This is a genomic window from Simiduia agarivorans SA1 = DSM 21679, from assembly GCF_000305785.2.
GTDB lineage: Bacteria > Pseudomonadota > Gammaproteobacteria > Pseudomonadales > Cellvibrionaceae > Simiduia > Simiduia agarivorans.
Genome location: NC_018868.3, coordinates 2772057 through 2884793 on the forward strand (window position 1 = coordinate 2772057; position 112737 = coordinate 2884793).

At 56.7% G+C, this 112737-nt stretch carries 117 protein-coding genes and 1 pseudogene (2 of these 118 running past the window's edge); 64 read left to right on the forward strand and 54 right to left on the reverse strand.

From position 1 onward, the window contains the following. Together uvrD and M5M_RS12325 are read left to right on the forward strand one after the other, a co-directional pair. Positions 1–1977 carry the 3' portion of a DNA helicase II gene (gene uvrD / locus M5M_RS12320; protein WP_015047836.1) on the forward strand. Its footprint begins 201 nt before the window's first position, so only the last 1977 of its 2178 coding nucleotides appear in the window; its start codon lies beyond the left edge, outside the window; it ends in the stop codon at positions 1975–1977. 23 nt (positions 1978–2000) lie between these two features. Beyond that, a complete protein-coding gene (locus M5M_RS12325) occupies positions 2001–3122 on the forward strand; it encodes a TRAP transporter substrate-binding protein (protein ID WP_016389402.1) in 1122 nt (373 codons plus the stop codon). A 36-nt stretch (positions 3123–3158) separates the two neighbouring features. Here M5M_RS12325 and M5M_RS12330 read toward each other — a convergent pair whose 3' ends face one another. Genes M5M_RS12330 through M5M_RS12340 form a run of 3 tightly spaced genes read right to left on the reverse strand, consistent with a single transcriptional unit; the run spans position 3159 to position 5473 of the window. Beyond that, complete coding sequence (locus M5M_RS12330; RefSeq protein ID WP_015047837.1) at positions 3159–3554, reverse strand: acyl-CoA thioesterase; 396 nt, start codon at positions 3552–3554, stop codon at positions 3159–3161. Between the two features lie 33 nt (positions 3555–3587). Then, on the reverse strand, positions 3588–4955 hold the full coding sequence (locus M5M_RS12335; RefSeq protein WP_015047838.1) for a TRAP transporter large permease: 1368 nt from the start codon (positions 4953–4955) through the stop codon (positions 3588–3590). Next, positions 4952–5473: a TRAP transporter small permease subunit gene (locus M5M_RS12340; protein WP_015047839.1), complete on the reverse strand. Its 522-nt coding sequence runs from the start codon at positions 5471–5473 to the stop codon at positions 4952–4954. The genes M5M_RS12335 and M5M_RS12340 overlap by 4 nt, the downstream gene beginning before the upstream one ends. A gap of 189 nt (positions 5474–5662) precedes the next feature. Here M5M_RS12340 and M5M_RS12345 point away from each other — a divergent pair, with 189 nt between their 5' ends. From M5M_RS12345 to M5M_RS12390, 10 genes are all read left to right on the forward strand, one after another. After that, positions 5663–6700 carry a PstS family phosphate ABC transporter substrate-binding protein gene (locus tag M5M_RS12345; protein WP_015047840.1) on the forward strand — a complete coding sequence of 346 codons (1038 nt, stop codon included), beginning with the start codon at positions 5663–5665 and terminating at the stop codon, positions 6698–6700. 78 nt (positions 6701–6778) lie between these two features. Continuing rightward, on the forward strand, positions 6779–8167 hold the full coding sequence (pstC, locus tag M5M_RS12350; protein WP_015047841.1) for a phosphate ABC transporter permease subunit PstC: 1389 nt from the start codon (positions 6779–6781) through the stop codon (positions 8165–8167). Then, entirely contained in the window at positions 8160–9455 is a 1296-nt protein-coding gene (pstA, locus tag M5M_RS12355) for a phosphate ABC transporter permease PstA (protein ID WP_015047842.1), read from the forward strand. Before pstC ends, pstA begins: the two co-directional genes overlap by 8 nt. Before the next feature lie 35 nt (positions 9456–9490). Further along, on the forward strand, positions 9491–10330 hold the full coding sequence (gene pstB, locus M5M_RS12360; RefSeq protein ID WP_042455707.1) for a phosphate ABC transporter ATP-binding protein PstB: 840 nt from the start codon (positions 9491–9493) through the stop codon (positions 10328–10330). A 23-nt stretch (positions 10331–10353) separates the two neighbouring features. After that, positions 10354–11070, forward strand: a complete 717-nt coding sequence (gene phoU, locus M5M_RS12365; RefSeq protein WP_015047844.1) for a phosphate signaling complex protein PhoU — start codon at positions 10354–10356, stop codon at positions 11068–11070. Positions 11071–11442: 372 nt separating this feature from the next. After that, the gene (locus M5M_RS12370; protein ID WP_015047846.1) at positions 11443–11910 is read left to right on the forward strand and encodes a DUF4265 domain-containing protein; all 468 of its coding nucleotides are present in this window, start codon (positions 11443–11445) and stop codon (positions 11908–11910) included. 13 nt (positions 11911–11923) lie between these two features. After that, complete coding sequence (yaaA, locus tag M5M_RS12375) at positions 11924–12691, forward strand: peroxide stress protein YaaA (protein ID WP_015047847.1); 768 nt, start codon at positions 11924–11926, stop codon at positions 12689–12691. Positions 12692–12870: 179 nt separating this feature from the next. Continuing rightward, on the forward strand, positions 12871–13215 hold the full coding sequence (locus M5M_RS12380; RefSeq protein ID WP_015047848.1) for a hypothetical protein: 345 nt from the start codon (positions 12871–12873) through the stop codon (positions 13213–13215). Positions 13216–13287: 72 nt separating this feature from the next. After that, the gene (locus M5M_RS12385) at positions 13288–14133 is read left to right on the forward strand and encodes a response regulator (RefSeq protein ID WP_015047849.1); all 846 of its coding nucleotides are present in this window, start codon (positions 13288–13290) and stop codon (positions 14131–14133) included. A 39-nt stretch (positions 14134–14172) separates the two neighbouring features. Further along, a complete protein-coding gene (locus tag M5M_RS12390; protein ID WP_015047850.1) occupies positions 14173–14775 on the forward strand; it encodes a DUF938 domain-containing protein in 603 nt (200 codons plus the stop codon). Between the two features lie 3 nt (positions 14776–14778). On the opposite strand, the gene M5M_RS12395 is transcribed toward M5M_RS12390, so the two are convergent. The 5 genes from M5M_RS12395 to M5M_RS12415 all read right to left on the reverse strand — a co-directional run bounded on the left by M5M_RS12395 (position 14779) and on the right by M5M_RS12415 (position 19540). Beyond that, entirely contained in the window at positions 14779–15900 is a 1122-nt protein-coding gene (locus tag M5M_RS12395; protein ID WP_016389411.1) for a GNAT family N-acetyltransferase, read from the reverse strand. Positions 15901–15906: 6 nt separating this feature from the next. Beyond that, the gene (phoR, locus tag M5M_RS12400) at positions 15907–17208 is read right to left on the reverse strand and encodes a phosphate regulon sensor histidine kinase PhoR (RefSeq protein ID WP_015047853.1); all 1302 of its coding nucleotides are present in this window, start codon (positions 17206–17208) and stop codon (positions 15907–15909) included. A gap of 47 nt (positions 17209–17255) precedes the next feature. Continuing rightward, positions 17256–17960, reverse strand: coding sequence for a phosphate regulon transcriptional regulator PhoB (gene phoB, locus M5M_RS12405; protein WP_016389413.1), 705 nt, complete (start codon positions 17958–17960; stop codon positions 17256–17258). Positions 17961–18087: 127 nt separating this feature from the next. Then, the gene (ubiA, locus tag M5M_RS12410; protein ID WP_016389415.1) at positions 18088–18969 is read right to left on the reverse strand and encodes a 4-hydroxybenzoate octaprenyltransferase; all 882 of its coding nucleotides are present in this window, start codon (positions 18967–18969) and stop codon (positions 18088–18090) included. Between the two features lie 16 nt (positions 18970–18985). Further along, on the reverse strand, positions 18986–19540 hold the full coding sequence (locus M5M_RS12415) for a chorismate--pyruvate lyase family protein (RefSeq protein ID WP_015047857.1): 555 nt from the start codon (positions 19538–19540) through the stop codon (positions 18986–18988). 129 nt (positions 19541–19669) lie between these two features. Here M5M_RS12415 and M5M_RS12420 point away from each other — a divergent pair, with 129 nt between their 5' ends. Both M5M_RS12420 and M5M_RS12425 read left to right on the forward strand, forming a co-directional pair. After that, complete coding sequence (locus M5M_RS12420) at positions 19670–19942, forward strand: HU family DNA-binding protein (protein ID WP_015047858.1); 273 nt, start codon at positions 19670–19672, stop codon at positions 19940–19942. A gap of 41 nt (positions 19943–19983) precedes the next feature. Next, positions 19984–21267 (forward strand): dicarboxylate/amino acid:cation symporter, encoded by a 1284-nt coding sequence (locus M5M_RS12425; RefSeq protein ID WP_015047859.1) that lies wholly within the window; start codon positions 19984–19986, stop codon positions 21265–21267. A 28-nt stretch (positions 21268–21295) separates the two neighbouring features. Here M5M_RS12425 and M5M_RS12430 read toward each other — a convergent pair whose 3' ends face one another. The 3 genes from M5M_RS12430 to M5M_RS12440 all read right to left on the reverse strand — a co-directional run bounded on the left by M5M_RS12430 (position 21296) and on the right by M5M_RS12440 (position 25793). After that, a complete protein-coding gene (locus M5M_RS12430) occupies positions 21296–22684 on the reverse strand; it encodes an aminoacyl-tRNA deacylase and HDOD domain-containing protein (RefSeq protein WP_016389416.1) in 1389 nt (462 codons plus the stop codon). 94 nt (positions 22685–22778) lie between these two features. Beyond that, positions 22779–24860, reverse strand: a complete 2082-nt coding sequence (gene recG / locus M5M_RS12435) for an ATP-dependent DNA helicase RecG (RefSeq protein ID WP_015047862.1) — start codon at positions 24858–24860, stop codon at positions 22779–22781. Positions 24861–24872: 12 nt separating this feature from the next. Then, positions 24873–25793 (reverse strand): hydrogen peroxide-inducible genes activator, encoded by a 921-nt coding sequence (locus M5M_RS12440; RefSeq protein WP_016389418.1) that lies wholly within the window; start codon positions 25791–25793, stop codon positions 24873–24875. Positions 25794–25879: 86 nt separating this feature from the next. Between M5M_RS12440 and M5M_RS12445 the strand changes: the two genes are divergently transcribed. Next, complete coding sequence (locus M5M_RS12445) at positions 25880–26692, forward strand: NAD-dependent epimerase/dehydratase family protein (protein WP_015047864.1); 813 nt, start codon at positions 25880–25882, stop codon at positions 26690–26692. A gap of 1 nt (position 26693) precedes the next feature. On the opposite strand, the gene M5M_RS12450 is transcribed toward M5M_RS12445, so the two are convergent. From M5M_RS12450 to M5M_RS12470, 5 genes are all read right to left on the reverse strand, one after another. Then, positions 26694–27077 carry a RidA family protein gene (locus M5M_RS12450; protein ID WP_015047865.1) on the reverse strand — a complete coding sequence of 128 codons (384 nt, stop codon included), beginning with the start codon at positions 27075–27077 and terminating at the stop codon, positions 26694–26696. Between the two features lie 115 nt (positions 27078–27192). After that, positions 27193–29292 carry a bifunctional GTP diphosphokinase/guanosine-3',5'-bis pyrophosphate 3'-pyrophosphohydrolase gene (gene spoT, locus M5M_RS12455; RefSeq protein WP_015047866.1) on the reverse strand — a complete coding sequence of 700 codons (2100 nt, stop codon included), beginning with the start codon at positions 29290–29292 and terminating at the stop codon, positions 27193–27195. Positions 29293–29312: 20 nt separating this feature from the next. Then, positions 29313–29573, reverse strand: coding sequence for a DNA-directed RNA polymerase subunit omega (rpoZ, locus tag M5M_RS12460; RefSeq protein ID WP_015047867.1), 261 nt, complete (start codon positions 29571–29573; stop codon positions 29313–29315). Between the two features lie 104 nt (positions 29574–29677). Beyond that, positions 29678–30292 (reverse strand): guanylate kinase, encoded by a 615-nt coding sequence (gmk, locus tag M5M_RS12465; protein ID WP_015047868.1) that lies wholly within the window; start codon positions 30290–30292, stop codon positions 29678–29680. 95 nt (positions 30293–30387) lie between these two features. Then, on the reverse strand, positions 30388–31254 hold the full coding sequence (locus M5M_RS12470) for a YicC/YloC family endoribonuclease (protein WP_015047869.1): 867 nt from the start codon (positions 31252–31254) through the stop codon (positions 30388–30390). A gap of 98 nt (positions 31255–31352) precedes the next feature. Between M5M_RS12470 and rph the strand changes: the two genes are divergently transcribed. Beyond that, on the forward strand, positions 31353–32072 hold the full coding sequence (rph, locus tag M5M_RS12475; RefSeq protein WP_015047870.1) for a ribonuclease PH: 720 nt from the start codon (positions 31353–31355) through the stop codon (positions 32070–32072). Between the two features lie 35 nt (positions 32073–32107). Here the strand turns inward: rph and M5M_RS12480 are convergent, their stop codons facing one another. After that, positions 32108–32878 (reverse strand): exodeoxyribonuclease III, encoded by a 771-nt coding sequence (locus M5M_RS12480; protein ID WP_015047871.1) that lies wholly within the window; start codon positions 32876–32878, stop codon positions 32108–32110. 225 nt (positions 32879–33103) lie between these two features. On the opposite strand from M5M_RS12480, the gene pyrE reads away from it, so the two are divergent. Next, the gene (gene pyrE / locus M5M_RS12485) at positions 33104–33757 is read left to right on the forward strand and encodes an orotate phosphoribosyltransferase (RefSeq protein WP_420804929.1); all 654 of its coding nucleotides are present in this window, start codon (positions 33104–33106) and stop codon (positions 33755–33757) included. 28 nt (positions 33758–33785) lie between these two features. Then, positions 33786–34403 carry a hypothetical protein gene (locus tag M5M_RS12490; protein ID WP_015047873.1) on the forward strand — a complete coding sequence of 206 codons (618 nt, stop codon included), beginning with the start codon at positions 33786–33788 and terminating at the stop codon, positions 34401–34403. A gap of 50 nt (positions 34404–34453) precedes the next feature. Here M5M_RS12490 and slmA read toward each other — a convergent pair whose 3' ends face one another. From slmA to coaBC, 4 genes are all read right to left on the reverse strand, one after another. Continuing rightward, positions 34454–35065 carry a nucleoid occlusion factor SlmA gene (gene slmA, locus M5M_RS12495; protein ID WP_015047874.1) on the reverse strand — a complete coding sequence of 204 codons (612 nt, stop codon included), beginning with the start codon at positions 35063–35065 and terminating at the stop codon, positions 34454–34456. Positions 35066–35186: 121 nt separating this feature from the next. Then, the gene (gene argB, locus M5M_RS12500) at positions 35187–36089 is read right to left on the reverse strand and encodes an acetylglutamate kinase (protein ID WP_015047875.1); all 903 of its coding nucleotides are present in this window, start codon (positions 36087–36089) and stop codon (positions 35187–35189) included. A 35-nt stretch (positions 36090–36124) separates the two neighbouring features. Further along, entirely contained in the window at positions 36125–38554 is a 2430-nt protein-coding gene (locus tag M5M_RS20805; RefSeq protein WP_015047876.1) for a phosphomannomutase/phosphoglucomutase, read from the reverse strand. Between the two features lie 26 nt (positions 38555–38580). Further along, the gene (gene coaBC, locus M5M_RS12510) at positions 38581–39792 is read right to left on the reverse strand and encodes a bifunctional phosphopantothenoylcysteine decarboxylase/phosphopantothenate--cysteine ligase CoaBC (RefSeq protein ID WP_016389421.1); all 1212 of its coding nucleotides are present in this window, start codon (positions 39790–39792) and stop codon (positions 38581–38583) included. A 106-nt stretch (positions 39793–39898) separates the two neighbouring features. Between coaBC and radC the strand changes: the two genes are divergently transcribed. From radC to M5M_RS12525, 3 genes are read left to right on the forward strand one after another with little or no spacing between them, the layout of a single operon-like run. Continuing rightward, positions 39899–40573, forward strand: a complete 675-nt coding sequence (gene radC / locus M5M_RS12515) for a RadC family protein (protein WP_015047878.1) — start codon at positions 39899–39901, stop codon at positions 40571–40573. A gap of 29 nt (positions 40574–40602) precedes the next feature. Continuing rightward, on the forward strand, positions 40603–41574 hold the full coding sequence (locus M5M_RS12520; RefSeq protein WP_015047879.1) for a mitochondrial fission ELM1 family protein: 972 nt from the start codon (positions 40603–40605) through the stop codon (positions 41572–41574). 3 nt (positions 41575–41577) lie between these two features. Then, positions 41578–42612 (forward strand): glycosyltransferase, encoded by a 1035-nt coding sequence (locus M5M_RS12525; protein ID WP_015047880.1) that lies wholly within the window; start codon positions 41578–41580, stop codon positions 42610–42612. Here M5M_RS12525 and M5M_RS12530 read toward each other — a convergent pair. The 3 genes from M5M_RS12530 to M5M_RS12540 form a co-directional block, all read right to left on the reverse strand. Then, positions 42591–43700 (reverse strand): glycosyltransferase family 4 protein, encoded by a 1110-nt coding sequence (locus M5M_RS12530; RefSeq protein WP_016389424.1) that lies wholly within the window; start codon positions 43698–43700, stop codon positions 42591–42593. The genes M5M_RS12525 and M5M_RS12530 overlap by 22 nt on opposite strands. Continuing rightward, positions 43697–44803 carry a YrbL family protein gene (locus M5M_RS12535; RefSeq protein WP_015047883.1) on the reverse strand — a complete coding sequence of 369 codons (1107 nt, stop codon included), beginning with the start codon at positions 44801–44803 and terminating at the stop codon, positions 43697–43699. Before M5M_RS12535 ends, M5M_RS12530 begins: the two co-directional genes overlap by 4 nt. A 75-nt stretch (positions 44804–44878) precedes the next feature. Next, positions 44879–46114 (reverse strand): O-antigen ligase family protein, encoded by a 1236-nt coding sequence (locus M5M_RS12540; RefSeq protein WP_024330456.1) that lies wholly within the window; start codon positions 46112–46114, stop codon positions 44879–44881. Between the two features lie 248 nt (positions 46115–46362). Between M5M_RS12540 and rpmB the strand changes: the two genes are divergently transcribed. The 5 genes from rpmB to M5M_RS12565 all read left to right on the forward strand — a co-directional run bounded on the left by rpmB (position 46363) and on the right by M5M_RS12565 (position 48835). Next, positions 46363–46599 (forward strand): 50S ribosomal protein L28, encoded by a 237-nt coding sequence (rpmB, locus tag M5M_RS12545; RefSeq protein WP_015047885.1) that lies wholly within the window; start codon positions 46363–46365, stop codon positions 46597–46599. Positions 46600–46616: 17 nt separating this feature from the next. After that, on the forward strand, positions 46617–46772 hold the full coding sequence (rpmG, locus tag M5M_RS12550) for a 50S ribosomal protein L33 (protein ID WP_015047886.1): 156 nt from the start codon (positions 46617–46619) through the stop codon (positions 46770–46772). A 55-nt stretch (positions 46773–46827) separates the two neighbouring features. Next, on the forward strand, positions 46828–47550 hold the full coding sequence (gene tsaA, locus M5M_RS12555) for a tRNA (N6-threonylcarbamoyladenosine(37)-N6)-methyltransferase TrmO (protein ID WP_015047887.1): 723 nt from the start codon (positions 46828–46830) through the stop codon (positions 47548–47550). Continuing rightward, positions 47543–48358: a bifunctional DNA-formamidopyrimidine glycosylase/DNA-(apurinic or apyrimidinic site) lyase gene (gene mutM, locus M5M_RS12560; RefSeq protein WP_015047888.1), complete on the forward strand. Its 816-nt coding sequence runs from the start codon at positions 47543–47545 to the stop codon at positions 48356–48358. The genes tsaA and mutM overlap by 8 nt, the downstream gene beginning before the upstream one ends. 159 nt (positions 48359–48517) lie before the next feature. After that, positions 48518–48835 carry a hypothetical protein gene (locus tag M5M_RS12565; protein WP_015047889.1) on the forward strand — a complete coding sequence of 106 codons (318 nt, stop codon included), beginning with the start codon at positions 48518–48520 and terminating at the stop codon, positions 48833–48835. Positions 48836–48919: 84 nt separating this feature from the next. On the opposite strand, the gene coaD is transcribed toward M5M_RS12565, so the two are convergent. Together coaD and rsmD are read right to left on the reverse strand one after the other, a co-directional pair. Beyond that, positions 48920–49399: a pantetheine-phosphate adenylyltransferase gene (gene coaD / locus M5M_RS12570; protein WP_015047890.1), complete on the reverse strand. Its 480-nt coding sequence runs from the start codon at positions 49397–49399 to the stop codon at positions 48920–48922. A gap of 84 nt (positions 49400–49483) precedes the next feature. Then, positions 49484–50074: a 16S rRNA (guanine(966)-N(2))-methyltransferase RsmD gene (rsmD, locus tag M5M_RS12575; RefSeq protein WP_015047891.1), complete on the reverse strand. Its 591-nt coding sequence runs from the start codon at positions 50072–50074 to the stop codon at positions 49484–49486. 129 nt (positions 50075–50203) lie between these two features. Between rsmD and ftsY the strand changes: the two genes are divergently transcribed. The 8 genes from ftsY (at position 50204) to M5M_RS12615 (ending at position 56586) form a co-directional block, all read left to right on the forward strand. Further along, a complete protein-coding gene (gene ftsY / locus M5M_RS12580) occupies positions 50204–51244 on the forward strand; it encodes a signal recognition particle-docking protein FtsY (protein WP_015047892.1) in 1041 nt (346 codons plus the stop codon). Then, positions 51241–51921, forward strand: a complete 681-nt coding sequence (gene ftsE, locus M5M_RS12585) for a cell division ATP-binding protein FtsE (protein ID WP_015047893.1) — start codon at positions 51241–51243, stop codon at positions 51919–51921. The genes ftsY and ftsE overlap by 4 nt, the downstream gene beginning before the upstream one ends. Beyond that, a complete protein-coding gene (gene ftsX / locus M5M_RS12590; protein WP_015047894.1) occupies positions 51914–52894 on the forward strand; it encodes a permease-like cell division protein FtsX in 981 nt (326 codons plus the stop codon). Before ftsE ends, ftsX begins: the two co-directional genes overlap by 8 nt. A 140-nt stretch (positions 52895–53034) precedes the next feature. Beyond that, positions 53035–53889, forward strand: coding sequence for an RNA polymerase sigma factor RpoH (gene rpoH, locus M5M_RS12595; protein WP_016389432.1), 855 nt, complete (start codon positions 53035–53037; stop codon positions 53887–53889). Positions 53890–54032: 143 nt separating this feature from the next. Then, the gene (locus tag M5M_RS12600; protein ID WP_024330458.1) at positions 54033–54410 is read left to right on the forward strand and encodes a DUF423 domain-containing protein; all 378 of its coding nucleotides are present in this window, start codon (positions 54033–54035) and stop codon (positions 54408–54410) included. A gap of 4 nt (positions 54411–54414) precedes the next feature. After that, a complete protein-coding gene (gene trmB / locus M5M_RS12605; protein WP_015047898.1) occupies positions 54415–55155 on the forward strand; it encodes a tRNA (guanosine(46)-N7)-methyltransferase TrmB in 741 nt (246 codons plus the stop codon). Between the two features lie 251 nt (positions 55156–55406). Beyond that, a complete protein-coding gene (locus tag M5M_RS12610) occupies positions 55407–55718 on the forward strand; it encodes a hypothetical protein (protein WP_144062443.1) in 312 nt (103 codons plus the stop codon). A 25-nt stretch (positions 55719–55743) separates the two neighbouring features. After that, positions 55744–56586: an OmpA family protein gene (locus M5M_RS12615; RefSeq protein ID WP_015047900.1), complete on the forward strand. Its 843-nt coding sequence runs from the start codon at positions 55744–55746 to the stop codon at positions 56584–56586. A 65-nt stretch (positions 56587–56651) separates the two neighbouring features. Here M5M_RS12615 and M5M_RS12620 read toward each other — a convergent pair whose 3' ends face one another. The 3 genes from M5M_RS12620 to M5M_RS12630 form a co-directional block, all read right to left on the reverse strand. Further along, the gene (locus M5M_RS12620) at positions 56652–57512 is read right to left on the reverse strand and encodes a universal stress protein (RefSeq protein WP_016389435.1); all 861 of its coding nucleotides are present in this window, start codon (positions 57510–57512) and stop codon (positions 56652–56654) included. A gap of 113 nt (positions 57513–57625) precedes the next feature. Next, a complete protein-coding gene (locus tag M5M_RS12625) occupies positions 57626–59569 on the reverse strand; it encodes an autotransporter domain-containing esterase (RefSeq protein WP_015047901.1) in 1944 nt (647 codons plus the stop codon). A 231-nt stretch (positions 59570–59800) separates the two neighbouring features. Next, complete coding sequence (locus M5M_RS12630) at positions 59801–61681, reverse strand: ABC-F family ATP-binding cassette domain-containing protein (RefSeq protein ID WP_016389437.1); 1881 nt, start codon at positions 61679–61681, stop codon at positions 59801–59803. Positions 61682–61723: 42 nt separating this feature from the next. Between M5M_RS12630 and M5M_RS12635 the strand changes: the two genes are divergently transcribed. Together M5M_RS12635 and M5M_RS12640 are read left to right on the forward strand one after the other, a co-directional pair. Further along, the gene (locus M5M_RS12635) at positions 61724–62197 is read left to right on the forward strand and encodes a TIGR02444 family protein (RefSeq protein ID WP_162141169.1); all 474 of its coding nucleotides are present in this window, start codon (positions 61724–61726) and stop codon (positions 62195–62197) included. Between the two features lie 54 nt (positions 62198–62251). After that, entirely contained in the window at positions 62252–62986 is a 735-nt protein-coding gene (locus M5M_RS12640; RefSeq protein ID WP_015047904.1) for a BamJ family beta-barrel-assembly machinery protein, read from the forward strand. A 62-nt stretch (positions 62987–63048) separates the two neighbouring features. Here M5M_RS12640 and M5M_RS12645 read toward each other — a convergent pair whose 3' ends face one another. From M5M_RS12645 to M5M_RS12665, 5 genes are all read right to left on the reverse strand, one after another. After that, a complete protein-coding gene (locus M5M_RS12645; RefSeq protein ID WP_015047905.1) occupies positions 63049–64023 on the reverse strand; it encodes a WD40 repeat domain-containing protein in 975 nt (324 codons plus the stop codon). Between the two features lie 64 nt (positions 64024–64087). Beyond that, positions 64088–64549 carry a sigma D regulator gene (gene rsd, locus M5M_RS12650; RefSeq protein WP_015047906.1) on the reverse strand — a complete coding sequence of 154 codons (462 nt, stop codon included), beginning with the start codon at positions 64547–64549 and terminating at the stop codon, positions 64088–64090. 73 nt (positions 64550–64622) lie between these two features. Beyond that, on the reverse strand, positions 64623–65315 hold the full coding sequence (locus tag M5M_RS12655; protein WP_015047907.1) for an LrgB family protein: 693 nt from the start codon (positions 65313–65315) through the stop codon (positions 64623–64625). Beyond that, a complete protein-coding gene (locus tag M5M_RS12660) occupies positions 65305–65655 on the reverse strand; it encodes a CidA/LrgA family protein (RefSeq protein WP_015047908.1) in 351 nt (116 codons plus the stop codon). Before M5M_RS12660 ends, M5M_RS12655 begins: the two co-directional genes overlap by 11 nt. Further along, complete coding sequence (locus tag M5M_RS12665; RefSeq protein WP_015047909.1) at positions 65648–66142, reverse strand: disulfide bond formation protein B; 495 nt, start codon at positions 66140–66142, stop codon at positions 65648–65650. Before M5M_RS12665 ends, M5M_RS12660 begins: the two co-directional genes overlap by 8 nt. Before the next feature lie 122 nt (positions 66143–66264). Between M5M_RS12665 and M5M_RS12670 the strand changes: the two genes are divergently transcribed. After that, complete coding sequence (locus M5M_RS12670; protein ID WP_144062444.1) at positions 66265–66696, forward strand: flagellar basal body-associated FliL family protein; 432 nt, start codon at positions 66265–66267, stop codon at positions 66694–66696. A gap of 55 nt (positions 66697–66751) precedes the next feature. Next, positions 66752–67525 (forward strand): sulfite exporter TauE/SafE family protein, encoded by a 774-nt coding sequence (locus M5M_RS12675; RefSeq protein WP_015047911.1) that lies wholly within the window; start codon positions 66752–66754, stop codon positions 67523–67525. Between the two features lie 10 nt (positions 67526–67535). Here M5M_RS12675 and M5M_RS12680 read toward each other — a convergent pair whose 3' ends face one another. The 9 genes from M5M_RS12680 to M5M_RS12720 form a co-directional block, all read right to left on the reverse strand. Then, positions 67536–68474, reverse strand: a complete 939-nt coding sequence (locus tag M5M_RS12680; RefSeq protein ID WP_016389440.1) for a patatin-like phospholipase family protein — start codon at positions 68472–68474, stop codon at positions 67536–67538. A 37-nt stretch (positions 68475–68511) separates the two neighbouring features. Beyond that, entirely contained in the window at positions 68512–69012 is a 501-nt protein-coding gene (locus tag M5M_RS12685; RefSeq protein WP_015047912.1) for a GNAT family N-acetyltransferase, read from the reverse strand. A 9-nt stretch (positions 69013–69021) separates the two neighbouring features. Further along, positions 69022–69612, reverse strand: a complete 591-nt coding sequence (locus M5M_RS19620; protein ID WP_015047913.1) for an acyl carrier protein phosphodiesterase — start codon at positions 69610–69612, stop codon at positions 69022–69024. Further along, a complete protein-coding gene (gene gshA / locus M5M_RS12695) occupies positions 69609–71225 on the reverse strand; it encodes a glutamate--cysteine ligase (RefSeq protein WP_015047914.1) in 1617 nt (538 codons plus the stop codon). Before gshA ends, M5M_RS19620 begins: the two co-directional genes overlap by 4 nt. Before the next feature lie 39 nt (positions 71226–71264). Next, the gene (locus M5M_RS12700) at positions 71265–71660 is read right to left on the reverse strand and encodes a hypothetical protein (RefSeq protein ID WP_015047915.1); all 396 of its coding nucleotides are present in this window, start codon (positions 71658–71660) and stop codon (positions 71265–71267) included. Between the two features lie 77 nt (positions 71661–71737). Beyond that, positions 71738–72832, reverse strand: coding sequence for an efflux RND transporter periplasmic adaptor subunit (locus M5M_RS12705; protein WP_015047916.1), 1095 nt, complete (start codon positions 72830–72832; stop codon positions 71738–71740). A 15-nt stretch (positions 72833–72847) separates the two neighbouring features. Beyond that, positions 72848–75952: an efflux RND transporter permease subunit gene (locus tag M5M_RS12710; protein ID WP_016389442.1), complete on the reverse strand. Its 3105-nt coding sequence runs from the start codon at positions 75950–75952 to the stop codon at positions 72848–72850. 156 nt (positions 75953–76108) lie between these two features. Continuing rightward, complete coding sequence (locus M5M_RS12715; protein WP_015047917.1) at positions 76109–76915, reverse strand: LytR/AlgR family response regulator transcription factor; 807 nt, start codon at positions 76913–76915, stop codon at positions 76109–76111. Next, positions 76912–78033 carry a sensor histidine kinase gene (locus tag M5M_RS12720; protein ID WP_015047918.1) on the reverse strand — a complete coding sequence of 374 codons (1122 nt, stop codon included), beginning with the start codon at positions 78031–78033 and terminating at the stop codon, positions 76912–76914. Before M5M_RS12720 ends, M5M_RS12715 begins: the two co-directional genes overlap by 4 nt. Before the next feature lie 142 nt (positions 78034–78175). On the opposite strand from M5M_RS12720, the gene M5M_RS12725 reads away from it, so the two are divergent. Beyond that, positions 78176–78559: a VOC family protein gene (locus M5M_RS12725; RefSeq protein WP_015047919.1), complete on the forward strand. Its 384-nt coding sequence runs from the start codon at positions 78176–78178 to the stop codon at positions 78557–78559. Here the strand turns inward: M5M_RS12725 and M5M_RS12730 are convergent. Beyond that, positions 78540–79205, reverse strand: coding sequence for an SOS response-associated peptidase family protein (locus tag M5M_RS12730; RefSeq protein WP_016389444.1), 666 nt, complete (start codon positions 79203–79205; stop codon positions 78540–78542). The genes M5M_RS12725 and M5M_RS12730 overlap by 20 nt on opposite strands. Before the next feature lie 93 nt (positions 79206–79298). On the opposite strand from M5M_RS12730, the gene M5M_RS12735 reads away from it, so the two are divergent. The 10 genes from M5M_RS12735 (at position 79299) to M5M_RS19940 (ending at position 86993) form a co-directional block, all read left to right on the forward strand. Continuing rightward, a complete protein-coding gene (locus M5M_RS12735; RefSeq protein ID WP_015047922.1) occupies positions 79299–80960 on the forward strand; it encodes a glycoside hydrolase family 9 protein in 1662 nt (553 codons plus the stop codon). Positions 80961–81615: 655 nt separating this feature from the next. Then, positions 81616–81933 (forward strand): hypothetical protein, encoded by a 318-nt coding sequence (locus tag M5M_RS20195; protein ID WP_144062445.1) that lies wholly within the window; start codon positions 81616–81618, stop codon positions 81931–81933. 100 nt (positions 81934–82033) lie between these two features. Then, positions 82034–82399 carry a transposase gene (locus M5M_RS12740; RefSeq protein WP_015047689.1) on the forward strand — a complete coding sequence of 122 codons (366 nt, stop codon included), beginning with the start codon at positions 82034–82036 and terminating at the stop codon, positions 82397–82399. After that, a complete protein-coding gene (locus tag M5M_RS19930; RefSeq protein WP_244431091.1) occupies positions 82396–83223 on the forward strand; it encodes an IS3 family transposase in 828 nt (275 codons plus the stop codon). The genes M5M_RS12740 and M5M_RS19930 overlap by 4 nt, the downstream gene beginning before the upstream one ends. 502 nt (positions 83224–83725) lie before the next feature. Then, positions 83726–84169 carry a DUF6756 family protein gene (locus M5M_RS12755; protein ID WP_015047925.1) on the forward strand — a complete coding sequence of 148 codons (444 nt, stop codon included), beginning with the start codon at positions 83726–83728 and terminating at the stop codon, positions 84167–84169. A 506-nt stretch (positions 84170–84675) separates the two neighbouring features. After that, positions 84676–84954, forward strand: a complete 279-nt coding sequence (locus M5M_RS19935; RefSeq protein WP_081640177.1) for a YrhB domain-containing protein — start codon at positions 84676–84678, stop codon at positions 84952–84954. Between the two features lie 97 nt (positions 84955–85051). Continuing rightward, positions 85052–85396, forward strand: coding sequence for a hypothetical protein (locus tag M5M_RS12760; RefSeq protein WP_015047926.1), 345 nt, complete (start codon positions 85052–85054; stop codon positions 85394–85396). Positions 85397–85470: 74 nt separating this feature from the next. Beyond that, positions 85471–85809, forward strand: a complete 339-nt coding sequence (locus M5M_RS12765) for a DUF7674 family protein (protein ID WP_015047927.1) — start codon at positions 85471–85473, stop codon at positions 85807–85809. 489 nt (positions 85810–86298) lie between these two features. Next, positions 86299–86622 carry a hypothetical protein gene (locus tag M5M_RS20200; RefSeq protein ID WP_016389446.1) on the forward strand — a complete coding sequence of 108 codons (324 nt, stop codon included), beginning with the start codon at positions 86299–86301 and terminating at the stop codon, positions 86620–86622. Positions 86623–86714: 92 nt separating this feature from the next. Next, on the forward strand, positions 86715–86993 hold the full coding sequence (locus M5M_RS19940) for a hypothetical protein (protein ID WP_081640178.1): 279 nt from the start codon (positions 86715–86717) through the stop codon (positions 86991–86993). Between the two features lie 63 nt (positions 86994–87056). Here the strand turns inward: M5M_RS19940 and M5M_RS20810 are convergent, their stop codons facing one another. From M5M_RS20810 to M5M_RS20820, 3 genes and pseudogenes are all read right to left on the reverse strand, one after another. Next, positions 87057–87329, reverse strand: a complete 273-nt coding sequence (locus tag M5M_RS20810; protein ID WP_276324562.1) for a transposase — start codon at positions 87327–87329, stop codon at positions 87057–87059. Positions 87330–87362: 33 nt separating this feature from the next. After that, positions 87363–87761, reverse strand: a pseudogene (locus M5M_RS20815) (IS110 family transposase); the annotation flags it as partial. A gap of 15 nt (positions 87762–87776) precedes the next feature. After that, positions 87777–88013 (reverse strand): hypothetical protein, encoded by a 237-nt coding sequence (locus tag M5M_RS20820; protein WP_024330530.1) that lies wholly within the window; start codon positions 88011–88013, stop codon positions 87777–87779. A 296-nt stretch (positions 88014–88309) separates the two neighbouring features. On the opposite strand from M5M_RS20820, the gene M5M_RS19945 reads away from it, so the two are divergent. The 4 genes from M5M_RS19945 (at position 88310) to M5M_RS12790 (ending at position 90743) form a co-directional block, all read left to right on the forward strand. After that, positions 88310–88621: a hypothetical protein gene (locus M5M_RS19945; RefSeq protein ID WP_144062447.1), complete on the forward strand. Its 312-nt coding sequence runs from the start codon at positions 88310–88312 to the stop codon at positions 88619–88621. 99 nt (positions 88622–88720) lie between these two features. After that, the gene (locus M5M_RS12780; protein ID WP_015047930.1) at positions 88721–89305 is read left to right on the forward strand and encodes a hypothetical protein; all 585 of its coding nucleotides are present in this window, start codon (positions 88721–88723) and stop codon (positions 89303–89305) included. Between the two features lie 130 nt (positions 89306–89435). Next, positions 89436–90146: a hypothetical protein gene (locus M5M_RS12785; protein WP_015047931.1), complete on the forward strand. Its 711-nt coding sequence runs from the start codon at positions 89436–89438 to the stop codon at positions 90144–90146. A gap of 72 nt (positions 90147–90218) precedes the next feature. After that, positions 90219–90743, forward strand: coding sequence for a hypothetical protein (locus M5M_RS12790; protein ID WP_015047932.1), 525 nt, complete (start codon positions 90219–90221; stop codon positions 90741–90743). Between the two features lie 94 nt (positions 90744–90837). Here M5M_RS12790 and rep read toward each other — a convergent pair whose 3' ends face one another. Together rep and M5M_RS12800 are read right to left on the reverse strand one after the other, a co-directional pair. Then, positions 90838–92859, reverse strand: coding sequence for a DNA helicase Rep (gene rep / locus M5M_RS12795; protein ID WP_015047933.1), 2022 nt, complete (start codon positions 92857–92859; stop codon positions 90838–90840). A gap of 3 nt (positions 92860–92862) precedes the next feature. Next, a complete protein-coding gene (locus tag M5M_RS12800) occupies positions 92863–94275 on the reverse strand; it encodes an ArnT family glycosyltransferase (RefSeq protein ID WP_162141178.1) in 1413 nt (470 codons plus the stop codon). 246 nt (positions 94276–94521) lie between these two features. Here M5M_RS12800 and M5M_RS12805 point away from each other — a divergent pair, with 246 nt between their 5' ends. Next, positions 94522–96234 (forward strand): putative bifunctional diguanylate cyclase/phosphodiesterase, encoded by a 1713-nt coding sequence (locus tag M5M_RS12805; RefSeq protein WP_024330529.1) that lies wholly within the window; start codon positions 94522–94524, stop codon positions 96232–96234. A gap of 21 nt (positions 96235–96255) precedes the next feature. On the opposite strand, the gene M5M_RS12810 is transcribed toward M5M_RS12805, so the two are convergent. Continuing rightward, entirely contained in the window at positions 96256–97743 is a 1488-nt protein-coding gene (locus M5M_RS12810) for a YifB family Mg chelatase-like AAA ATPase (protein ID WP_015047936.1), read from the reverse strand. Between the two features lie 34 nt (positions 97744–97777). Further along, the gene (locus tag M5M_RS12815; protein WP_015047937.1) at positions 97778–97993 is read right to left on the reverse strand and encodes an accessory factor UbiK family protein; all 216 of its coding nucleotides are present in this window, start codon (positions 97991–97993) and stop codon (positions 97778–97780) included. 298 nt (positions 97994–98291) lie between these two features. On the opposite strand from M5M_RS12815, the gene M5M_RS12820 reads away from it, so the two are divergent. The 4 genes from M5M_RS12820 (at position 98292) to M5M_RS12835 (ending at position 101123) form a co-directional block, all read left to right on the forward strand. Next, a complete protein-coding gene (locus M5M_RS12820; protein WP_015047938.1) occupies positions 98292–98948 on the forward strand; it encodes a TorF family putative porin in 657 nt (218 codons plus the stop codon). Positions 98949–99007: 59 nt separating this feature from the next. Beyond that, a complete protein-coding gene (locus M5M_RS12825; RefSeq protein WP_015047939.1) occupies positions 99008–99346 on the forward strand; it encodes a P-II family nitrogen regulator in 339 nt (112 codons plus the stop codon). A gap of 36 nt (positions 99347–99382) precedes the next feature. Next, a complete protein-coding gene (locus M5M_RS12830; protein ID WP_015047940.1) occupies positions 99383–100615 on the forward strand; it encodes an ammonium transporter in 1233 nt (410 codons plus the stop codon). 169 nt (positions 100616–100784) lie between these two features. Continuing rightward, positions 100785–101123: a P-II family nitrogen regulator gene (locus M5M_RS12835; RefSeq protein ID WP_015047941.1), complete on the forward strand. Its 339-nt coding sequence runs from the start codon at positions 100785–100787 to the stop codon at positions 101121–101123. A 52-nt stretch (positions 101124–101175) separates the two neighbouring features. On the opposite strand, the gene M5M_RS12840 is transcribed toward M5M_RS12835, so the two are convergent. After that, positions 101176–101688, reverse strand: a complete 513-nt coding sequence (locus tag M5M_RS12840) for a 2-thiouracil desulfurase family protein (RefSeq protein ID WP_015047942.1) — start codon at positions 101686–101688, stop codon at positions 101176–101178. Between the two features lie 398 nt (positions 101689–102086). On the opposite strand from M5M_RS12840, the gene M5M_RS12845 reads away from it, so the two are divergent. Beyond that, the gene (locus tag M5M_RS12845) at positions 102087–102434 is read left to right on the forward strand and encodes a hypothetical protein (protein ID WP_015047943.1); all 348 of its coding nucleotides are present in this window, start codon (positions 102087–102089) and stop codon (positions 102432–102434) included. Positions 102435–102560: 126 nt separating this feature from the next. Here M5M_RS12845 and M5M_RS12850 read toward each other — a convergent pair whose 3' ends face one another. Then, positions 102561–104879: a Tex family protein gene (locus tag M5M_RS12850; RefSeq protein ID WP_016389454.1), complete on the reverse strand. Its 2319-nt coding sequence runs from the start codon at positions 104877–104879 to the stop codon at positions 102561–102563. Between the two features lie 199 nt (positions 104880–105078). On the opposite strand from M5M_RS12850, the gene M5M_RS12855 reads away from it, so the two are divergent. Continuing rightward, on the forward strand, positions 105079–106212 hold the full coding sequence (locus M5M_RS12855) for an efflux RND transporter periplasmic adaptor subunit (RefSeq protein WP_015047945.1): 1134 nt from the start codon (positions 105079–105081) through the stop codon (positions 106210–106212). Next, entirely contained in the window at positions 106209–109319 is a 3111-nt protein-coding gene (locus M5M_RS12860) for an efflux RND transporter permease subunit (protein ID WP_015047946.1), read from the forward strand. Before M5M_RS12855 ends, M5M_RS12860 begins: the two co-directional genes overlap by 4 nt. On the opposite strand, the gene M5M_RS12865 is transcribed toward M5M_RS12860, so the two are convergent. Further along, positions 109285–110574: an HD domain-containing phosphohydrolase gene (locus M5M_RS12865; RefSeq protein WP_015047947.1), complete on the reverse strand. Its 1290-nt coding sequence runs from the start codon at positions 110572–110574 to the stop codon at positions 109285–109287. The genes M5M_RS12860 and M5M_RS12865 overlap by 35 nt on opposite strands. A 61-nt stretch (positions 110575–110635) precedes the next feature. On the opposite strand from M5M_RS12865, the gene M5M_RS12870 reads away from it, so the two are divergent. The 3 genes in view from M5M_RS12870 to M5M_RS12880 are tightly spaced (each overlapping or abutting the next) and all read left to right on the forward strand, a layout consistent with a single transcriptional unit that may run on beyond the window. Next, positions 110636–111184, forward strand: coding sequence for a heme NO-binding domain-containing protein (locus tag M5M_RS12870; protein ID WP_015047948.1), 549 nt, complete (start codon positions 110636–110638; stop codon positions 111182–111184). Beyond that, positions 111171–112136, forward strand: coding sequence for a sensor histidine kinase (locus M5M_RS12875; RefSeq protein WP_015047949.1), 966 nt, complete (start codon positions 111171–111173; stop codon positions 112134–112136). Before M5M_RS12870 ends, M5M_RS12875 begins: the two co-directional genes overlap by 14 nt. After that, on the forward strand, positions 112133–112737 hold the 5' portion of the coding sequence (locus M5M_RS12880) for a substrate-binding periplasmic protein (protein WP_015047950.1). The gene runs 133 nt beyond the window's last position; the window shows 605 of its 738 coding nt (coding positions 1–605); the start codon lies at positions 112133–112135; the stop codon falls past the right edge of the window. The genes M5M_RS12875 and M5M_RS12880 overlap by 4 nt, the downstream gene beginning before the upstream one ends.

A 112737-nucleotide genomic window follows, 5' to 3' on the forward strand; every position in this document is an offset into this window, starting at 1 on the left:
CGGGAAATGCGCGCCCGGTTGGAACAACTGCTGGGCCTGAACCCACGTGCCATGTGGGTAGGCACCTTTCATGGCCTTTGCCACCGGTTGTTGTCCATGCACAACCAAGAGGCCAGATTGCCCCAAAATTTCCAGATTCTGGACTCCGATGATCAGGTCAGGTTGATCAAGCGCATCATCAACGAATTGAATCTGGATGAAAAACAGTGGCCCGCGAAACAGGCCGCCTGGTGGATTAATGGCCAGAAAGATGAAGGCCGTCGCGCCGCTCACATCGACGATGGTGGCGATCTGTACATGAAAACCCATCTGGCGATCTATCATCGCTACGAGGCCGCCTGCCAGTCTGCCGGGCTGGTGGATTTTGGCGAATTGCTGTTGCGCGCGTTGGAATTGCTGCGCGATACCCCGGCCCTGTTGCGCCATTACCAACAACGTTTTCCCTTTATTCTGGTCGACGAGTTTCAGGATACCAACGCGGTGCAATATGCCTGGTTGCGGGTACTTGCCGGAAAAAGCGCCTGTGTCACTGCGGTGGGTGATGATGACCAGTCTATCTATGGCTGGCGCGGTGCGCGTATTGAAAACATCCAGCATTTTGATCGGGATTTTGCCAACACCAAAACGATCCGGTTGGAACAAAATTACCGCTCTACTGCCAATATCCTGAATGCCGCCAATGCGGTCATTGGCAATAACCACGGCAGATTGGGAAAAGAGTTGTGGACTGCTGGCGACGAAGGCGAAAAAATCGCGCTCTATGCCGCCTACAACGAGCAGGACGAAGCGCGGTTTATTACCGAGCGTATCGAGCAATGGCATGGCCAGCCCAATGCCAGATTGGATCAGGTGGCCATCCTGTATCGCTCCAACGCCCAGTCCCGGGTGCTGGAAGAGGCGCTTTTGCGCGAGCGCATTCCCTATCGCATCTACGGCGGCCAACGATTCTACGAGCGGTTAGAAATCAAAAACGCATTGGGTTATCTGCGATTGATCAATAATCCGGAAGATGACACAGCGTTCGAGCGGGTAATCAATACACCTACGCGAGGCATCGGGGAGAAATCGGTGGATGCCATTCGCCAGTTCGCCCGTGCCGAAGGCTGTTCGCTGTGGCAGGCCGCTAGCAAAATGGTTGAACAGAAAGTACTGGCGGCGCGAGCCCGTTCAGCGGTAGAGGCTTTCCAGTTGCTGGTCACTGAGCTGCAGCAAAGCACGGTTGAGCTGCCCTTAGGGGAAATGGTCGATAAGGTCATCAAAGGCACTGGATTGCTGGATTTTCACCGCAACGAAAAAGGCGAGAAAGGTCAGGCCCGGGTGGAAAACTTGCAGGAACTGACTAACGCCTGTGGCAGCTTCCGGGGAGAAGACGAAAATCTGACCGAGCTGGCTGAATTCCTAGCGTCGGCAGCACTCGATGCAGGCGAACAACAGGCAGATGAGTTCGAAGACGCCGTGCAATTGATGACATTGCATTCAGCCAAGGGGCTGGAATTTCCCTTGGTTTTTCTGGCCGGCATGGAGGAAAACCTGTTTCCCCACAAAATGTCGGCGGAGGAGCCAGGCAGGTTGGAAGAGGAGCGCCGGTTGGCCTACGTGGGTATCACGCGGGCCATGGAGAAGCTTTATCTGACCTATGCCGAATCCCGTCGTATGTACGGCCAGGAAAATTACAACCCGCTATCGCGCTTTGTGCGGGAAATACCCAATGACTTATTGGAAGAGGTGCGCATAAAAGCCAGCTTCAGCCGGCCCGTGAGTTTTGATCGGGAGGCACCCGCGGGTCGCGCGCCATTGCCGGATGCAGTGTCGGAATCCGGTTTATCGTTGGGGCAATTGGTGGCACACCCCATGTTTGGTGAAGGTGTGATTACCGACTTTGAAGGCCAGGGGCACAATGCCAGAGTCAGGGTCAATTTTGCCGATGCCGGCAGCAAGCTTCTGGTGTTACGGCTCGCCAAACTCGAACCCCTGTGAATAATAAAAAACCGGAAACCACTATGGAAAAAACCCATTCAAAATGGACTACGCTCGTCATCGTGCTGTTAACGGCGCTTTGCGTCGGGCTGTTTTACGCACAGGTATTCAGTAAGCCCGTTGCAAAAATTCAAGCGGTTCAATCGGGTGAGCAGCAAGCGCAGTATCATTGGCGTATGGTCACCACCTGGCCGAAAAATTTTCCTGGCCTCGGTAATGCACCGGAAAATTTCGCACGCTGGGTGCGCGAGGCCAGTAATGGCCGGATCAATATCACCGTGTACGGAGCCAATGAATTAGTGCCCGCATTGGGCGTATTCGATGCGGTCAGCTCCGGCAGTGTCGAACTGGGTCACGGGGCGGGCTATTACTGGAAAGGCAAAATTCCGGCGGCGCCTTTTTTTACCTCTGTGCCCTTTGGCATGAATGCACAGGAAATGAATGGCTGGCTGCATTACGGTAATGGTGGCAAGTTGTGGCGCGAAGCCTATGCGCCGTTTAATTTGTTGCCGTTAGCGGGCGGCAATACCGGTGTGCAGATGGCGGGTTGGTTTAATAAGGAGATCCATTCGCTCGCCGATATTCAAGGCCTGAAAATGCGTATACCTGGTTTTGGAGGCGAAGTGTTTACCCGCGCCGGCGGTGTTGCCGTGAATATTCCGGGCAACGAATTGTATACCTCGTTGCAAACCGGGGTGATCGACGCCACGGAATGGGTTGGGCCTTACAACGACATGGCGTTCGGATTTCATCAGGTGGCGAAGTATTACTACTATCCCGGTTGGCATGAGCCAGGCCCCACGCTTGAAATCATCATCAACAAATCTGTGTTTGAAAGTCTGCCAAAGGATTTACAGGAAATCGTGTTGTTAGCCGCGCGCGCATCCAATCAGGATATGCTGGATGAATACACGGCGCGGAACAATCAGGCGATGAATGAACTGGTGAACAAACACGGTGTGCAGTTGCGCCGGTTACCGGAGGATGTGCTGAAAAAACTGAAAGCAATTTCCGAGCAGGTTTACACGGAACAGGCGGCGAAAGATCCGTTTTTTGCCAAAGTCTATGCCGACTACAAGCAATTTCTGGCACAGGCTAAGGAATATCACAAGATCTCTGAAGAAGCCTACCTGGAGTCCCGCTGACGAGACGATGCGGCTGTTTACACAGCCGCAACCTGATCAGGGTTTCTGAATCGGCCGGGTGCGACCATTGCCGTCAATGGCCACAAACACGAATTCACCTTCGGTAACTTTCAGCGGCTCATCGCCTTCCGGGTCGATTACCCACGCTTCCACCAGGGTGCGGATGGACGAACGGCCCACTTCTTCTACTTCCACGAAAAACCCCACGTTGGAACCCACGGGGATCGGGCGCAGAAAAACCATGGAGCCTACCGCCACGGTGGTCACCCTGCCCGCTGCGATGGCCTGTGCCTTGATGGAGCCTGCCAGGTCCATTTTGGTCATTAACCAGCCGCCATAAATATCGCCGCTGGGATTGGTATCCGACGGCATGGTCAGCGCTTGCAGCATCAACTGGCCGGTGGGTGTGGGATTCTCGTCTTCGTTATGCATTGTTTTAATACTCGCCGTTACATCTGCTCTCCATCAACCAGCGCGCCATTGTGCGGGTAACCAGGTTACCAGCTCGGGCCAGAGTGCCAGCAGGAGGAGTAGCAGCAATTGGATCACAATAAAGGGCACTACGCCACGGTAAATCTGGCCGGTGGCCACGGTATCGGGGGCCACCCCGCGCAAATAGAAAAGTGCAAACCCAAACGGCGGCGTCAGAAAACTGGTCTGCAGGTTGATGGCGATCATGATGCCCAGCCACAGCGGGTCTACGCCCATGGCAAACAAAACCGGCGCAACGATGGGCACCACCACAAAGGTGATTTCGATAAAATCGAGAATAAAGCCCAGCAGAAAGATCAGCAGCATGACCACCAGCGTGGCGGTGATTACCCCGCCGGGGAGTTGCTGGAACAGTTCGTGCACCAGCGTTTCGCCGCCCAGGCCGCGGAATACCAGGGAAAACAGCGATGCGCCGATCAGAATACCAAACACCATGGCCGTGATGCGGGCGGTGGCATGGGCCACGTCGCGCAATACGGCGGGGTGCAGTTGTTTCTTGAATGCCGCCAGCAGGGTAGCGCCCAGTGCGCCCACGCCGGCCGCTTCGGTGGGCGTAGCGGCCCCGGACAGAATAGAACCTAACACCAACACAATCAGGGCGATCGGTGGCAGCAGGCTCGCCATCAGACCGGCCGGAGGCGCATCGGCCGATTCAGCCACCGCTGCGGGCCGTTCAGTCCCCCAAGCGCGGAACAGCAAATAGACCACATACAGGGCCACCAGCAACAATCCCGGAATGAGTGCGCCCACAAACAAATCGCCCACCGACACCGCTTCGGCATTGTAAATGCCGGCGGCCAGCTGGGATTGCTGCCAGGCACTGCCCAGTATGTCGCCCAGCAATACCAGGGCAATTGAGGGGGGAATAATCTGGCCCAGGGTGCCGGTTGCGCAGATAGTTCCGGTGGCCAGCTCCGGGCTGTAGCCGCGCTTGAGTAAGGTGGGCAGCGACATCAAGCCCATGGTGACCACGGTGGCGCCCACTATGCCGGTACTGGCGGCCAGCATGGCGCCCACCAGGACCACGGAAATACCCAGCCCGCCGGGCAGTCGCCCACAGGCGCGTGCCATATTGGTCAGCAGGTCCTCCGCCAGCCGGGATCTTTCCAGCATCACACCCATGAACACAAACAGCGGCACCGCGATCAGGGTGACATTGGTCATGGTGCCATACAGCCGATCCGGCATGGCGTGTAATAGATTGGGATCGAAGGCACCGGTGAGGATGCCGATGCCGGCAAAGGCCAGCGCCGTGCCCGCCAGGGTAAAGGCGACCGGGTAGCCCAGCATCAACAGCAGGCAGATGGCGAGAAATAATAACAGTGGCAGGAGTTCGATCATGCCTCGACCTCCGCCAGCAGACGCCCGAGATTACCCAGAACCTGACCGATAGCCTGCATCACCAGGCTGGCGGCAGCCAGGGGCAGCAAGCCTTTGAGCCAATAGACCCAGGGCAGCCCCCCAGCTTCGCCAGAGGCTTCTTTAATGGCCCAGGCGGATTGGAAAAATGGCCAGGTGACCCACAGCAGAAACAGCGAAAAAGGCAACAGGAACACCAGGCTGCCAAGGCAGTTGATCCAGGCTTTCTGGCGCACGGTAAAGCGCCGGTAGAAAATATCGACCCGGACATGCTGGTCGGCATCGGCCGTCCATGCCAGTGCCAGTAGGAACACAATGCAATGCAGATAGACAATGGCCTCCTGCAGGGCCATATGACTCCACTGGAATCCGTATCGCAGCAGCACCACGGTAAATGTCACTAACACCAGGACCACGGTCAGCCAGGCCACTGCCCGCCCGAGGGTGGTGGTAATTGCCATTACGGTTGATTGAAGCGCCAAAAGGCGGGACTGCGTCATAACAACGCCTGCTCTTATAGGTTTTATGATCCAGGCATTATACAGAAGCCGGGTGACTGGGTAGCCATTGTCTGAACGTCTATGCTAAGGCGAGCTTTGTCATATTAGTGTCATCTTGCATTCATAAACTTGTCACCAAGTCGACATAGAGTAGCGCTCGAACGACAAAATACCCCGTTGGAGGACTTCGTGAAAAAGATTATTACTTCTGCTGCCCTGGCCGCTACCGCATTTGGCATGGCCATGACAGTTGATGCAGCCGCCCGCGATCACATCAGCATCGTTGGCTCATCGACCGTGTATCCATTCTCTACTACCGTGGCCGAGCGTTTTGGCCGTTCCACCAACTTCAAGGCCCCGAAAGTGGAATCCACGGGTACCGGTGGTGGCATGAAACTGTTCTGTGGCGGTGTGGGCGTTCAATACCCCGACATGACCAACGCCTCGCGCGCGATCAAAGATTCCGAAAAGGCCATGTGTGCCGAGAACGGCGTAAAGGACATTGTTGAAGTGCTGATTGGCTACGATGGCATCGTGGTCGCCAATGCCAAGAGCGCCAAGCAATTTCAGGTCACCCGTAAAGACCTGTTCCTGGCACTGGCTAAAGAAGTGCCCAATGCCAAGGGTGATGCGTTGATCGCCAACCCCTACAAGACCTGGAAGGACGTGAACCCCACCCTGCCAGCAGCCAAAATCGAAGTGCTGGGCCCGCCCCCCACATCCGGTACCCGCGATGCATTCGTTGAAATGGCGATGGAAGGTGGTTGCACCCAATTCCCGCTGATTGCCGCCTGGGAAAAAGCCGACAAAAATGCGTTCAAAGCGGCCTGTCACGAAATCCGTGAAGATGGCGCATACGTTGAGGCCGGTGAAAACGACAACCTGATCGTCCAGAAGCTGAATGCCAACCCGAACGCGCTGGGTATCTTCGGTTTCAGTTTCCTGGACCAGAACAGCGATAAGGTTCAGGCGTCTACCGTTGATGGTCAGGAACCCACTTTCGACACCATCGCCGACGGTTCTTACCCCATCTCCCGTCCGCTTTACTTCTACGTGAAGAAAGCCCACGTGGGTGTGGTGCCCGGTATTGCCGAATACCTGGCCGAGTTCACCAGTGAAAAAGCCTGGGGTGACGACGGCTACCTGACGGAAAAAGGCATGATCCCGATGGCCAAGCCCAAGCGTGCTAAAATGGCCGCCGATATCAAGGCACTGAAGACCCTGTAAACGCCTGCGGGACGTTACACAGCACAATCGCCCGGTGAATCCACAGGGCGATTGTTTTTATATAGAGACTCTGTATTTATGCAACCTTTAACCCTGATCGCCACGCTCGCTGCACTAGTGGTTTTTGCTTTTGTGCTGGGACGCGGGCGCGTGCTGTTACAGGCCCAGGCACTGGGCGGCAGCCGGCATCTGGCGTCATTGCCGTTTTACTATGGCATGCTCACGGCGCTCTGGTGTGCCTTGCCCAGCTTGTTTGTCCTGGGCCTGTGGGAAATGTTTGACCAGCGCATCATGCAGTGGCTGGTGATTGGTCAATTGCCCGCCGAGATGCAGAGTCTCGACAAGGCCGATCTGGGTTTGTTGGTCAATACGGTCAACAACGTGGCGGCCGGTCATTTACCCCGCGACACGCAACCCGAGGCCATTCTGGCTGCCGCCGATGCGTTTAACGGCCTGCAGCAAACCAACCGGTTCGCCGTGACCGGCGTGGTATTGAGTCTGGCCATTGTGGGTGCCCTGTGGGGTTGGAGTCGTCTTTCGCCTCAGTTGCGCGCGCGCCAGGGCGTAGAGCGCACGTTTACCTGGGTATTGCTGGGTTGCTCGCTGCTGGCCATCCTGACCACCGTCGGGATTGTATTCAGCGTACTGTTCGAATCCCTGCAGTTTTTCCGTTCGGTCTCGCCCATCGAGTTTTTGTTCGGCACCCAATGGAGCCCGCAAATGGCCATGCGCGCCGATCAGGTGGGCAGCTCGGGTGCATTTGGTTCGGTGCCCCTGTTTGCCGGCACCATGCTGATTTCACTGATCGCCATGATTGTCGCGGTACCAGTGGGTTTGATGGCAGCCATCTACCTGGCGGAATACGCGCATAAAAAAGTACGCGCTTTCGTTAAACCCCTGCTTGAAATTCTGGCCGGTATTCCCACCGTGGTGTACGGCTTTTTTGCGGCGCTCACTGTGGCGCCGGCGGTGCGTGATCTGGGTCAGTCACTCGGTTTCGCCACATCCAGTGAATCTGCCCTGGCTGCAGGACTGGTGATGGGCGTGATGATTATCCCCTTCGTGTCATCCCTGTCAGATGATGTGATTACCGCCGTGCCGCAATCGCTGCGCGATGGTTCGTTGGGCCTGGGCGCCACGCAATCTGAAACCATCCGCCAGGTGGTACTGCCGGCGGCATTACCCGGTGTGGTGGGCGGTATTCTGTTGGCGGTTTCCCGTGCTATTGGTGAAACCATGATTGTGGTGATGGCGGCCGGCCTTGCGGCCAAACTCACCGCCAACCCGCTGGAATCTGTCACCACGGTGACCGTACAGATCGTGACCCTTCTGGTGGGCGATCAGGAATTCGACAGCCCGAAAACCCTGGCGGCCTTTGCCTTGGGTCTGATGCTGTTTGTGACAACGCTGGCGCTCAACTTTGTGGCCCTGCATGTGGTGAAAAAATACCGTGAGCAATATGACTGATTCTGTAAAACCCCGCGAAAGCACCATCGACAAGGTCAACAAAAATCTGGCCAGGCGCTATCGGGCGGAAAAGCGCTTCCGTTGGTACGGCATTTTGTCCATTGCCTTTGGTCTCGCCTGCCTGGTAGTGCTGTTTACCGATATTGTGGGCAAAGGCCACAAAGGTTTTCTCACCACAGAAATTTTTCTTGAGGTCGACTTAAACGCGGAAGATCTGGGAATCTACCAACCCGAGGATCCCGCCACCTTCATGACCGGTGATTTCGAGGGCCAGATCAAACGCGCGCTCTATGCCGAGTTGGGCGTGAGTGACCGGCGTGAAAAGCGTGCCGCTGCCGCAATGGTCAGCAGTGGCGCTGGCTATGCGTTGCGCGACCGGGTGATGGCCGATCCGGCGTTACTCAATACCACCATCAAGATCTGGTTGCTGGCGGATGACGACGTGGATACCTGGCTGAAAAGTCGCGGCGATAACCCCGACCAGGCCTTTACCGGCCGCCTGACCGAACAACAGCTGGCGTGGCTTGAAACGCTCTACGCCGACGGCAAACTCAAAACGGTTTTCAACACGGTGTTCTTCACCAGCGGCGACAGTCGCGAGCCGGAAATGGCCGGTATTCTGGGGGCGGCCCTGGGTTCGTTTTTCACCGTATTGGTTACCTTGGTTCTGTCATTTCCCATTGGTGTGGCGGCAGCGGTTTATCTGGAAGAATACGCGCCTAAAAACCGCATCACCGATCTGATTGAAGTGAACATCAATAATCTGGCGGCGGTGCCATCGATTATTTTTGGTTTGCTGGGACTGGCGATATTTATCAACTTTTTCGGCATGCCCCGCTCCATCCCGCTGGTGGGCGGTCTGGTGCTGACACTGATGACGCTGCCCACCATTATCATTTCCAGCCGCGCGGCCATTAAAGCCGTACCGCCTTCGATCCGCGAAGCGGCTTTGGGACTGGGCGCGTCAAAAATGCAGATGGTGTTGCACCATGTGTTGCCGCTGGCCATGCCCGGCATGCTCACCGGCGCCATTATCGGTATGGCTCAGGCATTGGGCGAAACCGCGCCGCTGTTGATGATCGGCATGGTGGCGTTTGTTGTGGATATTCCCGGTGGTGTTACGGATGCGGCGACCGCGCTGCCGGTGCAGATTTTCCTGTGGGCCGATAGCCCCGAGCGCGCCTTTGTGGAAAAAACCTCGGCCGCCATCATGGTCCTGTTGGGCTTCCTGTTTTTAATGAATACCCTGGCTGTGTGGCTGCGCCGCAAGCTGGAACGACGTTGGTAAGGTAAACTCTGATGACGACTGCAACTGCTGCCGAGATGCCCGTGACTGCAAATTCTATTTCTGACGGCCCGCAACCCGTGGGTGCCGACCACAAAACCGTGGGTCACCCCCTGGTAGACAACGCCAAGATGAGCATGCGTGGCGTGGACGTATTCTATGGTGACAAGCAAGCGATCTTTGGTGTGGACCTGGATATCGGTCGCAACGAAGTGATTGCGATGATTGGTCCGTCGGGCTGCGGCAAATCCACGTTCCTGCGCTGCCTTAACCGCATGAATGACACCATCGATATTTGCAAAGTCCAGGGTCAATTGATGCTGGAAGGTCAGGATATTTATGATCCCTCGCTCGATGTGGTGCCACTGCGCGCACGCGTGGGCATGGTGTTTCAGAAACCCAACCCCTTCCCCAAAAGCATTTACGACAATGTGGCCTATGGTCCGCGTATTCACGGTCTGGCCAGCCGCCGCACCGAGCTGGATGAAATCGTAGAGACCAGTTTGCGCCGCGCGGGCTTGTGGGAAGAAGTGAAAGACCGGCTGCATTCGCCCGGTACCGGTTTGTCGGGTGGTCAGCAGCAACGCCTGTGCATTGCCCGCACCATTGCGGTGAGTCCGGAAGTGATTCTGATGGATGAACCTTGCTCGGCGCTCGATCCCATCGCCACGGCGAAGATTGAAGAGCTGATCGCGGAGTTATCTGAAAACTTCACCATCGCGATTGTGACCCACTCCATGCAGCAGGCCGCGCGCGTGTCCAATCGCACCGCTTACTTCCATTTGGGTAAGTTGATTGAAGTGAACGACACTGAAAAAGTGTTCACTAATCCCGATCATGATCTGACTGAAGCATACATCACCGGCCGGTTCGGCTGAGACACTGACCAAAGGAATCAGAAATGGATAAGTTACATCTGGATCGTCACATTTCACGTCAGTTCAATGCCGAATTGGAGATGTTACGCACTCAATTGCTGGAAATGGGCGGTTTGGTCGAGCAACAGGTCGCCGACGCGGTCAGCGCCATTGAAACCGGTGATATCGCGCTGGCGGAAAAAGTGATCGACACCGAAGAAAAAGTCGATGATTTCGAAATCGAGTTGGACGAGCAGGCCACGCTGGTATTGGCGCGCCGTCAACCGGCAGCGTCTGATTTGCGGTTGGTATTGGCTGTGACCAAAGCCATCCGCGATCTGGAGCGCATCGGTGACGAGGCCCAGAAAGTCGCCAAGATGGCCATCGCCCTGGCCGACGGCGGTGCCAACCGGCGCGGTGCCAGCGAGCTCCGGCACATCGGCGCCAGTGTTCAGGCCATGATGACCCAGGGGCTGGATGCATTTGCCCGGTTTGATGCCGAAGCCGCGCTCAAGGTGGTGGAAGCGGACGAGTCGGTGGATCGTGAATACAAAACCGCAATCCGCGAGCTGGTCACCTACATGATGGAAGACCCACGGGAGATTTCGCGGGTGATGAATGTGTTGTGGGCGTTGCGTGCCCTGGAGCGGATTGGCGACCATGTGCGCAACGTGTGTGAACACGTGATCTATCTGGTGCGTGGCCTGGATATCCGCCACATCAGCCTCGATGAAGCAGAAGCCAAAATAAAACAAAAATAGCGTTGGGTGGTTCACTCGTACCACTCATACCGAATTTGCGCGCCTTTGGCGCGCAAATTCGTATAATGGACGTGTAACTGCCTGAGATTACCTGTGAACACCCCGCGCTTTTTGAATCCAATACTGTGCTTATCCGCGCTCCTGATGGTGGCGTGCGAGCCTTCCCGCATCGAGCGGATGTCTGATTACGAGTTGGGTGAGCGCTACAGCAATTGCCTGGATAACAAACCGACGGCGCCGGGTGTGGCAACGGCCTGCGAAAACCTGCGACGTGAATGTGAGCGGAGAAAGCAGGAATTAGGCTCATTTGTCTGCCGTTCGCGTTAAAACCCACCTCTCCTCTATAATACCGCGCCCGTGTGCGGAGACTGTATGGATTCCATTACCGAAATAGAAATGTTCGCTGGCTATAACCCGGCCGGCCAACCCGTGGCTGAAAAGCTGCAGGCTGTAAAAACCGACGAAGGCTATCGCCTGGTGCGTTCACCCGCGTTTATCAAGGGGCTGGCCAGTGGCGACCTGATCAGGCTCGATGAAGCCAGCGGCGAATTCGACATTGTCCGGCGCAGTGGCAATCTGTGTGTGCGCGTGTTCAGCCAGCAGGACACGGCCGGCTTTGAAGAGGCGCTCACCAGTGAGTTGGAAAAACTTGGCGGTGAGCTGGAGCTGCACAGCCCCCGTATGCTGGTGTACAAAGTCCACGTGAGCCTGGGTTTCAAGGCGATTGAAGCGATCCTGGAACAGCAGGTGCCTGCCGACGCGCAATGGCTTTACGGCAATGTCTATGATCCCGCCGATGGCCAGACGCCGCTGAATTGGTGGCTGGAACTAGAAGAGTAAGGTGTAAATTTTCATGTTAATGGTGGTATCTCCGGCGAAAACGCTGGATTTCGAATCGGAATGGTCTCTCCCGGGAAGCACTAAACCCCGCCTGCTGAAGCAATCTGCACAATTGATCCAGCAATTGCGCGACCTGTCGCCGCAGGATATTTCTGCGTTGATGAAAATCAGCGATAAGCTGGGTGCGCTCAATTTTGACCGGTTTCAGGCCTGGGATACCCCCTTTACCGTGAAGAATGCCCGGCCCGCCGTGTTGGCGTTTAAAGGGGATGTTTATACTGGGCTCGAAGCAGAAACCTTCGGCAAAGAGGACATGGATTTCGCTCAGGATCATTTGAGAATCCTGTCCGGTTTGTATGGTTTGCTCAGACCAAAAGATCTGATGCAGGCTTACCGGCTTGAAATGGGCACTAAATTCGCGAACAGTGGTGGCAAAGACCTGTACCAGTTCTGGGGCAGCCAGATCACCGATCTGCTCAACCAGGATCTGGCGGATAGCACCGCGCTGGTCAATCTGGCGTCAAACGAGTATTTCCGTGCAGTCCAGACCCGCCAGTTGACGGTGCCGGTGATTACCCCGGTATTCAAGGACCGGAAAAACGGCCAGTACAAAATCATCAGCTTCTTCGCCAAAAAAGCCCGCGGCACGATGGCGGCCTGGGTGATCCGCAACCGGATTGACCGGCCGGAAGCGCTCAAGGATTTTGATGTGGATGGCTACCGGTATGTGGCGTCCGCCTCGGATGCTTCAACACTGGTATTTCAGCGCGACGAACAATGATGCGTTTCTGATGGATCCGGTTACTTTTTAGTCCAAATTCGTCTTGATTGATCAAGCGCTTGGGGATACTTTTTCGCCTGCAACAAATAACTATTACGACCTGTGCAATGTGGGAGTGGGTTGGCGCCGTATCAGGTTCGGCGACGACTTTGCATGGGCACCCTTGTTGAGAGGCAACCATGTCACATCATGCGGATTTTACCGCCTATGTCAGCGATCTTTTGCATCGCCTGCTCAGGGCCCGCGGTTATGTTGTCAGCGAGCAAAAGAAATTCAATGCAACCACCCTGTATGCCGGTGATGTACCGGTGGCGCTGATCCTGCGCGGCAGCTTATACGTGGGTTTATCGGCTGCGCGGGCCGCATTGCTGTTGCCAGGTACCCGGCCCTTGAATCCCGAAGGCGTGCATCTGGACAGCCATTATTACCCCGTACCCCTGGCCTGGCTGTGCGACCCGGACAAGCTGGCCCAATGCATGCCGCCGGCGATGCAGTCCGTACGCGACGTGCCGTTGGCTGTTTAGCCCGCAATCCTTCCGCCCAACATCGCCTGGCCTGCTAGGCTTAGTTCAACGAGATGTTGAAAGGAAACCGCTATGCCTGCGCGAATCCTGGTGGTGGATGACGCCAGCTTTATCCGCGATATGGTGAAAAAGCACCTGCGTACCCTTTTACCCGGCGTCACCTTGTTTGAAGCGGTCGATGGGCAGCGCGCCGTTGCCTTGCTGAAAAAGCAAACGGTGGACATTATTTTGTCGGATTGGGAAATGCCGGGCATGTCGGGCGAAGAACTGCTCACCTGGGTCCGGGGCCAGGAAAACTATCAGAAAACCCCGTTTGTTATGGTCACCAGCCGTGGCGATCGCGAATTCGTGGTGAAGGCGGTTCAGTCCGGGGTGAGCGATTATCTGGTTAAGCCCTTTTCCGCAGACGAGTTGATGACCAAGGTGAGTAAGCAACTCAAACGCCTTGGCATCAATCCGAAAAAAGCAGCTGCGGCAGGTGGTCAGGGTGTTGCATTTGGCTCGATTGAGGCCCTCACCGGGTCGACCGCCCCTGCCGCCAAATCCGCCCCTGTGGCGTCCCCCCTGACCGGTAAACCCAAGCCGGTTAAAAAGGCCCCGCCCCGCAAAGCCCAGAAAGGTGTGGCGCAGTTGCGCACCGCAAGCCTGAGCTGCGATTGCCTGATTCGCGAAATGAGCCTGCAGGCGTTGAATGGTGTCATTCAACGCACCGAATCCTTGCCGGTGCTGTTTGAGGCGGCCGTACTGGATATTGCCGATGCCGAAGGTAACCCGGTAGCCCGCGTCAATGGCTATGTCGCCAGCCTGCAGGGTGCCGAACCGCACGTGGATACCCGCCTGATTAAAATTACCATTCGCTTTGTGGATGATGATCCTGCTAAATTTGAGCAGCTATCCAAATACATTGCGCGACTGTGAAACCGACAGGCCTGTGCTGATAATAAAAACCGAGGCACCATGGATTCCGCAGATTTGAAGCCCTTTTCCCAGGCTTGCCAGAACAACCGCGACCCCATATTGCACCACCTGTCGCGCCTGTTTGCCCACAGCCAACGGGTGTTGGAGGTGGGCAGTGGTACCGGCCAGCACGCCGTGCATTTCGCCAAAGCACTGCCCCATTTGCAGTGGCATACCAGCGATCTGGAAGAGCATCACGAGGGTATACGACAATGGTTGGCGGAATACCCTTTGCCCAACTTGCATCCCCCGCTGTTGTTGAACGTCGATGATACCTGGCCGGTACTGAACGGCGTGGACGCGGTGTTCAGCGCTAATACGGCCCACATCATGGCCTGGCCTTCGGTGCAAAACCTGTTTGCCGGCATCGGGCGGCTGCTGCCAGAGGGTGGGTGCTTTGTGTTGTACGGTCCGATGAATTACGGCGGGCAGTACACCAGTGAAAGCAATGAACGGTTTGATGTGTGGCTGAAAGCCCAGGACCCGGCGCGCGGTATCCGCGATTTTGAAAAACTGCAGGCGCTGGCCCAGCAGGCCGGCCTGACGCCAGAAGAAGACAACCCCATGCCCGCCAATAACCGGCTCCTGGTCTGGCGCAAATAAACGCTACTGTCTGAAGGGTAACAGATCGGCGGCGGCTTTCAGGTAAGCCTCATTGTGTCGTCGTTCGGTCTCGATAAACTGGTCGATGGCCGCGCGTGCGTCGGCGTCTTTGATCCAATGGTTTGAAACCACCGGTACCGGGGTAAACCCGCGTTGGATCTTGTGCTCGCCCTGGGCGCCAGGATCAAACCGCGTCAGCTTTTGCTCGATAGCGAACTCGATACCCTGGTAGTAACAGGCTTCGAAATGCAGGCAGTCCCACTCTTCCAGACAGCCCCAATAGCGCCCATAGAGTGTGTGCGCGTCGAAAAAATTCAGCGCGCTGGCGATCAGTTGGCCCTCGCGCTCGGCCTGTACCAGCATGACCTGGTGCGCCAGGGATTGGCTCAGGGTCTGGAAAAAAGCGCGGTTCAGGTAACCCGCGTGACCTGAGCGCTTGGCGTAGGTATGGCGATAACAGGCGTAAAAATGTTCCCAATCCGCGGCGGTAATGTCTGCGCCGGTTTTACGCGTGAGGGTTATACCGGCTTCAGCTACCTTGCGCCTTTCGCGCAGCAGACTCTTGCGTTTGCGGGCGTTAAAGGTTGCTAAGAAACCAGCAAAATCCTTGAAGCCATGATTGAACCAGTGGAACTGAGTGCCCTGCCGTTGGCGCCATCGGGGCGCCAGTTGCGCAGATTCATCCGGCCCGGACAGCAGCCAGTGCAGGCTACTAATAGCGTTGTTGTGGGCCTGTTGTTCCAGTTGCTGCTGCAGGGCCGGCCAATGCCCGGCGGTCAGTGTGCCCAACAGGCGCGGGCCGCTGGCCGGGGTAAACGGAATGGCACACACCCACTTGGGGTAATAGGCCCGGCCGGCACGCCGGAAGGCATCGGCCCAGGCCCAGTCAAACACGTACTCGCCCCAGGAATCGGTTTTGATAAATAAGGGCGCCGCCGCCACCGGTACCTGCGCTTCCGTCACCCACAGGTAATGGGGGTGCCAGCCGGTGCCCTCGCCCACACAGCCACTGGTTTCCAGCGCACTCAGGAACGCGTATTGGAGAAAGGGGTAATCCGAGCCCAGCAGCGTCTGCCACTCGGCCTCGGGAATGTCGTGAATAGATGTCAGGAATTGGCAGTGCATACGCCTTTATACGGCGTCGGTCGTGGTTTGTGCCAGTCGTTGCTTGGGAAAATGGCAGCTGAAGCGGCTGCCTTTGCCCACCTGCGAGCTGATCTCAAGCCGGGCATCGTGGCGCTGCAGCGCATGCTTGACGATGGCAAGGCCAAGGCCAGTACCGCCGGTGGCGGAATTCCGGGAATCGTCCACCCGGTAAAAGCGTTCGGTCAGGCGCGGCAAATGTCGCGGCTCTATCCCCGGGCCATTGTCCTCGACCTCGACTATCAGACCATAGGGTCCGGTTTTCGCACGCAAGGTAATCCGGCTACCCGCTGGTGTGTACTTGATGGCGTTGGTGACCAGATTGCCGAAAGCGCTTTGCAGTTCTTTTTCCACGCCGCGCAGCGCGATGTTATCTTCGCATTCCAGCGTTAACGTGTGTCTGTTAGCAGATAAGGCGTTGGCCTCATCCATGATCCGCTCCAGCAATCCCTTGAGTGCCAGCGGCTGGTGGCGTTCGGGATTGACCTCGGTTTCCAGTACCGACAAGGCGATCAGATCGTTCACCAACATGTGCATGCGGGTGCATTGCTGCTGCATCTGAGCCAACGGCTTTTCCCAATTGGCGGGCGCGTTGCCGAGGTCGGTGAGGGTTTCCAGGTAGCCTTTGAGTACCGTCAGTGGGGTGCGCAATTCGTGTGACACGTTGGCGACGAAATCTTTGCGCATCTGGCTGAGTTTGTGCAAATGGGTGATATCGCGCGCAATAACCAGCTTCTCGTTTTGGCCGAAGCGGGTGATCTGAAATTGCAGGCGCTGGTCTTTTCCCGGGCCCGCAGCCAGATCCAGTGGCTCGCGGAAATCCTGTTTTTCCATGTAGGCCACGAAGCGCGGGCTGCGCACGTAGTTAACCAGTGGTTGGCCCTGGTCGTGGGTTTCAAAATGAAACAGCCGTTCGGCAGCGGGATTCCACCAGTCGATGTTGCCGCGACTGTCCAGCAGCATGACGCCGTCGGGCAGCGCGCCGGTGGTCTCCTGTACCCGGTTGAGCACCTGGCGCACACGCTCGGATTCGCGCTCCTGGCGCTTTTGCAGTCGATAGATGCTCTCGAAAATATCGGACCAGATGCCGCTGGCTTCCGGAGGCGTGGATTTACGCCGTTGGTTGAGCCATTCATCCAGTTGGCGGATCTGCCAAAGCATCCAGAACATGTACAGGGAGCCGCCGAGGATCAACGTGGGCATAACATAGCCGTTGATCAGACCGAAGGTCACACACAGGACAGTAAACAGCGCAACGCGCTTTAATTCAGCGTGAAAGCCACGTAGCACTCTAAATATCCCGGAATCAGACGTTGGTGTTCATTACAACCGGCCACTCACTGCCTGCCGGCGACTTTGGTGGAAAACCGGTAGCCCGAACCGCGCACTGTTTGTACGAAGCGGTCGTGCTCGAGCGGTGCCAGGGCTTTACGCAGACGCCGGATGTGCACGTCGACAGTGCGTTCATCAATGTACACGTTCCCGCCCCAGATGTGGTCCAGTAACTGGCCGCGATTGTACACGCGTTCCTGATGGGTGAGAAAAAAACTCAGCAACCGGTATTCGGTCGGTCCCATGTCCACAGGCTCTTCCGCGATGGTGACGCGTTGGCTGATGGGGTCGAGGCACAGTTGATCGACCAGAATGGGCTCGTCGGGTTCATTGGGTTCAATCCGGCGCAATACCGCTTTCAGCCGGGCAATTAACTCGCGCGGCGAAAAGGGTTTGGTGATGTAATCGTCCGCACCGGTTTCCAGGCCCTGAATTTTATTGTCTTCTTCGCCTTTGGCGGTGAGCATGATAATCGGGATTTTGGCGGTGACATCGTCGCGTTTGAGCCGACGGGTCAGTTCCATACCGGAGGTGCCGGGCATCATCCAATCCATCAGGACCAGGTCGGGTTTTTCGTCGATAATCAGGCTGTGGCCATCCTGCGCGTTGCTGGCCTCCAGGCAACGGTAATCCGCCATTTCCAGGGCAATCCGGAGCATATCGCGGATAGCGGCTTCATCATCAATGATCAGAATTGTCTTCGTGCTCATGGTCTGCGTTCTAAATCCGTGAATGAAGCTGTATTAGATTACCGTAGCATGACAATTATATGACGGCCTCAGGCCCGCCCCGCCTGTGCAACCCTCGATTGTGAGTCGTTGAACCGATGGGTTGCGTTTACGCCGCGCCCGCCTGCTGATAATCGAGCGCAATACCGGCAAAGATGACCAGCCCTACCCAGTTGTTATTCAGGAATGCCGTAAAGCTGCCGGCGCCATCGCGTTTGCGTGCCACCCACTGCTGCCAGATAAACAGAAAACCGGCGGCCAACAGGCCGGCGTAGTACCACAAGCCCCGCTCAAAATGACTGCCCGCCATAGCCAGGGCGCCCAGAGCCATTACCTGCAGGCAAAAAATAATCGTGAGATCATTTTCGCCAAACAAAATAGCCGTGGATTTAACCCCGATTCTGAGATCGTCGCGCCGGTCCACCATGGCGTAGTAAGTGTCATACGCCACGGTCCAGAGTACGACCCCGGTATACACCAGCCATATGCCCCGATCCAGTTCACCGGTTACTGCCGCAAACGCCATGGGGATGCTCCAGGCGAAGGCGGCGCCCAGCACGACCTGGGGCAAATGGGTGTGGCGTTTCATAAACGGATACAGGCTCGCCAGCGCCACCGCACCAAAGGACAAAAACAGGGTAAAACGATTGGTCTGCAGTACCAGCGCGAGGGCCAGCAGGAGCAGGCAGGCAAAGCCGAACAGCGCTGCCTGTGGGCTGATGTGGCCGGCGGCAATGGGACGCGCTTTGGTGCGGCTGACATGGCCATCGATGTGCCGGTCGGCGTAGTCATTGATCACGCACCCGGCAGCCCGCATGACCACAACGCCTGCAATAAAAATGGCGAGGTTTTTGGTGTCGGGCACGCCACCGGCGGCAAGCCACAAGGCCCATAGCGTTGGCCAGAGCAGCAACAAGGTGCCGATGGGTTTGTCGAAGCGCATCAGGCGCCACCAGGCCACCAGATAATTGGGCTGCTGCGCGTTGGCCATCTTCACTCCTTGATATTCACAGGCTGGCGACAAACGCCGGCAAAAAAACTTCACTGACTAATAAGGGATTGCCCTGCAATCGGAACAGCGAACGGCGCCCCCATACCTGGCCATCCTCATTATTCAGATAGTCCCCGTCCACATATTGATTGTGGGCGCTGATGGCGGCAATTTCGATGGGCTCGCGGGTCATATCCGGGTCCTGGAACAACAGTGCGCCGAGCGGTCGGTTATCCAGATTGCGCAGGGCTTTGAGTTTGCCGTTCAGGCTGCTGTAGGGTATCAGGCTGCGGGCAAAAACCCAGCTTTCACCGCGTCCCTGCAGCACCACCTCGCGCACCAGCATTTTGTGCTTGGCGTTCACACCCAGTAAACGCAACTCACTGGTATGGGTCCTGGCCCAACCCTGACGCAGTAATTTAACGGCGAACTGATCGTCGCTGTGGCTGATTAACCTTGCGGTCAGAGAGCCCTGGTCCGTTAACCAGGGGCTGAGCGCGCGCGGGAGTTGCCAGGCCAGATGTGATGCCGGGTGCCAGAAAGGTTCGCGGGGCGATGTCGGGGTGGGCAAGGGCGTTCCTGCTGATGCCTTTGAATGTGCCGCCATTCTACCCGACGGGAACGAATCTGTGTGGCGACCGGGTGGCCAACACGTTAGCATGGGCGCTGAAAACCAAGAATAACGAGAGGTAACCCGCCCGTGCACAAGTCAGATCTCGTCACCGCGGTTGCGGACGCAACCCAACTTTCTGCAGACAAGGCCGATCGCGCTGTATCGGCTGCCGTAGAACACATGACCAATGCACTGGCGCGCGGCGAGTCTGTGTCGTTGGTGGGTTTTGGCAGTTTCAGCGTGCGGCCAAGAGCGGCGCGCACGGGCAAGAACCCGCGCACCGGTGAAACCATTCAGATTCCTGCCAGCAATGCGGTGGGTTTCAAAGCGGGTAAAGCCCTGAAAGACGCTGTGCAATAAGCGACAACACCTATTACTGCTGTTCCCTAAGGAAATTTATTATGAGCTTGACCAGTCGAATTCTGGTGGCAATGGCGCTGGGCCTGGTGGTTGGTGGCCTGTTTAATTTTGCTGAAAATCAGGGCTGGACCGCGGGCGTGTTCGATGCCTGGATCGATGAATTTATTGTCAGTGGTGTATTTGATCTGGGCGGCAAAATTTTCGTGGCCCTGTTGAAACTGTTAGTGGTGCCGTTGGTGTTCGTTTCGTTGGTGTGCGGGACAGCATCGTTGGGCGACAACACCCGTATGGGGCCAATGGCGGGTAAGACCCTGGTGCTGTATATGATCACCACGGCGGTGGCCATTTCCCTGGCACTGTTGGCGGGCTGGGTGATCAAACCCGGTGTGGGCTTTGATCTCACCTCGGATGCCACCTATACCGCCGCGGCGGCGCCGTCATTGAAAGAAGTGATCCTCGGCATCGTGCCCACTAATCCGGTCCAGGCCATGGCCGAAGGCAATATGCTGCAGATTATTCTGTTTGCCCTGCTCGTGGGCGTGGCCATGTCACGCGCCGGCGATGCGGGTAAGCGCCTGGCCGCTTTCTTCAATGATTTCAACGATATCGTGCTGCGCATGGTGGTCATGCTGATGAACTTCGCGCCCTACGGTGTCTTCTGCCTGATCGCGCAAATGGCCACCGACCTCGGCCTGGATGCGTTTGCCAATCTGGCGGCCTATTTCTTCACGGTACTGTTTGTGCTGTTCCTGCACGGTTTGGGCACCTATGCGGTGGCACTCAAGTTATTGACCGGTCTGAGCCCGATCATGTTTTACCGCAAGATGAAGTCGGTCATGTTGTTCGCGTTCAGCATGAGCTCGTCCAATGCCACCATTCCGGTGACGTTACGCGCGGTGCGCGATGAGCTGGGCGCCGACAACCGGGTGGCATCGTTCACCATCCCCATGGGCGCGACCATCAACATGGATGGCACCGCCATCATGCAGGGGGTGGCGACCGCCTTTATCGCCCAGGCCTACAACATTGATATCGGCTTTGGCGGCTACATGATGGTGATTCTGACCGCCACACTCGCCTCCATAGGTACCGCTGGGGTGCCGGGCGTGGGCCTGATTATGCTGGCCATGGTGCTGGAGCAGGTGGGCCTGCCGGTGGAAGGCATTGCGCTGATTATCGGCGTGGACCGTCTGCTGGATATGACCCGCACGGCGGTGAATGTGTGTGGTGATGCCATGGTGACCCTGGCGGTGGCCAAGAGCGAAGGCATGCTGGACGAAGTGCGCTACAAAGAAGATCCTTCCCTGCCCGGCCACATCGGCTGAAGGAACAGGATTCCGGTTGCCGGCAGTCTCAGGCCGCCGGCGCCATTTGCGATGCGATATTCTCGAGCTCGGCAGACGATTCGAGAATGTTGTTGATGGTGGCCTCGGCTTTGGCCGGGTCCAACTGCAGGTCTTCGTAGACCTGCGCTGGAATGTCGCGCTTCGGACCGCAGCCCAGTCCGCGCTGGGCCAACAGGCGGCGCGCGACAAACAGCAGCTTGGCATAGGCGGCATGCTCGCCCTGGCACAGCGGGTTGTGTTGCTGGCGCAACGCAAACACCACTTCCTCCGGCATATTCCACACCTGCATTAACCAACTGGCAATCTGATCCCGGGTCATGCCCAACAAGTGGCGTTCACTCAGGGTGTAATCCGCGTGCGGGTTGGCCTCCTGACTGCGGCAGATCTTGGTGAAATGCGGTGGAAATACTTCGGCCATCACCAGATACCCGAAATTGAACAACAGGCCAGAAAGGTAAGCCATGCCAAAGCCCGGCCGGCTTTCCCGTGGAATAGCCGTGACCAACCCTTCCATGGCGGCGGCCATGTAGACCGACTGGCGCCAATAGGGGGTAACGCCGAAGGGGCCGTCTTTGGGCAATGACAGGGTTTTGCCCAGGGCCAGCCCGAGTGCCAGATTCAGCACCATATCGAATCCCAGCACCCGCACAATGGCATCATGGATGGATTTGATTTTGCCCGGTGCCGAGTAATAGGGCGACGCCGCCCAGCTCACCACCTGCGCGGCCAGGCTGGGATCGGTTTCCACAATATTGGCCAGGTCGGAAATGTCGGCATTGGGGTCTACCCGCAGCTTGATGATGCGCTGGGCCGTTTCTGGCAGTGGCGGCAATTCGAGCGTTTCTTCCAGCCGGTCCTTGATGCGCTGCTCGGTAAACTGGCTGACCGATTTGAGGATGATGGATTCGTCCGATTCATCCTGCGGCATTTCCAGATTGATCAGGGGTACGGCGATGTCGCCGACAATGGCCTCTTTCGCCATGCTGGCGAAGGCATCTGCCGGCAACTCCAATAATTGGTCGCGGCTGCCGGCGTCCAGGTAAAGGTGGCTGCGGTCAAACAGGCTCTGTTCAATGACCGTGGTCATGCCCGCCAGGCCAGGCAATGCGGGCACCGAGGAAAGCTTGTGTTTTTCAAACAGGCCGCGCAGGGTGGCCGGCGACATGGCGCGTGTGTCGAGGCCCAGCAGCCGGTTGACCGCCTCCAGATCGAGCAGGGCGTCGGCCGGGTAGATGGCCAGCAGCTTTTCTTCGTCGTTTTCCAGCAAGGTCGCGCGTGCCGCCGAGTGGTTCATCAGCCGCTGGTCGTGCCAGTTGGGGCCACTGAGGGGATCGGTGAGCAGATAGTTCAACGCTTGTTTATCGAGAAATTGCACGACGCTGGCGGAAATTGACACACAGGCTCCTTCTAATACTTGGCCTTGGATTTACAAGTGTAGTTAAGTCTGCGATGCCTGATAGCACGCCAGTTATAATAACTGGCGCCTCACTCTACACTTTTGCGTACTCCTCGTTATATCCGAGCCAACGCCGGATCAGAGCCTCGCTTTCGGCCGGGTACGCCTTGAGCAGATCGGCCGCGGCGGCCTTAACTTGAGGGATGAGTTCGCCATCCCGCTGTAAATCAGCAATGCGCAGGTTCATTTCGCCGGTTTGGCGGGTGCCCAACACCTCGCCCGGCCCGCGCAATTCCAGGTCTTTTTCCGCAATCGCAAAACCATCATTGCTGGCGCGCATGGCTTCCAGACGGGCGCGGGAATGCTGAGAAAGAGGCCCCGAATACAGCAGAACGCAATGGCTCTCGGCACTGCCCCGCCCCACCCGACCGCGCAACTGGTGCAATTGCGCCAGGCCCAGACGTTCGGGGTTGTCGATGATCATCAGGCTGGCGTTGGGCACGTCCACGCCCACTTCGATCACGGTGGTTGCCACCAGCAAAGGGATCTCGGCGGCTTTAAAGGCCCGCATCACGTCCTCCTTCTCGGCCGGTTTCAGTCGCCCGTGCACCAGCCCGATGGGGGTGTCGGGCAGGCACAGGGCCAGCTCCTGCTGGGCGGCTTCCGCGGCCTGTGCCTCCAATGTTTCGGACTCTTCAATCAGGGTGCAGACCCAATACACCTGTCGCCCCTCGGCGATGGCTGCGCGCACCCGGTCGATCACCTGCGCCCGCCGGTCCTGGCTGATCACCACCGTGGTTACCGGCTTGCGCCCGGGCGGCAGCTCGTCGATGACCGAGCAATCCAGATCGGCATAGGCACTCATGGCCAGGGTGCGCGGGATGGGCGTGGCGGTCATGATCAGTTGGTGCGGTCGCCGTTCACTGCCGGCTTTGGCGCGCAGGCTCAGGCGTTGGTGCACGCCAAAGCGGTGTTGCTCGTCGATGATCACCAGGCCCAGGTCGGCAAAGTCGACGTCTTCCTGAAACAGGGCATGGGTGCCCACCACCAGTTGGGTTTTACCCGCAGACAGCTCCGCCAGGGATTCCCGCCGGGCCGCCGCCTTCTGTTTGCCCACCAGCCAACCCACGTGAATGCCCAGCGGTTCAAACCATTGCCGGAAATTATTGAGGTGCTGCTCGGCAAGGATTTCGGTGGGTGCCATCAGCGCCACCTGGTAGCCGTTGCCAATGGCCGATAACGCCGCCATGGCAGCCACCAGGGTTTTACCCGAGCCCACATCGCCCTGTACCAGCCGGAGCATGGGCACCGGCTTGGCCAGATCGTGGGCGATTTCCCTGCCGACCCGGGTTTGCGCGCCGGTGGGGGCAAACGGCAGCCGGGCCAGAAACCGCGTCAGCAGGTCGGTATTGGTGGCCAACACCGGCGCCGATTCGGACTGGATGGCCTGGCGCAGGCGCAACAGGCTGAGGTTGTGAGCCATCAATTCTTCAAACGCCAGGCGTTGCTGGGCCGGGTGCAAGCCCTGCATCAGTTCCTGCAGATTGGCGTCCACCGGTGGCTGGTGCAGGTAGCGGATGGCCTGCTCCAGCGGCCATTGCTGGTAATGGTGGCGCAAGTCGGCGGGCAATAATTCGCGCAGTGCGCCGGCGTCCAGAAATGCCAGCGCCTGCGTGGTGAGGCTGCGCAAACGCGGCTGAGTGATGCCCTCGGTGGCGGGGTAGATGGGCGTCAGGCTGGTGGCGGTCAGGGCTTGGGTTTTATCGGCGTTTTCGTATTCGGGGTGATAAAACTCCAGCCCGGCGGCGCCCCGGCGGGCTTCGCCATAGCAGCGCAGGCGCACGCCTTTACCGAGCGCCTGTTTCTGCGCCTGATTGAAATGGTAAAACCGCAGGGTAAGGACACCGGTATTGTCGGCCAGTTTGACCACCAGGGACCGGCGGCGGCCAAACACCACGTCGGCCGCCCGGATCTCCCCCTCGACCACGGCGCTGACCTGGGGTTGCAGAGCCCCGATGGGGGTGACACGGGTCCGGTCCAGGTAGCGGGTGGGTAGGTGAAACAGCAGGTCTTGCAGCGTGTGCAGGCCGATGCGCGCGAGCTTTTCCGCCAGTGATTTGCCCACGCCTTTGAGCGCGGTGACATCGACCCGGTCAAGTGTGGGTGCACCACTCAAAACCTGAAAGCCTCAGTCGCCGCTGGCCAGATGGCACTGGTTGATGGACGCGCGCAGGGCATCGATGGCTTTGTGTCGCGGGTAGCTTGCGCGCCAGGCCATGGCCACGGTGCGACGCGGCGCGGGCTCGACAAAGGGTCGGTAGGTAAGCAGGTCGTCGGCGTAACGGGTCGCTTCCACGGCTGAATAGGGCAGGATGGTGATGCCCAGACCGGATGCCACCATGTGCCGCAGGGTTTCCAGCGAGCTGCCTTTTGCCGCCGTGCGAATGTGCCCGGCCACCGGGTCAGCGGTGGGTTGCAGCGCGGGGCAGGCTTCCAGAATCTGGTCCCGGAAGCAGTGACCCTCGCCCAACAGCAGGGCGTTGTATTCGTTCAATTGCTTGGGGTCGATGGCGCTGGATTCGGCCAGTGGATGGTCCTTCGGCATCAATACCACAAAGGGCTCGTCGTACAGGGTTTGGGTCACCACATCGGCCTCGGTAAACGGCAGGCTGACGATGATCACGTCCAGCTCCCCTTTGCGCAGCCGCTGGCGCAAGGTGGCGGTGTAGCCCTCTTCCACATAGAGCGGCATATTGGGTGCGTTGCGCTGGAGTTGGGGAATGAAATGCGGGAACAGGTAGGGGCCGATTGTGAAAATCGCACCCACATGCAGCGGGCTTGAAAGCTGATCTTTGCCGGATTTGGCGATGTCTTTGATGGCGGCGGTCTGTTCCAGCACCAGTTGTGCCTGGTTGACGATCTTTTCCCCCAGCGGGGTGGGTTGAACGCGGGTCTTGGAGCGCTCGAACAGGGCCACGCCCAATTCATCCTCGAGCTTTTTTACCGCGATGCTGAGTGTGGGCTGGCTGACATAGCAGCGTTCGGCGGCACGGCCAAAATGTTGTTCCTGAGCCAGTGTCACTATGTAGCGCAACTCATTGAGCGTCATGTAATCTGCCATCCTGTTCTATATGATTGCGACTTTATATCAGAATCATAGGCATCGATAGTCCCACTTTATTATTAATGGTAGCTATGACAAAAACACTTTTGATTGGTTACGGAGATATTGCGCGCCGGCTGCGGCCAATATTGGCTGGTGAGGTGGTGGCCATGCGGCGTCACCCGGTGCCCGAAGACGATGCGGTGGCGGTGGATGCCAATGACCGGGCTGCCCTGCGGTCTCTGCTGGCACAGGATTTTGATCAGATTCTGGTGACCCTGACGCCGTCCGAGCGATCGGACACGGGCTACCGGTTGGGCTATGTGGCGCCAATGCAGCAATTGGTCCGGGTGCTGGCCGACTTGCACCTGTCACCGCGCGTGGTTTTTGTGTCCAGCACCTCGGTGTATGGCCAGAATCAGGGCGAGTGGGTGGATGAGTCCAGTCCTACCGAGCCCGGCAGTTACGCCGGCCGGCGACTACTCGAGGCTGAGACCGTGTTGTTGGACAGTCAGCTGCCGGTGACCATCGCCCGCTTGACCGGCATCTATGGTCCGGGACGGGAATACCTGCTGAATCAGGTGCGTCAGGGCATCACCCCTGGCCGTTCGTTATTGGCCTGGAGCAACCGCATTCACGCCGAGGATGCGGCGCGGGCATTGCGGCATTTGCTGGCGTTGCCGGCACCTGACAGGGTGTATCTGGTATCGGATTCAAAGCCCGTGTTGCTGGCTGAAGTGGTCAACGGGCTGGCGCTGGCAGTGGGGAAGGCGCCGATTGAACAGAGCATGCATGCACCCTTTACCGGCAAGCGGGTGCGCAATGATCGCCTGTTGGCGAGCGGGTTCCGCCTGCACTATCCGAATTGGCGTGCAGGCTACAAAACCCTGGTGCCGGGGCTCTGAATCAGAGCACCATCACCCCTTCGGCTTCCACCAGCGCACCCTTGGGTAATTCTTTGATGCCCACGGCCGCGCGGGCCGGGTATGGCTGGCTGAAAAACTCGGCCATCACTTCATTGATGATGGGAAAGTTGCTGAGGTCGGTGAGGTACAAGTTCAGTTTTACGATGTCTGCCAGACTGCCGTTGGCGGCTTCACACACGGCGGCGAGGTTTTTGAACATCTGGGTGGCCTGGGCGCGGAAATCGCCGGGCACCAGTTCCATGGTCTTGGGGTCGAGCGGAATCTGGCCCGACAGGTACACGGTGTTGTTGACCTTGACGGCCTGGGAGTAAGTGCCAATCGCGGCGGGCGCTTTGTCGGTGTTGATGATGGCTTTGTTGGTCATGAAAACTCCTTGGCCTGAATCGATAAATGCAAGCCGCGCAGTATTGCCGCTGACCGACGGGTCGTCAATTGGAACGGGATCAGTTGCTAATCTCTAATTCCTAGTCACTAGAGACTCAGTTCCTATGGCGGGTAATGCGGATCACCGAGCGCAGGCTTTTGAGCCGGCGGATGATGTTGGCCAGGTGTACGCGCCCGGACACGTCCAGGGTCAGGTTGATCACACTGTTGTGGGCATCCCGTTCATGTACCTGGATTTGTTCGATATTGGCATGCTGCTCGGTGATGCGGGTGGCGAGCGCCGCAATAATGCCGCGACCGGATTCCACTTCCACCCGGATTTCCACCGGGAATTCGCCTTTGACGTTGGGCGACCAGGTGACATTGGCAATCTTTTCGGGATTTTCCCTGAGCTCGGTCACGTTGCGGCAGCTGTCGTGGTGTACCACCAGCCCTTTGCCCGCCGAGAAGTGACCGATAATGGGGTCGCCCGGTATGGGACGACAACAGCGGGCAAAGCTGATCATCATGCCGTCGTGGGATTCGATAATCACCGTGGTGGGCGCGCTGGCCTTGCGGCCGTCGGAATCCAGCAGGTTGGCCACCGCGTTGGGCAGGCGTTTGCCCAGACCGATGTCTTCAAACAAGGCATCCATGGAGCTGATGCCGGCTTCCTTGAGCAGGTTTTTGCGCTCTTCTTTGTCGAGCGATTGCAGTTCCACGCCGCGCTCGGCAAGTGAGCGGGTCAACAGCTTGCGACCCAGCTCCACCGACTCGTGGTGGCGCTGGTGTTTCAGGAAATGCCGGATCGCGGAGCGGGCTTTGCCCGAAGTGACAAAGTTCAGCCAGCCGGGGTTGGGCTGGGCGCTGGCGGCGGTGATGATGGTCACCTTCTGGCCGCTTTGCAGCGGTTGGCTCAAAGGCGCCAGCCGGTCGTTGATGCGGCAGGCCACGCAGGCATTGCCCACGTCGGTGTGCACGGCATAGGCAAAATCCACAGGTGTGGCGCCGTTCGGCAGCTCCACAATCTTGCCCTTGGGTGTGAATACGTACACTTCGTCCGGGAACAGATCGATTTTAACGTTCTCGATAAATTCCAGGCTGTCACCGGCGCGTTGCTGCATTTCCAGCAGGCCCTGCACCCATTGACGCGCGCGCATCTGGCTGGTGTTGGGGTTGTCATTGGTCTTGTACAGCCAGTGGGCGGCGATGCCCGAGTTGGCCATTTCATCCATCTCCTTGGTGCGGATCTGCACTTCAATGGGCACCCCGTGCAATCCCACCAGCACCGTGTGTAAGGATTGGTAACCGTTGGTTTTCGGGATGGCGATATAGTCCTTGAACTCGGAAATGATCGGCTTGTACAGATTGTGGATGGCACCGAGCGTGCGGTAACAGGTGTCGACCGAATCCACGATGATGCGGAAGGCGTAGACATCCATGATTTCTTTGAACGACTTTTTCTTGCTGCGCATCTTGGTATAGATGCTGTACAGGTGCTTCTCACGCCCGATCACCAGGGCATTGATGTGCTCATCTTCCAAGCGCTTTTGCAGGACCTGCTGAATCTGCTCGACCATGTCCTTGCGGTTGCCGCGTGCGCTTTGCAGGGCGGCCTTCAGACGCTTGTAACGCAGCGGGTGCATGGCCGAGAAACCCCGGTTTTCGAATTCGATGCGCATGTCATTCATGCCCAGTCGGTGGGCAATGGGGGCATAGATTTCGAGGGTTTCGCGCGCAATGCGACGCTTTTTATCGGGCGGCATCACGCCCAGGGTGCGCATGTTGTGCAGCCGGTCTGCCAGTTTGACCAGAATGACGCGGATGTCCTTGGACATGGCCAGGGTCATCTTCTGGAAGTTTTCGGCCTGCTTTTCGGCCTGGGATTCAAATTCAATCTGGGTGAGTTTACTCACCCCGTCCACCAGTTCGGCGACGGTTTCGCCAAACTGTTCACCCAGCGCCTGCTTGGCAATACCGGTATCTTCGATCACATCGTGCAGCATGGCCGCCATCAGACTCTGATGGTCCATGTGCATGCCGGACAGAATACCGGCAACGGCTAACGGGTGGGTGATGTAGGGGTCACCGGAACGGCGCTTCTGGCCGTCGTGGGCTTGTTCGGCGTACAGATAAGCACGCCGGACCAGGTTGATATGCGTGGGCTCTAAATAGGAGGAAAGCTGATAAGCGAGTGAATCGATGGTCTGCTGCAATCTTTCCTCCGGCAGGCCAGTTAGTCCTGAATGGTTGAGAAGTCCATGGCGCTGGTGTCCACCTCGTACTCGGGCTCTTCGCGCTCGGTGAGGATAGATGCGTCTACCAGACCTTCTTCGATTTCGCGCAGGGCGATCACGGTGGGCTTGTCGTTTTCTTCGGGTACCAGCGGGTCTTTACCGCCTACGGCAATCTGACGCGCGCGCTTGCTGCCAACGATGACCAGCTCAAAGCGGTTATCTACATGGTTCAGACAATCTTCAACGGTAATGCGTGCCATAGTTCAAATTCCAATGGGGTTGTGTATCGGTCGCGCCTGTAAGGCTGAGTGTAGATCAGCTGGCCGCGGGAAAAAAGGCTGGCAAGTGTACGCAAAACAACCAGTCAGCTCAATAGCTCCTGCAGCAGCTGTGCATGACGACTGCTCTGGTGCAACTGGGTCAGGCGCTGGCTGATGACCAATGACCGGAATTCCTGCAGGGCGGTGTCGAAATCATCGTTGATGATCAGGTAGTCGGCTTCCACATAGTGCGTCATTTCGTTGATGGCTTCCTGCATGCGGCCGTCGATGATGTCCTCGCTGTCCTGACCACGACCGGTGAGGCGCGCGCGCAAGGCATCGCGCGATGGTGGCAGAATAAACAGGCCGATAGCATCTTCGAACAACTTGCGCACCTGCTGGGCGCCCTGCCAGTCGATTTCCAGAATCACATCGGTACCGGCAGCCAATTGCGCTTCCACCCACACTTTGGACGTACCGTAGAGGTTGTTGAACACCCGCGCGTGTTCCAGGAACTGGGCTTCGCCCAGCATTTCCATAAACGTATCCTGGGACACAAAATGGTAATTCACGCCCTCCACTTCGCCGGGACGCATGGCGCGGGTGGTGTGCGACACAGACACCCGGATGCCGGGTGTGGAATCCACCAGGGCTTGCACCAGGCTGGTTTTGCCGGCGCCGGAAGGTGCCGAGACGGTGTAAAGGTTTCCGCGGGTCATATAAATCGATTGCCCTGAAAGTTGGTTGGCAGGCGCTGATGACGCCCATACTAGCACCCGGACCGAGCGGGCTCTATTGTGTGCTGTGGCCCGGCCTATTCAATGTTCTGGATTTGCTCGCGCATCTGTTCGATCAGCACCTTGAGTTCCACGGCCGCCTGGGTGGTTTCGCTGACCACCGATTTGGACGACAGGGTGTTGGCTTCGCGGTTCAGTTCCTGCATCAGGAAGTCCAGCCGGCGACCGATGGGTTCCCGCTTTTTCAGAGTGAGGCGTACCTCGGTCAGGTGTGCGGTGAGGCGGTCGAGTTCCTCGTCCACATCGGCCTTTTGCGCCAGCAGAACGATTTCCTGCTCGACCCGGTCCAGGTCCAGTTGGCCTTTTAATTCCGCCAGCCGGGCATGCAATTTATCTTTTTGAGCTTGCAGTATGGTGGGCATCAATCCGCGCACCAGATCCACCTGCACGGCGATGGCCTTGAGTCGCTGCTCGATGAATTCGGCCAGGCCATTCCCTTCGCGCTCGCGATTGTCGGCCAATTGTTGCAACGCCTCGCCAAAGCCCGACAACACGGCATGGTTGAGGGCGTCCTGATCTGGCGTGTCCTCCACCACAATACCCGGCCAGCGCAGCAGCTCGAGTGGGTTGATGGGCGCAAGTGTTGCGTTCGAGCGCCCCAGCTGGGCAACGGCATCGACCACGGCATTGACCCTGTGTTGATCCAGAGTCAGCGACTGGGCGTCGGATTTGCCGAGCGTGAGCTGCAAGGTGGCTTCGAGCTTGCCGCGCGACAGGTGTTTGCGCGCCAGCTCCCGCAGGCCGGGCTCCAGCCCGCGTTGGGTTTCAGGCAGGCGGAAATGGGGTTCCAGGTAGCGGTGATTGACACTCCGGACTTCCCAGGTCAATGCGCCGCCGGTAAAGGCGATTTCGCTGCGGCCAAAGCCGGTCATACTGCGCGGCATAGTGCGGGTTCTCGTGGTGCTGTGGGTGCGCCATGTTACCACAGCCAATCCCAGGTATAATCCGCGGCCAGACAACTCAGATTACAGGGCAACACCCCATGCAAAGACCCAGCGGCCGTGCCGTCGATCAACTGCGCGATGTGCGCATTACCCGTCACTTCACCTGTCACGCCGAAGGTTCGGTGCTGGTTGAGTTTGGCAACACCAAAGTCATTTGCACCGCCAGCGTGGAGGAAGGCGTGCCGCGCTTCCTGCGCGGCGAAGGTCAGGGTTGGATCACGGCCGAATACGGCATGTTGCCCCGCTCCACCGGTACCCGCATGGGCCGTGAGGCGGCGCGCGGTAAACAGGGTGGGCGCACGGTGGAAATCCAGCGTCTGATCGGTCGTTCATTGCGCGCAGCTGTGGACCTGAAAGCGCTGGGCGAAAATACCATCACCATTGACTGCGATGTGATTCAGGCCGATGGCGGCACCCGCACGGCGTCCATTACCGGCGCCTGCGTGGCGCTGGCAGATGCGATTGCGTACCTGAAAGAAAAAGGCCTGGTAAAAGGGGAACCGCTGGCGCGCATGATCGCATCGGTATCGGTGGGAATTTACCAGGGTGTGCCGGTGTTGGATCTGGATTACCCGGAGGATTCGGGCGCGGAAACGGACATGAATATCGTCATGGGCAATGACGGTGGCATCATTGAAATTCAGGGTACCGCAGAAGGCGAGCCGTTTACCGAAGCGGAATTCGCCGCCATGTTGGCGCTGGCCAAGAAAGGCATTGCGGATCTGAATCAGTTGCAGCAGGCGGCGCTGGCACAGTAACGCCTGCCCCCGGGCGCGGATCGCGCCCGGGCGTGTTATTCGATCTCCATGTCGTAGTCGATGATCACCGGCATGTGGCTGGAGAACTGCTGATTCTTATAGATGGTGGCGTATTCCACCCGGTTGGCCAGGTTGTCGGAGACCACTTGGAAGTCGGTGCGCCAGGCTTCGACGCCATTGCCGCGGTCGGGCCACCAGCTGTATTCATCCGCGTCGGTATTCACCAACCGGAAAGCGTCTTTGTATTCCAGCTGGGTAAACAACTGGTTCAGCCAGGCGCGCTCGTGTGGCAGATAACCCACCTCGCCCTCGTGTTGCTCGGGATTCATTACGTCGCGGGCTTTATGGGCCATGGCCCAATTGCCACAAAACACATAGTCCCGGCGTTTACGCGCGATCTTTACCAGGTGCGCCTGCAGGTCATCGAAGAATTTGATTTTTACTTCCTGTGATTCGCTTTCGGCCATGGCCGAGGGTGCGAGCAGGCTGCCAATGCTGATTTTGTCGAAATCAATCTGCAGATAGCGACCTTCCATGTCGACCCCGCTGGCAAAACCAAATCCGTAAATCAGCGCCTTGGGCAATTGGCGGGTGTAAATGGCCACGCCGTTGTAGTGCTTTACCCCGGAATCAAAAAAATAGGCGTTGTAGCCCGCTGGATGAAATACCTCATGATCCAGCTCATATTCGAGCGCGCGTAAATCCTGAAGGCAAATCACATCAGCGTCCTGCTCGGCCAGCCAGTCGTACAGACCCCGCTGAGCCGCTTGGTGTAACCCATCGACACTGAGATTGATAATGCGCATGTTAGCCCCTTAGAAACGGACTGTGTATGATACCCGAGCTTTATAACTTTTTGTAAATACCGGGCAACTGGTAGCGACCGGAGAGACTCAGATTTTCCCTTATTGACAAGGATCGGGCCTGCGGGTTCCACTCCATCCCCGATAATTCTGTGGGATAATGGCCAGCTCCACGGCGCCCAGCGCTGTCGTTTTTGTTAAACATAGTCCAATTGTCCGAGATTTCCCATGTCTGATGCCTTGCAGCCCTACCAGCGCGAATTTATCGAGCTGGCCATCGAACACAAAGCCCTGTGCTTTGGCGAGTTTACCCTCAAGAGCGGTCGCAAGAGCCCCTACTTTTTCAATGCCGGCAAGTTTCAGACAGGGGCTGCCCTGGCTGCCCTGGGCCGGTTTTACGCCCAGGCCATCGAAAACGCCCGGGTTGATTACGACCTGGTTTTTGGCCCGGCCTACAAGGGCATTCCGTTGGCAACCACCACCGCGGTAGCGCTGGCGGATCATCACGGCCGGGATCTGCCCTACTGTTTTAATCGCAAGGAAGCCAAAGACCACGGCGAAGGCGGTACCCTGGTGGGCGCGCCCTTGCAGGGGAGAATTCTGGTGATCGATGACGTGATCACCGCCGGAACCGCGATCCGCGAAGTCATGGCGATTATCAATGCTGCCGGTGCCACGCCCGCGGCGGTAGTGATCGGCCTGGATCGTCAGGAGCGCGGTCAGGGCGAGGTCAGCGCCATTGCGGAGGTAGAGAAAAGCTTTGGTATTCCTGTGATCAGCATCATCAATCTGGGCCACATCATCCAGTACCTGGAGACGGAATCCGGTGATGCTGCTATGGTTGCCCAAATTAAAGCCTATCGAGAAACCTACGGCTGCTGATCTGCAGCCGGACATGCAGGGGGTTGAAATGAAACACGTGGTCTGGCTCGCAGCGCTATTGTGTCTTGCCAGTAATCTGGTTCTGGCGCAGCCAAAGGATGCCGGCGACCTGCCCGATAAGGTGTTTTACCGCTACACCAACGACGCGGGTGCCAAAGTGATGCATCACTCGTTACCGGCCGAGGCCGCTCAGCGGGGCTATGAGATAGTCAGCCTGTCGGGGACAGTGCTCAAGGTTGTGCCGCCCGCGCTCACCGCTGAAGAGGCTGCCGCCCGAGCGGATGCCCGCGCCCAGCAGCGGGAATTGGAAGAGTGGGATGCGGCGCTTTTGCGTCGCTATTCCAGCGTGGATGACATTGAGGCGGCCAAGGTGCGTAAGCTGACAGACCTCGAGTCAGCCATGAGCATCCTGATTTCCAATATGAATACCACCACCAAGGCAATCCGGGACGAATACGCCAAGGGCGCCAATTTCGAGCGCCGGGGGCAGCCGGTGCCGCCGATAGTGCTTTCGAACCTGGATGCCTTGCAGAAAGAGCTGGACGAAAGCCGGGAAAAATATATTCAGCGCGAGTGGGAATACGAAGAAGTGGCTGAAAAATTTGAGCAGGATAAAGAGCGGTTCAAACAGATTCACAAACAGTGATCTGACGCACAAAAAAGCCCGGCATTTGCCGGGCTTTTTTGTGGTGCTGGTCAGTTGACCTGCGCCATAGGCTGATAAAAGAAATCCCTCACCAGCAGCGGCCACTGCTCGGCCCAGAATTCGGTGGGCTTGCGTTTGAATTCAGAGCGCACGAACTGGGCAATGCGACCTTCCACTGCCGCCATCAGCAAACACGCGGCTGCCGAGAGCGGCAATTGCGGACGCAGGCCTTCGCGGATTTCCGCTTCGCGCAGAATTTGCTTGAGCTGCGTTTCAATGCGTTCGAACAGTTGTTGCACGCGCGCGTGCAGGCGCTCGGTCTCGCCGGTCAGTGCATGGCCCGTAAGAATACGGGTAATACCGGGATTGCGTTCACAGAAGGTCAGCAGCAGCAGGAGGATTTTTTCACACCGTTCGCGCGCCACATCGGTATCGCTCAGCACCAGCCCGATACGGGAAAACAAGGTTTCCTCCACGAACTCGATAAGACCCTCGAACATCTTGGATTTGCTGGGAAAGTGACGGTAGAGCGCCGCTTCCGACACGCCCACTTCGCGCGCCAGTGCGGCTGTGGTTATGCGTGCCCCCGGATTGGTCTCGAGCATGTGTGCCAGCGATTCGAGAATCTGTTGGCGCCGCGAAACTTTATTGGCGTTTGTCATAGGAGTGTCGGGTCAGGTTGGGCGAGAGTAAGCGCTAATGCTAGCCCACAATCGCGCTGTGCATCAATGTGTTTGACGACGATTCGGTCCGACCGAATCGCCGTTTGGTTGAGCCAATGCGTCAATCGCGTTGATTGCTGATCTTGGTGCCCACACCCACATCGGTAAAGATTTCGAGCAGCACGGCGTGGTCAACGCGTCCATCGATAATATGCGCCGATACGACACCGGCTTTCACCGCATCCAGGGCGCAGCCGATTTTAGGCAACATACCGCCATAGATAGTGCCATCTGCAATCAATTCGTCCACTTGCTGAGTGGACAGCCCGGTCAGTACTTCGCCCTGCTTATCCATCAGACCGGCCACGTTGGTGAGCAGCATGAGCTTTTCGGCCTGTAACACTTCGGCAATCTTACCGGCCACCAGATCGGCGTTGATGTTGTATGCGGCGCCATCATTGCCCACACCGACCGGTGCGATCACGGGAATGAAGTTGCTGTTGGTGAGCATATCGATGACGTCGGTATTGATCGACACCACCTCGCCCACGTGCCCGATGTCGACAATTTCCGATGCATTCATACCGGGGGTCTTGCGGGTCACTGTCATTTTGCGTGCCCGGATGAGCTTGCCGTCTTTGCCGGTTAAGCCGATGGCTTTGCCGCCGTTGCGGTTGATCAGGCTGACAATCTGTTTGTTAACAGTGCCGCCCAGTACCATCTCCACCACGTCCATGGTGGCGCTGTCTGTTACCCGCATGCCATCAACAAATTCGGACTTGATACTGAGTTTTTCCAGTAGCTGGCCGATTTGCGGCCCGCCACCGTGCACCACTACCGGATTGAGGCCAACCAGTTTCATCAGCACGATATCGCGCGCAAAACTGTTTTGCAGCGATTCATCAATCATGGCGTTGCCACCAAATTTGACCACGATGGTCTTACCGGTGAAGCGCTGGATGTAGGGTAAGGACTCGGTCAGTACTTCAGCGATTTTCATCGCCGCGCTGCGATCTAATGACATGATTACCTCTGTGACGTGTTATCTAATAATCAGTTTCAGAAACCCAATTCCAGATTGGGATCAACTTTTTTCAGCTCGCGCTTGAACAGGGCCTGCAGTTGCGCGAGCGTTTCTTCGTTGTCACCCTCAAAACGCAGGGTCAGGGCGGGTTGGGTATTGGATGCGCGCGCCAGACCCCAGCCTTTGGCGAAGTCCACGCGCAAACCATCAATGGTGGTGAGCTTGCCGCCCTGGAAGTTGCCCTGAGCGACAAGCTTGTTGATCACATCAAACTTGCGGTGTTCGTCGATGGGTACCAGGATTTCTGGCGTACTCGGTTGGCTCGGGAAGGCTTCAAATATACTGTCGATGTCCTGATCGCGCAGGGTCATGATTTCGAGCAGGCGGGCGGTGGCGTACATGCCGTCATCAAAGCCGTACCAGCGATCTTTGATGAATATATGGCCAGACAACTCGCCGCCCAGCAATGCGCCGGTTTCTGCCATTTTCTGTTTCATGTTGGAGTGGCCGGTTTTCCACATGATGGGACGGCCACCGTAGGACGTAATGAGGCTGTTGAGTTGGCGGGTACTTTTTACATCAAACAGCACATCGGCACCCGGATTGCGCGACACGATATCGCGCGCGAACAGCATCAGCAGACGATCCGGCCAGATGATCTGGCCCTTGGGTGTGACCACAGTGAGCCGGTCGCCGTCGCCGTCGAACGCGACGCCCAGATCGGCATTGGTGCTTTTGACCTTGGCGATTAACGCTTTCAGGTTTTCGGGCCGGCTCGGGTCGGGATTGTGGTTGGGGAAGCGGCCATCGATGTCGCAATACAAAGTTTCGACAAAACAACCCAGTTCTTCAAATAGCCGGGGTGCGATATCGCCGGTGGCGCCATTGCCGGCATCAATCACCAGTTTCACGTCAGCCGCTAAGGCGACGTCTGAGAAAATTCGTTCGACGTAATCATCCGCGATGTTTTCATGCTGCTCGACGCCTGCGCCCTGACGGAATTGTTCGCGCTTAATCCGGGTGTACAACGCTTTGATCGCGTCGTTGGTGAGGGTCTTGCCGCCGATCACCATTTTGAAGCCATTGTACTCGCCCGGGTTGTGGCTGGCCGTCACTATCACGCCGCTCTGGCTGGCATTGTTGGTGAGGCAGGCGTAATACAACAGGGGTGAAGGAATAAGGCCAAGGTTGATGACGTTACAACCGGTACTGAGAATGCCGTTGACCAGATTGATCGATAGCTCTTCACTGTGAATGCGCCCGTCGCGCCCCACAAACAGAGTCGATTCGCCCTGCTCCAATGCTTCGGTGCCCAAAGCACGACCGAGCGATTCGGCGAATGCGGGTGTCAACGCCTGACCCACCACGCCGCGGATATCATATGCCCGGAAAATGGTGCTGAGCCCATCGTCTTCTTCAACTTCAGCAACCTGTGGCGCGGCGGGCGATTCCTGCGTTGCGCCGTCTTTGTCCATTCCCAGGAGCGACTTGTCTTCTTCCTTAACCTTCACATCCAGGTCTTTTTGTTCGCGGGTGCCTTTGGTGGCCATCATGGCTTTTTCGCGCGCCTTGGCACGTTGCTGCACCTCTTTGTGCTGGATGATGAAGCGCGACAACCACGCACTGATGGCGATGAGAATAGCCAGCAGGACAACGCAGCCACCCAGAAACGGAATGGGGTTCACGCTGGCGCGGTTTGCCAGGGTATAGGACGGTTTGAAGCTGACCTGCCAGTTGCTGTCCGGGATTGCCTCGGTGACCACCAGGTCCACCTCACCGTTGCCGCTGGTGAAAAACGTTTGCTCGATAGTGCCAAACCGCTGTATCAGGCTGGTGCTGCCATGCTCATTATTCTGCGCCGCTAACAGCGTGCGCAGTGCCTGCATATTCAAGGTCAGCAACATGGTGCCGAGCGCAGGTTTTTCCTTATCGGTGGGCAGACCGGTGGCTATCTGGATGAACCAACCAGAAGGCATTTTGACCGCTTCCGGTAAGGTGCTCTCGCGTGCTTCCGCCTGATTGATCAGGTCCATCTGAATAAAGTTGATGGGCGGATTGCCTTCCGGGTTGAGCTGGACCGAGCCGCGTGGAAAAAACTGCACAGACTCGCTGCCGGTAAACGTTTTGGCGACAGCGCGACGGTATTCTTCAACGCGTTCCATCTCCTGGTAAGCCACGGCTGTGGCGAGTGCATCCCTGGCCCCGAAAGCTGCCACATCGGCCTGGGTGGCCTGAATCCACTGACTGACGGCACCCACACGTTTTTTTAACTCCACATCGGCCAGGGTCCTCAGATTGCTTTGTTCGGCACTGGCCACAAACAACTGGTAGCCGACCCAGGCAAGCAGACCGCAAATCAGCATCGAGGCCACTGACAGCAGCAGGAAGTAGGGAGGCTGCTTGGGCGCGGTCTTTCCGGGTTTGGCGGTTTTCGCCTGCGGGGCTGGTGCTTTGCTTTTGGTCACAGCAGGTTCCTTGTTGCTTCTGGCGTTTAGGCCTTTTTTGCGTGTGCTTGGTATCGTTGTGCGATTTCGTTCACCAGCTCGCGCGCGAGACTGGTTTTGGATTGGCTCGGCAGTGCTTTGTCGCCGTGTTGGTCCACCAGCGTGACGGTGTTGGTATCCACATTAAAGCCGGCGTCGGGACGGGAGACATCGTTGGCGATCACCAGATCGAGTTTCTTGCGGACGAGTTTGTCGCGAGCGTAACTCAAAAGCGCTTGGGTTTCTGCGGCAAATCCCACCATGTAAGGTTTGGGCCGGCTCATTGCAACCTGGGCGATGATGTCGGGGTTGCGCACTAACGCCAGGGTCATATCGTCGATCGCATCGCCCTGCTTTTTGATCTTCTGGTCGGCCACTGTAGCGGGCCGGTAGTCGGCGACCGCGGCGGCGCCAACAAAGCAATCGCCGGGATCCGCCAGCGCAGCGGCCAGCATTTCCTGCGCGCTGTTGACCTGCACCAGCGCGTCCACGGCGGGGGCGGGCAGGTTCACCGGGCCGCTGATCAGGCGTACCTGTGCACCCGCATCGGTAAATGCCTGTGCCAGCGCATAGCCCATTTTGCCAGAGCTGTGGTTACTGATGTAGCGCACAGGATCCAGTGCTTCACGCGTCGGGCCGGCCGTGAGGGTGACGCGAACGCCGGTAAGCGGGCCAGTGCTCAACCCTGTTAACGCCCCGACAATAGCCAGCGGCTCGGTCATGCGCCCTTCGCCCACGTCGCCGCAGGCTTGCGAACCGGCATCGGGTCCGATCACACGGGCGCCTCTGGCACGCAGTGTGTCCACATTGGCCTGGGTCGCAGAATGTGCCCACATGGCCTGGTTCATGGCGGGTGCGACATACAGCGGCGCTTTGCTGGCCAACGCCAGCGTGCCCAACAGGTCATCGGCCAGGCCATGGGCCAGCCGGGCCAGAGTATTGGCGCTGGCGGGCGCAACTAGCAGTAGCTCGCCCCAACGGGCCAGCTCGATATGGCCCATGCCTGCTTCCGCTTCCGTGTCCAGCAATTCGGTATGTACGGGATTGCCGGACAGGGCCTGAAAGGTCAGTGCTGTGACAAACGCCTCGGCGCCTTTGGTCATCACGACCCGAACCTCGGCACCGGCGTCGCGGAGCTTGCGTACCAGATCGGCACTCTTGTACGCCGCGATACCGCCGGAAACCGCGAGAATCACCCGTTTGTTTTTCAGGCTGGACATGGATGTGCTACAAACCCCCGTGAACAAGGCGCTAACGATACCACAAAGTCATAGCGTACTCGCGCCGGTAGGTGTTCGTCACCGTTGCACGGATCAGGGAGGATCAATGGCAATACATCAATGGCCCGCGGCCGAACGGCCCAGGGAAAAACTGCTTACCAAAGGACCTTCGGCCTTGTCCGATGCCGAGCTGCTGGCGATTTTCCTGCGCACGGGCGTCGCGGGCCAGAGTGCTGTGGACCTGGCCCGTCAGTTGCTCACCGATTTCGGCGGCCTGCGCCCCTTATTGGAGGCCGACAAGGAAACCTTTATCGCTGCGCGGGGACTCGGCACCGCCAAGTACAGCCAGCTGCAAGCGGCACTGGAAATGGCCCGCAGGCATCTGGAAGCTGAGCTGATGCGGGCGGATGCGCTCACCTCGCCCGCCGCCGTGCGCCACTACCTGCAGAGCCAGTTGCGCCACAAGCCCCGCGAAGTGTTTGCCCTGTTGTTGCTGGATAACCAACACCGGCTGATTAAATTCCTGAGTCTGTTTGAAGGTACCCTCGATGGCGCGGCGGTCTACCCGCGCGAAGTGGTGCAGGCGGTAATAAACCACCGGGCGGCCGCGGTGATCTTCGCCCATAACCATCCCTCGGGTGTGGCCGAGCCCAGCCAGGCCGACATCGCCATTACCCATCGGCTGCGCGAGGCGCTGGCGTTGGTGGATGTGCGGGTGCTGGACCACCTCATTGTCGGCGACGGTCATTGCACGTCGCTGGCAGAGCGCGGCCTTATGTGACTTGTTTGTGTGGGCAGCCGCTGCCTACAATGCGTTTTTTTCTGTTGGGCGCCGAGTTGGAGCAAGAGACGAGCGCCACACCCAAGCGGGTGTGGCTGATAACCGACGGCAAGCCAGGCCACCTGAACCAGTTGCGGGGGCTGGGCCAGCGCCTGCAACACTACGCCTCGGTGGAATTGATTGAGGTACCCGTGCAGGGCAGCGGTTGGTGGTGTTGGCTCAAAGGTTCCAATCCCTGTGACGCTGCAGCGGCTCCCGATCTGGTGATTGCCGCCGGTTCCCGTACCCAGCCCTGGTTACTTGCCGCGCGCCGGCACTTTAACTGCCCGGCCGTGCTGTTGATGCGCCCCTTCTTGCCCTATGGCTGGTTTGATGCGGTGATTGTGCCTGCTCACGACCAGCCCCCTGCCCGTCCCAATGTGTTGGTTACCCAAGGTGTAGTTAACGCGGTGCAACCTGGCGAGTCGCCGGCGGGTGCTGAACAACAGTTGCTGTTGGTGGGTGGTGAATCCAGACACTATGGTTGGGACAGTGCCGCCCTGGCGGCGCAGATACAGGCGCTGGTGATGGAGGCGTCGGGTGCGGAATTCGTGTTGTCTGATTCCCGCCGTACGCCGGCGGATTTCATCCCGCGGTTGCAGGCGTGTAATCTGCCGCGGCTGAAGATACTGAGTCATCAACAAACCCCGGCGGGCTGGTTGCCCCGTGCCATGGCCGATGCCCATGGCATCTGGGTCACGCCGGACAGCGTGAGTATGGTGTACGAAGCCATCACCAGTGGCCGGCCCACCGGTATTTTCAATCTACCCGAATCAGGCTGTGGCCGGATTGTTGCGGGTATCGAACAGCTGGCACAAGCCGGATGGCTCACGCGTTTTGACCAGCGCGATCAGCCGCCGGCACGACCGGCAGGCCAGCTCTGGGAGGCGGACCGCGCGGCGCGCTGGCTCCTCACGCGGCTGCCGTTTCATTTCAATATCAGAAATCCTTTGCAGGAGTAACCCATGATCAGATTGGCCCAGGTACTGGCGGGCGGAGAACAAGGCGGCGCGGAAAATATGTTCACCCGTACCGCCATCGGTTTGCAGCAAACCGGTAGCTTTGATCAGCGGGTTTACCTGCGCAATCACCCGGCGCGGTTGGCGGCGTTGGAAGCCGCCGGCTGCAGTTGCCGGCATTTCCGGTTTGGCAGTGCACTGCACTTTTTAGATCGCTGGCAATACCAGCGCGACCTGCGCGCGTTTGCCCCGGACGTGGTGCTCACCTGGATGAATCGGGCATCGATCGCAACGCCTGCCGGTGATTACAAGCTGGTAAGTCGGCTTGGCAGTTACTACGACCTGAAATACTACCGCCACGCCGATTACTGGATTGGCATCTCCAAAGGTATCTGCGATCACCTGATAAAGGGCGGCATGCCCGCCGATAAGGTGTTCATGATTCCCAACTTTGTGGATGAGGCCGAGGTGGAACCTTTGCCGCGCGACAGTTTCGACACGCCGGCAGATGCACCATTGATTTTGTCGGCCGGCCGGCTGCATCCGGTTAAAGGTTTCGACATTCTGATTCGCGCGCTGAAACGGGTGCCGGATGCGATTTTATGGCTGGCCGGAGCCGGACCAGAAGATGAAAATCTGAGGTCGTTGGCAAAATCTGAAGGTGTGGCCGATCGCATCCGTTTTCTGGGTTGGCGCTCCGACGTAACCCGTCTGGTGCGCACGGCCGATCTGTTTGTGTGTTCGTCGCGACACGAAGGTTTGGGTTCGATAGTGTTGGAAAGTTGGGCGCACGGCTGTCCCATCGTGGCAACCGATTCGCAAGGCCCGGGTGAACTGATTGAACACGGCGTGACCGGTTTACTGACTCCGGTAGATGAGGTGGCGCCGCTGGCCGATGCTATCAATCAGGTGTTGGGTGATAGCACGCTGGCGCAAGCGCTGGCCGACAATGCCGGCCGCCAATACGACAAGCATTACCGCAAATCGGTGATCATCGGCCAATATCAGCAGCTGCTTACTCAGCTCGCCAATTCGCCATAGAGCGCGAGCGTCTGACCCACCATATCCTTCAGTAAAAACTGTTGGTTTTCTGCCGGCAGTTGCGGTTCTTTGAGCAGTTGTAGTGCGGTCGCGCGCAGCGCGTCGGCGTTCTGCAAGGGCACCCGCCCTTGTGGAAACAGTGCCGCCAGAATTTCGCCCACGCCGCCGTGATCATAGCCCACCACCATGCGGCCCATGGCGAGCGGTTCCAGCACCGTGCGGCCAAAGGATTCGGGTTTGGTGGACAGGGAGAAAATCAGATCCGATACCGCATAAATATCGCGGATGTCGCGTCGGTGCCCGGTGAACACCACCAGGTCTTCGAGTTGCAATTCTTCTACCCGCGCTTTGATTTCCTGGTAGTAACCCATCCGGCGCGGATCTTCACCGCCCACAATCAGGCCGGCCACCGGTTCGCCTGCGCGCACCAGCGCATGCAACATATCCAGAAAATCCAGGTGCCCTTTCAGGCGGGTGATGCGACCCGGCAGGCACAGCACTTTTTTTCCGACCAGTTGCGGAAACTGCTGCTGCCATTGTGCTGACCATTCTGCGCTTGGTTGATAATCGCGTGGGAACTGGGCCGGGTCTATGCCCCGGTAAATGCGCCTGACCTGCGGGCCAAAACAATCGGGGTAGTTGGTGCGAATATAATCCACAATGGTTTCTGAAACGGCAATGACGGCTTCACCCCTGGCCATGATTTTGCTGTAGCGATTCACTGAATAAAGTCCGTGCACGGTGGTAACCAAGCGTGGCCGCTTGTGCGCGGGCAGTTTGCGCCAGGCCAGGTAGCACAACCAGGCGGGCAGGCGCGAGCGCAGGTGAATGATGTCTGCTTGTAGCGCCACAAATAACTTGCGCAGCACCCGCACCTGACGCAGTGCCCAGAGGGATTTTTTTGCGATGGGTAAGGTGATGTGTTCGCTGCCTGCCGCCTCCAGCTCGGGCACCAGTCGGCCGCCCGCGGAAATCACCACCGAGCGGTGGCCGGCGGCCACCAACCCCGCAGCAATCTCCAGGGTGCCGCGCTCCACGCCACCGCCATGCAATTCCGGTAAAACCTGAATTACGGTCAGCTTCTTCATGGTGTTTTCTCTTCAGTGTCTGGCCAACGCTGATCGATGCGTTGGTGTAATCGTTGAAAGCGGCGATTCACTTTGCGCCGTCTGGCCCATTCAAACCAGCGTGACAAAGGTAACAGCTCCTTGCGTGCGTCGAGGCTTTTGGCGTCTGCGCAAACCAGACGTGGAGTGGCCTTTGAATCAATCACTACCAGCAGGTTGCCGGCATTAAGATCAAACAATGGCAGGCGATTGATGTGAACATACTGCTCGAACTGATCCAATGCCCTGTGCAGTGCAGCCTGGCTGAAGGGTGCCTGGTGCGAAAAATAATAATAGATAGGCCTGGCCAAAGAACCATCGTCGCTGCACACCAGTTCACAGCGCAAAGCCTCACCGTGCGGGGTGCTTTCCATCGCCACACACGGGCTGAAAAAGTCGCTGAAACGCGCGTCGCTGCGTTGTTGCCAGCGCTGGTAAGCGGCCCACTCCTGAGTATTGGGATCGACAGTTGCCGTTGCGCCCTTTGCGGTCAGAAACTTCAGGCATTGGTGGCTGTTGTCATCGGCGTGCACGCACACGCGATTGGCGCCCTTGGCGATGACCCGGTAGTGATACCAATGGTGCGGCTGAAAGCCGGCCAATAGGGCAACCACTGTCTCGTCGTAGATCTTGCTCAGGCTTTCACGGAAGCGGTCTGCTGAGGCGGTCGGTAATTGCATCAGATTAGGGTGCTGGGCTGAACCGGGTGCTGGGACCAATAACAGGTCGGCAAACTGTGCATCGGCAGGCACAGGCTCGCGATGGTCCGGGCTGAGTGCGCTGGCGCTGTAAAGTCGATGTTGTATCCGTTTCAAGCGCGACCAAGCCGGGCGACCCAACGCATGGGTAATTCGGGGTGCAAACTGCTGGATGGCGTTGACTAACTTGTCATCGTCAAGGGTGGCAATGTCCAGACACTCAAGGTTGGGCCCGGGGGGAAGTTCAGCAAAGACTGCCCGAGGACCAATGAACAGGATGCGATGGTGCTGGGTTAACCTGCGGCACAGGCCTGTCAGCGATATCGCAGCCGTTGGTTCAAATGAGGGATCGGCTGCCAGCAAGCAAAAGCCGGGTGCGTCGGTCATGGGATTTGGTGTCTCCCGCGTGCTTCACCGGTAAATATGCTGGGAAAGCACGCCACACGCAACGACAGGCTGGTGTTAAATAACATGGTGGTCCGGGCCCAGGCGTCCGGCGTCCTGGTTCACGGCCAAAGACCAGCCGATGCCGAACCAGATAAGCCCTGCCATCCAGTTGTTGAACATGCCGGGCGAGGCTGCGATGGGCCAGAAGGTCGCAAGGTAGGTGGCCCACACAAAGCCCAGTGGCATCCAACGACGCTGGGCCCATAAATGATTGCAGCTGGCGCGTAGCAACAACCCCAGCAAAACCAAAAAGCCCGCAAGCCCAATGATGCCTGCCTCAACCAGCCAATGCAGATAAATATTGTGTGGATGGTGGAAACAGTGGGCAACGCCACCCTGTTCCTTTAACGCGTTGCAGGCTTTTTTGTAGGTGTGGATGCCGTGGCCCAGCAGTGGGCGATCCAGCCAGACCTGATAGCCGGACTCAATGACCTGCCCATAGGGGGTTTGCCAGAAGTTCGCCAGCGTATCTACAGTCGTGACAACGGTGCGGTGCCAGGTTGCTTTCTGTTGGTAGGCGGTGAACACGATCAGACCTGACGCGAGCAGAAAAACTGACGTCATCAACAGGCGCCGGCCCTTGTGGGCCAGCATCAGCGCCACCAACACCACCACCATGCCAAGGCCGTACATCATGAACGGCATGCGCTCGCCGGTGGCAAATATGAAAAGCAAACCCAGATTCAGCGTGGCCAGCAGGACAATGAACTGCTGCCAAAAACCTTTACCGGCCTGCAGGGCGTAAATACCCGCAGCGGCTATAAACAACACCTTGATACACAGTACGCCGGGTGAAGGGTCGCCAAAGGGGCCAGTGAGACGAACTGAAGTGAATTTGGCGTCGCCCCATACATTGAATCCCGTAAAGTATTGCCAAAAGGAATCAAACAGGACAAAGGCCAATACGCCAATCAGGCTCGCCTGTACCAGACGCCGGGCGGGTAGGTCTGCCAGCAACCAGCATTGCAGGGCGGCTGCGAACAAAATCCAGCGTCCAAAGAAGGCGGCATAAATGAAGGACCTGGCCGGGTCAGGGGCAAGCGCTGTGAGCATCAATAACAGCAGCCACAGTGCCAGCCCGGCACGCACCCAGGGCTGCTGAAGCCATTGCCAGTCTGCCCTGCGCCAGCTCAGCCACACGAACGCAAGACCTGTAAGCAGGACGGTGCCATCCGCTACTGCGCGGGCAAACAACAGCAGTACAGGGAGAGCGATAAGAAACGCCATGCGGCCTTTGGAGATTGATGACATTTCAGCGTGGAGTTCAGGTTAAGGGGCGGCAAGCATAACCAGATGCTCAAGCCGGTGCCAGCCTCGGGCCTGTTGGTCGAATAATGCGCATTTTTCTTGCCTCACCCAGACCTTTCTGGTATAAAACGCGGCTCTTTGAGCTGGGGTCCCTTTGTGGTGCCCGCCGGAGTCTCCGGGAAAGCATGATTTCATGAACCTTCGGGCCTTTTAGACAGAGGTCGGAGCAAGTTTTAAAACGAGGCAACACGATGTCCAAGGTATGTCAGGTAACCGGCAAGCGTCCGATTACTGGTCACAATGTTTCTCACGCGAAAAACCACACCAAGCGTCGTTTTTTGCCAAACCTTCACACCCACCGTTTCTGGGTAGAGTCTGAAAAGCGCTTTGTGAAGCTGCGTATTTCTGCCAAAGGCATGCGCATCATCGACAAGCGTGGCATTGAACAGGTGCTGAACGACCTGCGCGCCCGTGGCGAAGCGGTTTAATAGCAGGAGCAAACCCCATGCGTGATCTGATTCGTCTGAATTCTACTGCCGGTACTGGTCATTTCTACACTACCGACAAGAACAAGCGCACCATGCCCGAGAAAATGGAGATCAAAAAGTACGATCCCGTTGTTCGCAAGCATGTTGTCTACAAGGAAGGCAAGATCAAGTAATTGATCGCCGCCCCTTGCAAAGCCCGGTACAGCCGGGCTTTTTTGTCTCTGCAATATGCCTGATAGCCTGAAGATTGAACCCGTTGGCCGCGTTGCTTCCTGTTTTGAGGAGAAGTTCGGCGTGCCCCGGCAACCGCGCCTGGCGCCCTCCTCTTTTGGCGCGATAGAGCTGTTGGCGCCCTGGAACACGCCGGATGCGGTGGATGGCCTGGAGGCGGTGTCGCACCTGTGGGTGCAGTTTGGCTTTCACCTGAGCCCACCGGCCAAAAGCGCCAAAGTCCGCCCGCCGCGGCTAGGTGGCAACCGCAAGCTGGGGGTGTTTGCCAGCCGTTCGCCGGTGCGGCCCAATGGGTTGGGTCTATCCGTGGTCAAGCTCGAGGCGGTGGAGATACGCCCCGGGGCTGTGCGGCTGCGGATTTCGGGCCACGATCTGGTGGACGGCACGCCGGTGTATGACATCAAGCCCTACCTGCCTTACGCCGATGCGATTGCGGAGGCGGTGAATCCCATTGCGCCGGCGGCGCCCAGCCAGATTCCGGTCGAGGGTGTCGATGCACTGTGTCTGCCTCTGCACCTCCAACAACTGGTCATCGAAGTCCTGCGCCAGGACCCACGCCCGGCTTACCAGCAACCGGATCCGGCACGGGTCTATGGTATGCGCCTGGCCGGCGGTAACCTGCAATGGCGTTATCTGTCTTGTGAGCAATCGGCCCTGGGCCTGCGTATTGAGGTGATTGGCTACTCCCTGGACCCTGCGGTAGGAGCAACGGATGCCTGAGTTACCCGAAGTTGAAACCACCCGCGCGGGCATTGCACCTCATATCCAGCGCAAAAAAGTAAAAACCCTGGTGGTGCGCAATCCGGCACTGCGCTGGCCGGTGCCCGATGATCTGGCGGCCAGAGTGACCGGACAAACGTTGCTCGATGTGAGCCGACGCGGCAAATACCTGTTGCTCAGATTCAAGGCCGGTCACTTGCTCATTCACCTCGGTATGTCTGGCAGCCTGCGAATTATCCAGGCCACTGAGCCGCCTGGGTACCACGATCATGTGGACCTGGTGCTGTCCGGCGATCGGGCTCTGCGCTTTCATGACCCTCGCCGTTTTGGCTGTTGGCTCTGGGCTGAAGGCGATGTGAATGCTCACAAACTGTTGGCGTCCCTGGGCCCGGAACCGCTTTCAGACGCGTTTGACGCAGACTATCTGTATACCGCCTGCCGGGGTAAAAAGGCCAATATCAAAAATGTCATCATGGACAGCCATGTGGTGGTAGGCGTGGGTAACATCTACGCCAATGAGGCGTTGTTTCTGGCTGGCATCCGACCGCGACGGGCCGCAGGCAGCCTGACCCGCGCCCAGACCGAAGGTCTGGTTTCGCACATCAAGGCCGTGCTGGCCCGCGCCATTGAGTCGGGTGGCACCACCTTGAGGGACTTTGTGGGCGGCGACGGTAAGCCAGGGTACTTCCAGCAAACCCTGATGGTTTACGGCCGGGGTGGCGAAGCCTGCAAGCTGTGTCACACTCTGTTAAAAGAAGTTCGCGTGAATAATCGGGCCACGGTATATTGCGCCCAGTGCCAAACTTAACCTATGCTTTAGCATTCGACGCTAAGCTACTGATGGTTATATACTTTCGGTAAATAACACCGACCGTAGCGGTCGTCGGCATGGCCGGGCAGTGAGCGGCTGCGCCAAGGCGCAAGACCCGGGCGGATAAGCCCGCATATTATTGCAAGGAGATCTGTTGTGAACCTGAAAGCATTCAGCGTAAAAGCCGTTGCCCTCACCTGCTGCATGGCTATGGCCAGCGTGGGCTATGCCAAAGATGGTGAAATTGAAGAGCCCACCGGTGCTGCCATGGCAGTCGATCTGGTGTTGGTACGTCCGGTGATGCTGGGCCTGACCGTGCTGGGTACCGCGGCGTTCGTGGTGAGCCTGCCTTTCACTGCCGCCGGCGGCAATGTGAAGCAAGCGGCTGACACCCTGGTGGTGGGTCCCGGTGAAACGACCTTTGTGCGTTGCCTGGGTTGTGTGCGTCCCGGCTACCAGCACGACGTAGAGTAAGAGTTGTAGCGGGGGGCGGCACCTGTATCCGCCCCATCAAGTGACCAATCAATCGGGTCGGATGTCACTCCGTTTCGGTGTTTTTCACTTTTTGTAGCGCTCAGCCAGTGCTTCCTTCACCAATGGGTGCACGAACTGGCTGACATCACCGCCCAGCGAGGCAATCTCCCGCACCAGCGATGACGAGATGTAAGACAGGTGTTCCGACGGCGTCAGGAACAGGCTTTCCATTTCGGGCGCCAATGCCCGGTTCATGTTGGCCAGCTGGAATTCATATTCAAAGTCTGACACTGCGCGCAGGCCACGCAATACGCCTTGTGCGTTCTTTTGCTTGACCAGGTCCGCCAGCAAAATATCAAAACCGCAGATTTCCACGTTGGGCAGGTGTGCCAGTACATCTTCGGTCAGCTTTACGCGCTCTTCGAGCGTGAACAACGGATTTTTCTTGGTGCTGGCGGCAATGGCCACAATTACTTTGTCGAACAGGCGACAGGCGCGCTCTACCAGATCGATATGGCCGTTGGTCAGCGGGTCAAAGGTCCCCGGATAGACAACTGTACGCATTGAATCACCCGTTTGAATTTTTGTGGTTGCGGATACTACTACCTAAGCATCGCAGATAAAAGGATAGTCAGCGAATGCCGGTTATCACGCCAATCGGTAGAGCCGGTAGCTGTTCGCCCCCGACCGTTTCTCCCGGTTAAGCATCCAATGCCCGGGTACCGTGAAGCTGGCATCGCACGGCGCTTCGATATAGACAGCGGCGTCGGCATTGAGCCAGCCGGGTTGAGCCAAGGCATCGATACACGCTTGCCACAGATCGGCGGCGAAGGGCGGGTCCAGAAACACGATGTCATAAGGCGCTGCCGGTGGTTGTCTGAGCCAATCCAGACTGTTGGTATGAATCACCTCGGCCTGATCGGCATTGAGCAGGCGGGCATTGGCCGCCAGCTGGCTGCAGGCCGCCGGGTTGAGTTCCAGCAGGGTGCAAAGGCCGGCGCCGCGCGAGAGCGCCTCAAGCCCCAGCGCACCTGAGCCGGCAAACAGGTCCAGACAGCGCGCGCCGGGCATATCCAATTGCAGCCAATTGAACAATGTCTCGCGCTGGCGATCGCCGGTGGGGCGCAGGCCGTCGGCGTCGGGAAAGCTGAGCACCCGGCCACGCCACTGGCCGCCAATTAACCTCAGCCGACCGCCGCTACTGTTCGCCGCATTGCGGCCTCTGGACGCTTTTTTCATGGCCAAATTTCACGCAAAGCCAAAATACAAGTGGTAGGATAGCGGCCTTTGTCAGGCCAGTCCGTCGGGTATCGCCAGTGGGCGCGACCCCGGGCCGGCATTGTAACCTTTGCCACTGTGTGACAGTCCATGTTTTCCAAGTTGTTCAAGAAAAAGGATGCGGCCGGTGAGCCGTTGCCCGATGCGCCCGAATCAACACCCGACACCCAACCCGCGGTGGACCCGGCGCCTGCCAAAGCCGGCTTTTTTGCCCGCCTGAAGGCCGGACTCAGCCGCACCCGCAGTCATTTTGCCGATGGCATGGGCCGCTTATTCCTGGGGGCCAAGGAAATCGATGACGAGCTGCTGGAAGAGCTGGAGTCCCAACTTCTGGTGGCAGACGTGGGTATTGATGCCACCACCGAGATCATCGAGCAGCTGACCGACAAGGTGGCGCGCAAAGAACTCAATGACCCCCAGGCCCTGCTGGCCGCGCTGCGCGAACACTTGCACCAGATGCTCAAACCGGTGGAGCAACCGCTGACCATCGATGCGTCCAAAACGCCCTACGTGGTGTTGGTGGTGGGCGTGAATGGCGTGGGCAAGACCACCACCATCGGCAAGCTGGCCAAGCGATTCCAGAACAAGGGCAAAAAAGTCATGCTGGCTGCAGGCGACACCTTCCGCGCAGCCGCCGTGGAGCAGTTGCAGGTGTGGGGCGAGCGCAACCAGGTGCCTGTGGTGGCTCAGCACACGGGCGCCGATTCCGCCAGCGTGATCTTCGATGCTATCAGTGCCGCCAAAAGCCGTGGTGTGGACGTATTGATCGCCGATACCGCTGGGCGACTGCACAACAAATCCAACCTGATGGAAGAACTCGCCAAAGTGAAGCGGGTGATGGCCAAGCTGGACGTGTCCGCGCCGCACGAAGTGCTGCTGGTGCTGGATGCCGGTACCGGCCAGAATGCGCTCAGCCAGGCGCAGGAATTCACCAAAGCCGCGGGCGTGACCGGCCTGGCGCTGACCAAACTGGATGGCACCGCCAAAGGCGGCGTGGTATTCGCGCTGACCCGCAAATTCAGCCTGCCCGTGCGATTCATCGGTGTGGGCGAAGGGGTGGACGATTTGCAGGTGTTCTCCGCCAGTGCCTTTATCGAGGGCCTGTTCGGACCCGCCACGGATGCCGAATGATCCGGTTTGATCAGGTAGCCAAGCGCTACAGCAATGGCTTTGAGGCGCTCAAGGGCCTCAGTTTCCAGATTGATCCGGGTGAGATGGTGTTTCTCACCGGTCATTCCGGTGCCGGCAAATCCACCCTGCTCAAACTCATCATGGCCATGGAGCAACCGAGCCGTGGCCAGGTGCTGGTAAACAACACCAACCTCAATCGCATCAGCGACCGCCAGATTCCCTACCACCGGCGTCAGATCGGCGTGGTGTTCCAGAATCACCAGCTGCTGTTTGATCGCACTATCTATGAGAATGTCGCGCTACCCCTGGTGATTTCCGGCTTTCCCCAGCAGGACACCGGCCGCCGGGTGCGCGCCGCACTCGACAAGGTGGGCCTGCTCAGCAAGGAAAACCGCTACCCGCTGGAGCTTTCGGGTGGTGAACAACAGCGCGTGGGCATCGCCCGGGCCGTGGTCAACAAGCCGCGCATCCTGCTGGCCGATGAACCCACAGGCAATCTGGACCCGGCTCTGTCGGCCGACATCATGCACCTGTTCCGCCAATTCAACGAAGTGGGCGTCACTATGCTGATCGCCAGCCATGATCTGGATCTGATCAAGCGCCAGGGCAAGCGGGTATTGGCCCTGCGCGAGGGCGAGCTGGTGGCGGACAGTCAGCGGGAGCCCGCCCATGTCTGAAACACGGCGGCGCGAGCGGATTGGCGCCCGGAAAACCACCACCCGGGTGACACACAAGGCCGATGCCTGGGCGGCCCACCACCGGCAATCGGCGGTGGACAGCCTTAACCGCTTGCTGGGTCAGCCGGTTCGGGCTGGTCTTACCATGTTGATGCTGGGCATCGCGCTGGCCTTGCCGGCGTTGCTTTATATTGCCCTTGCTAATGTGGGACAGCTGTCGGATCAGTGGTCCGGTTCACATCAGATGTCGGCCTATTTAAAGCCCGGCGCGCGCGAGGCGGCGGTGACGCCACTGGCCGAATCCTGGCGCCAGCGCGCTGATGTGGCGGCGGTGCAGGTGGTCTCGCCGGATCAGGGGCTGCAGGAATTTGCCCAGGCCACCGGACTGGGTGCGCTGGTGACCGGTATATCGCCCAACCCCCTGCCCTGGACCCTGCTGGTGACGCCTGCCGAGATCGTTATCAAAGACGGCCGTCTGGCGTCGCTGCGCGCAGACCTGGCGCAGGAAACGCTGGTGGAAGAGGTGCGACTGGATTTCGGCTGGGTGCAGCGCTTGCAGCAGATCATGCTGCTGGGCCAGCGCGTGGCGCTGGGACTGGCCAGCCTGCTGGCGCTCGGGATGTTGTTGGCCATCGGCAATACCCTGCGTCTGGCCATCGAAAACCGGCGCGATGAAATACTGGTGGTCAAGCTGGTGGGCGGCACCGATGCCTTTGTGCGCCGGCCGTTCCTGTACATGGGGCTCTGGTACGGCCTGGGTGGCGGGTTGGTGGCGCTATTATTGGTGCTGGTGGGGGTGATGCTCATCGACGGCCCGGTGGCGGCGCTGGCCGCCGCATACGAAAGCCAGTTCCGCCTGCAAGGGCTGGGATTTTCGGGAGTCCTGGTGCTCGTATCCGTCGCCCTTCTGGTGGGTTGGCTGGGTGCCTGGCTGGCCGTGGGCCGGCATTTACGCGATATTCAGCCCCAGTAGCCGGGTGACCCGAGAGTCGCAAATAACCGTATCTGGGTGTGGTTTTCAGGGAATTTTTGCCTGAGTTGGCAGTCTAACCTGCCGGTGCTACACTCGCTTGTCCGCGGGCTGTCCCGCGGTCGGTTTGATGGAGGTAATGAATGAGTACAAGTCTGCAGCCTGTTGGGATTCTGGCACCCGGTGCCAATCTGAATGCCTATATCCAGGCCGTCAATGGCTTTTCTATCCTGTCCGCTGAAGAAGAAAAACAGCTGGCAGAAGAGCTCTACTACCAGGACAATCTGGAAGCGGCGCGTCGCCTGGTTATGGCGCACCTGCGCTTTGTGGTACATATCGCCAAGTCCTACTCCGGCTACGGTCTGGCAGAAGCCGACCTGATTCAGGAAGGCAACGTGGGCCTGATGAAAGCGGTCAAGCGCTTCGACCCCACCCGCGGTGTCCGTCTGGTGAGCTTCGCCGTACATTGGATCAAGGCCGAAATACACGAATTTATCCTGCGCAACTGGCGCATTGTTAAAGTGGCCACCACCAAGGCCCAGCGCAAGCTGTTCTTTAACCTGCGCGGTGCGAAGAAGAAACTGGCCTGGTTATCCCATGACGAAGCCCAGGCCATCGCCAAAGATCTGGACGTGGACGTCAAGCAGGTGTACGAGATGGAAGGCCGTCTCACTGCTTACGATGCCGGCTTTGATGCGGGCGCCGACGATGATGACGATACCGCCTATCAGGCGCCGGCCAACTATCTGGAGGACCATCGTTTCGATCCGGCCCGCCAGTTGGAAGCGGCCGATTGGGAAGAATCTAACGTCAACAGCCTGGAGCTGGCCATGGAGCAGCTGGACGAGCGTAGCCGCGATATTCTGCAGCGCCGCTGGTTGAACGAAGACAAAGCCACCCTGCATGATCTGGCGGCTGTTTATGGTGTTTCCGCTGAGCGCATCCGCCAGCTGGAGAAAAACGCCATGAAAAAAGTAAAGGCCATGATGGAGGCCTGACGGGAAAATTGGGGTCAGATAAGCATTTCGGACCCGACTGTGGCAAATTTGCACTCAGTTATCCCGAAATGCTTATCTGACCCCAATTTTCCTTTGAAAAAACAGCCGCGCCGGTCGCGGCTTTTTTATTGCCCTTAACTTATATGATTTCACCTCGTCTACTGCTTTGCCTCTGTGCCGGCACTGGTGCCCTCGCCGTGATCGCCGGGGCTTTTGGGGCTCATGCGCTGAAGCCGGTATTGTCCGGAACCAGCATGGCCACCTGGCAGACAGCAGTGTTCTATCATTTGGTACACGCGAGCCTGGCCACAGCCATTGTCCACACCGGCCGGTTCCGGTGGTCTGTCTATGCCGTCGTTTGCCTGTTGACCGGATGCCTGTTATTTTCCGGCTCCCTTTATGCCTTGGCCTTGGGCGGTCCGCGCTGGCTGGGCCCGATTACACCCTTGGGTGGCCTGTGTTTTATTGTCGGTTGGTTGAGCCTGGCCATTGGAGCCTGGCGTCAACCCCATGAAGAGTAGCTCCATGAGTACAGCAATTAAGCGCCTGCCGGGCGTGGAAGATGAACAGGGTTTTACCCCGCGACCCGAGTTCAAAAAGAAGTCTATCCGTTCCTACGTGATCCGCGCCGGCCGGATGACGCCGGCCCAGCGCAACGCGTTTGAACGCAACTGGGCGACCTACGGTTTGAGCTTGTTCGATGGGCCCGTAGATCTGGTGGCAGAATTTGGTCGGTCTGCACCCTTAGTGGTCGAAGTGGGTTTTGGCATGGGCGATTCATTACTGGCGCAGGCCCAAGCCGAGCCCGACAAGGATTTTATCGGTATCGAAGTGCACCCGCCGGGTGTGGGCCGGCTGCTGAATAATGCGGCCGATGCCGGTGTAACCAACCTGCGCGTGTTCATGGCCGATGCCAATGATGTGCTGGCCGATTGCATCCCTGCCAACAGTGCCTGTCGGTTCCAGTTGTATTTTCCGGACCCCTGGCACAAGAAAAAGCATCAGAAGCGTCGTATCGTGCAGCCCGCATTTGTGGAGGCAGTGCGACATATTCTGTTGCCGGGCGGCGTGTTCCACCTCGCCACAGACTGGGAGCACTACGCCGATCATATGATGGAGGCGATGAGCCTGGCACCGGGCTTTGGTAATCAGGCGGGGGAATACCTGTTTGCCGAAAAACCGGACTTCCGTCCGAATACAAAGTTTGAGCGACGTGGCGAAAAGCTTGGTCACGGCGTGTGGGACTTGCTGTTCACAAAAAAATAAGGTTTAGCGCCAACAACCTATTGCAATGAGCGATTGTGTTGCCCACAATCGCCGCCAATTGCGTTGATCCGGAAAGGAGAGTGGCAGTTAGGAAGATGATGACAACTCATCTTTTTTCGCTGAGACAAGGTGTCTATCCAATACCCTCACATTTCAGAAGCACAGTCTTCTGCCCGTTTTCTGCAAGCAACGTTCTCTGACGTGCCTCGCTCCCCTAATGCTTTTTTACTAGTTGATGCAAGGACGTCGCAATGGATTTCTACAGCCCGGCGAAAGCTGAATTTTTTCGCCAGTTTGAGTGCTACAAAAGGAGAAACTCAATGAAAAAAGCATGGTTAATGATGCCTTTAGCGATGGCAATCTCTGCAACCGCAGCGGCAGATAACCACCCGGGTCTGGAACTGACAGCGGGTTGGAATCAGATGAACTGGGACAACCACCGCGAAATGAAAGCGCACAGCGGTTGGATGGGTGCGATCGGTTACCGTATGGATAGCCCATGGGGTGTCGAGTTTGGCATGATCCAGAACAATCCCAGCATGAAAAAACCTGCAGGAAATTGAAACCACGCAGTATTATCTGGACGGCTTGTATCACTTCAATACTGAAGCCGATATCCAACCGTTTGTAATGGCCGGTGTTGGCTATGGTCACTTTAAAACCGATACCGCCTCTGATCGTGACGAGGCACTCAATATCGGTGTGGGCGTTAAAGGTTACCTGACCGATAACTTTCTGTTACGTGCCGATACCCGTGCCATTCGTGGCATTGCCGATGGCGATATCGATTACGCGCTCAACCTGGCAGCAACCTACCTGATCGGCACGGGTTCATCCAAGCCTGCGCCCGTTGCCATGGCAGCCGCTCCTTCTGATGCGGATGCTGACGGCGTGGTGGATACTCAGGATGCCTGTCCCCAGACACCAGCCGGCGTCAAGGTAGACAGCCGTGGTTGCGCATTGGACAGTGATCGCGACGGCGTTGCCGACTACAAAGACCAGTGCCCTAATACCGAAGCCGGACTGAAAGTCGATGCCAAAGGTTGTGCGATAGAATTGACTGAAGCGGTTGAAATCAAACTGCATGTTCGCTTTGACAATAACGCCGCTGTGGTTAAGCCGGAGTACAAATCTGAAATTGGCAATGTGGCCAAATTCATGAACAGCTACGCCAATACTACTGTCGAAGTGCAGGGCTTTACCGATTCACGTGGTTCGGAAGCGTATAACCAGAATCTGTCCCAGCGTCGTGCCGATGCGGTGCGCTCTGTGTTGATCAGTGAATTTGGTATCGCGCCTGAGCGTGTGAAAGCCGTAGGTTACGGCGAAGCCAATCCTGTGGCTGATAACAACACCGCTGAAGGACGGGAAGCAAACCGTCGCGTAGTGGCTTCCATCGAGTCCCAGAAAACCTCTAAAGTACGCAAATAAATTTTAGTGGTTGTGAAAAGCCCGGCTATCTGCCGGGCTTTTTTTTGCCTGTTTATAACGCCTGCTCAGCTCACCACCATGACATCGGTGTCCATTGCGTCCAGTACTTTTTCGGCGGTGTTGCCTAGCAAGGTTGCAGCCAGGCCCGTGCGTGCGACTGTTCCGATAATCACCACATCAGCATGCAGCGTCTGCGCCATTTCGGTAATGGCGGCCTTCGGGTTGCCAGGTTTAACGTGCATGCGGGAAATGGGTACACCGAAACGCTGTGCGGCAATTTCATCCGGCGCTTCTGGTTCATCTTCCAAACTACTGAAAATCGCAGACAGATCGGGCGTGTTTTCCAATGCTGAAACCAGATGCAATTCACCTTCGGTCGCTTTGGCAAGCCGATGGGCATAGTTCAGAATACGGTTATTTAACACGCCGTGCGCGTCGTCATCGGATGCATCGAGCGAAACCGCGGCCAGAATAATATTGTTTTGCCAGGCGTCATCGGATTTTACCAACAGCACGGGGCAAGACGCGGTGCGCATCAGGTAGACATCGGATGTACGGGCGAATCTGCGCGTCATCGCGCTGTGCTGGAAACTGCTTTTCACGATCAAGTGGGCACCGACGCGCGCCGCAGCCTGAACCACCATCACTTCCCATTGCTGATTCCAGACGGCTTCACAATCCACTTCAAGCCCCTGGGCCTTCAGCGGCGCGGCCAATTCATTCAGCCATGCACTGGTTTCGGCCATATGGCTGTGCTTGGCATCCTTGCGTGAATTATAACTGGCCATCTCCTCTTCTGTGAGATAGCAACAACAAAACAGTCGGAGGCTGGCATCCAGGTCGGCCGCAAGATGAACCGCGCGAGTCAGTGCGAGTTGATCGTCCGTCAGCGGATCGATTACCACGAGTATTTGTTTGCTGGCCATCGGGCACCTCCAGGAATGATGCACCTACCATAGCCAAAACTGTCCGGCTTTGCATTGCGCTCGCGCAATAAAAAACGGCGCCGAAGCGCCGTTGTGTAACAGGAATACAGAAATCAGAATGCCAGGCTGGCGCCAATAGCCCACTGATCCTGCATCAGGTCGCCGCTCTCGCGCTGCCAGCTGGCGGTGATGGCGGCGGCGTCAGACAAGTAGTAGCTGGCGCTGATGTTGCCGTACCAGTTTTCGCCTTTGTCCTGCTGATAGGCGGGCAATTCATAGGGGTTCAGATCCAGCGTCTGGCTCTGCATCTGCAACTGATGGTCTTTACCGGTGAGCTGGGAGCGAATACCCCACTCGGACGTAACCACCAACTGATCGGCGAGTGCGCGCCAATGGATGAACAGGCCGAGATCGGCGGTATTGGATTTATGGGTCTGGTCGCCGTAGGTCAACGACGTGGTTTGACCTCCGGCTTCAGCGTAGCCATCCACATTGATCGTACGCGTGGCCAACTCCAGTTTGGGGCCGTACTCCCAGTTGCTGTGGGGCGACACATTGTAGCCGTACTCGGCGCTGACACCGATGGAGTCACCTGACGTTTCGCCGGATTCCACGCGCTGGCTGATACCCAGCGGTACCACGCGATTCAGGTTCTCATAATCCTGTTTGCCGTAATGGATGCTGGCGTTGAACCAGTGATTACCCGACACGAAGCCGGTAAACAGGTTGATCGCCTGGCTGCTGCCTTCGTAGCTGGATGCAGAATCGACAAAACCGAGATCTGCCTGCTGACTGGATAAACCGAGACCAATGCTCCATTGTTCGGATACGCCGTACTGCAGGCCCAGAAGCGCGCCGCTACCGTCAATTTCACTGGCCGCATAGGCTTCTTTTGCTTCGAACTCGGTGCCGTTGCCGCGCACAAAAATCTGCCAGCTGCCGGCGTCCAGCTTTTTCGCTGCCAGATTGGCCTGCATTTGCTGACGGGTCTGATGCATGTCGCCATCCACCAGGCTCGCACCCAACACGGGCAATTGGCCGACTTCCTGCGGCGCGCGAATCAAGCTGAACATGTAATCGGCAACAATTTGCTGCGCCATGGCCGTGGGGTGAACGCCATCGTTAAACAGCAATTTGGTGGGATCGCCATTACTCGCCTGCTGCATACCGTATTGGGGGTTTTCCAGACAGCTGCCGCCCGAACCATCGTAACAGGTGCCACGGAGCACATTGGCATCAGCGACGAAACCGAATTCCGCCGGTGATGCAATGATTTCTTCTACCAAACCGCGCGCGTCAACGGGAATGACGTTGGCATCGCTGTTGCGTAAACCGGCGTAAAGGGTGTCGTTGTAGAGCGCGCTCAGGGGTGTCCACAGGGGTTGAGCGCCGGAGCCGATACCGGCAGGTGTTCTGCCCACGTCGGGAAGGTTTGAAACCATGATGTACTGCGCGCCGGCCGCGTCCAGTGCATTGATACCTTCCACCAGCGTATTGGCTGCTGTGACGATATTGACCGCATTATTCGGATCGGCCGGGTTGGTAATGCCCAACACATCGTTGCCACCACCGTTGACGTAATAGAGCGTGCTGGCGCGGGCTTCGCCGAATTCTGCCAGATACCCGTCGCGTACTTTGGCGGGACCGGCAGCGGGATTAAACACTACCGAGCCGTCAGCATCGGTAATCGAGGCCTTGATCTGAGCTGATGTATAGCCGCCTACCGCATAGTTTGTGCCGGCGGGATAACCGGTTACCGGGCTGGGTAAGTAGGGCGTTGATGCGGCCAGATAGCCCAGACCCAATTTGGCGCTCAGGCGTTGCACGCCCACCAGATCGGTGGCTGAACCGGCGCCATCAAGGCGGTTGGTGAAACGCAGGCCACTGGCTGGCACACCCAGCGTGGGATGAATCGGGCCACCGGCATCGGGAAATTGTCCGGAATCGGAAAGGCTGTCGCCAAACACGACCATTTCATCAAACGGTGATGCGGCGTAGCTGGCACTGGATGCCAACAGCAGGGCGGCGGCAAGCGGTTTTAGAGCGCGGTATTTCATTGCGTGTCTCCTCAGAGAGTCTGTCCTTAGCGTTATTATTGTTGGCCTGGGGCCTGTTATTTTGCTGCTGAGAAAAATAGAAACTGTTCAACCGGTTATTGGTTTTGTCTGGTTGATACGCGTTTGATAATAGAGGGGATCAGTCGTGAGCACCAGTCACAGAGGTGACCCTCGGGTCACCCCCGAGGGCGCGTGATCAGACATAAGCTGCTGTGAGTCGGCTATGGGCTGTCAGTGGTGTTCCAGGGCTTCCAGTTGTTCGGACAGTTCAAGCCAGCGAGCCTCGGTCTCGTCCAGTTGGGCGCGCACGCCGGCTTGCTTCTGGAACAAGGTATTCATCCGGTCTTTGTTTGCTTCGTCGTACAGGCTGTTGTCGGCCAATGCGGTTTCCAAGGTCTCCAACTCTGACTGCAACTGCTCCATTTCCCGTTCGGCTTTTTTGATCGCGTTGGTGAGCGGTTTGATTTTTTCCCGCTGAGCTGCAGCCTGTTGGCGCTGGGCTTTTTTGTCGAGTCGTGGCTCGGTGATGGCGGCGGACACCGGCAGCGTTTCCCCGGCTAATTGGGTTTGGGTCCACTGGTGGTAGGCGTCAAGATCACCATCAAATGGCTCCACTTTACCGGCGTGCACCAACCAGAAATCTTCCACGGTATTGCGTAACAGGTGGCGGTCGTGCGATACCAGAATCACTGCGCCGTCAAACGCCTGCAGGGCAACGGTGAGCGCGTGGCGCATTTCCAGATCCAGGTGGTTGGTGGGTTCGTCCATCAGCAGCAGATTGGGTTTTTGCCAGGCGATAATCGCCAATGCCAAGCGGGCTTTTTCGCCGCCGGAAAACGGCCTGACAATGGCGAGTGCATCGTCGCCGATAAAGCCAAAACCGCCGAGGAAATTGCGGATTTCCTGCTCGCTGGCTTTCGGGCTCAGGCGTTGCAAATGCAGTGCGGGTGTGGCGTCGAGGTCCAATGCCTGCAATTGGTGCTGGGCAAAATAACCGATGCGCAAGTGCTCACCGCGGGTAATGTCGCCCGCGAGCGGCGCCAGTTCACCGGTTAATGCTTTAATCAGCGTGGATTTACCCGCGCCATTAAATCCCAGTAAACCAATGCGTGCGCCGGGTAATACCGTCAGGCTGAGTTTTCTGAACAACGGCTTGCCGTAGCCAATGTCGGCTTGTTGCAAATTAATCAGGGGATTGCTGACTTTATCAAAACACGGAATCGAAAAATGAAATGGCGAGTCAATGTGTGCCGGTGCAATGGATTCCATGCGTTCCAGTTCTTTTAACCGGCTTTGCGCTTGTTTGGCTTTGGTGGCCTTCGCCCGGAAACGGCGGACAAAGTTTTCAATTTCGGCAATGCGCTCTTGCTGTTTTTCAAACGCCGCTTGCTGCTGTGCCAGACGCTCGGCTTTCTGACGCTCATAGGCCGAGTAGTTGCCCACGTACAGCACGAGTTTTTGCGCTTCAAGGTTGACGATGCGATCCACCACCGCATCGAGGAAATCCCGGTCGTGGGAAATCAACAACAAGGTGCCGGCATAGCGCTTGAGCCATTGTTCCAGCCACAGGGTGGTATCCAGATCCAGGTGGTTGGTGGGTTCGTCCAGCAGCAAAAGATCAGACGGACACATGAGCGCCTGCGCAAGGTTGAGCCGGATGCGCCAGCCACCGGAAAAATCGGCCACTGGCTTTTGCTCCTCGCCGGGCTTGAAGCCGAGGCCCGCCAGCAGCTGCATCGCGCGTGCTTCGGCGGTGTAGCCATCGATGTGTTCCATCTGCGCGTAAGCCGCCGCCAGCGCTTCACCTTCGGCGGTCTCAATCTGCCGCTGCACCTGACGCAAAGTCTGGTCGCCATCGAGCACGTGATCCAGTGCGCTGCGGCCGGTGTGTTCGATTTCCTGCGCCATGTGGGCAATGCGCCACTGGCCGGGAATCTGGGCACTCCCGGTATCGGGTGCGAGCTTGCCGAGCAACATTTGGAACAGGGTGGATTTACCACTACCATTGGCGCCAATCAGGCCCAGATGTTGGCCCGGATGAATGCGCAGATCGGCGTGATCGAGCAGAATTTTAGGCCCGCGCTGCAGGCTCACTTGGCTGAGTTCTATCATGGCGCGCATTGTAGCGAGGGCGGTAACGCGGCGATAGCAAATATGACTGATCCATCGATGAAAGCCGGGGTATTGGCCCTGTACCGCGCCCCGGGCGTGGAGCCGGGCCTGTTGCAGTTGCAAGACGCGCACGGCGTCTCGATTCCCTTGTTGCTCTGGGCGGGCTGGTTGGGTACCCGGTCAGTAACACTGGCACAGTTGCCCGAGGCGGAACTGCGCCACTTGCTGGGGTGGGAAAAACAGACAGTGGGACCCTTGCGATCCTTGCGTCGCCGGCTCAAGGCCGAACTTGAGGACCAGCCCTCGCTCGCCGCGCTGAGGGAACAGATTAAAGCCTGCGAACAACAAGCGGAATGGTGGTTGTTGCAGCAGCTGGCCGCGCTGCCCTTGGAAACGGGGGAACTTTGCCCGTTGACGCTGTGTCTCAGATTCGCTGGCATTGATGAATGTGAGCCGATTGGCGCTTTGCGCGCTGCCATCGGTGCGCGCCTTAACAGCCAGCAGCAAGTAAGCTAGTATGGGCCGCTCATTTAAGACCGGGCAGCCCGCCCCCATTAGGAAACCACGATAATGATGACCCACAAGAAAGGCCTGGTGACCGGTATCGCCCTGGCCACCGCTCTGCTCGCGGCCTGCGGCGCAGATAAGAAAGAAGAAGCCAAGCTCGACACCCTGGAAGCCAAAGTGAGCTACATCTTTGGTACCAACATGGCCAATCAGTTCAAACAGGAAGACATCGCGCTGGACGCTGGTGCTCTGGCATTGGCTGTACAAGACGTGCAGGCGGGCAAAGAAAGCCGGATCAAGCAGGAAGACATCCAGAAAGTGATGGAAGAATTCCAGGCGGCGGCGCAAGCCAAACAAGAGCAGCAATACCAGGCAGTGGCAGACGCCAACAAGCTGGAAAGTGACGAGTTCCTGGCCGCCAACAAAGCCAAAGACGGCGTGCAGACCACTGAAACCGGCCTGCAGTACAAAGTGGTAGCCGAAGGTGAAGGCGCCAAGCCCACCACCGATGACACCGTTAAAGTGCACTATAAAGGCACCCTGATTAACGGCACCGAATTCGACAGCTCCTACGCCCGAGGCGAGCCGGTATCTTTCCCGGTAACCGGTGTGATTGCCGGTTGGACCGAAGCGCTGCAGCTGATGAGCCCCGGCGCCAAGTACGAACTCTATATTCCGTCCGAGCTGGCTTACGGTCCCGGCGGCACTGGCCCCATTGGTCCTAACCAGGCGCTGATTTTCGAAGTTGAGCTGCTGGAAGTGCTGCAGCCTGAAGCGAAAAAAGACGCCGCTAAGTAATACTGCGCCTTTTGCTGATCGAAAAGCCCGGCCACAGTGCCGGGCTTTTTATTGCTCTGGCCCTAGCGCAATTCATGCACAAAGCCATTGGCGGACAACGCCACATAGCCCCGGGTGGCAAAGCCCACTGCCAGTACCGCCGCGCCTGTGGGTTGCAGTGTGTCGCGCTTGGGCAGACGCCAGATGCCGGCCTGTTCCAGCGTGGCGAGATTCCAGAGCTGCACAGTTTGGTCCGGCCGGCCGGTGAGCAGCTGGCGGGCGTCGGGTGAGAATTGAGCGGCGGTGAAACGTATGCCGCGTTTGGTCAGACTGCCCGACAAGGGAATATTGCCCAATGCTTTGCCAGTGCGCAGATCCCAGATAACGGCTTTGTCGTATTTTGCGGCGCTCATGGCGCGACTGCCATCGTCGGCAATGGCCACCATCTGCACTTCTTCATCGTGGGTAAAGGTGTACAGGGCTTCGCCTTTTTCCAGATCCCACACCACGGCGGTGTAGTCCTCCGACCCGGTAATCGCGGTGCGGCCATCGGCGGTGAGTGCGACTTTCCGGACCCGGTTTTCATGTCGCAGGGTGCGGCGGACGCCGCCGCGCTTGATATCAAACAGTACCGCCGTGCCATCCACCAGGCCCAGCAGTGCATAATCGGCGTCGGGTGTGAGGGCCATATCCAGCACCTCGGCCGGCGCATTCCAGAAACGGGCGGCCTGCCCACTGGCCAGATCCCAGAGAACGATGGTGTGCGTGGTGGCTGTGGCAGCCCATCGGCCATTGGCAGAAAAGGCCGCGCTGTGGATGGTGGAACGCTCGCCTGCCTGGTGGTTCCAGTCGTACAGGCGTTCGTTGTCGGTCAGGCGCCAAAGACTGCCACCTTCAAAGATCGCGCCCACCAGGGCGTACTGGCCATCCTGGCTGATGACGCCGCTGAGAATGCCTTTATTGGCCACTTCGGTGCTTTTTTCGGGCGCGGGTACCGAGTCACAGGCGCTGATCAGCAGCAGTGACAGGGCGGCAACCAAGATCCGGATCAGATTCATAAGAAAGGTGTTTGTTAAAACCGAAACACCTTTAAGATAGTGCAGTTTGGGCGCGGTTGCCTGCTCAGGACACCAGATCCTTATGGGCATCGTGCAACACGGCGATCATCCGGTCTTCAGCACTGAAGCGGGTCTCCAATGCACTGCCCAGACGCGACAGGTCAGCGCGCAAGGCATCGAGATCGTCGATCTCCTGATACTTGTCGTTGAAATCGAGGATGAGGTCGGTAGTGGGGTCAATCTCGCTGTAGAGTTCAGCCGCCTCGGCAATGGCGTCCTGATCGTCAAACTCTTTGGCTTCTGCCACCAGTTGCTTGTATACCTCGAAGTGGCCGGCGGAGCTGTAATCCACCAGCAACTGGCACAGGCTGCGCACGTCGTCGCCGTGGCGCTCGGGTTCGAACTCATCGTGCTCGGACAGCTTGCAATAGAGAACCAGGGCATCCTGCCGCTCCTGCAGCCAGCGGTCGATAATCTCGCTCACACCGCCCCAACGTTCTTTGGCTGATTTGCAATTCTCCAGCATGTCGCTAATTCCTTAACACATTCGACAAATGAGTGCTCAATGTAGGTGAATGGCGCGCGCTGGGCAAGCGCTTTCAGATTAACCAGGGAATCACATAGGGTAGCCAAAGCGCAGTGATCGCGCCCGTTAAACCCATGCCCAGGCCGGCAAAGGCGCCCGTAACCGGGCTGATTTCAAACCCGCGCGCGGTACCGACGCCGTGGGCGTTGATACCCAATACAATGCCCTGTAGTCGCGGGTCCGCCAAACCGGCCCAGCGAAACACGGGGCTGGCGATCAGGGCGCCGAACACGCCGGTGTAAATCACCACACCGGTGGTCACGCTGACGTTGGCGCCGAGGGACTGGCTCAGCCCCAAGGCAATCGGGGTGGTGACAGACTTGGGTGCGAGTGCGCGCAGCAGATCGGCATCGGCGCCCAGCAACCAGGCCGACACCAGCGCGGTGGTACAGGCGATGGCACTGCCGAAAACCAGTGTGATGGCCACCGGCATCACCAGGCCCTTGAGCTGATGCAATTCCCGGTGCAACGGCACGGCCAGCGCCACCGTTGCGAGCCCCAGCAGGAGATAAAACAATTCTGACGCCTGGCGGTATTGCGGGTAATCAACACCTGCGAGCCAAAGGCCCAGCGCGATACAGGCCGAACCGGTGGCCAGCGGGTGCAACCAGAGCCGGCGGCCACTGCGTTGGTACAACAGATCGCCCAACAGGTAGGCGGCGAGCGTCAGTAGCAGGCAACCGAGCCAGAACAGGTTACTGCTCATCGGCATTGGCCAGGCGTTTGAGCAACAGGCTGCACAGCCACAGGGACGCAGCCGTGCCTACCAGCATCGCCGCCAGAATGGCGGGCCATTGGGCGATCACCTCGGCGGGCAGAAAAAAGATGCCGGCGCCGGCGGGGAGAAAAAAAAGCGGCAGCCACTGGATCAGCGGCTTGCTGGCGACTTCGGCGGTATCGGCAAGCGGCTTGGCCGGCAGTAGCTGCAGGCTGAGAAACAGCAGCAACATACCCGTCACCGGGCCCGGGATGCGCCATTGCAGTGCCTGGCTGAGTGCTTCACCGGCAAACAGGTAAAGCACCAGCACCGCCAGGCCCTTAAGCACTCCGGCGCAAACCCTGCCAGACATTGATGGCGAGCAGGCCGGCAAAGGCCACCAGGGTCCAGGCGGGAATGCTCAATCCGAGGAAACTCCACACCACGTCGGCGCAGTTGCCGTCGCCCTGGAACAACAGCGCCAACGCTTCCATGATGGGAAATGTTTCAAACATGTATTCCAGCCCCGGGCCGCAGGCGGGCACCTGGTCTTCGGGCAGGTTCTGAATCCATACATGGCGGGCGGACACTCCGCCGCCAATAATGGCGAAGAGTCCACCGAGGCTGGCGTAGAGCCGGCGCCCGGTTTGCGCCGGCATGTGCAGCGCGGCCACCAGTGCCACCAGGCCCACCAGTATCACAAACACCCGCTGGGTGATGCACAGCGGGCACGGGTGCATGTCCATCATGTGTTGCATGTAAAGGGCGGTGAGGATCAGGCCGAGGCAGCCAAGGGCGACCCAGATAAAGGTTGCGCGGATTCCGGGCAAAGGCATGGTATTTCATTCCGTAACGTTTGTGGCGGCCACGTTAGGGCAAATTCCCGGCGCTTACAAGGCTGTTCAGAGCGACTATGCTGTAAGCTGATCTCTCCGCAAGATGACCTATTGGAATGACCATGGCCTGCAAACCTCTGTTGATTACCCCCCTGGCGATTTTCCTGCTGCTGGCGTTTGCTGCCGTGCCTACGGCGCAGGCGCAGGACGAAGAGGCAGCACCCAAGCCCGAGGCCATGTACATCCCCTTGTTGCCGCCTTTTGTCGTGAATTACGGCGGCGCCGGCCGGCTGAAATACCTGAAGGCCGAGATGACCGTGCGGGTGCACAGCATCGAAGGTGCTCAGCGGGTGCGCCACCATATGCCGGCCATTCGCGACAAACTGGTGAGCCTGCTGAGTGCGCAGGAAGAACTGGTGATTGATACCCAGGAAGGCAAGGAACAGTTGCGCAAAGATTCGCTGGTGGCCATTCAGCAGGTCATCGAAATGGAAGAAGGCAGTGAGTCGGGCGTGGTGGATGTGTTCTTCGATAATCTGGTGGTACAGCGTTAGCAGTTCAATGCCTTTCCCGTTATAGTTCCGCCGCATTTAACGCGGCGGACGTCCCATGGAATACCTCGTAGTCACCTTTGTAGCCTTTCTGGCTTCCACACTCACGCTGTTTTCCGGCTTTGGCCTGGGCACGTTATTGATGCCGGCCATCGCGGTGTTTTTCTCGGTGGAGCTGGCGGTGGCCATGACCGCCGTTGTGCACCTGGCCAACAATCTGTTCAAGTTGGGTTTGCTGGCCAGACATGCCGACCGCCAAGCGGTGCTCCGGTTTGGCCTGCCCGCGCTGGCCACCGCTTTTCTGGGCGCCTGGTGGTTGGGGCAATTGAGCGCCGGTGAACGGTTTGTGGAATACGCTTTTGGCGGTTGGGCGTTCTCGGTGGAGGCGGTCAGTTTTATTATCGGCTGTGTGATCCTGGTGTTTGTGGTACTGGAACTGACACCGGCATTTGGTCGGCTGGCATTTGATCGCCGCTGGCTGCCGCTCGGTGGCGCCTTGAGTGGTTTTTTTGGCGGTTTGTCCGGGCATCAGGGCGCCTTCCGTAGCATGTTCCTGATCAAAAGCGGCCTCAGCAAAGAAGCGTTTGTGGCCACGGGCGTAGTATTGGCGGTGATGGTGGATGTAGCGCGCATGCTGGTATACGGTGTCAGCCTGAACGCCTACGCTGCCGACATTAACTGGCTGCTGGTGGCGCTGGCGACCCTGGCCGCATTCCTTGGCGCGTTCATTGGTGCCAGATTGGTTAAGAAAGTGACTTTGCAGTGGGTGCAGTGGATGGTATCCGCGTGCTTGTTGATGATCGGCCTCGGCATGGTCACCGGCAATATCTGAGTGCTGAAACCTACCAGCGCGTCTGGATGAAACGGACAGCGGGCTCCAGGTCAACGGCTTCTGCCAGTGCGAGAAACTGCGGCAATTTGCTCACATCATCCATGGCGTATTCTTTTGGCAAGGTGGTTTGCAGCCGTTGATACTGATCGCCCAATAACTGTTGGCATTGGTAATTGGCAATGCCTTCCGAGCCTTCGAATAAAATCGCCAGTAACTTTTTCGCCCAGCGCAGATAACCCCAATTGGGATTGCGGTCTTCCACCCATTCCAGACTGGTGCCGGTGCCCACAGACAAAATCACCAGGTCGTCCAGCTGTTGTTTTTCTTCCGGTGCGTTGTGCCGTGAGATGGCTTGCGCCAGTGCCACCATGGCTGGATTATTGGCCACCACACCGCCATCGATAAACCCGTCTTTTGCGGAAAAAAATGTGGGCGCGGCGCTGGTGTAGCGGGCGATGTCGCGCAGTTTGGTGCTCAGGTTGTGTTCGCCGCGCTTAAAGTTATGGAACATCTTCGCTTTCCAGTGACGGTCTGAATCGCGCTTCTGTTCAATGTCTTCAATGTTATCCAGATCAAAGGTGGGCACAATCACCTTGTGGGCAAGATCTCCGAGGGTTGTGTCGCCGAACTCCCGGGCCAACACTGTTTCCAGATTCCGGGCCTTGTAATCGGCGCGAAACCAGCGTCCCATATTGAGAAAATTATCCCATTTGTTATCGGCAAAAATGGATTTGCCGTCCTGCAGGTAAATCTGCTCCAGCTGGTGCGGCGTTTTGCCAGCGGCGAGCCCGAGTGCGATAAACGCGCCGGTGGAGGTGCCGGCGTAAAGTTGGGTGTGATCCAGAAAGCCGCGGATGCGGGGTTCATCGTTCAGTTTTTTCAGCAGCCGTGCCGCGATAACGCCGCGCAGCCCTCCGCCGTCAATACTGAGAATGCGATACCTGGCCATAACCCTTCCCTGTTAAAGCGTTAATCGGTGTGCGCGTTCAGCCGATAGGCAGTAGCTGTAACGACACGCGTTTCTTGCCATTCTGTACCGAGTGCCGGCCGGCTTCCACAAAGCCGTGTTTCTGATGAAACGCCAGCGAACCCGGGTTGCTGGGTTCGATATCGATTTCCGCCGTCAGCCAGCAGAGTTTTTCGCACCGGCATTGCTCAATCAATGAGCGATAACAGCTATCGCCAAAACCGCGCCCGCGATAGGCCTGGTCTATGACAATGCGGTCCACATAACGGAAGGCTTTCAGGCGCTGCTGGAACCATTGGTAGTTTACGCTTTCATAACTGCCGTCGGCGCCGTAGCTGATCAGAAATCCGACCCGGTGTTCTTTGTTCCACAGAATATTCACACTGCCGCCCTGCTCGGGAATCCGGCGCACCGCGTCGGCGTCGAGCGGCGAAAGGTAGTGCACGTTCTCAGCATTCTGCGTGAGGATGTAGTCCAGGTCCGTATCGGTGGCTGGCACTATGTCGATGGCGTTTGTCATGGGGGCAGTTTATCGGGGCCTGTGCGTATCGGCAAATGCTATCAGTCTGGGGTAGACCGCATGGAAGTTGTATTCAAGTTCGCGGTAGCGCTGAGCGAGCGGCGTGCTGATGCCGTCGAGTAGTTCGGGTTTGGAAATCCGGTGGCGGAGACTGTCGACTACATCAAAAAACGTGTCGCGGTCTGCGTATTGTTCCAGTAGCCGGAATTGGCGTGCGCGCGCAAGAAAACGCGCAGCACCGGCGGGCATGGCAGCGCGGTGTTGTTCCAGTTGGGTCAGGATCTCGTCGGCAAACGCATCCAGAGGTTGCCGATGATACGCCTGAAAATGCCGGGCGAGAAAATGATCGTAGGTGATGTCGATCACCGGCGGCGCCAGTCTGCGATATTGGCGGCCCAACAGCTCAATGGACTGGCGCACCTCCGGTTGTTGATCAATCCAGCCATCGATTTGCCGGTGCAGTGCCACGCCTTCAATCACCGGCTCGCGCCATTGCTCCCGATGGCGGGTGAGCGGACCTTTCAGCCAGTCACCCAGAAATCCGCCCAGTCGCACATCCGGGTGTTCGCCCGAGAGTACCAGATGGGCCAGGTAGTTCACTTCAGGCAGTCGAACTTGGGTTTATCGCAGCAGGTGTACTGGGCGTAAAAGTCTGCCAGGAATTGTTCAAACGGTTTTTGCTGCGCTTGTTCCAATTCCTGTTGCGCCGCCAGTGACTCCTGCGTTTGCCGCTCAAACAAAGCCGCTGCATCTTTGGTGAGGCTGCGGCCTTTGAAATACTCGGCGTGCTGGCGGGACAAATCTTGCGCCAACTGAAAAAATGTTTTTTGTTGGCTTTGCATATCGGCAATCAAGCGCGCCGCGGGTGTTTGTCCGGGTTGGTGAATGCGTGCGCTCACATCGGCCACGGCCTTGGTAAAACTTTTGCGGGCCGCACCTTTATCCAGCGCCTCGGCACAGCGGGCCAGGCTCGACAGGATCTCGTCAGCCCAGGCGTGCATGCTGATATCTTCGCCACCGCGTCTGAGTGTGAGCGCCGGATCTCTGCCCTGTTCCACAATGCGACGCTGGTTTTCGCGCATGTCGGCGTATTCAGCAGGGTCGGTTTCCGGGCTTTGTTCCAGCAAACAAAACAGCAGGAAGGCGTCCATGAAATGCAATTGTTCGCGCGTGACGCCCAGTGGCTCGTAGGGATTCAGATCCACGCAGCGTACCTCTATGTACTCAACGCCGCGTGCATGCAATGCATTGAGCGCTGTTTCGCCGCGTTGGCTGGTGCGTTTTGGTCGAATGGTCGAATAAAATTCGTTTTCGATTTGCAGCAGGCTGGTGTTTAACTGTTTGTAATCACCGGCGGCATCTTTCAGACCAATGCGCTCGTAATCGGCGTGAGGTTTGGTGATGGCGCCGCACAAGGTCTTCAGGTAGCTGTTCAGGTTGTTGTAGCACACCATCAATTGTTGTTGCGCATCACTCTGATAACCGAGGTTGCCCATGCGCAAGCTGGTGGCATGGGGCAAATGCAAACTGTGATCGTCGCTGCCCACCTGCGTTAATTGATGCGGACGGTTTTTGACAAAGCTGCGGCATACCGCGGGTGCGGCGCCATAGACATACACCAGCAGCCAGAAGTAGCGACGGAAATTGCGGATCAGATCAAAATAGCGCTGGGTTTTGTAATCCTGAAAGCTGAGCTTGCTGCCAGAGCGATCGTGCAGTGCGGCAATCAGCTCGTCGGAAAACGAAAAGTTGTAATGCACACCGGCAATGGTTTGCATGGCGCGACCATAACGGTGCCCCAGGCCTTCCCGGTAAATGGTTTTCATCCGGCCGGAATTGGAATTGCCATAGCGGGCCACAGGAATGTCTTTGTCTTCACCTATCATGCAGGGCATGGATGCGCCCCACAGAATTTCATCGCCCAGGTGTCGGTAAGTAAAGGTGTGGATATCGGCCAACTGACCCAGCAGTGCATCCACGCTGGTGTGCGGTTGGGTAATAAATTCCAGCAAGGCTTCGCTGTAATCGGTGGTGATGTGCGGGTGGGTCAGCGTGGCGCCGAGCGCGGCCGGATGATCGGTTTGCGCAAGCTTGCCATCGGTGCCCACGCGCAGGCTTTCTTTTTCCAGCCCGCGCAGTATCACTTTCAGTAGATGGTTGTTGCCCTCGGCCAACCAGGCCAGGTTGTCCTGCAGTGTAGGGGAAAGACTCACGGGCAACTCCTTTGTCGGCCGGCGGGTATCTGTTGAGGGTTAGTCTTCGACGACTTCTTCGTCCAATTCTTCAACCATGTCTTCGGATCGCTCATCGGCTTCGATGTCGTCCACGCCTATGCCGTCTGCAACCGAGTCGTCAGAGGCAGCGTCGGCAGTGTTTTCCAACAGAGACGCCTGCGCCTTGGGCTCATCCGGCAGTGGCTCGGGTTTGTGCTCGTCGGGAATGATGGGCAGCCCTTTTTCGTTCAGGCTGACCTCCAGCAGGTGAATGCGCTGGGTGTAGTCCTTGGCGTTGACCTCGACCTTCTGGTTGATAGCTTCGTCTTTGTGTTCGGTCTGGAACAGGCTACGCAGATCGCGTGCGTCCACCCATTCGCGGGATTTGGCTAACAGCAGTTTGTTCTGATTCTGCAGCACATAAACTTTCTTCATAGGTACATCCTCTGCATATCCCCCCATAATGGGGGCATTTGCAGAAAATGGAAGGGGTTTTGAGGTGGCGGGTGCCCTTAGCTGTTGGACGCCAGTCCCTCATAGGCGGCGTGCTGCTTGAGAATGTTCACCAGCTGGCCTTCCTGCAGCCGCTCGGCGCCGCGCACCACAATCAGGTCACCTTCGGCCAGATCGCCCACCACTGAGATGCGATTGCCATAGCCGTGGCCGGTTTTTACCTGCACCTTCACGGCCTTGTCATCGGGGCCGATCTTGAATACATACACCTGGTGCTCGCGCAGCACCAGTGCGTCGCGGGGCACGGTCATGGCGCTTTCGGCCAGGCCGTTGGGCAGCTCCACCCGCACCGCTTCGCCAATCAGCCAATGACTGGCGTCCACGGTGATGCGCAGCTCCATCATGCGCGAGCGGGCGTCGCCCACCGGCACCAGGCTCCGCACCTGCGCGGGTTGGGTCTGTTTCTGGTTACTGATGGCGACCTGGGTGTCCGGGTGCAGGTGGCGGGCGCTGTCCAGGGGTGCCTGGGCAGAGACCTCGAGGGCCTGGGTATTGGTGAGCCGCAACACCGCCTGGCCGGCGCCAATGTGTTCGGCGGGCTGGGCAAAGCGTTCCACCACCACGCCATCAAAGGGCGCTGACAATTGGGCGCGAGTCTGGTCGTACTGGCTGCGTTCGAGAGCGATCTCGGCGGCTTTCAGCTGTTGGCGGGTCATCTCCCGCTCCATGGTGAGCCGCTCCAGTTCCGCGCGCGAGGCACTGTTGGTTTGCGCCAGCCGTTCATTGCGCTCCACCTGTTTTTCCAGAAACGTCAGGTTGGACTGCAGGCGGGCCACATCGGCCTGGTCATCGGCCACCTGTAAGGCCCAGATGCGGTCGTTCAGGCGCGCGATGGGCTGGCCTTTTTTCACCCGGTCGCCCACCTCGGCCACCCAGGTGAGGGTGCCGGACAGCTCGGCCGACAGGCGCGAATCCTGCCGGCTGATAACCGAGCCGGGCACCCAGATGGTGGGGGCGATTTCGCGGCTTTGGGCTTCGGCCACTTCCACGGCCGCGGGCGGCATTTGGGGCGGTTGGGCCCACAGGTGCGGGGCGTAAAGGGCGCCGGCCAACAGACCGAGTGCAAGGGATCTGGTGAATGTTGTGCTGTTCATCTTGGGCCTCTGTTATCAGGCAACGGATTTCAGCCGGCGCAGTTCACTGTGCGGCGGAATATCGGCGAGTTTGGGTTGGCTTTTGGCGCCCATGCGCAGGAAGCACGGCAGTAACACCAGCGTGAAAATGGTGGAGACGCACATGCCGCCCACAATCACCGCGGCCAGGCCCCGGTAGATCACACTGCCCGCACCGGGCATGAGCAGCAGTGGCAACATGCCGAAAATACTGGTGAGGGTGCTCATGAAAATCGGCCGCAGGCGCAGCATCAGCGCTTGCTCTACCGCTAAATGCCGGTTCATGCCCTCGCGCTCGGCGCTGCGGGTCTGGTGCACCAGCAGGATGGCGTTGTTGACCACCAGCCCCAGCATGATCACAAATCCGATCATGGTGAGCAGGTCCAGCGGCTGGAAGTTGATCAGGTTCAGGATCTGCATGGCCAGCACACCGCCCACCATGGCCAGTGGCATGGCCAGCAGTACCAGCGCGCTGTCTTTGGGCGAACGGAACAACACGCTCATGAGCAGAAACAGAATCAACAGGGCAATCAGGAAATTCTCACCCATGGTGCCGAGCGCCTGTTTCAGGTTATCGGCACTGCCGCCGTACTGGATGTTGCCATCGCTGGGGAGAGCAGCACGGATTTTCGGCTCCACGTCCGTTTGCAGGGCATGCAGGGCCTTTTCCAGACTCATGGTTTCGGGCGGTACCACCACCAGCGTGAGGGTGCGGCGCCGGTCGATGCGGCGGATCTGGTTCGGGCCCACGGTACGATCGAGGGTGACCAGCTGACTCAGCGGCACCATGCCACCGGTGGGTGTGGCCAGGGGCAGGTTGATCAGGGCTTCCGGGTCGTCCCAGGCCTGGGCGCGCAGAATTACGTCCATGCGTTTGACCGAATCAAAGTGCTCGCCCACCCACAGGCCCTTGCCCAGCATGCGCACCACCGCGCCCAGATCGCGTCGGGTCCAGCCCTGCTCCTGCAGGGCGCGATCGTTCGGCAGCAAACGCAATTCCGGCTCCGCATCGGCGGTGCCCGGGTCTACCCGCGATTGGGCTTCGGGCAGCGCTTCGCGCACCCAACCCACCGCCTGCTCGGCCACGTCTGCCAGTTGGCGGGCATCGGAGGCTTGAATATGCACGGGAATGGCGCGGTCGCCGCCAAAGCCGCCGAATAAATTCCCTTGCGCAGAGAATGCCATGGTGTCGGGCAGGTTGACGGTGATTTCTTCGCGCACAATTTTCAGCAGCTCGTCGACGCGCGATTGATCCTGCACGCGCGCGCCCATGGTGCCGCCGCCCGGCCACACCAACACATAGTAGTTTTTCAGCGCCGGCTCTTTTTCGCCTTTCATGTAGGGCGCCATGCGCTGGTTGATCACGTCCACAATTTCGCGCTCGATGGTGTCGATATTGGTGGCGGGCGGAAACCGGAACCAGGTGTCTACCGCATCGCGCTTCACCGGTGGCAGGTAATCCAGTTCGGGCAATAGCAACCAGGTGGCTAACAGGGGGGCTGTGATCAGGCCGGCGATCAGGCTCCAGCGTTGCTTGGGGGTGTGGGTAATGCGCATGACCAAGGAGGTGATGCGTTGCCAGAGGCCGATATTGTGATCCGTTAACCCTTCTTCTTTGAGCCAGCGCGAAGCCAACAGTGGCACAATGGTGACCGCCACCAGCAGCGAAATGCTTACCGCAATGGTGATGGTGAGGGCCAGGTCAGAAAAGAGTTGGCCTTCCACATCTTTCAGAAATACCACCGGCAGGAAAATTGCCACGGTGGTGGCAGTGGAGGCCAGCAGCGCGCCCCACACTTCGCCCGTGCCTTTGCGCGCGGCGTCATCGGGTTGGGCTTTTTGTTCTCGCAAGCGCACCACATTTTCCAGTACCACAATAGCCGCATCCAATACCATGCCCACGGCAAAGGCGAGGCCGGCGAGTGAAATCACGTTCAGCGTGCGGCCGGTGAACTGCAGCATGATGAACGTGGACAACAGCGAAATGGGAATGGTGAGGGCGACAATCAGGGTGGCGCGGGCGCGGCGCAAAAACCACCACAAAATTCCCACAGCCAGCAGTACACCCAGAAAAATATTGCTGGTCACCAGATTGATGGCGCGGTAAATAAACACCGACGCATCAAAAGACTGAACCATGGTGAGGTTGCGTTCCTTGAGCGGACCCGCGCGCAGTTCGTCAATTTTTTCTTTTACCGCGTTGAGCGTGGCCAATACATTGGCGCCGCTTTCGCGATCGATTCGGATGCCGATGGCGGGGTTGCCGTTTTGTGTGGCCAGGTTATTGCGATCGGGCAGGCTGACTTTTACTTCGGCAATATCACCTAACAGAATCGGTTTACCGTCGCGCCATTCAATCACCATCTGGCCCAGTTGCTCCGGCTCCCAGCGTCCGGCCATACGCAACGTATACTGACGCCGGCCTATGTCCACAAAGCCGCCGGATACATCGTTGGATTGCCCCAGCAGCCCCGCCACCATGGGCAGCTGCACACCGAGCTGCGCGGCGCGGTAGGGATCAAAGCGGATCTGCAATTCCTCCATGGGACCGTTGCCGTTGCCGATGCCGGCGCGCGCCACGCCGGGAATGCTTTCCAGCGCCGGGCTGATCACCTCCTCCACAAAGGTGAAATAGTCTTCCACTTTGTTCGGGTTTTCGGGCAGTACTTGCAGGAAATACCAGGTCAGTGCCGGTGTGCCGCCATCCCAGCCACCGAGTGTAATCACCGGTTGCATGGCGTCGCGTGGCAGCGGCTTGAGCCGGTTCATGCGCGAGATCACGTCCACCAGTGTTTTCTGCATGTCGGTGTCCATGCCAAAGGTGAGATTGATCCAGGCGAAACCGGCGTTGGCACCGGCGGCCATTTCTTTCACCCCGGGCAGACCCTGCAAGACTTCTTCAATGGGTTCGACAATTTCCGATTCCATTTCCTTCGGACTGGCAGCGCGCCAACCGGTGGAAATATTGATCACCGGGCTTTCGATATCGGGAAACAACTGGATGGGCAGTTTGTTCAGACTGAACAGCCCGAAGGCGACGGCAAAAACAATGGCAACAATCGCTGCGGGCGGATTGCGCAGCGTGGCGGCAGTAAGATTCATGTTGGCCCCTCGGATTGCCCGGATTACATGACACAGGCGTTGAGTTATGTACCTATTCTAGTGGTGCATACAGCCAAACTCAGGCGACTTGAGGCAGCGGGAGAAACCGGTGCGGCCAGCGGAGGCTGGCCGGGATGAAAGGAAACGATTCAGCGATTACTGGAGAAACGTTGATACTTTTTCTTTATAAGAGCGGCTCATTTTCAACTTATCGCCGCTGTTCAGAATCAGGTGGTACTCGCCGTTAATGTGCGAGCTGATCTTTTCAATGCGCTTGATATTCACAATGGTGGAGCGGTGCACGCGTTGAAACAGGGCGGGGTTGAGTTGCTGCTCCAGCGCCTTCATGGTGACCCGCATCACGTGAATGGTGCCATTCACATGCAGGCACATGTAATCGCCGGCAGCATCCACCCAATCGATATCGGCAATGGGCACCAGGGTAATATTGCCGCCGTCTTTCACCGCAATTTTTTCCGGATACTGAGCGCCGTTGCTGCCCTCTTCCGATAACCATTCCTGCACTTCGGAAGGGTCTTTCTGGGTGATGCGGCCAATAACATCCAGCAGTTGCGCCTTGTCGGTGACAGCGCTCTTACGCGCATACACTTCCTGCGCGCGCTCCACCGCTTCGCGCAAGCGGGAATCTTCGATCGGCTTCAACAGATAATCCACAGCGTGGATCTTGAACGCGTCCACGGCGTAGTGATCGAATGCCGTGCAGAAAATAATCAGTGGCAGATCATCGGCCTGCAGGCTTTTGACCACATCAAAACCGTCCATGCCGGGCATTTGAATATCGAGAAATACCAGGTCTGGCTGCAGCTCGGGGATGGCCTGCAGTGCCTCATTGCCGTTACTGCACTCGCCGATTACCTCCACGCCGTCGATTTCCTGTAAGCGGAGCTTCAGGCCCCGGCGCCCCAGGGATTCATCATCGACAATCAGTGCTTTCAAGGTCATGCGGCCTTACTCCTTTCCGTGCTGCTGTAGGGGATGCGTATGGTAATGCGCAATCCGTGCGGGTGAATGTTTTCCAATTCAAAACCATGGGCCGGCCCGTAGAGCTCCTGCAGGCGTTCGCGGGTATTGGCCAGGCCTACGCCGCCGTGCTCGCCTTCGCTGCGGGGGCGCAGGGCGGATTGGATATCGGTAATGCCCGGGCCATTGTCGCTCAGCTGGATGGAGAGTTGGTTATGCAGGACATCGGCATCCAGCCATATGGTGCCGCCGGTGGGGCTTTTGGCGATGGCGTATTTGATGGCGTTTTCAATCAGGGGTTGCATCAGCAGGTTGGGAATCAACGCGTTGCGGGCGGATTCGCTGATGGTGAACTCCATTTTCAGGCGCTCTTCGAAACGTAGTTTCTCAATACCCAAATACAGCTGCAGGGTTTCTACCTCCTGCGCCAGAGTGACCTTCTGCATGGGGTTATTGTCGAGTGAATAGCGCAGGAATTTAGATAACTCGGTGACCATGCCGTTGGCGGTTGCGGTCTGTTTTTCCAGAATCAGGGTGGAAATGGCGTTCAAGGTATTGAACAGGAAATGCGGGTTGAGCTGGTAGCGCAGCATTTTCAGCTGGGCCTCGTGCGCCATGGCCTGAGCCTTGAGGGTTTTTTCCTTCTCCTGCTGGAGCATGCGGTAGTACTTGAGGCTGAAATACAGCGCCGCCCAGCTGAGGAAAATAAAGAACGAATAGGTATACCAGCCCAGGTATTCAAACAGTGAGCGCTTGTAATCGATATCCTGATTGAGGGCGAAAAATACCTCCATTTTCAGGAACGACCACACCGCCGTGGCAGCGATGACGGCCAATAGCGAATAGATACCGCGAACAATGACGTCTTTCGGCCAGATGCGCTTGTAATAACTGCGCAGCCAGACAGACAGCAGCATCCCGCTCAACACGCTCATCAGGGTGTAGGCCACCTGCAGACCTAAATGCCTGTCCCAGAAAATGGCAGACAGGGCCACAAAGAAGCCATAGCCGGTCCAGCCAAACACGTTCAGTGCCCAGAACTGGTAATTGGGCTGGCTCAGGATCTTCTGAACCAATGGCTGCTGATGGAGGGGTTGCATGGGAACGACTACCGGACTGAATGTTTTTTGTCATTATAAGCGGCGATACCGGTAGTAGAAGCACCTTAGTCGTAAAATTCCGGCGTTGACCGCAGGCTTCGTGCTATAAACGGGGCTCAATACTTCGCATAGGGAGATGGACATGATTGGTTATGCCACCTTGGGCACTAACAACTTTGAGCAGGCCGTGGCCTTTTATGATGCGCTGTTAGCGCTCATGGGCGGCCAGCGGTTTCTGGAAAGCGACGCCATGGTCGCCTGGGTGAACGACCCGGCGCAGCCAGGCCTGTGTATCTGCAAACCCTATGATGGCAAGCCCGCCACAGTGGGTAACGGCACCATGCTGGCGCTGGCGGTAGACTCCAATGATCTCGTGGACCAGGTGTACGCCAAGGCCCTGGCGTTGGGTGCCACCGACGAAGGCGCACCGGGACCGCGCGCAATGCCGGGATTCTACGCGGGCTACTTCCGCGACCTGGATGGCAACAAGCTCAACGTTTTCCACCTCAGTCAGCCGGCAGGATAAACGCGGGCCCAGTGGGGTTTTTGGTGCTGGATTTATCCACCGGCCGGGCCGTGAGATCGCGCAGCAGCAGGGGCTTCAGTTTGGACTCAAACACCGAGGTATCCTGCTGTTGCGGGTCCAGCCACAGCGCCATTTGTTCGGGTTCGTGCTCATTGAAAATCAATGGCAGGGACTTGCGATGAATCTGCTCCAGTTTGGGGTGTCCGGCCAGGGTGATGATTGAGGCAGACGTGACCGTTTCGCCCGTATGCGCGTGTGTCCATTGCTTGTAAAGACCACCAAAACAAAAGGCTTCACCTTCAAACGCCAGTTGATGGGGGTGTTTGCCGTCCTGGCTTTCAATAAAACTGGAGGCGGGAATGAGGCACCGATGCAGGCGGAATTCGGCTTTTTTCGATAGTTGCTTCCAATTGGTATTAATCGACCAATAGTTTGGATGTGGTTTAAAACCGGTGGTAGAGGGTTGCAGATACAGATGCCAGATGGCATCGCGTACTACCAGGCCCTCAGCCTCCTGCACCAGAACACTGATGGGATTGCAGGGCGCACAATCGGCATTGAATCGCAGTTGGCTGCTATCAATCCCGAGCTCGCGCATCAGCCGTTGAACCGCCGGAGACTGAATCAGGTTAAATCGGCCGCACATGGATGAAATAAACCTCTCTTTTGGTCAAATTGACCACAAATCGCCTTTCTGTTTGAATCGCTTACAAACTATAACGTAACGGCCATTCCTTTTATGAAATTCTCCGCCTACAGCGTGTTTGTGTTCACTGCCTTGCTTATGGCCTGTCGCCCCGTGCCGCAATCCACACACAGCCATCTCTATCACAACCAGTTGGGTTACCGGATTGCGGGCAGCAAGGGTGTATTGGTTGAGACACCGATCCCGCGCAACTGGCAGTTAGTTGATGCCAGTGGCAATGGCGTTGCAGAGGGCGAGATTAAGCCGGTGTTTTGGCCGGAAGCGGGTACACAGGTGGCCTGGCTGGATTTTTCAACGGCGCAGCAAGCGGGTCACTACTCGCTCTCGGTCGAGGGTCTGGCACCAGTGCCGATTGTTATTCAGGAAAATCCCTGGCTCGCTGTGCACGATGCAGCAATGAAAAGTTTCTATCTCAACAGGGCTGGCCAGGCATTGGAGCGCCGTTACGCGGGCGACTATGCACGCGAAGCCGGGCATCGGGACACGGAGGTGCTTGTGCATTCAAGCGCTGCCTCAGACTCAAGGCCAGAGGGCACAAAAATCAGCGCGCCGGGCGGATGGTACGATGCCGGCGACTACAACAAATATGTGGTCAATGCCGGTATCAGCACCTACACACTGCTGCTGGCGCATCAGCAATACACGCAGTTTTATTCACAACGCCAATGGGCTATTCCCGAGTCGGGTGGCGCCCTGCCCGATATGCTCGCGGAAATAAAATACAACCTCGATTGGATGCTGGCTATGCAGGATGAGGATGGTGGCGTTTACCATAAACTCACCTCGCTGCGCTTCAACCCGATGGAAATGCCAGCACAGGATGATGATGCGCGTTACGTGGTGCATAAAAATACTGCCGCCACTTTGAATTTTGCAGCGGTGATGGCAATGGCGAGTCGGGAATTCAAGCCCTTCGACCCAACACTTAGCGAACACTACCTAAATGCAGCCCGCAACGCATGGCAGTGGTCTGTACAACACCCCGCCCTTCCCTACCAACAACCGGAGGATGTAGTCACTGGCGAGTATGGCGACCAACAGTTGGCCGATGAATGGTTCTGGGCTGGTGCGGAGCTTGCGATCAGTACGGGCGACAACAGCTATATACAACCACTGCCAGAATCCGCCGCAGCCATACCGGCCTGGTCTGATGTGGCAACACTGGGCCTGATCAGCCTGGCGAATCACAAACCTAACAGCGAGTGGTTTAACAGGCTGGATGCAATTGCCGCAACACTCTCTGCCCGCGAAAATACCGCGCCGGGTTTTACACTGTCTGCGCAGGAAAAAGATTTTGTCTGGGGCTCTAACGCCGTTGCGATGAACCAGGCCATGGTACTGATCATTGCCAGTAACCTTTCCGGCAACCAAAAATACCGCGATCTGGCCGAAAAAATGTTGCACTACGTGCTGGGCGCCAACCCTACCGGTTACAGTTTTGTTTCGGGCTTTGGCTCAAAACAGGCAAAGCACCTGCATCATCGCGCCAGTGAAGCCGATGGTATTGAAGTGCCTGTTCCCGGCATGCTGATTGGTGGCCCCAATCCGGATCAACAAGACAACTGCCCGGGCTATCCCAGTAATTTACCGGCCCTGAGTTATCTGGATCATGTGTGCTCATACAGCACAAACGAGACAGCCATCAACTGGACCGCTCCTTTGGTATTCGCGCTTGCCACATTCAGCCAGGATTAGTGAAGAAAGAACGGCAGTGTTCTTGGCTATATCAAAGTATGAGATTTATACAGTATAACGACGGATAGCCCGGATCTTTGGCTCGTTTTGCATTTTGAACTGGCACGTTTTCACACCGCTACAAAAATTAGAGTCTTTAAAATCAATGGCTTACGATTAAGGGGCCGTGGTTATGGGGGTGGCTCGAAAAGGTTTTATAGTGCGCGCACGCTTTCTTGGCGTATAGTTCAACCACAATGAAAAACGTTAGATAAATCAATAAATTACAGCCGTTGATTTGCGCGCCAAATGGCAAAGCGAGCTGGCTCAGTAATTAAATGTTATTGAGCCTTACTTAATTTAGGTCTTGGAAAGAAAGGATTATATTCAATTGCGTGCCATTTTTCGGCGCGCCGGCATTAGGGAATATGCTGGTATCAGTATCGTAGTTTCGTTCTCAGTGCCAATGCGTAGGCACAATGGCCGGGTCTCGCGGCACTCCGCATTGTGGTGTGCCACTAAGTAAATACAAGGTTGGGGCAAGTACGGTATTCTTGCCCCATTGGTGGCCATAAGGTGCTCAACTTACTCTGTAGGTTGGTCAAACCAACCGGCCAATAACAAGCAAAACCAACCGACGCGCAAAAAGCGCGCGCGGTTGTTTCGGGCGTTATGTGTGTTGAGTGCAGATGAATTGGAAACTGAAGTTTTAACGTTAAAGGTCGAAATAGGCCTGCACGAAAGCTGCATGCAGGGACGTCCTGGATATAGATCCGGTGTTCGGCCTAATCATTGGATGCCCGGAAAAGACTACACGTTTATGGGGCAAGTTGACTTCATAGGCCGAGATTTGCTTTCTCCGGGTGAGTGTTGCGAGGCGATTGTTAAATGTATTATTCCAGTTCAGGATTTAGGTTTATTTGAACCGGGCTTCATCTGGCAAATATGTGAAGCGAATAGAATCATGGGCTATGCCAAGGTTTTGTCATGTTAAAAGCACATAACAAACGCAACCAAAATGGCCTGGCGGCCGCGACTTAGACTTGCACCACTTTGACGGACAGTAAATTACTGTCAGTCAAAAGAGGTGTGTTATGGGAATAACAAAGAAGAAACACTACGACAGCTACACATTGGCCTTTAAGGTCAAAGCGGTCAGAGAAAGTAAAAAACGAGGCGTTAAGGCCATAGATGTGGCGAACGCGCTTGGTATTCATCCGGTTATGTTGTATAGATGGCGACAGGAGTATAAGGAAGGTCGCCTATCGGAGAACAAGCATATGAAGGTGCCGGAGCCCCCACCTAAAAAATCTCGCGAAGACAGCGACAAGCTTAAAGTGGCCGAGAGGCGCATTAAGGAGCTTGAGAAACGCTTGGCGGCTAAGGAAGAAGAGGTCGTCATTTTAAAAAAGGCAAAGCGGTTCTTCTTGGAACAGCGCAAGAAAGATATGCGTTCATAGAGGAGAACCGCGACGTTCATAAAGTCGTGACGATGTGTGAACACCTTGATGTTTCGACCAGTGGTTACTATGACTGGCGCGAGAGGAAGCCGAGTGAGCGAGCCCAGTACGACGCTATCCTGGTGAGCCAGATATGTCGCATGCATGTTGGCCACCAAAAAAACTATGGCGCGATACGGGTGCACCCTTACTTAAGGGCGCGCGATTACGCCTGTAGTCGGCGCCGGATCAATCGCTTGATGAAGGCACATGGCATACGCTCTATTTATCATGCTCAGCGTCCGCGTCGTTACAAAGGAGCAAATGCTCCAGTATCGGATAACATATTGGCTGCTCGACCAAAAGCTGCGCAAGTAGGCGAAAGCTGGGCTGGAGACATGACCTATCTGAAGACGGCGGAAGGGGAGCTGTATATGGCTGCGGTCTTGGATCTCTACAATCGCAAGGTCGTTGGCTGGGGCTTTTCCTCAGCCCATAATAGTGATCTGGTTGAGGGCGCACTACAGATGGCGCTGGCGATGGAGGAGCGGCTTCCAGGTTGCATCTTCCACAGCGACCAAGGCTCAGAATATCGATCGGATGAGTATCGCAGGCTGCTTCAAGATTCAGATATGGTGAGCAGCATGAGCAGGGCTGGAGTGCCTACAGACAATGCGTACGTAGAATCGTTCTTTAAAACGTTGAAAAATGAGCTGGTTCATCATTGGAAATTCAAAAGCAAGATAGAATGCGTTGCCCGAGTTGTTGATTACGTTGGGTTTTATAATAATAACCGCTTACACTCGGGTTTAGATTATGCAACACCAAATTCATATCAAGGGTGAATCAATAGGTGTCCGTGAAAGTGGTGCAAGTCCAACTCGCTACGCTCGCCGCTACGCTCGCCTTTGTCGCGGGCGTTATATTTTTTGAGGGAACCGTACGCAGATGGATGTTGCGAGTCTTATCTTAGTGCTTTTATGGCCGCTACTTCTGATAGGCTTCTTTAAAAGCAGAAAAAAGATATTCTTGGCTCAAAGCTATTTATCGATAGCGGTGGGCATTGCAGTTTCATTAATATATGCAATCACCGTATTTCGATCGTATTTAGAATGCATGAATGAAGATCCATATCAACAATGCGCAGCTCTTCCTCAAGCTCTAATAGAGTGGTATGGCGAGTGGAGTCTAATTATTAATGTAGTTGTACTTGGTGTATTTGTCGTTGCCCACAACAAAATACAAGTAGCAAAGAATGATAAACAAATATAACAAGGGTGGGCAGTTTGCGGCTGCCGCCGCGGGACTCGCTAACGCTCGCCCCTGCCACCGGCGTTAAGCATCAACATGAATACACTGCGCGATGAACTCAATGAAGTTATACGCTCCGAAAATATAGTGGGGCTTGAATTTCTTCGCATGAATGATTGGCAATGGATAATGGACAAACTGGCCGATAATTTTCTATCTCATGGCAAACAAAGCCTCGATAGAATCTGGCTTTGGGACTCCATCAAAGAACCGTATACGAGCTATCAACCAGATGATGGCATTGGAGAACTCAATTCACTCCTCAGCCAATCGGGCGCTTACTGGCTTATCGCATCAGATGAAGATGGTAAGTATTGGGTTCTTGAAGGCACGGGAAAGGCAATTGTTAGCGCATTGTCCGAAACAAGATATTTTGAGTACTACATTACTAACAAAGAAATATCATGGCTAATTTGTGAAAACCACCATGGTGTAATGGTTCTTAAAGGCTCCATTGAGTCCGAGCGAGAAAATGCTTAACAAGTCAATTAACTACGCGCCTACGGCGCCGGACAGCTTACACTACGCTTTGCTTCGTTCCAGCTGCCGGTTATTGAGGCGTTATGTGCCGAATTGAAAACGATTTTCTTTGAAGTGCCGAATATAGGCAAATACTGTATAAATAAACAGTATTATTATTAGAAGAAAAACTAAGGAGAAATTTGACGGGGGCTATACTGTTTTTACTTTCCCTTAAGAACATCGACTTGCAGTTGAATGGGTCTTGAGTCATTACAACAGACAAGGCGATGTTCTTAAGGTTAAGCAATTCCCCGCAAAGCTTCATTTATTTTCGTTTTCACTTCGGTTAACTTTGCCTGCATTAATTTCCACCATTTGAGGAAATGCTGGTGGCATATGTGAGGCAAGCACATAACAAGACACAACATTTGACCAGTAATAACCTGTCACCTTCGTTGCGTGGCAACAAAGGCGCCAGAACATTCCTGGCAAATGTGTTACATCGTTATGTGTAAGATCAAGCTATGGATAAGCCCGAAGCGATAAGGTTAGTAGAGAAAGAATTAGTAAAACTAAACCCCAGTGTAGATTGCGTAATTCAGCATGGTGAAACTATTGAAAAGCCTTGGGGATGGGTTTTCTTCTATCAAAGCAAAGCTTTCGTTAGTTCAGGAGACTTCCGAGATATGCTCTGTGGAAATGCTCCGCTAATTGTAAATCGGTCAAGTGGAGAAGTTGTTTTGACTGGTACGGCGCATGAAATAGAGCATTATATAAAAGAGTATGAAGAGCACAGAAAATAAAACACATAACAAGGGTGGCCAATTCGCGGCTATCGCCGCGGGACTCGCTTTCGCTCGCCCTTGCCACCGGCGTTATGCAATGGATAGGTTAAGATAGATGAATAACAAGTTGTGGCAATGTCCAATCAAAGTTGAGCGTGGTACTTACGAGGCTATGCCCGATACTTGGGCTGGGGCCGCAGTTAATTACTATGTTGGAGCTGCTACATACGAAGAAGCATTAACGAAGGCTGTAAAGGTAGTGCAGTCCTTAGGGATGATCTTTGTTGATCTTCTAGACGGAAAGGTAATGCAGCTAGATCCTGAAAACTGGTGGGAAGGCTATGTGATGGCAAATTACTCAGATTATTCAGATTATTTCCCGGCTCAGGATGAAGTGCTAAGGATTGTAAGAGAGGGATTAGTTTTTCATGGGCCATTTGCTGGTTGGGGGCGAGAATAGATGCATAACAAAGTGCTCAAGAGCCGACGCGCGAAAAGCGCGCGCGTCTTAGCACGGCGTTATACGGCTGTCTGATGGAAAGCATTGAAAAACTAAAGAACAGCTTAATCTCGTTATTCCCATCTTTTGCAGAAGAGCTGGTGGAGGACGAGCCGGGAGAATTCGAGTATCGCGAGGAGCTAAGTCTTCATCATATTTGGCGATGCTTTAGCTATACGGCGTCAAAGGAATTGGTTCAGGCTGAGGTGAAAGTAATTAAATCTCTCGCTGAATTAGTAAACAAAAGTGTGGCTGCTGGCGGTGTTGAAGAAAATGCAGTATCCACCTGTTTTCTAGAGCACGCATCCCAAATTGGTGTTAAAAAGGCGCTTAAGCCTCATCTGTCGCAGCTAGCTAGGCAGGAGCTAAGATGAGAAAATCGTATAACAAGGGCAGGCAAAGTGGGCCGCAAAAAACGCGGCCCGGACTCGCTATCGCTCGCCTTTGCTGCCGGCGTTATGTGTAAGCAATTGGGTATCAGCAGATGTCATTTGATGAATTCTTAATGAAGAACGGATGGACGAAAGAAGATACCTCATTTTCTTATCATAAAGATGGATTCCGACTAGTGTTTGATACAAGTTCTTGGCTAGAGGTAGAAACAATGTCGGGTCAGAGAATATTTGACGTTCCTGTACCAGAAGAGCGTTTATACAAATGGACTGTAAATTTAATTGGGCACCTTTGTGCAACACATACTACTAGATAATGAAAAGCAAATCTCAAAGATCACACATAACAATCAGCTCAACACGAAGCCCAACCTCCGCTTCACTACGCGGCTGGCCTTCGGCCATCTTAGCCGCTACGCTCCGCTGACGGTTGTGCTCGTGTTAGCTGGGCGTTATGAGTAAAGGAATCACGTGATAAAGATCACCTTTTTGATGTTTACTCTATTAAATGTTGCTGGCTGTGTAGGCACGATGTCTGGAGCATATGAGACATTTGCAGAGGATCTCGGAAGTTTAATTGGCAAAAGTTTCGAATCATCATATGTATACAATATTGGCTACCTCGCACAATTAAAACCGGATGAAATAAAGCCATTGACCAATGGCAACGAAATAAGGGTTTATGCAATTAATCCTCCAAGAATCCAAAAGTGTAAGGTACATATCGAGGTGGATATTAATAGCATTGTTGTCGGTGCAACTTCGGAGGGCCCAGAGTGTTGGCGTGCATATTAAGCATCAATACTCATAACAAAGTGCTGAAGAGCCGACGCGCGAAAAGCGCGCGCGTCTTAGCACGGCGTTATGAGTCCAATAAGCATTAGAGTATGAAACTAGGAAAAATATATAAGGGAGTATCCGTAGATGAGTTTCACGTAAAGCGCGAAGGTGGCTCGTTTACGGTAAGGTTTGAATTTAGCAGCTCAAATGAGAGTGTTAGAGCCACGCTTTTTGGGGTTCGTGATCCAGAAAACCTATGCGAGATTCTAAATGCAGATCGGCTATGGGTAGAAAAAGAAGAAAATAGCCAGGCTGGATTTGGAGTCTACACGTTAGGTGTATCCCATGAATATTTTACTGAAATAGTCTTCGATGCATTGTCGTAGTCAAACTCATAACAAGCGACTGTGGTCCCAAGTCAAGCCTACCGCAACGTTTTCTTTGCTGGGTTAGGCCGTCTTCCACGGCTGCCCATCACGCACCATGGCGTTCAAAATAGTAATCATTTTCCTCATGCAGGCCGTAAGCGCGACCTTCTTATGTTTTCCCTCGGCAACCAATCGGTTGAAGAACTTCTTCATCACCGGATTACATTGAATAGCGCTCATCATTGCCATGTAAAGCATAGTTCTAATGGGGGCTCGCCCACCTTTGATACGTCGCTTGCCTCTCATGGCACCACTATCGCGGTTGAACGGCGCTAAGCCGCACAAGGCACCCACCTGTCTGCAGCTCAATGAACCCAGTTCTGGTAGCTAGCCAAGTAGAGTATGAGCCACGCCAGACCCTATTCCAGGCACGCTTAGTAGAATGTCGTAAGTGGCTTGCCATTCTGTTACTTGCGCCACTTCCCTGGCTAACTGATCATTGACCCAATCAAGTTCTTTTTCTAACAACTTGATCAACCTCCGATGAGAGCGCTTCATGACTGCGGAGGCTTTGTGTTCGCGGTTCAACTCCTGAGTACGGGCCTCCATCAGCTGACGTTTTCGGGCAAGTAAGTCCCTGATATGCCGTATTTTTTTGCTGTTGATAGGCCGAATATCTGGTTTGATTGTGGCACCGAAAAGTGCGATAACTCTTGCGTCAATGCGATCCGTTTTGGCGAGGATTCCCTGGACCTTCGCGAACCGACGTACGTTGATGGGCTGAACAACTACAACTGGAAGTTAGGCCTCGGCAAGTATCTCGACTACCAGGCGCTCATATCCTCCGGTTGCTTCCACTACAATACGGGATACATTGAAGCGCTTTAGCGTCTTTCGAAGCTCTCTAATATCATCAACCGTGTTGTGCACCTGCCAATGCCTATCAAGTTCTAAAATATAAATATCTAAGAACGATTTTCCTACATCAATACCGATATTTCTTTGTTGCTTAATGCCAGCGCTGGTAGTTGTTTTCATGACTCACCCTTGCTACATTCGAGCTCGAGGCTCATTCGACTGTTCGAGTTAAAAGTAGGATCAGTGAGGCGCCCCTGCTTGTTAACGGGCTCGATGGTATCGGCGCCTTGCAGCCACCGGGCTACCTCACTGAATGTCTGTTGCTGCAGACATGAGCCTCACCTTATCGCTTTAATAACAGGAAATGAAATCGTGTTATTTCAACCATACAAACGCAGCCACACCGGCCTATCGGCCTCGACTCGCTACGCTCGCGTGTGCTGCGGGCGTTAAGCGGCTTCTACCAAGGAGATGATGTGCCAGTCGGAGAAATTGCGGGGGAGATTATTGGTGGAACCTTTAGATTTATTGTAAGAGTTTTAGCCGAAATTGTATTTGAAATATGTGTTAAAGGTCCTGGCTATTTGGCCTGTAGGCCGTTTTCGCGTAATGTAAATCCTGACAGCGCGCTAGTTGTTTTGGTTGGTTTTATTGGTTGGTCTTTTTTATTGTGTGCGTTCTATTTCGGTTATGAATTTGTTTCTATTCAAATTGAAATTGATCGATGCTTAGACTCGGGCGGCAGTTATAATTATGAAATTGGTCAGTGCATTCAGTCTGGCGCTTAACAAGTGGCTTTTGGTTGCCACACAAAAAACGTGCGGCGGGACGGCTACGCTGTCGCTCCGCCGCCCCAAAGCCAGGCGTTATATTCCGGAGAAAAAGCATTGAGCGAGTTCAAGTTTGAGCCAAAGCCAGAATCAGACTACCTTCCGTTAACTGCGCTGTGGAGTTCTGAGCTGGGTTTTTTAAAAAATATTAAATTTCTCATTCTAGAGGTTTTTTTTGGGGTTTCTATTACAGAGTTGCTGGCAGATACGAGCTCAGTCCAGCTCACAAAGGCAGGGCAAATATCTTCTTTAGAAATGTCGAAGTCTGACAATGGCTATATTGAGAAAATCAGTAAGTTCATTCCGCCATCTTTGATGACAAAGGTCATGGAGCGGCAGTTGTGTGAAATGTTGTATGAAAAATACTTCAAAACTTATCAGTTTCTCACGCACCCTGAAGAGAACCTGCTTCCTTCGGGTTCTGAGAGGCCAGAACAAAACCCAGAGTTCTCGGATCCTACGTTATATCGCTTAAATAAGTTAAAAACTACGCAGCTTTCAGCGTATAGGGGTAAGTTAAATTTCATATGGACCACTACAGAAACATTGGTAGCTACAGTCACCTGGATCTCCACTAATTCACTTGAGATAACATTGCTTCTCACGGGGCTTGTAGAGCTCGCGAAGAGGTTCAGAATATAACAATGCGCAGCAGAAGGACGTCTTACTTTATGCACTTTATGTGCAGTCGCTTCGCTTCATTTTTGCACATAAAGTGCACAAAGCAAGCCGCCCCTGTGCGCGGCGTTATGAGTATTAAGTGAGGAGAATCATGAGAATAATATACGTAGGAATTGCCTGTTTACTTCTTCAGGCGTGCGCCACTGTCGGATCCGTAGATCGGCCAGGGAGTTACTATCAGGAAGCCTCCGGCAGCTCCACTGATGGATTAGTCGAAGGCGCCATCTTTGGGGATGATGATAAGAAGATAAACGAGCTGCTAAATTATCAAGTTAAACTGCCCGAAAAGAATAGAATAGCAATTCTCAAGCTCAGTGCTGACAATTACTGGCGATTTTACTCAAACGACTTTACTCAATTGAATGATTTATTGGTTGAATCTCTAATTACTAAGCTCAGAGCATCAAGCCGGGTATATGACGCGTCATTCTTGCCCGCAATGCTGGTTTCTGAAAAGAGAACCGTCCCGGTCTTACGAGAGGCTGCCGCACGCTTCCAGGCTGATTTATTGCTGGCTTATAGAAGCTCCTGTCAGTCTTACCAAAAATATAGATTCATCGATCCTAATGAAAGTAAGTCATATTGCTCGGTCGAGGCGGTGTTGCTGGATATTCGTTCTGGAATAATAGTGAAATCTGTCGTGAGCACAGAGGATTTCACCACAAGGAAATCTGCTAACGATACAAATTTCAATGAAACAATCAAGAAGGTTGAGCTAGAGGCAGTGGCAAAGGCTCTCGGTAATGTAGCCAATGAAATAGTAGTTTTTATGAACAATGTACCAAGACTCAAAAACTCATAACAATTCAATCCAGCAAGTGCCCTTCGGGCAGGGGCGCGCTAAAGCGCGCCCCTGTTTGAGGCGTTAACACATATGAAGCATAAAAAATTTATACCTCTTCTCTTTGTGGTTTGTACTTTCGCTACAGCGCAAGAGGTATACGACATTCCTGTAGGCTCTTCACTTGAGTACTCGCACTCTGCTTATGGGGGGATGTGGGATTATTTTTCAGGTGACCACCTTATTTCTTCTAAATATACAATACAGGCGTCGTTTAACTCCTCTGACCAAAGTGGATTGATTGTTATTCTAACCCCTGATTCAGAAGAGATTAGCAAGCTACCAATTCCAGTTAAGATCAAGCCAATTCCTGCGAAGAAAATTTCGATCAATAATTCTGGCGAAATAGCCAAAAAACTAGCAACACAATCAGAGCTAGATAAGGTAATGGTATTACAAGAGGATCCCTATGTAATTGTAGGTGAGGGGCAGTTCTTGATTACCAGTTTTTCAACGGGCATTGAGTGTGACTATCGAGAATACAACGCAACGATTATTGCTGTTATTCAGACTCTTGATGTCGCGAAAGGTGTCGGGAAAAAAGTTAATATTTGTTAACAAACGCAACAAAACCGGCCTATCTGCCTCGACTCGCTTTGCTTGCGTTTTATAACTCCAAAAACTTAAGGCAGTCGGCGGATTGGCCGGGCCTTTATTTCTTCAACATGTCCAACAAGCTCCCCAGCATGGCGCTGCCCTGTGCGCGGTTGACTTCGGGGTTGTGCTGGCCAAGCCCTTCTGAAACTACGTCTTCTTCCGGTAGTTCGTCCAGAAAACGTGAATAGGAGGTTTCGATAATTTCGCCGTATTGTTTGCGCTTTGCGGCCCAGGTCATGGTCAGGGTTTTCTGAGCGCGGGTGATGCCCACGTAAGTGAGTCGGCGCTCTTCTTCGATGTTGTCTTCTTCGATGCTGGTGCGGTGGGGCAGCAGGTCTTCTTCCATGCCCACCATGAACACATGGGGGTATTCCAGACCTTTCGACGCGTGCAGTGTCATGAGTTGGACCTGGTCGCCGAGGTCTTCCTCTTCTTGCCGTTCGAGCATATCGCGCAGCATGAGCTTGGCGATGGCGTCTTCTACGGTGAGTTCGTCGTCATCTGCTTTTTGTAAAATGGCCTTGATGGAGTCCAACAGGTACCAGACGTTTTCCATGCGCCGCTCGGCCACTTTCGGTGCCGAGGCATTCTGGTGCAGCCAGCCTTCGTAATCGATATCTTCCACCAATTGCTTGAGTGCGCCTACCGGGTCATCGCCCCGGCAGTTCTCACCCATTTGCAGTACCCAGTGATGAAAGCGACGGATGCGTTCGAGGCTGGCTTCGGGCATGTGTTCGCCCAGCCCGATTTCACCACAGGCATTGAACATGGAGATGTGGCGCTCGTTGGCATAGTGGCCAATGGCTTCCAGGGTACTGGGTCCGATTTGCCGGCGCGGTGTGTTAATGATGCGCAGGAAGGCGTTGTCGTCATCGGGGTTGACGATCAGACGTAAATAGCTCATCACGTCTTTGATTTCGGCGCGGGCGAAAAAACTGGTGCCGCCAGAAATGGTGTAGGGAATCTGGTGGGCCTGCAGTTTAATTTCCAGCAGGCGTGCCTGGTGGTTGCCGCGATAGAGAATCGCAAAGTCGGAAAATTTCGCCTGTCGCTTTAATCGCTGCGACAAAATTTCCATGGCTACCCGTTCGGATTCGGCATCCTCATTAGCGCAGCGGATCACGCGAATGGGCTCGCCCAAACCCATTTCGGACCAGAGCGCTTTATCAAATTCGTGCGGGTTGTGGGCAATCAGGTGGTTGGCTACGCGCAGAATCCGGCTGGTGGAACGATAGTTTTGTTCCAGCTTGATCAGCGACAGGGAGGGAAAATCCTTTTTAAGCAGCGAAAGATTTTCGGGACGCGCGCCGCGCCAGGCGTAGATGGACTGATCGTCATCGCCCACCACGGTGAGCCCGCCGCGGTCGCCCACAATGAGTTTTACCAAAAGGTACTGGCTGGAGTTGGTGTCCTGATATTCGTCTACCAACAGATAGCGGATTTTGCGGCGCCATTTCTCCAGGACTTCCGGTTGCTCGGAAAAAAGCCGGACCGGGGTAAGGATCAGGTCGTCAAAGTCCACCGCATTGTAGGCGCGCAGGGCCTGGTTGTAGCGGCGGTAGATCTCGGCAATCTGAGCTTCGCCCGGGCTCGCAGCTTTACTGGCGGCCATGGCCGGAATCACCAGGTCGTTTTTCCAGTTGGAAATCTGGTTGGCAACCAGGTCCAGGTGATCGGAGTCGAGGTCGCCGTCTTTGAGCATCAGTTCTTTCAATAACGCGCGTGCGTCTTCTGCATCAAAAATGGAAAAACTGGCTTTCATGCCCAGCGCTTTGTGTTCGCGCCGGATGATATTGAGGCCCAGGTTGTGAAAGGTGGACACGGTAAGGCCGCGTGCGGCAGAGCCTTTTACCAGGCCCCCTACCCGCTCTTTCATTTCCCGCGAGGCCTTGTTGGTAAAGGTCACCGCGGCGATGTGGCGCGCGGGCATGCCGCACTCTTCAATCAGGTAAGCGATCTTGCGGGTGATTACGCTGGTTTTGCCTGAACCCGCACCGGCCAGCACCAGGCAGGGGCCGTCGATGTGCAACACCGCCTCTTTCTGGCGAGGGTTGAGTTTGGCGAGATGGGCCGACATGACTTACCACTGGCACCGGTAAAAATGATAAACGCGCGCAATGCCTTTATTGAGGTAGACAGGCAGACTGTCCACCCAGGTGCATTCGGCTGCCTCAGATTGAATCTCGGGTGCTTCGGTCCGTTTGCTGGGGCGCACTAAAAGGCCCCGATCGCCGGGCGCGAAATGACCGAACCATTGGCTGTATTGCGAGGTTTCGTGTTTCATGTCACGCACAACCACGGGCCGGCCGTACCAGGCCAGGGGCTCGGCGTGGTGCCAGTTCTGTACCGCCAGGGTCGGTTGTGGTTCGGTATCGGCAAGTTCTTGTCGCCATTCATTCAACAATTGATTCGCCCGCTCACTGGCCGGTGGCCATCCACTGATCTTACCCAGAGGGTGTTTGAAGTCTTTAAAGCTCAGCCAGGGTGCGGCGATGAGCAGCGCGAAAACGAGAGACAACAATATGCCCCAGGTGTAAACCGCGCGCCGCAACCAGAGCTTGTGCCAAAGGGTGCGCAATTGTAAGGCCATGAGTGGTGCGAGCAATAACCAGGCGCTGTAGGTCCAATGCTCAGAGCTGCGGCCTGCACCGGCCTGATAGGCGAACAACAGTAACAATGGCGCGGCCCAACACCAAAGGCGGGCCCTGGCGTGCTGGTGGCCGGGCTGTTGAACCGGTAAAAAAGCCAGTAATACCAGGGGCGAATAGGCGATCAATTGGTTCGCCAGTGCTTGCGCCATGTGCGGGAGAGACCACCCGTCTCCGCCCTGGTATTCCATCTGAAAGGTAAAGCTGATCCAGTCGTGCTGGTAGTTCCACCACAGCACGGGCAGGACGCACAGGCCGCCCACCACGGCCGCCAGCCACAGTTTGGGTTGTGCCAGCCAGCGCAGGTGCCGGTGCTGGTGCCACAACACCAAAGCCAGGGAAACCACCAGCGTGACCGCCGTGTACTTGGACAGCCCGGCCAACCCGATACACAGGCCCATCAGCAGCCAGTCGCGCCAGCGCTGTTGCTCCAGGATATTCAGGCAACACCAGAATGTAAGCAGGCTGAACAGCATCAACGGCAGGTCGGGTGCGGCCATAAAGCCGATGTGGGAGATGGGAATAAGCTGCACCACCCAGGCGGTGGTGCGGTCAATGCCGGGCTGATCCGGGAACAGCCTCAGCGCCAGTAACACAAGCAGGTATTGGGTGCCGAGGGTGATGCCGATGGGTATCAGGCGCTGTGCCATATCGGCATGGGAGACGAGTTGCACCAACCCTTGCAACCAGCCCATTAAAGGCGGGTGATCCACATAGGAGAGCTGCCAGTGCACACCGTAGAGGGCGTAATGGGCCTCAAACAGCGCCAGAGGCAAGCTCGCCGCCAGTATGAGGTGAACCAGGGCAAAGCCCAGCAGCACTTTGTGGGTTGTGGGGTGTATCACGGCACCTTCGGCTCCAGCAAAACACAGCATGCTATCAGTGTTACCCCACTACATCACCACCTGTACCCTGCCCTTATAGTAAAAAAGTATGAAATTCCATTTCGTTCCACTAATTCGTCATATCAGCCGAAAAAATTTCTCCCAGACCGCGTCTGTGGGTATAGTTGTGTCACAAGGCCTACATTTAACAACAATCTCGCCTTGCTTTGATTACGCAGGATGCAGCCTTCGGGCACGTTACAAAACATGGACACGCATATCAGACTATTACTCATCGACGATGAACAGGTGGAATACCTGTTGATTGGCAGTCTGTTGTCTGAGGTTTTCCACACCGCCTACGAAATCACCTGGCACGCCGACCTGAACGACGCGCTGCCGGAAATCCTGTCCGACAATTACGATGTCATCCTGCTGGATTACGAAGCTGATCGCGAAAATGCCAAAGCGCTGCTGATGGGAGCCCGAAACATGGGTGCGCGTGCGCCCATATTGGTAATGACCGATGAGATGGAGGCCGAGGTGGATCGCGAGGCCATCAGCCTCGGTGCAGCCGACTATCTGATCAAGGGCAAGATCGACGCCCAGTTGCTCGAGCGCACCATGCGCTACGCCATCGAGCGCAAGGCCGCAGAAATCAAATTGGCCGAGCTGGCGCACTACGATTCGCTCACGGGTGTGGCCAACCGCATTCTGTTTCGCGACCGGCTCAACCACGCGGTTGAGTTGGCGCGCCGGGGCGACCAGACATTTACCCTCATGTACCTGGATCTGGACGGCTTCAAACCAGTGAATGACTGTTATGGCCACGACGTGGGCGATGTACTGATCCGTCTGGCGGCCGGCCGGTTGCAGGAATGCGTGCGCCAGAGCGATACGGTTGCCCGGGTGGGGGGCGATGAATTCACCCTGCTGCTCGATAACATGCGCTCCACCTCCGATATGGCCCACCTGGCGGAAAAGGTGATAGGCGCGCTGACCACCCCGTTCGTGATCGACGGTATGGAAATCACCGTTGGCGCCAGCCTCGGCATCGCCCCTTATCGTAAAGAAGCCGATGCCGAAGGTCTGCAACGTCAGGCCGACATGGCCATGTACCGGGCCAAGCAGGCCAGTGGCAATCAATACTGTTTTTATGCCGAAAGCATGGATGCAGAGGCCCGTCGCGCCATGCAGGTAGAGCAGGAATTCCGGCGCGGCCTGGGGCGAAATGAAATCTGCGTTTATTACCAACCCCGTATCGATACCATCACTGGCGAAATCTGCGCTCTGGAAGCGCTGGTGCGCTGGCGCCATCCGGCCAAGGGCCTCTTGGCACCGGCCGACTTTCTGCAGGTGGCCGAGGCGACCGGGCTGGTGGTGGAAATGGGTTATCAGGTGATTGATCAGGTGTGTGCCGATTGCGCCAGGCTCACCGAAGCCGGCCTGCCGGATCTGGTTATGGCCATTAACCTGTCGCGCCGGCAAATGCGCGATGAGCACCTGGTGCAACGGGTGATGGATGCGTTGTCTGCTCATCACCTGCGGGGCAGTCAGTTGGAATTTGAATTGGCCGAAGCAGATGTCATGGGCGATGCGAGTCTGGCGACCGAGTCGCTTGGCACTCTGGCTATTACCGGAGCCAGTTTTGCGCTGGATGACTTTGGCTCCGGCATGTCCTCGCTGCCACTGCTGCAGGCGCTGCCCATCAACCGGCTGAAGATCGATCAGGCCCTGATTGCCGGCATTGCCGAAGACCGCAACCGCCATGGTTTGGTGATGGCGGTGGTGCAATTGGCACACAGCCTGAAGTTGTCCACGGTGGCCGAAGGTGTGGAGACGGCGGAGCAGCTCAAGCGCCTGCGCGAATTGGGTTGTGACGAGGCGCAGGGGTTTTTCCTGGGGTCGCCCCAGTCCATGGCCGACATTCTGGCCAGTCTTGGACGCACCAGCGGGCACCTGCCGTTGGGCGCATCCTGAGTCCGCTGCGCGCGGGCCGCTTCAACCTGCTCTTCTGTCCAGCGTGCGGTATCCCAGTGCTTCGCACAGGTGCTTGTCTTCCAGTTGATCAGTGGCGTCCAGGTCGGCCAGTGTGCGTGCCACCCGCAGTATCCGGTGCCAGGCGCGCACCGACAGCCCCAACGATTCCGTTGCCTCGCCCAGCAGGCTATGTTGTGCATCGGTCAGGTGGGCGTGCTGCTCCAGTTCGCCCGGGCTCAGGTATTGATTGGCCTTGCCCTGTCTGGCCTGGGCCCGTTGGCGGGCCTGCAGCACCCGCGCAGCCACGACGGATGAGCTTTCTTCCTGGCTGGGTCCGCGCAGTTGGGCCGGGTCCAGCGCCCGTACCGGCACGTGCATATCGATACGATCGAGCAGCGGGCCTGACAGCCGGCCCCGGTAACGGCTGATCTGATCCGGCGTGCAGCGGCAGCGGTTTTCGCCGGCATAGCCGCAGGGGCAGGGATTGAGCGCTGCCACCAGCTGGAATTCGCACGGAAACACGGCCGTGGTTTGTGCCCGGGCGATGCGCACTTCGCCGTGCTCCAGCGGTTCACGTAATACTTCCAGCACCGAGCGCGGGAACTCGGGCAATTCATCCAGAAACAACACACCCTTGTGGGCCAGGGAGATTTCGCCGGGCCTTGGCACCGAACCGCCGCCCACCAATGCCGGCGCCGATGCGCTGTGATGAGGGTGCCGGAAAGGTCGTTGCCCCAGAGGTGGTTGGCTGGACACCAGAGAATGGATCAGCGCGACTTCCAGTGCTTCATCGCGGGTCAGCGGCGGCAGGATGCTGGTCAAACGACTGGCCAGCAGGGTCTTACCCGTACCCGGCGGGCCGTAAAACAGCAGGTTATGGTTGCCCGCGGCGGCAATTTCCAGCGCGCGCCGGGCCAGCGGTTGGCCACGCACATCGGCCAGTTCCGCCTGTGGCGCGGGGTGGGTATCTGCAGCGGTACCGCAGGCACGCGGCCAATCGCTGCGGGCCTGCAGACAGGCACATACCTGCAAAAGGTTGCATGCCACGTAGGTGGGGGTATCGGCCAACGCCGCTTCGGGCCCGTTTCCGGCCGGCACCACACTGGTGCGACCGGCCTTGTGCGCGGCCATGACGGCTGCCAGGCAGCCAGGCACCGCGCGCAGGTCACCGGACAGGGCGAGCTCGCCAACAAATTCCAGCGTGTCCAGCGCTTTGGCCGGCAATTGCCCGGAGGCCACCAGAATGCCGATGGCAATGGGCAGGTCAAAACGTCCGCCTTCCTTGGGTAAGTCGGCCGGCGCCAGGTTGATGGTGATGCGGCGGGCGGGAAACTCGAAATGGCTGTTGATGAGCGCGCTGCGCACGCGGTCTTTGCTTTCCCGCACGGCGGTTTCCGGCATGCCCACAATGGCGAGACCAGGCAGGCCATTCGAAAGGTGGACTTCCACCGAGACCAACGGGGCGTCGATTCCGACCCGGGCGCGGGTGTGTACGATGGCGAGTGACATAGACGTTCCTTGTCTGTCGGTTGTGGGGGTGTCGCTATTCGGGTTTGCGTTGCAGCTGTGCGAGCTGCGCTTCCAGCGCTTCCAGTTTTGCCCGTGTGCGGGCCAGCACGGCGGCCTGTGCATCAAACTCTTCGCGGCTGACCAGATCCATCTTGGCCAGCGCGGCGGCCACCAAGCTGCGCAGGTGCGGGCTCAGTGATTCCGGCGGCCTCAGGCGGCTCAGCTGTTCAAATAATTTATCGCTTGGCATGGGGAAAGTGTACCTCTGTGTAGCGCCATTGTGCCAAAGCTGGCACGCCAGTCATACAAATAAATCATTGCATGTATTGTTTCGGTGCGTGACCGAAGTACAGTGCGCGATTGTGGTGCATTACTGTGGGTGCCGGCCGACCTGTGTTTGGAACGAGACAGGATTTTGGCGCATAACTCATTGTTTTGATTGTAAAAACCACATGTTGGCAAGGGTTTTGTATAAGACGCCCTACCTGCATTTAAGGTCGCCCGGAAAAAAGCCGGGTAGAACAAAAAAATTCCTGAGGAGGAAAAACATGAAACTGGTTGCAAAAACTTTCCTGGCCGGCGCTGTACTGGCCGCCGCTACCGTCACTTCCACCGCGCAGGCCGCAGACTGGTCCGCCAACATCGGCTTTAACTCCGAGTACTACTACCGCGGTATTCTGCAGGCGCCTTCTTCTGCCAATGGCGGTGTGGACGTTGAAGCGGGTGGTTTCTACGCCGGCGTATGGGGTGCTGACGTCAGCGACGGTCTGGAGATCGACCTGTACGCGGGTTACAACTTCGAAGTGAATGACGACCTGTCTTTCACTGTGGGCTTCACCGACTATGAGTACACCGGTGAATTCGACACTTACTATCGCGAAATCAACCTGGCAGCCAGCTTCGGCTTCCTGAGCGTGGGTTACTCCGACGGTATCCACGGTGTTGACGGTGGCGACGACAATGAATACGGCTTCTGGGAAGTCACCGCCGAGCACAACGGCTTTTACGGCAAAGTGGCTGGTTACACCAAAGACTTTGAAGGCGAGTACCTGGAGTTTGGTTACGGCACCACGGTTTCCGATATCGATCTGGGCGCTGCCCTGATCTTCAATAGCAAAGAATTGTCTGATCAGACTGGCGGCAACGGCCAGCCAACCGAAGGTCAGGCCTTCGTGTTCTCCATCAGCAAGTCTTTCGATCTGTAATAACGATTCGCGCCCGTCCATCGGCGGGCGCTTTCCCCCCCTAGTTAGGAGTGAAAGCGATGAAACTGATTACCGCAGTAATCAAGCCGTTCAAATTGGACGCGGTGCGCGAAGCACTGTCTGAAAACGGCGTACAGGGCATCACCGTAACCGAAGTCAAAGGTTTCGGTCGCCAGAAAGGTCACACCGAACTCTACCGCGGTGCCGAGTACGTTGTGGACTTTTTGCCCAAAACCAAAGTGGAAGTGGCCGTAGGCGACGACCAGGTAGACATCATTGTTGAAGCCATCACCAAAGCCGCCAACAGCGGCAAGATCGGCGACGGCAAAATCTTTGTATCGCCGCTGGAGCAGGTTATCCGCATCCGTACCGGTGAAACCGGCGAAGACGCGCTGTAAATCGCATAACAATTACTGATCCTCGCGGAGATTCTCATGGAAAATGATATTTTTCAGTTGCAGTACGCACTCGACACCTTCTATTTTTTGGTGTGCGGCGCACTGGTAATGTGGATGGCGGCTGGTTTCGCCATGCTGGAAGCGGGTCTGGTCCGCTCTAAAAACACCACCGAAATTCTCACCAAAAACGTGGCGCTGTTTGCCATTTCCTGCACCATGTACATGGTGTGTGGTTACGCCATTATGTACGGCGGCGACTACCTGTTGTCTGGCATTACCGGTAACGGTGTGGAAGGCGCAGAAGAGCCTGCTACATACGCACCGTCGGCAGACTTCTTCTTCCAGGTGGTATTCGTGGCCACCGCTATGTCTATCGTATCTGGTGCCGTAGCCGAGCGTATGAAGCTGTGGGCCTTCCTGGCGTTTGCCGTGGTCATGACCGGTTTCATCTACCCCATGGAAGGCAGCTGGACCTGGGGTGGTAACCCTGTGTTTGGTTTGTACACTCTGGGAGATCTGGGCTTCCTGGACTTCGCCGGTTCCGGCATCGTTCACATGGCCGGTGCGGCTGCTGCGCTGGCAGGTGTTCTGCTCCTGGGCGCACGTAAGGGCAAATACACTGCCGACGGCAAAGCCGTGGCCATCCCCGGTGCTAACCTGCCACTGGCGACACTGGGTACCTTCATCCTGTGGTTGGGCTGGTTTGGCTTCAACGGTGGTTCGGTATTGGCCACTGCGTCAGTGGACAGCGCCAACTCTGTTGCCGTGGTATTCATGAATACCAACGCCGCCGCCGCCGGTGGTTTGATTGGTGCCTTGTTGCTGGCTCAGATTCTGTTCGGTAAAGCCGACCTGACCATGGCACTGAACGGTGCACTGGCCGGCCTGGTGGCTATTACTGCAGGTCCTGATACGCCGTCTGCACTGGAAGCGACTGTCATCGGTGCAATTGGTGGTGCGCTGGTTGTGGGTTCTATCCTGACCCTGGACAAGCTGAAAATCGACGACCCGGTGGGTGCGATTTCCGTGCACGGTGTCGTGGGTCTGTTCGGCCTGCTGGTTGTGCCTTACACCAATGCCGACGCCAAACTCACTGGCCAGCTGATTGGCGCACTGACCATCTTTGGTTGGGTATTCGTTACCAGCTTTGCTGCCTGGTTTGTGCTGAAACTGGTGATCGGTATCCGCGTATCCGACGAAGACGAGTACAACGGTGTTGACCTGTCTGAGTGCGGTATGGAAGCCTACCCCGAGTTTACTAACAAGTAAGTTCGCCAACGGGTTTCAAAGGAACCGGCGTGCCGCAGGGCACGCCGGTTTTTTTATGCGGATTCCCGGAAAATGCCCCGTTTTTGTGCATTGGCCCGGCAAGGGTGATATTGCGTCGAATGCGTGCTATGTTTCGCCCAACCAAAATTCCAGCTAAAAGGAATCCCCCATGAAGTTAATTACTGCCGTCATCAAACCCTTCAAACTCGACGATGTGCGCACCGCGCTGTCCGAAGTGGGGGTGCAGGGTATGACCGTAACGGAAGTCAAAGGATTTGGTCGCCAGAAGGGCCACACAGAGCTTTACCGTGGTGCCGAGTACGTGGTCGATTTTCTGCCCAAGGTCAAGCTGGAGCTGGCGGTGGATGACAGCACTGTCGAGCAGGCCGTTGAGGCCATTACCAAAGCTGCCCATACCGGCAAAATTGGTGACGGTAAAATTTTCATCACCACGTTGGATGACATCATCCGAATCCGCACCGGTGAAACCGGCGCCGAGGCCGTGTAATCCTGCTGTGACCACTTACCCGGGGTGAGTGGTCCTTCCCTGCCCTTTTGCGTTAGTCTGCCTCTCCTATGCCTCGCATCACCGAGCGATAAAAAGCCTGTCGCTGTGCTTGCGTGTGCAGCTGCTCTTCGTCGACGATCGCAAGCCCCTCAAAGCGCGCTTTCAGCGCCTGTACAAAAACGCCATCGCCATGGCCGATCAACCGGTTGTGCGGGTCGAACAGGGGCGAGTTGCCGGCGCCACAGCTTGGCGATCGGGCTTTGAGAATGGCCCCTGCAGGCACCGGTTGCTGGCGCACCAGCGTCTGGCAGGCGTCTGGCAGCGCTGCGGCCGTCGGTTCCCCGGTCTCTGCCAGCACCAAACGATCGCCCTGCGCCGTTTGTTGGCGCTGTATGGGCGGCCGTGGCGTGCCCAGGCCGGCAAACACCTCGGGACAGAGCGGCACAATATGGGCCCAGCTGTTGAGCCAGTTTTCCAGCCCGGCCTGGTGTTTGTGGCCGCCGTCGTAGCGCACGGGCTTGCCCAGTAAGCAGGCGCTTACCCAAAGCGTGGGACGCGTGGCCATAAATAACCTCCGGTTTTAATTGAGCCAACAAACAAAGCAAATCTTACTAAAAAACCCGCCATAAAGAATTTGATCCCTTCGCCGAATAGTCTATATGTATACCCAAGGGTGGATTGTCGGTGCGGCATTTGCCCGCCCCATCCGTGGCCGCCGTGCGTTTCGGTTACTTCCCGTAACACTCTGTCCGGTGTCGATTTACGGTAGAAAAAATCCGATTAAAGGCTCTTGCGGAATCGGTAAAAAGTGATTAAAAATCGCAAAAAATGGCGGTGAGAAGAAGGCGCATCTTTGGCGCTACATTCCCCGCCGGAAATTGAACTGCCCGGGCTGACATTCAGCAGGGTGCTTGCGTAATCTGCGTCACCGACGCAACTAGGTAAATGCGACAGGTTGATCCTATGGCAAGAAAAGCAAAAAAAACCGACACCGCGGTCAAGGAACCGGACGAGCTGTTGGATAACGATACCGTTGAAGCTGCGGATGATGACAGCGACGATGATGATTCTTATTCGGCGTCGTCTTCTTCCGATTATGATGGTGATTCAGATGACGACAGCAGCAGTGCCAGCTCTGATGACCACCTGGTGGACTATTCGGTAAAATCCCGTGAAACCGCACGGGCGGCGTTGAACTCGCAGATCGAAGAGTTTCTGGCCCGCGGTGGCAAAATCAACCTCATTGAAAACAACGTGACGGCAGATCCGCCCCGCAAGCCCACCAGTAATTATGGGTCTCGACCTATCTGACCGACCCGCACTGATAAAAAAGCCCGGACATGTCCGGGCTTTTTTATTAGCGAGAGGTTGCGGTTGATGGGTGCCGGCAAGGTGGAATGCGCTGCGCTTATTCCACCCTACCCCAATGTCGGGGAATTACAGCCGGCCTTTTTTGTTTTTGCTGGCTTGAGCAAATAAGGCGGCCATGGTGCCCTGTGCGGCAGGTGCCTGTTGGCCGCGCGGGGATGATTGGCGGGGCTGGTTGCGGCGCCCGCGTGGTTCATTGCCCGCCACCTTCTCGCCTGGCTGGTCGTCCATGCGCATGGACAGGCCGATGCGTTTGCGCGGAATGTCCACTTCCATCACTTTGACCTTGACGATGTCGCCGGCCTTGACCACTTCACGCGGGTCTTTCACAAAGGTATTGGACAGCGCGGAAATGTGCACCAGGCCGTCCTGGTGTACGCCGATATCCACGAATGCGCCAAAGGCAGTGACATTGGTGACGGTGCCTTCAAGGATCATGCCCGGTTCCAGGTCTTTGATTTCTTCCACGCCGTCGGTCAGCTTGGCGGTTTTGAATTCAGGACGCGGGTCGCGGCCGGGCTTGTCCAGTTCTTTCAGAATGTCGGTGATGGTGGGCAGACCAAACTGCTCATCGACAAAATCCTTGGCGTTGACCGAACGCAGGAAATTGGTGTCGCCGATAATGCCCTTCAGCTCGCGCTTCTGGCTGCCGGCAATGCGTTCCACCACGGCGTAGGTCTCCGGGTGAACGCCGGACGCATCGAGCGGGTTTTCACCATCGCGGATGCGCAGGAATCCGGCGGCTTGTTCAAAGGTTTTTTCGCCCAGGCGCGGTACGGCTTTGAGTTGTGCGCGACTGGTGAACGCGCCATTGGCATTGCGGTATTCGACAATGTTGTTGGCCAGCGTCTGGTTCAGTCCGGACACCCGTGCCAGCAGCGCAGAGGACGCGGTGTTCACTTCAACGCCCACCGCGTTCACACAGTCTTCGACGACTGCGTCCAGGGAGCGCGCCAATTGCACCTGCGATACATCGTGCTGGTATTGACCCACGCCGATGGACTTGGGATCAATTTTCACCAGCTCTGCCAGCGGGTCCTGCAGACGGCGGGCGATGGAAATGGCGCCGCGGATGGTGACGTCCAGATCGGGGAATTCTTTGGCGGCATATTCACTGGCGGAATAGATAGAAGCGCCGGCTTCATTCACGATAACGCGCTGAGCCTGAATATCTTTGTGTGCTTTCAGCACATCGCCGACAAATTTATCGGTTTCGCGCGAAGCGGTGCCGTTACCAATGGCAATCAGACCGACGTTGTGTTTCTTACACAAGGCCACCAATACGGCCTCGGCCTCGCGGATTTTGTTTTGCGGTGGATTGGGGAAAATGGCACCGTGATCCAGCACCTTACCCGTGGCATCTACTACGGCAACTTTCACGCCGGTACGCAAACCCGGGTCCAGACCGATGGTGGCCTTCTGTCCGGCCGGGGCCGCCAGCAACAAATCTTTCAGGTTGGAGGCGAATACGGTGATCGCGCCCTCTTCCGCGCGCTCGCGCACTTCCGCAAACAAATCCGTTTCCAGGTGGGTGAGCAGTTTGACGCGCCAGGTCCAGCGCACACATTCGGCCAGCCATTTATCGGCCGGGCGGCCCTGGTCTTTGATGTCCCAGTGTTGTGCCACCATCGGCTCGCACGGGTGCGATAGCCGGTTGGCCTCTTCATCGCCCACGGTCATGTTCAGGCTCAGAATGCCTTCATTGCGGCCGCGGAACAACGCCAGTGCGCGGTGTGACGGAATAGCGCTGAGTTTTTCGCTGTGCTCGAAATAATCGCGGAACTTTGCGCCTTCGGTTTCTTTGCCTTCAATCACTTTGGCGGTGATGTCGGCTTCGGCTTTCAGGAAGTCGCGCAATTTGCCCAGCAATTGCGCGTCTTCGGAAAATTTCTCCATCAGGATTTGTTTGGCACCATCGAGCGCGGCTTTGGTGTCGTCAATCTTGTGCTCGGGATTCAGGTACTTGGCGGCTTCGGATTCCGGGTCCAGCATGGGATCGGCTAACAGACCTTCGGCCAGCGGCTCAAGGCCGGCCTCGCGCGCGATCATCGCCTTGGTGCGGCGCTTGGGCTTGTAGGGAAGGTAAAGATCTTCGAGCGTGGTTTTGGTGTCGGCGCTGTTGATCTGGCCGGCCAGTTCATCCGTAAGTTTGCCCTGCTCCTCAATGCTTTTCAGAATTGCGGCGCGGCGGTCTTCCAGCTCGCGCAGGTAGCGCAGACGCTCCTCCAGGTTGCGCATCTGGGTGTCGTCCAGACCGCCGGTGACCTCCTTCCGGTAACGCGAAATAAACGGCACCGTGGCGCCTTCGTCCAACAGGCCCACCGCGGCGGTGACCTGGGCTTCGTTAACAGACAATTCCTCGGCGATACGGAGGGAGATACTCTTCATGCAAACCTCTTATTCGTTCTCTGGGCGCGCGCCCGCGTAGCGCAGGCATTATGCGCAAATCATGGGCTAAAAACAGCCTTGCCAAGGCACCCAGTTTGTGAATTACGGCCGGGTCCGGGCGGAAAGTTTGGTAAAGATCAATCGAACTTCCGACGCCGGACACTAGAATGGGTAAAACGGAAAAAACGGGAAACTGCACGTGATCAAAAAACCGCCACTCTGGACGCTGGCTCTGCTGGCCGGCATCACTGTTTCTGTCATGCTCTGGTGGGCCAAGCCGACACCCCGGCCGATGGCGGCGCCGGCGCCGAAACCGTTGCAGGTGCGCACAGTGGCCTATACACCGGAAGCCCTCGCTTTACCGGCATACAGCCAGGGCACGCTGACACCTTTGCGCGAGATTGATCTGGTGGCGCAGGTGGGCGGTGAAGTGCGCTGGGTGGCGCCGCATTTCGCCGCCGGCGGCGCCTTTGACGCCGGCACGCCTCTGATACAGATAGAGCAAGCGGACTACCGCATTGCCGAGATCCGCGCCCGGGCGCAAGTGGAAGAGGCGCGCCAACTGCTCGCCACCGAAAAAGGCCGGGTGCGCCAGGCGCAACGCGAATGGCGCGACCTGGGCAATGAAGAAGCCAATGCGTTGTTTTTGCGCAAACCCCAACTGGCCGCCGCACAGGCGCAATTGGCGGCAGCTGAAGCCGCTCTTGAGCAGGCCCGGCTCGACCTCGCCCGCACCCGGGTGCAAGCGCCGTTCACCGGCAGAATCCGTGAAACCTACGTCAATCTCGGTCAGTACCTGACCCCGGGCAATCGCATTGCGCGGTTATTCGACAGCCAGGTGGCACAGGTCCGATTGCCGTTGACGGACAGCCAGGTGGCATTGTTGGATCTGCCGCTGGGGCCGGTTGAGGGCGAGGGTCCTGCTGTGACATTGACGGCCACCGTGGCCGGTCGGCCGGTGCAATGGCGGGGTTCGATAACCCGCACCGAGGCGAGCCTGGACGAAAAAACCCGTCTGTATCACGCAGTGGCGGAGATCCTGGCCAGCGAAAATCCCGACAAGCCGATGATCATGGGGTTGTTTGTGAATGCCCGCATTGAAGGCCGGCAGCAATCCGGTGTGGCGGCATTGCCTCGTGGTGCGCTCTATCAAACCGATCAGTTGTGGTACCGGGACGCGGGGGGGCTGGCGCAACGCGCGCGCGCAGACGTGCTGGCCAGCGATGGCCAGACTGTTTGGGTGCGCGCAGACCTGCCGGCGGGCACACAGGTGGTGGTTGCCCGACAAGGGTATCTCAAACCCGGTCTGGCGATTGAGGGCATTGCGCAGTGAACAGCCTGATCAAGTGGTTTTCGGCCAACCCCATTGCCGCCAATCTGCTCATGATACTGGTGTTGATTGCCGGCGCCATGTCGCTGAACGGCACCGACAAAGAAGTATTCCCGGGTGCGTTGGTCAATCAGATTGAAATTTCCATGGCCTATCCGGGTGCCGGGCCGCGTGAAGTGGAAGAACAAATCTGCATCCGCATCGAGGAAGCGGTAGCGTCGTTGGACGGCATAAAAGAAATCACCAGTGTGGCGCGTCAGGGCACGGGCAGTGTGGTGATTGAAGTAGCCAGTGGCTATGACACACAACGGTTGTTGAACAATGTCAAAACCAAGATCGATGCCATTAATACGTTTCCGGTTGATGCAGAACGCCCGTTGGTCAACGAAAGGTTGTTCACCAGTGAGTTGATGAGTCTGGCAATGTACGGCGATGTGGATGAGCGCCTGCTGAAAGATACCAGCCAGTGGGTGCGCGATGAAATCAGTGTTTTGCCGGGCGTTTCACTGGTGGAGGTAGACGCGACCCGCACGGATGAAGTGGCGGTTGAAATACGGGAAAACGCCTTGCGCCGCTATGGCCTTACCTTCGAACAGGTGGTCTCGGCGATTCAGAAAACGTCGGTCAACCTGCCGGCGGGTGTGATTAAGTCCTCGCACGGGGATATACAGATTCAGGCGCGTGGGCAGGCTTACGATGGCGACGCCTTCGGCCAGACCGTAGTGCTCTCGCGGCCCGACGGCGCGGCGGTATTGCTGCGGGATGTGGCAACCATTACCGATGGTTTCAGTGAAACCGATGTGATTGCCCGTTACAACGGCTTGCCGGCGGTGTTTGTTGAACTATATGTCACGGAAAATCCCAACGTGTTGCAGACCTCCGAGTCGGTGCGGCAATACCTGACGGGTTTGCCCCAGCGATTGCCCCAGGGAATTTCGGTGGATATCAGCCGCGATTGGTCGGAAGTGTTTTCTGCGCGCTTGAAGCTGCTGAGTTCCAATGCGGTATCCGGCTTGTTGCTGGTGTTTGTGGTGTTGATGCTGTTTCTCCGTCCGGCGCTGGCGATTTGGGTGTGTGCGGGCATTACCGTTGCATTTGCCGGGGCCATGTGGCTGATGCCAGCGTTGGGTGTCAGTTTCAACATGCTGTCGCTGTTCGCCTTTCTGTTGATTCTGGGCATCGTGGTGGACGATGCCATTATCGTGTCTGAAAGCATTTATACCCGCCAGCAAAAAGGCGCCACCGGCATTGCCAGTGCGCAAGACGGTGCGCTGAAAGTGGCCGGCCCGGTTTTCTTTGCGGTGGTTTCCACCATGATCTTTTTTGTGCCCATGCTGTTCATTCCGAATACCTTGGGCGATATCGTTTACCCGATTCCGGTGATAGTGATCAGCTGTCTGCTGTTTTCACTGGTGGAATCCATGTTGATTCTGCCCTCGCACCTGGCCCACCTGAAACCTGAACGCGCACCCGGGTCGAAACCGGCGTTGTGGCTTTCACTCGCGCGCCAACGCTGTGCAGAGGGTTTGCAGCATGCAGCCAGTCACTGGTATGGGCCTTTTATCCGCCGCTGTTTGCACGATGTGCGTTTGCCCATTGCGGGTTTTTTTGCCTTGTTTCTGGTGGCGATGTCCATCTACGGTGCGGGCTGGATCCGGCAATCATTCATGCCCCAGGTGCCGTCCGATTTTTTGCATGCGCGCATCCAATTGGAAGAGGGTGTGCCGTTTTCCCGCGCGCAGGCGTTGCTGGAAAAAGTGGAGCAGGCGGCTGCGGCGTTGAAAACCGATGCAACACTGATTGCGGCGATTGATGGTAATCCGGCCTTTATCCGCAGTGTGGAATCCTGGGCCAGCCCGCAAAATGTGCGCGTGCGGTTGGCGCTGATGGACGCAGAAACCCGCGCGGTAGGCTCACCCCAGGTGGCGCGGCGCTGGCGGGAATTGATCGGCGAGCTGCCGGAAGCCAAAGAATTCGATGTGGGCTTTACCATTAATGCACGGGATAAAGCGATCCGGTTGCGCGTGGGTATCAATGAAAATACGTTGGAACGCCAGCGTCAGGCGTTGGATGCGGTGAAGGCCGCGCTGGCGGCGTATCCGGGTGTCAACGAGGTCAAAGACAGCCTGCAATCCGCGCGCGATGAAATTGAACTGACCTTGTTGCCAAACGCAGAACTGTTAGGGCTTGGCCTGCAGGATGTGGCGCGCCAGGTGCGTCAGGGTTTTTATGGCGCCGAAGCGCAACGGGTGCCGCGGGGTAAAGAAGACGTGCGGGTGATGGTGCGCTACCCGCGTGCGGAGCGCGAGTCGGTAGACAGTTTGTACGACATGCGTATCCGCACCCAGTCTGGCGACGAAGTGCCGTTTGAAACCGTGGCGCAAGGCGAATACGTCGCGGGTTACACCGTGATCAACCGGGTGGACCGACAGCGCGCTAATTCTGTCACGGCTGAACTGGATTCCTCCGACAGTGGTCAGGCCTTTGCCATCGTCAACGCGGTGTTGGCAGAACACGGCGATACCTGGCGCAGGGAGTTTCCGGGGTTTCGTCTGGAAGTGGCGGGCGATATGAAAGCGCAGAATGAATTCATGCAGGAATTGGTGCGGGATTTTTTCCTGTCGTTACTGGTCATCTATGCACTCATGGCCATCGCGTTCAGATCCTATGGCCAGCCGTTATTGATTATGTCGGCGATTCCGTTCGGTTTTATGGGTGCGGTATTCGGTCACCTGCTGTTGGGGCGCGAAATCAGCATGTTGTCCATGTTGGGTTTCCTGGCCTGTGCCGGCGTGGTGGTCAATGACAATCTGGTATTGATTGACCGCATCAACCAGCTGCGAGCCCGGGGCATGGCGGTATTGGAGGCAGTGGCTCAGGCGGGCAGGGACCGTTTCCGCGCAATTGTGCTGACCTCGCTGACCACCTTTATCGGTCTGGTGCCGATCATGGCGGAAACCAGTGTGCAAGCACGTTTTCTCATTCCCATGGTGATATCGCTGGCGTTTGGCGTTTTACTGGCGTCCACGGTGACGCTGGTGTTGGTGCCGTGTCTTTACGTTGCCGGTGTAAACCTTAAGCGTCGGGCTCAGGCGCTTCTGGCTCGGTAAATTCAATGGCCAGGCGCAGGGAGACAGCCGAATTTTCCTGCAGCTGGCGCAGGTGGTCGATGGTGTCCTGATCCAGGCTGTGGCCGGTGGGCAGCAGCAATACGCCATAGTCGGACATCAGGTCGTCGGCCAATCGCATGCCCGGACGCAATTGCCCGACGCCGTAAAATGCGTAGCCACCGGCTTGCTGTGACAGCTGCTCAACCACCTGCGCCAGTGCGTTGATAACGGCTTCGCTGTACCAGCGTTTGCTCGGCCCCGCCAATTGCTCCCAGGCCTCCCGCAAGGTATAGCTGGTGCCGTCAATACGGCCGCAGGCCATGTCGGTCAGGGCCGTGGCCGCCGCCAGAATCTGCCCGGTAAGGGAAATCTGGTGCAATTGCAGCTGCAGTGGATAGCCACTGCCGTCGCCCTTCTCGGATTGCATTTTGATCAGCCGGGCGGGTTCCTGCAGCGGCGGTATCAATGACAGTGTGGACGCTGCGATCAACGGGTGCTGACAAAAAGCATCGCGCTGGGAACTGGTCAGTTTTTGGTAAGGTGTCTGGAGCAGACTGTCGGGCAGGGTAATCTTGCCCAGGTTGCGCAATCGCGCGGCCATTTGCAGGTAAGCGCGGTTGACATCGTTTATATCGAGCAACGTACAAAGGTGATTGACCAGTTGTCTCAACAGCTTTTGCGCGGGAGCTGCATCGGCAAAGCGTTTTTCCACCAGAGAACAAAATACCTCGAGCGTGGCGGTGTAGGCTTTTTTCAGTTTTTCCGTGCGCTTTTCTACTCTCGCCTCCAGCGACGCGTTTATCTGGGTCAGCTGGGTGTTCTGCATGGCGAGGATGGCTTCGAGATGCAGATTTCTGCGCCGGGTCTGTGTCAGTGCGACACCTTTCTGGATAACACTTTTCAGGCGTTCACTGTCCCAGGGTTTCTCCAGAAAGTAGTGTACATGGCCCTTGTTGATGGCTTGAATGACCGCCTGCGTATCGGCGAATCCGGTGATCAGTATGCGTTCGCACAAAGGGTGCAATGCCGCGGCCTGCGTCATCAGTTCCACGCCGTCCATATCCGGCATGCGCACGTCCGACAGCAGGACATCCGGCCGCATCTGTTGCATGGCAGCCAGGGCATCGTGCGCACGTCCGAAACACTGGAGCTGCATGGGCAGGCGGCCAAGCTCGCGGCGCAATGCGCGCAGTATATCTGCCTCGTCATCGACGATGAAAACAATGGCATCCTGTACCTGGGTATCCGCGCTCATGGGGGGCTATTCACATCTATACTGGTTCAGATAGTCAGTGTAGCCGAAGGAGCCCGAGCCGATGAAAGGTGCTGTTTTTATCTCGTTGCAAAAGCTGGTGGAACCCCTGATCGGGATTGCAGGCTGGCAGCAGCTGCTGGACAGCTGTCACCTCGCCAGCGAGGGTGCTTACACCAGTGGCGGTAAATACGAAGATGCGGAGATGGTGGCATTGGTCTCGGCATTGGTTACCCGGTTGGACATGCCGGTGGATGAGCTGTTGCGGCTGTTCGGCCGACACCTGTTCAAGGACCTCACGCCGGGCCATACCCGCTTGCTGGATGATTGTGGTAATCCGTGCCGGTTCATGAAAGCGGTGGATCAACGCATTCATGTGGAAATTGAAAAGCTGCACCCGGGCTCTTCGCTGCCATTTATGACTGTGACCGATCTGTCCGAGCACGCTGTGCGGCTGGATTACCGGTCGCCGCGCAAATTGTGTTTTTTGGCCGAGGGTCTGGCCGCCGGTGTGGCTGACTATTACGACACCCATTTTTCACTCAAGCATCCGGTGTGCATGCACCAGGGTGCCGATCATTGTGAGCTGGAGTTGACATTTGAACCCAAGTGAACAGCTGGCGCTATTGGAAAAATCGATCCGGCGCGAACAAAAAGCACGGGCAGAGGCTGAATTTCTTCTCGAACAGAAAACCAGTGAGTTGATTGAAATCAACCAGCAACTGTCCAAGATGCATGCGGATCTCGTTGCGCACCAGCGACAATTGATTTCGACTGAAAAGCTGGCTGCCCTGGGTGAGCTGGCAGCGGGCATCATGCACGAAGTCAACAATCCGCTTGCCTTCGTCAGCTCCAATATCGGCACGTTAAAGGAATATTGCCAGTTGTTTATGAACGTCACCGAGGCAGTGCACAAACTGGATAAAACCGATGGGCTATCGGGGTTGGGCGAGACTGACGCGATAGCGCAGCTGCGTAAAGAAGATGTGGCGTTTGTGTTGCAAGACGCAAATTCCATTTTCACGGAAGTGAAAGACGGACTGGAGCGCATCCGCGATATCGTTGCACACCTGAAGGACTTTACTCGTACCAAACCCGGCGATCGCTCAGAGATCGATGTCAATGAAGTGATCGACGGTGCATTAAAAATTGCTCACAACAAACTCAAGTACAATTTTGATGTGCAGGTATGCTTTGGCGAATTGCCGCCAATTTATGGTAATAAAAACGAGCTGTCACAGGTGATTCTTAATTTGGTGATTAATGCATCACAGGCGGTGGATTCGGGCCGTGGCACCATAAAAGTGAATAGCCAGTGTAAAGACGGTGATATACTCATCGCCGTCAGTGATAATGGCAAAGGTATCAGCCAGGAGCACATTGACCGCATTTTTAACCCCTTCTATACCACTAAACCCGTGGGGGAAGGTACGGGCCTCGGTTTGTCGGTGTCAGCTAAAATCATCGACAGTCTGGGTGGGGAAATCAGGGTTGAGAGCGAAGTGGGCAAAGGCTCTTGCTTTACCGTGGTGCTTCCGGTGGAGCAGCGTTTGGAAGAGCGATGAAACGATTTTTAACAGCGATAGCGCTGGCAGCGTGTGTCTCGGTGCAGGCGCAAGATGCGGCTCAGTTTTCGGCGCCCCGGGTGCCTGTTCACCTGGAGGCAGATCATTCGGGATTTCTGGTGGAGTTGCATCAGTGGTTAATGCAGCGCGCCGGTATCGATGCCGGATTGACCGTGGTGCCGATTCAGCGCGCCACGCATTTGTTGGAAACCGGTGCGGTCGATGGCCTGTATCCATCCTGGGTGCCCGCAAAATATCACGCCAATGTGTTGTTCAGTTCTCCCCTGATGCAGATAGATCATTACCTTTTCAGCGCTCCGGGCAAGCCCGTTTATTCCAGTCTGGCGCAAATGAGCGGCAAGCGCCTGGGCGTGGTGCAGGGCTATGAAATCGGCCTGGACTACACGGTGCCGGATCTCTGGGTGGCCTATGCTGCCAATAGCGAGGCGCTGGTGACAATGTTGCTCAGCGGGCGAATAGACGCCATGCTGCTGAGCCTGAACGAGGTCAAGCTGCTGCAATTGCAACAGGCCGCGCCGGCCTTTGGCTACGACAGTAAAGCAACGCTTGCGCGCCGGTATTTGGGCTACTGCATCCTGAA

Bases quoted from the DNA above. Each gene is read 5' to 3' on its own strand.
- M5M_RS12325 (WP_016389402.1), top strand. From the start codon at position 2,001: ATGGAAAAAACCCATTCAAAATGGACTACGCTCGTCATCGTGCTGTTA.
- M5M_RS12330 (WP_015047837.1), bottom strand. From the start codon at position 3,554: ATGCATAACGAAGACGAGAATCCCACACCCACCGGCCAGTTGATGCTG.
- M5M_RS12335 (WP_015047838.1), bottom strand. From the start codon at position 4,955: ATGATCGAACTCCTGCCACTGTTATTATTTCTCGCCATCTGCCTGCTG.
- M5M_RS12340 (WP_015047839.1), bottom strand. From the start codon at position 5,473: ATGACGCAGTCCCGCCTTTTGGCGCTTCAATCAACCGTAATGGCAATT.
- pstC (WP_015047841.1), top strand. From the start codon at position 6,779: ATGCAACCTTTAACCCTGATCGCCACGCTCGCTGCACTAGTGGTTTTT.
- pstA (WP_015047842.1), top strand. From the start codon at position 8,160: ATGACTGATTCTGTAAAACCCCGCGAAAGCACCATCGACAAGGTCAAC.
- pstB (WP_042455707.1), top strand. From the start codon at position 9,491: ATGCCCGTGACTGCAAATTCTATTTCTGACGGCCCGCAACCCGTGGGT.
- phoU (WP_015047844.1), top strand. From the start codon at position 10,354: ATGGATAAGTTACATCTGGATCGTCACATTTCACGTCAGTTCAATGCC.
- M5M_RS12370 (WP_015047846.1), top strand. From the start codon at position 11,443: ATGGATTCCATTACCGAAATAGAAATGTTCGCTGGCTATAACCCGGCC.
- yaaA (WP_015047847.1), top strand. From the start codon at position 11,924: ATGTTAATGGTGGTATCTCCGGCGAAAACGCTGGATTTCGAATCGGAA.
- M5M_RS12380 (WP_015047848.1), top strand. From the start codon at position 12,871: ATGTCACATCATGCGGATTTTACCGCCTATGTCAGCGATCTTTTGCAT.
- M5M_RS12385 (WP_015047849.1), top strand. From the start codon at position 13,288: ATGCCTGCGCGAATCCTGGTGGTGGATGACGCCAGCTTTATCCGCGAT.
- M5M_RS12390 (WP_015047850.1), top strand. From the start codon at position 14,173: ATGGATTCCGCAGATTTGAAGCCCTTTTCCCAGGCTTGCCAGAACAAC.
- M5M_RS12395 (WP_016389411.1), bottom strand. From the start codon at position 15,900: ATGCACTGCCAATTCCTGACATCTATTCACGACATTCCCGAGGCCGAG.
- phoB (WP_016389413.1), bottom strand. From the start codon at position 17,960: ATGAGCACGAAGACAATTCTGATCATTGATGATGAAGCCGCTATCCGC.
- ubiA (WP_016389415.1), bottom strand. From the start codon at position 18,969: ATGGCCAACGCGCAGCAGCCCAATTATCTGGTGGCCTGGTGGCGCCTG.
- M5M_RS12425 (WP_015047859.1), top strand. From the start codon at position 19,984: ATGAGCTTGACCAGTCGAATTCTGGTGGCAATGGCGCTGGGCCTGGTG.
- M5M_RS12440 (WP_016389418.1), bottom strand. From the start codon at position 25,793: ATGACGCTCAATGAGTTGCGCTACATAGTGACACTGGCTCAGGAACAA.
- M5M_RS12445 (WP_015047864.1), top strand. From the start codon at position 25,880: ATGACAAAAACACTTTTGATTGGTTACGGAGATATTGCGCGCCGGCTG.
- M5M_RS12450 (WP_015047865.1), bottom strand. From the start codon at position 27,077: ATGACCAACAAAGCCATCATCAACACCGACAAAGCGCCCGCCGCGATT.
- rpoZ (WP_015047867.1), bottom strand. From the start codon at position 29,573: ATGGCACGCATTACCGTTGAAGATTGTCTGAACCATGTAGATAACCGC.
- gmk (WP_015047868.1), bottom strand. From the start codon at position 30,292: ATGACCCGCGGAAACCTTTACACCGTCTCGGCACCTTCCGGCGCCGGC.
- M5M_RS12470 (WP_015047869.1), bottom strand. From the start codon at position 31,254: ATGCCGCGCAGTATGACCGGCTTTGGCCGCAGCGAAATCGCCTTTACC.
- rph (WP_015047870.1), top strand. From the start codon at position 31,353: ATGCAAAGACCCAGCGGCCGTGCCGTCGATCAACTGCGCGATGTGCGC.
- M5M_RS12480 (WP_015047871.1), bottom strand. From the start codon at position 32,878: ATGCGCATTATCAATCTCAGTGTCGATGGGTTACACCAAGCGGCTCAG.
- pyrE (WP_420804929.1), top strand. From the start codon at position 33,104: ATGTCTGATGCCTTGCAGCCCTACCAGCGCGAATTTATCGAGCTGGCC.
- M5M_RS12490 (WP_015047873.1), top strand. From the start codon at position 33,786: ATGAAACACGTGGTCTGGCTCGCAGCGCTATTGTGTCTTGCCAGTAAT.
- slmA (WP_015047874.1), bottom strand. From the start codon at position 35,065: ATGACAAACGCCAATAAAGTTTCGCGGCGCCAACAGATTCTCGAATCG.
- argB (WP_015047875.1), bottom strand. From the start codon at position 36,089: ATGTCATTAGATCGCAGCGCGGCGATGAAAATCGCTGAAGTACTGACC.
- coaBC (WP_016389421.1), bottom strand. From the start codon at position 39,792: ATGTCCAGCCTGAAAAACAAACGGGTGATTCTCGCGGTTTCCGGCGGT.
- radC (WP_015047878.1), top strand. From the start codon at position 39,899: ATGGCAATACATCAATGGCCCGCGGCCGAACGGCCCAGGGAAAAACTG.
- M5M_RS12520 (WP_015047879.1), top strand. From the start codon at position 40,603: ATGCGTTTTTTTCTGTTGGGCGCCGAGTTGGAGCAAGAGACGAGCGCC.
- M5M_RS12525 (WP_015047880.1), top strand. From the start codon at position 41,578: ATGATCAGATTGGCCCAGGTACTGGCGGGCGGAGAACAAGGCGGCGCG.
- M5M_RS12530 (WP_016389424.1), bottom strand. From the start codon at position 43,700: ATGAAGAAGCTGACCGTAATTCAGGTTTTACCGGAATTGCATGGCGGT.
- M5M_RS12535 (WP_015047883.1), bottom strand. From the start codon at position 44,803: ATGACCGACGCACCCGGCTTTTGCTTGCTGGCAGCCGATCCCTCATTT.
- M5M_RS12540 (WP_024330456.1), bottom strand. From the start codon at position 46,114: ATGTCATCAATCTCCAAAGGCCGCATGGCGTTTCTTATCGCTCTCCCT.
- rpmB (WP_015047885.1), top strand. From the start codon at position 46,363: ATGTCCAAGGTATGTCAGGTAACCGGCAAGCGTCCGATTACTGGTCAC.
- rpmG (WP_015047886.1), top strand. From the start codon at position 46,617: ATGCGTGATCTGATTCGTCTGAATTCTACTGCCGGTACTGGTCATTTC.
- tsaA (WP_015047887.1), top strand. From the start codon at position 46,828: ATGCCTGATAGCCTGAAGATTGAACCCGTTGGCCGCGTTGCTTCCTGT.
- mutM (WP_015047888.1), top strand. From the start codon at position 47,543: ATGCCTGAGTTACCCGAAGTTGAAACCACCCGCGCGGGCATTGCACCT.
- coaD (WP_015047890.1), bottom strand. From the start codon at position 49,399: ATGCGTACAGTTGTCTATCCGGGGACCTTTGACCCGCTGACCAACGGC.
- rsmD (WP_015047891.1), bottom strand. From the start codon at position 50,074: ATGAAAAAAGCGTCCAGAGGCCGCAATGCGGCGAACAGTAGCGGCGGT.
- ftsY (WP_015047892.1), top strand. From the start codon at position 50,204: ATGTTTTCCAAGTTGTTCAAGAAAAAGGATGCGGCCGGTGAGCCGTTG.
- ftsE (WP_015047893.1), top strand. From the start codon at position 51,241: ATGATCCGGTTTGATCAGGTAGCCAAGCGCTACAGCAATGGCTTTGAG.
- ftsX (WP_015047894.1), top strand. From the start codon at position 51,914: ATGTCTGAAACACGGCGGCGCGAGCGGATTGGCGCCCGGAAAACCACC.
- rpoH (WP_016389432.1), top strand. From the start codon at position 53,035: ATGAGTACAAGTCTGCAGCCTGTTGGGATTCTGGCACCCGGTGCCAAT.
- M5M_RS12600 (WP_024330458.1), top strand. From the start codon at position 54,033: ATGATTTCACCTCGTCTACTGCTTTGCCTCTGTGCCGGCACTGGTGCC.
- trmB (WP_015047898.1), top strand. From the start codon at position 54,415: ATGAGTACAGCAATTAAGCGCCTGCCGGGCGTGGAAGATGAACAGGGT.
- M5M_RS12610 (WP_144062443.1), top strand. From the start codon at position 55,407: ATGGATTTCTACAGCCCGGCGAAAGCTGAATTTTTTCGCCAGTTTGAG.
- M5M_RS12620 (WP_016389435.1), bottom strand. From the start codon at position 57,512: ATGGCCAGCAAACAAATACTCGTGGTAATCGATCCGCTGACGGACGAT.
- M5M_RS12625 (WP_015047901.1), bottom strand. From the start codon at position 59,569: ATGAAATACCGCGCTCTAAAACCGCTTGCCGCCGCCCTGCTGTTGGCA.
- M5M_RS12630 (WP_016389437.1), bottom strand. From the start codon at position 61,681: ATGATAGAACTCAGCCAAGTGAGCCTGCAGCGCGGGCCTAAAATTCTG.
- M5M_RS12635 (WP_162141169.1), top strand. From the start codon at position 61,724: ATGACTGATCCATCGATGAAAGCCGGGGTATTGGCCCTGTACCGCGCC.
- M5M_RS12640 (WP_015047904.1), top strand. From the start codon at position 62,252: ATGATGACCCACAAGAAAGGCCTGGTGACCGGTATCGCCCTGGCCACC.
- M5M_RS12645 (WP_015047905.1), bottom strand. From the start codon at position 64,023: ATGAATCTGATCCGGATCTTGGTTGCCGCCCTGTCACTGCTGCTGATC.
- rsd (WP_015047906.1), bottom strand. From the start codon at position 64,549: ATGCTGGAGAATTGCAAATCAGCCAAAGAACGTTGGGGCGGTGTGAGC.
- M5M_RS12655 (WP_015047907.1), bottom strand. From the start codon at position 65,315: ATGAGCAGTAACCTGTTCTGGCTCGGTTGCCTGCTACTGACGCTCGCC.
- M5M_RS12665 (WP_015047909.1), bottom strand. From the start codon at position 66,142: ATGCCTTTGCCCGGAATCCGCGCAACCTTTATCTGGGTCGCCCTTGGC.
- M5M_RS12670 (WP_144062444.1), top strand. From the start codon at position 66,265: ATGGCCTGCAAACCTCTGTTGATTACCCCCCTGGCGATTTTCCTGCTG.
- M5M_RS12675 (WP_015047911.1), top strand. From the start codon at position 66,752: ATGGAATACCTCGTAGTCACCTTTGTAGCCTTTCTGGCTTCCACACTC.
- M5M_RS12680 (WP_016389440.1), bottom strand. From the start codon at position 68,474: ATGGCCAGGTATCGCATTCTCAGTATTGACGGCGGAGGGCTGCGCGGC.
- M5M_RS12685 (WP_015047912.1), bottom strand. From the start codon at position 69,012: ATGACAAACGCCATCGACATAGTGCCAGCCACCGATACGGACCTGGAC.
- M5M_RS12700 (WP_015047915.1), bottom strand. From the start codon at position 71,660: ATGAAGAAAGTTTATGTGCTGCAGAATCAGAACAAACTGCTGTTAGCC.
- M5M_RS12705 (WP_015047916.1), bottom strand. From the start codon at position 72,832: ATGAACAGCACAACATTCACCAGATCCCTTGCACTCGGTCTGTTGGCC.
- M5M_RS12710 (WP_016389442.1), bottom strand. From the start codon at position 75,952: ATGAATCTTACTGCCGCCACGCTGCGCAATCCGCCCGCAGCGATTGTT.
- M5M_RS12715 (WP_015047917.1), bottom strand. From the start codon at position 76,915: ATGACCTTGAAAGCACTGATTGTCGATGATGAATCCCTGGGGCGCCGG.
- M5M_RS12720 (WP_015047918.1), bottom strand. From the start codon at position 78,033: ATGCAACCCCTCCATCAGCAGCCATTGGTTCAGAAGATCCTGAGCCAG.
- M5M_RS12725 (WP_015047919.1), top strand. From the start codon at position 78,176: ATGATTGGTTATGCCACCTTGGGCACTAACAACTTTGAGCAGGCCGTG.
- M5M_RS12730 (WP_016389444.1), bottom strand. From the start codon at position 79,205: ATGTGCGGCCGATTTAACCTGATTCAGTCTCCGGCGGTTCAACGGCTG.
- M5M_RS12735 (WP_015047922.1), top strand. From the start codon at position 79,299: ATGAAATTCTCCGCCTACAGCGTGTTTGTGTTCACTGCCTTGCTTATG.
- M5M_RS12740 (WP_015047689.1), top strand. From the start codon at position 82,034: ATGGGAATAACAAAGAAGAAACACTACGACAGCTACACATTGGCCTTT.
- M5M_RS12755 (WP_015047925.1), top strand. From the start codon at position 83,726: ATGAATACACTGCGCGATGAACTCAATGAAGTTATACGCTCCGAAAAT.
- M5M_RS19935 (WP_081640177.1), top strand. From the start codon at position 84,676: ATGGATAAGCCCGAAGCGATAAGGTTAGTAGAGAAAGAATTAGTAAAA.
- M5M_RS12760 (WP_015047926.1), top strand. From the start codon at position 85,052: ATGAATAACAAGTTGTGGCAATGTCCAATCAAAGTTGAGCGTGGTACT.
- M5M_RS12765 (WP_015047927.1), top strand. From the start codon at position 85,471: ATGGAAAGCATTGAAAAACTAAAGAACAGCTTAATCTCGTTATTCCCA.
- M5M_RS19940 (WP_081640178.1), top strand. From the start codon at position 86,715: ATGAAACTAGGAAAAATATATAAGGGAGTATCCGTAGATGAGTTTCAC.
- M5M_RS20820 (WP_024330530.1), bottom strand. From the start codon at position 88,013: ATGAAAACAACTACCAGCGCTGGCATTAAGCAACAAAGAAATATCGGT.
- M5M_RS12785 (WP_015047931.1), top strand. From the start codon at position 89,436: ATGAGAATAATATACGTAGGAATTGCCTGTTTACTTCTTCAGGCGTGC.
- M5M_RS12790 (WP_015047932.1), top strand. From the start codon at position 90,219: ATGAAGCATAAAAAATTTATACCTCTTCTCTTTGTGGTTTGTACTTTC.
- rep (WP_015047933.1), bottom strand. From the start codon at position 92,859: ATGTCGGCCCATCTCGCCAAACTCAACCCTCGCCAGAAAGAGGCGGTG.
- M5M_RS12805 (WP_024330529.1), top strand. From the start codon at position 94,522: ATGGACACGCATATCAGACTATTACTCATCGACGATGAACAGGTGGAA.
- M5M_RS12810 (WP_015047936.1), bottom strand. From the start codon at position 97,743: ATGTCACTCGCCATCGTACACACCCGCGCCCGGGTCGGAATCGACGCC.
- M5M_RS12815 (WP_015047937.1), bottom strand. From the start codon at position 97,993: ATGCCAAGCGATAAATTATTTGAACAGCTGAGCCGCCTGAGGCCGCCG.
- M5M_RS12820 (WP_015047938.1), top strand. From the start codon at position 98,292: ATGAAACTGGTTGCAAAAACTTTCCTGGCCGGCGCTGTACTGGCCGCC.
- M5M_RS12825 (WP_015047939.1), top strand. From the start codon at position 99,008: ATGAAACTGATTACCGCAGTAATCAAGCCGTTCAAATTGGACGCGGTG.
- M5M_RS12830 (WP_015047940.1), top strand. From the start codon at position 99,383: ATGGAAAATGATATTTTTCAGTTGCAGTACGCACTCGACACCTTCTAT.
- M5M_RS12835 (WP_015047941.1), top strand. From the start codon at position 100,785: ATGAAGTTAATTACTGCCGTCATCAAACCCTTCAAACTCGACGATGTG.
- M5M_RS12840 (WP_015047942.1), bottom strand. From the start codon at position 101,688: ATGGCCACGCGTCCCACGCTTTGGGTAAGCGCCTGCTTACTGGGCAAG.
- M5M_RS12845 (WP_015047943.1), top strand. From the start codon at position 102,087: ATGGCAAGAAAAGCAAAAAAAACCGACACCGCGGTCAAGGAACCGGAC.
- M5M_RS12850 (WP_016389454.1), bottom strand. From the start codon at position 104,879: ATGAAGAGTATCTCCCTCCGTATCGCCGAGGAATTGTCTGTTAACGAA.
- M5M_RS12865 (WP_015047947.1), bottom strand. From the start codon at position 110,574: ATGAGCGCGGATACCCAGGTACAGGATGCCATTGTTTTCATCGTCGAT.
- M5M_RS12870 (WP_015047948.1), top strand. From the start codon at position 110,636: ATGAAAGGTGCTGTTTTTATCTCGTTGCAAAAGCTGGTGGAACCCCTG.